The sequence below is a fragment of the Achromobacter sp. JD417 genome (genome assembly GCF_041879325.1).
In the GTDB taxonomy this organism is placed as follows: Bacteria; Pseudomonadota; Gammaproteobacteria; order Burkholderiales; family Burkholderiaceae_B; genus Achromobacter; species Achromobacter mucicolens.
In genome coordinates, this window is the sequence record NZ_CP087159.1 from 1,363,086 (window position 1) to 1,475,968 (window position 112,883).

Sequence of the window (112,883 nt, forward strand, 5' to 3'; positions counted from 1 at the left end):
TGCTTGCTGGGGGGGGGGCGGTGTCAGACACCCCGCACAGATGGTCTTCAGCTGGGGGCAGCGCCTCAAGGGGTGTCTGACACCTGAGCCGAGCGCAAAAAAAACTGCCCGCGATCGGCGGGCAGTTATTTGAGCAGCGCAGACCTTACTGGATCTTGGCCTTTTCGCGCAGTTGCTTCTGGTAGTCGGCCAGGGTTTGCTGGCGCAGCATTTCTTCCAGCTGCGGGCGGACCTGATCCATCGGCGGGAATTCGACCGGACGGGTGTCGTCAACCATGATGATGTGCCAGCCGAACTGGGTCTGGACCGGCTTGTCGACCAGTTGGCCCTTCTTGAGCTGCGTCACGGCTTGCGCGAACGGCTGCACGTAGTTGGTCGGGGGCGCCCAACCCAGATCGCCACCCTTTTCGGCGCTGCCCGGGTCCTTCGAGTTCTTCTTGGCCAGGTCGTCGAACTTGCCCTTGTTTTTCTGCAACTGGGCCAGCAGGTCGTTCGCCTTCTTCTCGTCTTCGACGAGGATGTGGCGGACCTTGTATTCCATCTTGCCGGCCTGTTCCTTCTTGATCTTCTCGTATTCGGCGGTGACCTGGGCGTCGGTGACGGGGTGCTTGGCCAGGTAGTCGGCCATCAGCGCGCGGACCAGGATGCCTTGGCGAGCCAGTTCGATTTCGGTCTGGACGTCGGCCTGCTTGGCGATGCCGCTGGATTCGGCGGCTTGCACGAAGATCTGGCGGTTGATCATTTCCTGCTTGACCTGTTCGCGCAGTTGGGGCGAATCGGTGGCGCCTTGGCCGACCAGGAGCTTGACGAATTGATCCAGGCTCTTTTGCGGGATGGCCTTGCCGTTGACGGTTGCCACGTTTTGCGCAAAAGCCGGCACGGCGATGACGCAGGCCGCAGCCAGCATGACGATGCGTTTCATGAATATCCTTTTACTTTCTATTTGGGAGCCTGGGCGTCAAGCGCAAGCGCATGAATCGGATAGGGGATCAAATCTTGCAAATGATGATACACCAGCCGGTGCCGCGCAACGGCGGAGAGCCCCGTAAAGCAAGGCGCTACGATGATGACGCGGTAATGGCCGGCGCCGTTTTTACTGCCTTCGTGGCCGGCATGCAAATGGGAGTCGTCCAGGATGTCCAGGCTGACGGGTTCCAGGACGGCGAGGCGCTCCCGGATCAGGGCGATACGGTCGGTAGTTTCTGGCATGGGAAGCTCAGGGCTTGCCGGGCGGCGTGGCGCCCGGGTTGGCCGGCGTGTTTTCCTCGGTCTGGATGTGCTTGCCCAGCCACAGGGACTGGCCAATCACGAAGACGATCATCAGTCCCATGAGGCCGAAGGCCTTGAAACTGACCCATTGGGATTCGGTGAAGTGACCCGAGAACGCGACATACAGATTGAGCGCGCCGGCAATCAGGAAGAAGGCGGCCCAGATCATGTTCAGCTTGTCCCACGCGGCGTCCGGCAGCTGGATCTGCTTTTCCATCAGGCGGCGGATCAGGTTGCGCTTGAACAACAGGCGGGCAAAGACCAGCGCGCCGCCGAACATCCAGTACAGCACCGTGGGCTTCCATTTGATGAAGACGTCGCTGTGCAGCCAGATGGTGGCGCCGCCGAACACCAGGATGACCGTCAGGTTGATCCAGTGCATGGCCTCGGTGGGACGCCCGGTGGCTTTGAGCCAGACGATCTGCGCCACCGCGGCCGCCATGGCGACGCCCGTGGCGGTGAAGATGTCCGTATACCTGTAGGCGATGAAGAACAGGAGCAGCGGAAAGAGGTCGAACAGGAACTTCTTCATCAGTCTTCTAGGGGCTCAAACGTCATCGACAGGGAATTGATGCAGTAGCGCAGGCCGGTGGGTTCGGGGCCGTCGGGAAAGACGTGGCCGAGGTGGGCGTCGCAGACGTTGCACAGCACTTCGGTGCGAACCATGCCGTGGCTGATGTCGCGCTCTTCGCGCACCAGTTCGGGGTCCAGCGCCTGAAAGTAGCTGGGCCAGCCGCAGCCGGCGTCGAATTTGGTGTCGGATGCGAACAGCGCGGTGCCACAGCCGACGCAGCGGTAGATGCCAGGGGTGAAAGTATCCCAGTAGCGCCCGGTGAATGCGCGTTCGGTACCCTTTTGGCGGGTGACCACGTATTCTTCGGGGGAAAGCTGGGCGCGCCATTCGGCGTCGGTTTTGCGTACTTTTTCCATATGAGCTCTTGGAGTCGCGATGCCCGAAATGGTTCGGGCATAATCCCGCCCCATGTTAATCGAGTTTGACCAGGCGGTAGTGTCGACGCCCCAGGCGGAAGTGTTGCGCGGGGTGAGTCTTACCCTGGCCGAACGCCGCGTCGGCATCGTCGGTCCCAACGGCGCCGGCAAGAGCACCCTGGCGCGGCTGATCAATGGCCTGGTGGCGCCCACGTCGGGCAGCGTGCGCGTGGACGGGCTGGATACGCGGCAAGAGCTGAAGGCCGTGCGCGCGCGCGTCGGCTTCGTCTTTCAGAACCCGGAAAACCAGATCGTCTTTCCCATCGTGCGCGAAGACCTGGCGTTCGGCCTGAAGCGCCTGGCGCCCGACCGCCACGAGCGCGAGGCCCGCATCGACAGCCAGTTGAACCGGCTGGGCGTGGGCCATCTGGCCGACCGCAGCAGCCACACGCTGTCCGGCGGCGAACGCCAACTGGTGGCGCTGGCCGCCGTATTGGTCATGGAGCCCGCGCTTATCGTCTTTGACGAACCCACCACGCAGCTCGACCTGCGCAACCGCAACCGGGTGCGCGCCGCCATCGACGGGCTGCCCCACGACGCCATCGTCGTGACCCATGACCTGGAACTGCTTGAGGATTTCGACCGCGTGCTGGTCGTGCGTGACGGCGTGATTGCGGCCGACGACACGCCAGCCGCCGCGCTGCGCTGGTACCGGGAGCACTGCGCATGATGGAACCGCTGTACGTCACCGGCGACACGCCGCTGCACCGGCTGCCGGCATGGGTGAAGCTGCTGGCGTTGATGGCGGCGGGCGCGGGCCTGTTCCTGCTGCGCGATCCGCTCTGGCTGGCGTTTGCCTTCGGCGTCTCGGTGGCGATGGTCTGGTCCACGGGCGTCGCGGCAGCAGCCGTGTGGCGCCAGGTGCGCGGGCTGCTCTGGGTACTGCTGGCCGTGGCGCTGTTCACCGGCTGGTTCCAGGGGCCGATCGAGGCCCTGGCCGTCGTGCTGCGTGTGGCGGCAATGGTCGGCCTGGCCCTTGCCGTGACCTTGTCCACCCGCACGTCCGACCTGATTGCCGTCTGCGAGCGGGCCTTGCGGCCGCTGGAACGCACGGGGCTGGTCGATGCCGAGAAGGTGGCGCTGGCCCTTGCGCTGGCGCTGCGCTTCGTGCCGGAGATCTGGCGCAATTTCCAGGAGATCCGCGAGGCGCAGGCCGCGCGCGGTCTGGGCGCAAACCCGATCGCGCTGATCGTGCCGCTGATCGTGTTGACCTTGAAGCGGGCCCAGGAAGTGTCCGAAGCGATCGACGCGCGCAGCTTCTGACCGCACGCGCCCAACATTCATACCCGAGGGGAACCCCATGAAATCGAACAATACGGTGCTGGTCGCGTTGTTTGCGGCGCTGATCGTCGTCCTGAGCCTGATGCCGCCCATTCCCATGCCCGGCATTCCCGTGCCCATCACCTTGCAGACGCTTGGCGCGATGCTGGCCGGCGCCATGCTCGGCCCCGTGCGTGGCGCGCTGGCGTGCCTGCTGTATCTGGCGCTGGCGGCGGTCGGCCTGCCCGTGCTGCCGGGCGGCCGCGGCGGGTTGGGCGCGTTCTTCGGACCGACGGGCGGGTTCCTGGTCGGCATGGTGGCCGGCGCATTCGTGACGGGCTGGCTGGCGCGCCGCCTGGCCGCGCGCGCATCGGGCACGTGGATGGGGCTGGCGGGCTACGTGGCCGCCTGCGTCGTCGGCGGCATTGCGGTGGTGTACGCGTTTGGGGTGCCATGGCTGGCGGCGGTGGCGAAGATGGACATGGCCAAGGCCGCCGGTGCGGTCGCGGTGTTCCTGCCCGGCGATCTGGTCAAGGCCGTGGTGGCTGCCTGGGTCGCGTCGCGCGTCGAGCGGGTGTGGCCGATGCTAGGCCGCTGAGCCCCCTTGAAAACCCCAGTCGCCCCAAGGGAATCCCCCAACATGACGCCTGCGACCCTTTCAAGTACAAGTTCGCCATTAACAAATGCGTTTGCCAAATCACGATTTCCGTAGCACATCAGGGAATTACCGTAGTTGCGCTACGTCATCTGATACTGTTTTAACCATATAATATTTTTTTCTGTATAACTTTAAACAGGCTCGCTTCGCCTCGTTCGAGGCACATAAGAGCCAACCACAGGAGACAAAAACATGCGCAAGCACTTCGGCTTGTCCGCGGCCGCCGCCGCTGTAGCCCTGACTCTGCCGCTTCTGGCGAGCGCACAGGTCAAGGTTGGCGTCACGGTTGCCAGCACCGGCCCCGCCGCCTCGCTGGGCATCCCCGAGCGCAACACCGTGGCCCTGCTGCCCAAGGAAGTCGCCGGCCAGAAGATCGAATGGATCGTGCTGGACGATGCCACCGACACCACGCAGGCCGTCAAGAACTCGCGCAAGCTGGCTTCCGACGACAAGGTCGACGTGCTGATCGGCACGTCCATCACCCCGGGCTCGCTCGCGATGGTCGATGTGGCCGCCGAAGCCAAGGTGCCGATGATCAGCGTGGCCGCCAGCGCCAAGATTGTCGAACCCGTGGACGACAAGCGCCGCTGGGTCTTCAAGACCCCGCAGAACGACGCGTTGATGGCCGGCGCCCTGGCTGACGCCATGGCCAAGTCCAAGGTCAAGACGCTGGGCTTCATCGGCTTTGCCGACGCCTACGGCGACGGCTGGCTGGACGTGATGCAGAAGGCCGCCAAGGCCAAGGGCATCGAGATCGTCGCCATCGAAAAATACGGCCGCACCGACACCAGCGTGACGGGCCAGGTGCTCAAGCTGGTCGGCGCCAAGCCCGACGCCATCCTGATCGCCGGCGCCGGCACCCCGTCGGCGCTGCCGCAAAAGGAATTGAAGGCCCGCAACTACGGCGGCACCATCTACCAGACCCACGGCGCCGCTAACAACGACGTGCTGCGCGTCTGCGGCAAGGACTGCGACGGCATGTACCTGCCGGCCGGCCCGCTGCTGGTCGCCGCGCAACTGCCTGACAGCAACCCGGTCAAGAAGTCGGCCCTGGCCTACGTGGAAACCTACGAAAAGGCCAACGGCGCCGGTTCGACCAACACGTTCGGCGGCCACATGTGGGATGCCGGCCAGCTGGTCGTCGCCGCGCTGCCCGTGGCGCTCAAGACGGGCGCCAAGCCCGGCACGCCCGAATTCCGTGCCGCGATGCGCGACGCGCTGGAAGGAGTGAAGGATCTTGCCGTGTCGCAAGGCGTGTTCAACATGTCGCCCACGGACCACGCCGGCTTTGACGAGCGCTCGCGCGTCATGGTCAAGGTGGAAAACGGCAAGTGGGTCTACCAGCCCGGCCTGTAATGCCCCAGGATCGCCCGAGCGCGGGCTGCCCATAGCGGGCGCCCGAGGCGCGGGGGCGGCACACCGCCCGCCGCGCCGCGCCCGGCAGGACTTCGCACCGGCCTTTCCGGCCGGTGTGTCGTATCAGTGTTCCGGGTGGGGCCGGAACACCAAGAAACCACAAGGTAGTTGTTAGATGGATTCATCAATTGCGCTGATCCTGCTGCAAGACGGTGTCGTCAACGGCGCCATCTATGCCCTCCTGGGCATGGCTCTGGTACTGGTTTTCGCCGTCACGCGCGTCATTTTCATTCCCCAGGGCGAGTTCGTGGCGTTTGGCGCCCTGACCCTGGCCATGCTGGTCGACGGCAAGGTGCCGGGCACTGCCTACCTGCTGCCGTTGCTGGGCCTGGTGTGCCTGGCGCTCGAGCTGATGCGCGCCGTGCGCACGCGTAGCGCCGCCGGCCTGCCCAAGACCATTGCGACCTGCGTCGTGCTGCCGCTGGCGCTGTTCTGGCTGACCCGTAGCTATACCGGTCCGGAGAACTCGCTGTGGCTGAACATGCTGCTGACGCTGTTGCTGGTGATTCCGATGGGCCCGATGGTCTACCGCATCGTCTACCAGCCGCTCGCCGAAGCCACCGTGCTGGTGCTGCTGATCGTTTCCGTCGCCGTGCACTTCGCGCTGATGGGCCTGGCGCTCGTGTTCTTTGGCGCCGAAGGCTGGCGCACGCCGGCATTCGTGAGCGGGCAGGTCGACCTGGGCTTCATGACGTGGTCCGCGCAGAGCCTGTTCGTGGTCGCCACGTGCGCGCTGCTCATCCTGGCCTTGTGGATCTTCTTCGGCAAGACGCTGTACGGCCGCGCGCTGCGCGCCACCGCCGTCAACCGCCGCGGCGCGCGCCTGGTCGGCATCAGCACCAACATGTCGGGTTCGCTGACGTTCACGCTGGCCGTGGGCATCGGCGCCATGTCCGGCATGCTGATCGCGCCCATCACCACGGTCTACTACGACACGGGCTTTTTGATCGGCCTGAAGGGCTTCGTCGGCGCCATCATTGGCGGTCTGGCCAGCTATCCCATCGCGGCGGCCGGCTCGCTGCTCGTCGGCGTGCTCGAGTCCTTCTCGTCGTTCTGGGCCAGCGCATACAAGGAAGTGATCGTCTTCACCCTGATCATCCCGGTTCTGGTCTGGCGTTCGTTCAGCACCCATCACGCGGACGAAGAGGAATAAGCCATGAACCGCATTCTGCTTGCCGTTTTTCTCGTCGTCCTGGCGGGCCTGCCGATGGTGTCGGCCACGCCCGAATTCTGGGTGACGCAACTGAACTATATCGGTCTGGCCAGCCTGGTCGTGCTGGGCCTGGTGCTGCTGACCGGCGTCGGCGGTCTGACGTCGTTCGGCCAGGCCGCGTTCGTGGGGCTGGGCGCCTACACGACCGCCTACCTGACGACGCAATACGACGTGTCGCCCTGGCTGGCGCTGCCCGCGGGCCTCATCCTGACCGCCGTCGTGGCCTACTTGCTGGGCGCGATCACGCTGCGCCTGTCGGGTCACTACCTGCCGCTGGGCACCATCGCCTGGGGCCTGTCGCTGTATTACCTGTTCGGCAACATCGACTGGCTGGGCAAGCATGACGGCATTGCCGGCATCGAGCCCATCAGCATCTTCGGCATGTCGCTGGCCAGCGGCCGCCACATCTACTACCTGATCTGGGTCTGCGTCCTCTTGGCGCTGTGGGCCACGCGCAACCTGCTCAACTCGCGTCCGGGCCGCGCCATCCGCGCGTTGAAGAGCGGGGCGGGCATGGCCGAGTCCATGGGCGTGAACACCGCCGCGTACAAGATCGTGATCTTCGTCTGGGCGGCGCTGCTGGCCTGCCTGTCGGGCTGGCTCTATGCGCACATGCAGCGCGCGGTCAGCCCCAGCCCCTTCGGCCTGAACTACGGCATCGAATACCTGTTCATGGCGGTGGTCGGCGGCGCGGGCTACGTCTGGGGCGCCCTCTTGGGTTCCAGCGTCATCCTGGTGCTGAAGGACCAGTTGCAGAACCTCCTGCCCAAGCTGCTGGACACCAACGCCAACTTCGAGATGATCGTCTTCGGCGTGCTGCTGATCCTGATGCTGCAGTACGCGCGCAACGGCCTGTGGCCGATCCTGTCGGGCTGGTGGGGCAGCATCACCGGCGCCGATGGCTCGCGCCGTAACCTGGCGCCGCCCGCGGCGGCCCCGGCCCTGCCGACGCGCGAGCGCCCGCAGCCCGGCCAGGTCGTGCTGGAAGTCGATGCCATCCGCAAGGAATTCGGCGGGCTGGTGGCCGTGAACGACATCACCTTCAAGGTGCGTTCGGGCGAGATCATGGGTCTCATCGGCCCGAACGGCGCCGGCAAGAGCACCACCTTCAACCTCATCAGCGGCGTGCTGCCGGTGACGCGTGGCCAGGTCACGTTCATGGACCAGCGCATCGACAGCCGTTCGGCGCGTGAAATCGCCAAGATGGGCGTGGGGCGCACGTTCCAGCATGTGCAGCTGCTGCCGGGCATGACCGTGCTGGAAAACGTGGCGCTGGGCGCGCACCTGCGTTCGGACGTGGGCGTGCTGTCGGGCGCGTTGCATTCGGACCGTGCACGCGAAGCGCAGCTGCTGCATGAGGCCGCCGAGCAGCTCAAGCGCGTGGGCCTGGGTGAATATCTGTACGAACAGGCCGGAAACCTGGCCCTGGGCCAGCAGCGCATCCTGGAAATCGCCCGAGCGCTGGCCTGCGATCCCTTGCTGCTGCTGCTCGATGAGCCTGCCGCCGGCCTGCGCTACAAGGAAAAGCAGGACTTGGCGCGCGTGCTGGAACAGCTGCGCGCGGAAGGTATGAGCATTCTGCTCGTCGAACATGACATGGATTTTGTGATGCGCCTGACCAACCACCTCGTGGTGATGGATTTCGGCACGAAGCTGGCCGAAGGCGTGCCGGCCGACGTGCAAAAGAACCCGGCGGTGCTGGAGGCTTACCTGGGCGGCATCGATGACGACCTGCCCGAGGCCGACCAGGCCAAGGCCGTGCCGGCGGGAGGTGTGTGATGAGCGCAACCAATTCCCCCGTCCTGGAAGTCAGCAACCTGTCGGCCCGCTACGGCAAGGTCGGCGCGCTGGCAGGCGCCTCGCTCAGCGTGCCGGCCGGCAGCATCGTCACGGTGATCGGCGCCAACGGCGCCGGCAAGTCCACGATGCTCAACGCCATCATGGGCTCGCTGCCGCAGACCGGCCACGCCGCCGGCGCCGTGCATTACGCCGGCGCTGACGTGTCGGGCTGGATGGTCGAGCGCCGCGTGGCGGCCGGCATGTCGCTGGTGCCCGAGCGCCGCGAACTCTTCGGCACCATGTCCGTGGAAGACAACCTGCTGCTCGGCGGCTTTCGCCGGTACCGCGCCCGTGAAAGCGGCTGGCGCGACACGCTGAACGAAGTCTTCGACCTGTTTCCGCGGTTGCGCGAGCGCCGCGCCCAGCAGGCCGGCACCTTGTCGGGCGGCGAACGCCAGATGCTGGCCGTGGGCCGCGCGCTCATGGCCAAGCCCACCCTCCTGATGCTGGACGAACCCAGCCTGGGCCTCGCGCCGCGCATCGTGCGCGAGATCTTCCACATCATTGCGCGCCTGCGCGAGACCGGCGTGGCGATCCTGCTGGTCGAGCAGAACGCCCGCGCGGCGCTGCAGGTCGCCGACTACGGCTACGTGCTGGAAACCGGCGAGGTCATCCTGCACGGCCCGGCGCGCGAGCTGGCTGGTGACCCCAAGGTCATCGAAAGCTACCTGGGGCTGGGCAAGGGCGCCGAAGCGGCCTGACGCCACGCGCCAGACCAGAACGCCGGCTGCCGCGAGGGGCCGGCGTTTTGCGTTGTGCCGCAGTGCGCCGACGCATAGCAGGGCCACGCCGTTCCTTCAGCGGGTGGCGTCAAGGCACGGGCGTCCATCGCACGATCAATTCCTCTCCCATCGCGGGATCCGATGTCGAGTCGGCGCCGGTTTCGATACGCCCCGCAAAGCGGCGCAGAAAGGACGGATCCTGCGTGTCGCGCACGCTGATGTCGTACCAGCCGCCGCTGCGTGACATTTCCCAGGCAAGCTCGCGGGATTCGCCGGCAGCCAGCTCGGCCTCGGTGCCGTCGGGGTATCCATAGGCATTGGCCTCGATGCGGCAGACGCGCGGCCTGGTGCCCGGATTATGCAATGACACGCGCAGCCGCGCGCCCGCGCCCTCGCAAGCCGCCACGACCGCCAGCGACGGCTGCCCGATACGCCCGGCGCAGTGCCGATGAAAGCCGTTGGGGCCCAGCACCCACAGGTCATAGCGCCCGTCTGGCGCGGCGGGCCACGTGCCGTCGAGCGTCTTGCCGGCCTCCACGGTGTACCGGCGCGGCCCGCGCTCCAGGTCCAGCCGGTCGTAGACGTGAAACACCGCGCCCGCCGTGCCCACGTTTTCGAACCGCAGGGTGACGCCATCGTCCTGGACGCGGGCGTGTGCCTGCAGCGCATAGGGAAGCGTGCGCGAAGGACGTGTGCCGGCGTGTTGGCGGGCGGGCGCGGGGTCGAGCGGGGCGGGCGGCTTGACCGTGCCGTCCAACGCGGCGGCGCGGGCCGCGCGTTCGGCCGTGGCGGGCAGGCCGCGCAACAGGTCGCCGTCGTCGGGCGCCGCGAAATCGAACACGCTGGTCAGATCGCCGCAGACCGCCAGCCGCCATGGCGAGATGTTCGGCTCGGCCACGCCGAAGCGCCGCTCGATGAAGCGCAACACCGACGTGTGATCGAACACCTGCGAATTGACCCAGCCGCCCTTGGTCCACGGCGACAACACATACATGGGCACGCGCGGCCCCAGCCCGTAGGCGCCATGCAGATGCGCCGGCGTGTCGTCTTTTTCAACGCCGGATAGATGTTCGTGATATTCGCCCGCGGTGTCGGCCGTGGAGGCGCCGGCCAGCTCGCCGGAGGGAAGACGCGATGGCGGCGCCGGGGGCGGCATGTGGTCGAAAAAGCCGTCGTTCTCGTCGAACATCAGCAGCAGCACCGTCTTGCTCCACACGGCCGGATTCGCGGTCAGTGCGTCGAGCACACGCGCCGTGTAGTCAGCGCCCTGCGCGGGGCTGGACGGGCTGGGATGTTCCGAGCCCGCCTTGGTGGCGCAAATCCAGGACACCTGGGGCAGCGTGCCGTCCAGCACATCCTGGCGCAGCAGGTCCAGGTCGCGCGTGGCCAGCGCCTTGTGCTTGAGCGCCGCCAGCGCACCCGGCAGTTCCTGGTACGCATCGCGATAGGCCTTGAAGCCCGCCGTGGGATTGAGGGAATAGTTGTCCGCCATGTTCTGGTAGATGCGCCAGCTCACGCCCGCCCGCTCCAGCCGTTCGGGATAGGTCGTCCAGGTGTAGGCCCCGGCCGGGTCGCCGCCGGTGAGCTTGTTGTAGACATTGCCCATCGCCGGGCCATTGCCGCGCGCCAGGCCGTCATTGGTGCCGGTCCACAGGAACAGGCGGTTGGTGTTGGTGCCGCCGGTGAACGAGCAATGGTAGGCGTCGCAGACGGTGAAGGCGCGGGCCATGGCGTACTGGAAGGGCAGGTCGCTTTCCGTGTAGTAGGCCATCGAATGATTCTTCTTGGCGGCGGGCCAGTTGCCCATGCGGCCGGCGTCCCAGGCGTCCTGCGCGTTGGACCAGGTGTGCGGCGTGCTCGCCACGCGCATGGCCTCGTAGGCTTCGCGCGTATCCAGCCGGTACGGCAGGACGGTGCGCGGCGCGCCTTCATCCGGCTTGTCGTTGTACTGGGCCCAGACGGTGCGATGCCGGGCATCGGGGCTGTCCGGCACCGGGATGGGAAAACGGTCGCCAAAGCCGCGCACGCCCGCCAGCCCGCCGAAATAGTGATCAAACGAACGGTTTTCCTGCATGAAGATCACGATGTGCTCGACATCGCGGATCGTGCCGGTGCGGCGGTTGGCCGGAATGGCCAGCGCGCGGCGGATCGCGGGGGGAAACAGCGACAGGGCGGCGGCGCCGGTCAGGGTGGCGCCGTGGCGCAGGAATGTGCGTCTGCTTTGCATGATCGGGCCTCACGGTCGGAAGCCCACAGCGTACGCCGCCTTGCTGTTATTTGCCTGACGGCCCGCGCGGGGCGCGCGCGGGCCGTCAGGCTGCGTTGTCAGCGGCGCGTGCTTTCCGCGTACTCCATGTACAGCTGATGCGCACGGCGCGCGATCGGGCCGTATTCCAGCGCACGGTCCTCGACGCGGTTTACGTGCACCACCTTGCCGTAGTTGCCCGACGAAAACACTTCGTCGGCGGCTTCGACGTCGGCGCGCGTCAGGCTGCGTTCCTGGACCTCGATGCCATCGGCCTTGAGCAGCGCCAGCACGCGGCGGCGCGTGATGCCGTTCAGGAACGTGCCGTTGTCCACCGGGGTGGATACGACGCCGTCCTTGGCCAGCCACAGGTTGCTGGTGGCGAACTCGGCCAGATTGCCCGCGCCGTCCAGCATGATGGCGTTGTCGAATCCCTTTTCGGCGGCTTCGCGGATGGCGCGCTGGCCGTTGGGGTACAGGCACGAGGCCTTGGCGTCGGTGGGCGCCATGTTGGGCCACGAGCGCGCGAAGCTGGAGAAGCAGGCGGAAAAGCCCTGGTCGCCCGGCATCGGCACCTTGAAGACATGCAGCACGAACTGGGTCTTGTCGGCGTCCGGCAGCAGGAAGCCGTCGGCGCAGAAGAACATGGGCTTGATATAGAGCTCCGAGCCCTCGGGGAAACGCGCCACGGCCTGCAGGCACAGGTCCTGGATTTCTTCCCATGCCATCTGCGGCTTCATCAGCATCTTTTCGGCCGAGCGCACGACGCGCTGGCAGTGCAGGTCCAGGTCGGGCGTCAGGCCGCGGAAGGCGCGCGCGCCGTCAAAGACCATGCTGGCCATCCAGAAGGCGTGGTCCGCCGGGCCGAGCAGTTTGGGGTTTTCAGTGGTCCAGTGACCGTTGTGCCAGAACAAGGCATCCATGATTGTCATCCTTTGCTTGAATCGGGTTGGCGATCGGGCGCGAAGCGGGTCCAGAACGCCGAATCGCCAGAATACATGAGCTAGGCAGCTATTCCTTGGCCAGCGCCGCCTGCACGCGATCGGCAACGTCCGCGGGCATCCATTGCCGCCAGACGGGCGCGTACTGCTTGAGGAAATAGCGCGCGGCGTCCTCCGGCTCCTTGCCCTCGTTTTCCAGCCATCCCAGCGTCGCGTCGATGGCTTCGTCGGGCACCGTCAGCTTGGACAGGAACTCGGTCACGCGCGGCGCCTGCTTGGCAAAATCGGCGTTCACGCCGGTGACGACCGGATTGGGCTTGAACTGCGTGGGCACGGGATCCGCGCACTTGGGATCGGTCATGCAGGTATAGGCCGCCTGGTCGAACGCGGGCAGTTCCAGCTTGACCAGGTCCAGCGCGCCAACCAGCGACGTGGGCGTCCAGTAGTAGAAGACGATGTCGCGTTTGCGCTTGTAGGCCGACACGATGGCGGCCTTCTGCGCGGCGCCGGAGCCGGGCGCGAACAGCGAATAGTCCTTGTCCAGTTTCAGCGCGCGCAGCAGGTTGTCGTTCAGCGTGCCGCAGGCCCAGCCGGCCGGGCATCCGTAGATGCGGCCGCGGCCCGGGTCTTCGGGGTCGGCGAACACCTCCTTGAAGCGCGCCAGGTCGGCGGCGGACTTGAGCTCCGGGTGCCGCTCGACGGTGTAGCGCGGCACGTACCAGCCTTCACCGGCGTCATAGACGTGGCCCACGCCCAGCACCTTGCCGCTGGCCAGCGCCTTCTTCCAGGCGCCTTCGATCTGGCCGGGCCAGACCTCGGGCGTGACATCGACGTCGCCGCGTTGCAGCGCGGCCAGCATGGGCAGGGTTTCGCCGATTTCAACAGACGTCTTGCAGCCGTAGCCGTGTTCCAGCACGAAGCGCTCGATGCCGGCCAGGACAAGATTGGATTCCCAGTTCAGTCCGCTGAAACGGACGGGCCGGTCGACTTCGCAAACGGGGGCGGCGGGCGCGGCCTGGGCCGCGGCGGGGGACAGCAGGGCGGCGGCCAGCGCGAGCGCGCCGAGGCCGGGAACGAGATGCGTGATGCGCATGGTCGGCACCTGTGTAGTAGGGTGCCTGCCATTGTACGGGGCGCTGCCGCGCGCCCCAATGCAACGGGGCCGCTTTGCGCGGCCCCGCGGTCAATCAACCGATAAATCGGATCACGCGCGGGCGGCTCGCCGGCGGTTGAAGAGCGCGCCCAGCTCGCCCACGATGCCGCGCCGGAACGCCAGCACGCAGATCACGAAGATCAGGCCGCTCACGATGGTGACGGACTCGCCCAGGCGCAGGAACCATTCGACGCCGGTCAGGTTGGCCATCATCTGGCCGAAGTCGCCCACCTTGTTCTCCAGCAGCACCACGATGAACGCGCCCAGCACCGGACCGGTCAATGTGCCCAGGCCGCCGATCAGCGTCATCAGGATCACCAGCCCGGACATCTGCCAGGTGGCGTCCGACAGCGTGGCCGACACGAACACCAGCGTCTTGGTGGCGCCTGCCAGGCCCGCCAGGGCGGCCGACAGCACGAAGGCCACCAGCTTGAAGCGGTCGACGTCGTAACCCAGCGAGATGGCGCGCGGTTCGTTTTCGCGCAGCGCCTGCAGCACCTGCCCGAAGGGCGAGTTCACCGTGCGCCAGATGATGAAGTAGCCGATGATGAAGATGGCCATCACCAGGTAGTACAGGTTGATGTCCTTGGACAGGTCGACCAGCCCGAACAGCGTGCCGCGCGGCACGCTTTGCAGGCCGTCCTCGCCACCCGTGAACTTGGCCTGCAGGAAGAAGAAGAACACCATCTGCGACAGCGCCAGCGTGATCATGGCGAAGTAGATGCCGCTGCGGCGAATGGCCAGCGCGCCCATGGCCAGGCCCAGCAGCGCCGCCACGCCCACGCCGAACAGCAGGCCCAGCTCGGTGGGCAGGCCCCAGACCTTCATGCTGTGCCCGGCCGCATAGGCCGCGCTGCCCAAAAAGGCGGCGTGGCCGAAGGACAAGAGCCCCGTGAAGCCCAGCAGCAGGTTGAAGGCGCACGCGAAGAGGGCGTAGCACATGACCTTCATGGCGAAGATCGGATACACGCCTGCGAAGGGAAGCAAGGCCACCACGATGGCCAAGACCGCATAGCCCAGGAATTGACGATTCATTTTTCTTTTCCGAACAGCCCGGCCGGGCGGATCAACAGAACAATGGCCATGATGATGAAGACGACCGTGCTGGACGCTTCGGGCCAGAACACCTTGGTCAGACCTTCGATCACGCCCAGGCCCAACCCGGTGACGATGGCGCCAAGAATGGAGCCCATGCCGCCGATCACGACCACCGCGAACACGACGATGATGAGGTTCGATCCCATCAGCGGCGAGATCTGCAGCACCGGCGCGGCCAGCACCCCGGCAAAGCCCGCCAGCGCCACGCCGAACCCATAGGTCAGCGTGATCATGCGGGGCACGTTCACGCCGAAGGATTCCACGAGGCGCGGATTTTCGGTGCCGGCGCGCAGCAGGGCGCCCAGGCGGGTGCGTTCAATGACGTACCACGTGGCAAAGCAGACGATGATCGATGCCGCCACGACCCAGCCACGGTAGTTCGGCAGGATCATGAAACCCAGGTTGGTCGCGCCGCGCAGGGCCTCGGGCGTGGGATAGGGCTGGCCCGACACGCCGTAGAAGCTGCGGAACAGCCCTTCGATCAGCAGCGTCAGCCCGAAGGTGAGCAGCAGCCCGTACAGGTGGTCGAGCTTGTAAAGGTGCTTGAGCAGCAGCTTTTCGATGATGATGCCGAACAGGCCCACGATCAGCGGCGCCAGGATCAGCATGATCCAGTAATTCAGGCCAAAGTACGACAGCCCCATCCATGCGACGAAGGCGCCCAGCATGTAGAGAGCGCCGTGGGCGAAGTTGATGACGTTGAGCAGCCCGAAGATGACGGCGAGTCCGAGCGACAGCATTGCATAGAAGGAACCGTTGACCAGGCCCAATAACAGCTGGCCGAACAAGGCCTGTATGGGGATGCCGAAAATGTCAGTCATCGTGTGAAAGTCCTGCGCGGTACGGAAGGAAGCGAGCTAGTCAGGAAGGATGCGGCCGGGCTGTCGGCCCGGACCGCATCCGGGATCACATGCGCCGGTTTATTTCTTGACCAGCTTGCAGGTGGACTCGGACAACTTGGTGTAGACCTCGTCGCCAGGCAGCGTCGCCACCACCTTGTAGTAGTCCCACGGGCCCTTGGATTCGGCCGGGGTCTTCACTTGCATCAGGTACATATCGTGGACCATGCGGCCGTCCTCGCGCACGACGCCGCCCTGGGCGAAGAAGTCGTTCACCTTGTTCGACTTCATCCACTTCATCACGTCGTCGCCGTTATCCGAGCCGGTGGCCTTGACAGCGTTCAGGTAGAACATCGCCGACGAGTAATCGCCCGCCTGCAGCATGGACGGCTTGCGGCCGACCTTGGACTCGAACTTCTTGGACCAGGCGCGCGAGGCGTCGGATTGGTCCCAGTACCAGCCGTCGGTCAGGTACATGCCCTTGGTGGCGTCCAGGCCGAGCGAGTGCACGTCGTTGATGAACACCAGCAGGCCGGCCAGCTTCATGCTCTTGGTGACGCCGAATTCGTTGGCGGCCTTGACCGTGTTGATGGTGTCGCCGCCGGCGTTGGCCATGCCCAGGATCTGCGCCTTGGAGGCTTGCGCCTGCAGCAGGAACGACGAGAAGTCCGAAGCGCCCAGCGGTGCGCGCACCTGGCCCTTCACTTCGCCGCCCGCGGCCTTGACGACCGCCATCGTGTCACGTTCCAGCGCGTGGCCGAACGCGTAGTCCGCGGTCAGGAAGAACCAGCTCTTGCCGCCGTCCTTCACCACTGCCGAGCCGGTGCCGCGCGCCAGCGCCACGGTGTCGTAGGCGTAGTGCACGGTGTACGGCGAACATTGGGCGTTGGTCAGGTCGGACGAACCGGCGCCCACTGCGATGAAGGGCTTCTTCTTTTCGGCGGCCACCGCCGCCATGGCCAGGCTGGTGGCCGAGTTGGTGCCGGCGATGATGACGTCGACCTTCTGCTGGTCGAACCATTCGCGGGCGCGGGCCGAAGCGACGTCGGCCTTGTTCTGGTGGTCGGCGGAGACGATTTCGATCTTCTTGCCGTTGACCGTGCCGCCGAAGTCCTCGACCGCCATGCGCACGGCTTCCAGGCCCGCCTTGCCGTCGATGTCGGAGTAAACGCCCGACATGTCGGTGATGAATCCGATGCGGATGACATCGTCGGAGATACCTTGAGCGTGGGCGGTTGCCCCCGCGAATCCCAGGCCCGCCATGGCCAGTGCAGCAGTGATGGTGTGCAGCTTCATGGGATGACTCCTCTTCCCTACGGTGTGGTGTTTGCCGGGGTTCCGGCGGATGACACAGGTTGCTTTAGACGCCCAACAGTTCGTTGAGCGTGTCCTGTTTTTCTGAAAGTTCGGCAGCTTCGAAGTGCTCGACGATCTGCCCGTGCTCCATGACGTAGAAGCGGTCGGCCAGCGGCGCGGCGAAGCGGAAATTCTGTTCCACCATGACGATGGTGTAGCCCCGCTGCTTGAGCGCCGTGATCATGCGGGCCAGCGCCTGCACGATGACGGGCGCGAGGCCTTCGGAGATCTCGTCGAGCAGCAGCAGGTTTGCGCCGGTGCGCAGGATGCGCGCCACGGCCAGCATCTGCTGTTCGCCGCCCGACAGGCGCGTGCCCGGCGAATTGCGGCGTTCCTGCAGATTGGGGAACATGTCGTAGATCTCGGCCAGCGACATGCCGCCGCCAAGCGAGCCCACGACCGGCGGAAGCAGCAGGTTCTCTTCGCAAGACAGGCTGGCGAAGATGCCGCGTTCCTCGGGGCAATAGCCCACGCCCAGGTGGGCAATCTTGTAAGTGGGCAGGTCGATGGCCTCGGTGCCATGGATGCGGACCGAGCCCTTGCGCGAACCGGTCAGGCCCAGGATGGCGCGCAGCGTCGTGGTGCGGCCGGCGCCATTGCGGCCCAGCAGCGTGACGACCTCGCCTTGTCCAACGCGCATGTCCACGCCGTGCAGGATATGCGATTCCCCGTACCAGGCATTCAAGCCCGAGATTTCGAGTGCGGGGGTGCTCATGCGTGCGCTCCTTGAAGTTCGCCGTCGGTCGTGCCCATGTAAGCCTGCATCACGGCCGGATGGCGGGAGACTTCGGCGTAGGAACCTTCGGCCAGCACCGATCCGCGCGCCAGCACGGTGATGGTGTTGGCGATGGAGGACACGACGTTCATGTTGTGTTCCACCATGAGGATGGTGCGCCCGGCGCTCACGCGCTTGATCAATTGCGTGACGCGGTCCACGTCTTCGTGGCCCATGCCCTGGGTGGGTTCGTCCAGCAGCATCAGCTCGGGCTCCATCGCCAGCGTGGTGGCGATCTCGAGCGCGCGCTTGCGGCCGTACGGCAGGTTGACTGTGGTCTCGTCGGCAAAGTCGCCCAAATCCACCTGTTCAAGCAGCGCGCGCGCCGGCTCGTTCAAGGAGGCGAGCCGCTTGTCGCTTTGCCAGAAGTGATAGGACAGGCCGGTCTTGCGCTGCAGGCCGATCCGCACGTTCTCGAGCACGGTCAGGTGCGGGAACACCGCCGAGATCTGGAACGACCGGATGATGCCGCGACGCGCGATCTGCGCGGGCCGCTCGCCGGTGATGTCGATGCCATTGAACCTGATGCTGCCCGACGTGGGAGCGAGGAATTTCGTAAGCAGGTTGAAGCATGTGGTCTTGCCCGCGCCGTTAGGCCCGATCAAGGCATGAATCTCGCCCCGCTTGATACGCAAATCGACCCCGTTGACCGCGACAAAGCCGCGGAACTCCTTGGTGAGGCCTTTTGTCTCCAGGATTGTGTCATCCATGTTCGCTGCACCAGCGTTGTATTTATATGGTCTCTGCCTGACGTTATTGCGTCGGGCCCCCGCAGGGTTGGAAAACTGTTTGCGTGCGCAGTTTTCTTATGAGTTGCCGGCGAGTATGCGGACGTCGCAATCAAAATTCCATGAGGGTTTGTCATAGGTTTTGCACTGCGGAAAGGCCAATTGTCGGCATGCCGACAATGCAGTGCGCATATGGGGAGAAAGGGCGCCCGATATGCAAATGCGTTGCAGCAATTACGCGTTGATCGTCATCAAGATGTCACGCGGCAATAGGCGAGGGAAAACCCGGTTTTCCGCTCGCATAATCGCAGGTGAATACCCGCGCGCCGGTTTCAGGCAGGCGTTTTCTGCTTGAATTCGCAGAGGTCGGAAATGCCACATTGCGGGCACTTCGGCTTGCGCGCCACGCAAACGTAGCGGCCGTGCAGGATAAGCCAGTGATGCGCATCCAGCAGATATTCGCTGGGCACGAACTTCATGAGCTTTTGCTCGACTTCCAGCACATTTTTTCCCGGCGCGATGCCGGTGCGATTCGAGACGCGGAATATATGCGTGTCCACCGCCATGGCCGCTTGTCCGAACGCGGTGTTGAGCACCACGTTGGCCGTCTTGCGGCCGACGCCGGGCAGGGCCTCCAGGGCCTCGCGCGTTTGCGGCACCTGGCCGCCGTGCTGCTCGATCAGGATCTTGCAGGTGGCGATTGCGTTCTTCGCCTTGGTGCGAAACAGGCCGATGGTCTTGATGTAGTCGGCAAGCCCTTCCTCGCCCAGCGCCAAGAGGGCCTCGGGCGTGCCGTATTGCGGGAAGAACTTGCGCGTGGCGATGTTGACCGACTTGTCGGTCGCCTGTGCCGACAGCAGCACGGCGATCAGCAACTGGAACGGCGTGGCGTATTCCAGTTCGGTGGTGGGAGTGGGGTTGGCCGCCTTCAGGCGGGCGAAGATCTCTCGACGTTTGGCGGCGTTCATGACTGCGTGGGATTGCGGCGGGCCCGGGCGCGGGCCAGCGCGGATTCGATGGCGGAGCGCTTGCGGTCTTCCTTTTGCGCATCCTCGGCGGCGGGCGCCACGGGCGCGGGCGCTTCGGGCATCTCCGGTGCCATCAGGCGCGCGTTGTCGGCAGCCAGGCGCTCGGCGCGCGCCTGATGACGGCGATGACGCTCGCGGCTGACGGCGGCGTCCTCGCTGGTCCATGCGCGCCCGGCCGGCACCATCTCGATGCAGTCGACGGGACAGGGCGCCACGCACAGGTCGCAGCCGGTGCACCAGTCGTCCAGCACGGTGTGCATGTGCTTGTTGGCCCCGACGATGGCGTCGACCGGACAGGCCTGGATGCACAGCGTACAGCCGATGCAATGCGATTCGTCGATGCGCGCGACGAGCAGCGGGCCGGGTTCCCCGCGTGACAGATCGAGCGGCAGCAGGGGCGTGCCGAGCAGCGCGGACAACGCGGCGACGCCGTCCTCGCCGCCGGGCGGACAGCGGTTGATCGGCGCGGCGCCCTCGGCGATGGCTTCGGCATAGGGCCGGCAGCCGTCGTAACCGCATTTGGTGCATTGCGTCTGAGGCAGCAAGGCATCAACGCGGTCGGCTAATGAGCGACAGGACATGTAAAGCCAGTAATGAAAAGGGGCCGCTTGGGCCCCGGGGATACGGATCAGGCTGCTGGCGGCGCCGGGCTTACGCCCGTGCCCCGCCGGATGGACGGCGCGGCGCCGTCCTTAGGCCGATTGCCGGATGAACTCGGCAATTTTAGGACAGATCATTTCGCGCCACCGGCGGCCCGAGAAAATGCCGTAGTGGCCGCAGTTCGGCGCGGTGTAGTGCGCCTTGCGGTCGGCGGGGATGTTCTTGCACAGCGTGATGGCTGCGCGCGTCTGGCCCTGGCCGGAAATGTCGTCCAGTTCGCCTTCGATGGTGAACAGGGCCACATCCTTGATGTCGGCCGGGCGCACCAGCTTGCCGTCCACTTCCCAGGTGCCGCCGGGCAGCGCGAACTCCTGGAACACCATGCGGATCGTGTCCAGGTAGAACTCGGCCGGCATGTCCAGCACGGCGTTGTATTCGTCGTAGAACCGGCGGTGCGCTTCGGCATCGCTGTCGTCGCCGCGCAGCAGGTCCAGGTAGAAGTCGTAATGCGACTTCATGTGGCGGTCCGGATTCATGGCCATGAATCCCGCATGTTGCAGGAAGCCCGGATAGACCCGGCGGCCGGCCCCCGGATAGCGGGGCGGAACGGGGTGAATCACCTGGTTTTCAAACCAGGTATAGGGCTTGGTCGTGGCCAGCCGGTTGACCTGCGTGGGCGACTGGCGCGGGTCGATGGGACCGCCCATCATCACCATGCTGCGCGGCTGGCAGGGATCGTTGGCAGAGGCCATCAGGGACACGGCGGCCAGCACCGGCACCGTGGGCTGGCACACGGAAATGACGTGCACGTCCGGGCCCAGGTGGCGGATGAAGTCCTGCACGTAGCGCACGTAGTCGTTCAGATGGAACGGCCCGGCCGACAGCGGCACCATGCGCGCGTCGACCCAGTCGGTCACATAGAGGTCATGGTTGGGCAGCAGGGCGCGCACGGTATCGCGCAGCAGGGTGGCGTGGTGCCCGGAAAGCGGGGCCACCAGCAGCACCTTGGGATCGTTCCTGCCGGCCAGGCGCACGTCGCGCTGGAAGTGCACCAGTCGGCAGAACGGCTTGTCCATGGCCACGGCTTCGATCACGCGCACGGACTTGCCGCCGATCTGAGTGGTGGGAAGATTCCAGGCGGGCTTCTGGTATTCCTTGCCGATACGGGTCATCAGCTCATACCCGGCGGCCATCTGGCGCGAGATCGGGGTATAGGCGAGCGGGCTGTAGGGGCTGGAGAACAGCTGAGAACCGGCGTCCGTGAATGCAGCGAACGGAGTCAGGAAGGCGCGCTGCATTTCGTGCAATTGGTACAGCATTTCGGGGAAGTCCTTCTGGGTCGAGCGTGTGCCCCGATTATTGCTCCGAGGCGTAACGATATTTCCAATCAGACTGAAGAATGTCAGGCAAAGTGCCTGATTTTGTTGCTAAAAAGCGACCCGTCATGTGTTTCGCACCAGTTTAGGGCCGCGTTCATGCCTTGCGGTGATGCCAAAAGGTGGATTTATGCACTACGCCATGCAGTGCGGAATCACCAGTAGTTTTCTACTGCCAGGTTGCCCGGAATGCCGCGGCGTCCCGGCTTGAATCCCCGATCACCCAGCAATTTTCGTGCCTCCGCCAGCATGGCGGGGTTGCCGCAGAGCATGACCTTGGCGGTCTCGGGATCCAGCGGCTGGCCGGCCAGCTGCTCCAGGCGGCCATCGGCGATCAGCGTGGTGATGCGCGCTTGCGGCATGCCGGGCACGGCTTCGCGCGTGGCGATGGGCAGGTAGACGAGCTTGCCGGGATCGGCGGCAAACATCTCGGCCAGGGCCGGATCGCGACGCCAGGACTCGATTTCGTCGCGATAGGCCAGTTCGGCTGCGGTGCGCACGCCGTGCACCAGGACGATGCGGCGGTAAGCGCGCCAGACGGCCGGGTCGCGCAGGATGGACAGGTAGGCCGACAGACCGGTGCCCGAGGCCAGCAGCCACAGGTCGCCGCCGGGCGCAAAGCGCTCCAGCGTGAGAAAGCCGTAGGGGGCCTTTTCGACGTAAAGCGCATCGCCAGGCTGCAGACGCGCCATGCGCGGACTGAACAGACCGTCCGGGACAACGATGGAATAGAACTCCAGCCAGGGCTCATGCGGGGCCGAGACCATGGAATAGGCGCGCCAGATCGTGGGCGCGCCGTCCGGGTCTTCAGCGCCGGGCAGACCCACCCGGGCGAACTGGCCGGGCACGAACGTGAAGGCCTCGTCCCGCGTCACGCGCACGGAGAACAGTTTGTCCGGCACCCAGGTGTGGACGCTGGTGATGGTCTGGCGCGTGTATTTGGAGTCGTCGGTCATCGGGACATCGCACGGAAAGCGCCGGTCCGGCGTGCGGCCGGCGCCCGTGGATTACTTTTCCAGGTATTGCAGCTTGTCCTGCTTGCCGTTCCATTCGTCGGCGTCGGGCAGGGGCTTCTTGGCGCGGCTGATGCTGGCGAATTCCGGGGAGAGTTCGGCGTTCAGCGCGATGAAATTGAGTTGGTCCTGCGGCACGTCTTCTTCGGCGTAGATCGCGTTGGCCGGGCATTCGGGGATGCAGACCGCGCAATCGATGCATTCGTCGGGGTCAATCACGAGGAAGTTCGGACCCTCACGAAAACAGTCCACCGGGCACACGTCGACGCAATCGGTGTACTTGCACTTGATACAGTTTTCGGTGACTACGTGGGTCATTCAGGAACTCCGGGGATCGGCGGCAGATGTGTCTTAATGGGCGGATTTTACCCAATGCCGCGCCGATGTGCCGGCAATACCCGTATTGACAGCGTGGCCCATCGTGTCGAAGGCCCGCTGCTTCATGCTATGGTGTCGCGAAACGAAACGCGCAATCATGATTATTACTTCGCTGCTCGACACCGACCTGTATAAATTCAGCATGATGCAAGTGGTGCTGCATCACTTCCCGGCTGCCCAGGTCGAGTACCGGTACAAATGCCGGACGCAAGGCGTGGATTTGCGCCCCTATCTGGACGAAATCCGCGACGAAGTGCATCAGCTATGTCAGTTGCGCTTCACGGAAGACGAGCTTAAATATCTCGGCAGCTTGCGTTTTATCAAAAGCGACTTCGTTGATTTCCTGGGTTTGTTCCACATGCCGGAGCGCTGCATTCACATCAGCGAAGGCGAAGGCCCCGGCGAAATCAGCATCGAGGTCAAGGGGCCGTGGCTGCACACGATCCTGTTCGAGATCCCCGTGCTGGCCATCGTCAACGAGGTCTATTTCCGAAACACCCGCAAGCATCCGGACTGGGAAGAGGGCCGCAAGCGCCTGCAGTCCAAGATGCATCTGGTGCTGGACGATCCCGCGCTGGCGGATTTCCGCGTGGCCGAATACGGCACGCGGCGCCGCTTCTCCAAGGCCTGGCACGAAGAAATCGTCTCCACCATGAAAGCCGAGATGGGCCCGCATTTCGCGGGCACCAGCAACGTGCTGCTGGCCAAGGAACACGACGTGCTGCCGCTGGGCACCATGGGCCACGAGTATCTGCAGGCCTGCCAGGCCCTCGGTCCGCGGCTGCGCGATTCGCAGGTGTTCGCGCTGGAAGTCTGGGCCAAGGAATACCGCGGCGACCTCGGCATCGCGCTGTCGGACGTCTACGGCATGGATGCGTTCCTGCGCGACTTCGACATGTATTTCTGCAAGCTTTTTGACGGCGCACGCCACGATTCCGGCGATCCCTTCGTCTGGGGCGAGCGTCTGCTCGAGCACTACCGCAAGAACCGCGTCGATCCGCGCGCCAAGACGCTGGTGTTCTCGGATGCGCTGACCTTCCCGCGCGCCATCGAGCTGGCGCGCCAGTTCTCGGGCCGCTGCAAGGTGTCGTTCGGCATCGGCACCAATCTCACCAACGACCTGGGCCACGAGCCGCTGCAGATCGTCATGAAGATGGTCCGCTGCAATGGCCAGCCGGTGGCCAAGGTGTCGGATGCGCCCGAAAAGACGATGTGCGACGATCCCGCCTACCTGGCCTATCTGCGCCAGGTTTTCCAGTTGCCGCCTGCCTGACGACGCCCGGGCGTCGCGCGCGGGCAGCGTTACCCAGTTCCAACCAAACCACTCGACTCTAGGGGAATTCTCATGAGCAGCATCAAGCGCTTTCACGTGACCAAGCGCCTGTCGGACATGGCCGTGTACAACGGCGTTGCCTACCTGGCGGGCCAGGTGCCGGACGATGCCACGCTGGACATCACGGGCCAGACCGAGCAAGTGCTCGCCACGATCGACCGTCTGCTGGCCGAAGCCGGCACCGACAAGACCAAGATCCTGATGGCCCAGATCTACGTGGCCAACATGAAGGAATTCGACGGCATGAACAAGGCCTGGGACGCATGGGTTGCCGACGGCAACTCGCCCCCCCGCGCCACCGTCGAGGCCCGCCTTGCCAACCCCGACTACAAAGTCGAGATCGTGGTGACGGCCGCCCTGTGATGCACGCAGGCTGAATGCCGGCCTCATCCGGCACATAGAAAAGCCCTCTGGCCAACGCCGAGGGCTTTTTCTTTGCGTGGATGTCAGACCAGGCGTCTGACTCCCCTTGCAACGCCGCTACACGGTGTCTGACACCCTCAGAGACGCCGCTACAAGCTGAAGTTCATCGCCCCAGGGTGTCAGACACCCCGCCCTGCCGCGTTAAGCGCCCATCAGCATGATGCCCGCCAGCAAACCGCCCAGTTCCTCGCAACGCGCCAGATCCGCCGGCGGCACGGTCTTGGGCGCCAGGATCTGCGCGGCGGTCTGGGCGCCCAGGTTCACGATGACGGCGGGCGCGACCGGGGTCAGCCGCCAGCCGGTGCAGATGCGTTCGACCTGCCGGGCGGCGCCCGCGCCGTCGCTGCCCGCGCTGATCATGGCCGCGTAGGGCAGTCCCTGCAGGCGGTCCAGCACCGCGTAATAGTTGCGGTCAAAGCACTCCTTCATCTCGCCGCTCAGGCTGGCGAAATTCTCGGGGGCGCAGAAGATGAACCCCTGGCTGGCCAGTATTGCGTCCGCGCCAACCTCCTGCGCGCGCAACAACGTAACGCGCAGGTCGTCCGGCTGCTCCAGTGCGGCCGCCGCTTCAGTGGCCCCGCGCGCGGCGGCGCGCGCCATCTGCTGTGCCGCGCCCGTGCGCGAATGCCAGACGATCAGCAATTCCTTCATGCGTACCGCTCCGCCGGGTCCTGCCGGTAATACGCCCGCAGCATCGCATACCACTCGGGCAGGGCCTGCTGCATGGGGTGGGGATCCACGAAGAAGTGCTCCGAACTGACCGCAAAGAACTCGCCTTCGTCCGTGGCCGCGTAGGGATCCATAGGCAGCTGCCCGTACCAGGCGTCCGCTTCCTCGCTTTCGGGATCCACGTCGCGCGGGATCGCCGCCTCCACGGCGTCGACCGCCGCAATGAAGCGGTCCAGGCTGTCGTCCAGCACCTGGCGCCACGCGCGCGGCTGGATCTCGGGATGCGCCGACAGCGACGGCATGCCGTCCGCAAAGCCCGAGCGCAGGTCCAGCTTGTGGGCAAATTCGTGGATGACCACGTTAAAGCCGCCTTCGGACAACTGCGTGTCCTCCCAGGACAGGACCAGCGGCCCGCCTTCCCAGGCTTCGCCCGCGGCGTCCTCGATGTACTCGTGGACCACGCCATCCTCGTCCTGACGCGAGCGCGGAATGCGGAAGCTGGCGGGATACACGATGATCTCGTCCCAGCCTTCGTACAGCTCGGGCGTGAGGTTCAGGATGGGCAGGCAGGCCTGCGCGGCGATGGATAGCCGCATGAAGTCCGAGACCTCCAGTCCCTGCGCGCCGTTGATGGTCTTGCTGGCGAGCAGCCACGCGGCGCGCGACTGCAGCTGGGCGGCTTCGTCCTGCGTCAGCACGGCCAGAAACGGATAGGTGTCCAGCACCTGCCGCCACAGTTCGGGCGGGATGCGGGCCTGCATTTCGGCGACCTCGGACGGGCGGGCGCCGCGCCCCTTCAGCCAGCGCAACATAAGCTTTGGTTCCTTCCATATGCCGGGATGCGGCAGGGTGTTCAGGGTGATTGAACCCTAGTGTAGAGTGTCGGGATATTCAACCAGATACCTGTGCAACGCCCGTCATGTCCGCCCCGCCTGTTCCCGATGCGCCTTCGCCATTCGACGCTTCCTGGCGGCAGGAAGCCGGGGCGGGCCTGGATGCCGATGGCCTGACGTTGCTGGACCGGGCCGTCGCCTGGGCCGAGCCGCGTTTCCACGGCCAGAACGCCCTCACGGGCGAACCGCTTGCCGGCCACGGCGCCGGCGTGGTCCGTATCCTGGCCGCCATGCACACCGACGCGGCCACGCGCACCGCCGCGCTCCTGGCCGCGCTGCCCACCGACCTGATGGCTCCCGCGCCGTCCCTGCGAAACGACCCCATCGCCGCTGCCTTTGGCACGGAGGTCGCGCGGCTGGTGCAGGGCGCCTACGCCCTGCTGCGCCTGGGCGTGGTCGCCCGCCAGGCCAGCGATGTCGCCGCGGTAAGCGGCTCGCAAAAGGAAATGCAGCGCAAGATGCTGCTGGCCATGGCCGCCGACCTGCGCATCGTGCTGATGCGGCTGGCATCGCGGCTGCGCACGCTGCGCTGGCACGCCGAAACCAAGGCCCCGTGCTCGCCCGACTTTGCCCGCGAGACCCTGGACCTGTACGCGCCGCTGGCCAACCGGCTGGGCATCTGGCAGATCAAATGGGAAATGGAAGACCTGTCCTTCCGCTTTCTTGAGCCCGAAAAGTACAAGCACATCGCCCGCCTGCTGGAAGAAAAGCGGGTCGAGCGCGAGGCCTTCATCGCCGGCGCCATCGCTCGCCTGCAACAAGCCCTGGCCAAAAGCGGCATCCAGGCCGAGGTCAGCGGCCGGCCCAAACACATCTACAGCATCTGGAACAAGATGCGCGTCAAGCGCCTGGACTTCTCGCAGATGTACGACCTGCGGGCGCTGCGCGTCATCGTCGACGACGTGCGCGCGTGCTACACGGCGCTGGGCATGGTGCACGAGATGTGGACGCCGCTGTCCGAGGAATTCGACGACTACATCTCGCGGCCCAAGCCCAACGGCTACCGGTCCCTGCACACGGTGGTCACCGATGACGATGGCCGCCCCTTCGAAGTGCAGATCCGCACGCGCGAGATGCATCAGTTCGCCGAATACGGGATGGCCGCGCACTGGCGCTACAAGGAAGCGGGCGCCAAGGGCGGCCAGGTGGCCGCCTCCAGCGAATACGACCGGCAGCTTGCCTGGATGCGCCAGTTGCTGGCCTGGAACAGCGAAGTCGAGGGCGGCGCGGACACGCCGCCCGAACCGGCCAAGCCCGCCTCGGGCAGGGCCGCCGCGGGCAAGAGCCGCGGCGCGGTGGCGGCGCCCGCGCACACCGACGAGCGCATCTATGTGCTGACGCCCCAGGCGCGCGTGATCGAGCTGCCCGCCGGCGCCACGCCGGTGGATTTTGCCTACCACCTGCATACCGACCTGGGTCACCGCTGCCGGGGCGCGCGCGTCGACGGGCAGATGGTGCCGCTGCAGACGCATCTGTCCACCGGACAGACCGTGGAGATCATCTCCGCCAAGTCCGGCGGCCCGTCGCGCGACTGGCTCAATCCGCAGTTGGGCTTTCTGGCCAGCCCCCGCGCACGCGCCAAGGTGCGCATGTGGTTCAACGCCATTGAACTGCAGCAACGCATCACGCAGGGCCAGGCGCTCGTCGAAAAGGAACTGCAGCGCCTGGGCAAGACGGCCATCAACCTGGAGCAGCTGGCCCAGAACCTGGGCTTTGCCCGCGCCGACGACCTGTACGTTGCCGCGGCCAAGGAAGAATTCAGCCTGCGCCAGATCGATGCGGTGTTCCAGCAGCCGGCGCCCGCGGCCGAGCCCACGCCGGCCGCGCTGCGGCACGCCAGCGCGGGCAGCGCCGAGAAAAGCGGCAAGAGCGGCGTGCTGGTGGTCGGGGTTGGGTCGCTGTTGACGCAGCTTGCCCGCTGCTGCCGCCCCGCGCCGCCGGACGCGATCTCCGGATTCGTGACGCGCGGTCGCGGCGTGTCTATTCACCGCCGCGACTGCCACAGCTACCTGGCGCTGGCCGCGCGCGAGCCCGAACGCGTCATCGAGGTGGCGTGGGGCGAAACCGCCGATACCTTCTATCCGGTCGACATCAGCGTGCGCGCGCACGACCGGTCGGGCCTGTTGCGCGACCTGTCCGAAGTGTTTGCACGCCTGCGCCTGAACGTGGTGGGCGTGAACACGCAGAGCAAGCAGTCGCTGGCTCACATGGTGTTCACGGTGGAAGTGCGCGGCGGCGAATCGCTGTCGCGCGCGCTCGATGCGCTGGCCGAAGTGCCAGGCGTGTCGTCGGCGACGCGCCGCTAGAAGGGTGTCCGGCAGCGGCGCCGCTGCCGGAGATTGCCCCGCGCGCCGAACAACGCGGGGCGGGGGCGGTTCAGGCCTCAGTGCTCCAGGTCTTCATGCGCGCGATCACGCATGTAGAACGCGGCAACCAGGCCCAGGGCCACGCCAAACATCACGTAGTAGGCGGGCGCCATGGGCGAGCCGGTGGTCTTGATAAGCCAGGTCACGATGAACTGCGCGAACCCGCCAAAGATCATCACGGCCACGTTATAGGCCAGCGACAGGCCCACCGAACGCACGCGCGCCGGGAACAGCTCGGCCATCACCGTGCTGAACACGCCAAAGAACGCCGACACGAAAATGCAGACCACGACCTGCACGGTCAGCAGGCGGCCGATCGACGGCGCATCCGACAGCCAGAAGTACAGCGGGTACAGCACGATCAGGTAGCCGATCAGCGAGCCGATCACGAGCGGACGGCGGCCGATGCGGTCGGACCAGGCGCCCATGAACGGGGTCAGCACCACCATCAGCGCCGCGCCCGCCATCTGCACCAGGAAAGTCTGGTTCAGCGGCAGCATCAGCACCTTGGTCGAATAGGTGACCAGATACGTGAAGGTGATGTAGATGGACACCGTGGCCGTCACCACCAGGCCCACGCCGATCAGCGTCTCGCGCGTGTGGGTGCGCAGCATCTGACCCAGCGACAGGCGCTTGACCTCGCCGCGCTCGGCGGCCTGACGGTCGGCTTCCTTCATTTGCTTGAAGGCGTCCGTTTCGTCGACGTTGCGGCGGATGTAGATCGCGATCGGCACGATCACCAAGCCGAAGGCGAACGGCAGGCGCCACGCCCAGTCGGCGATCTGCTGCTCGGTGAAGAACTCGGTGATCAGCGTGCCGCAGCCCGCGCCGATCAGCAGTGCCAGCATCTGGCCCGCCATCTGCCACGAGCCATAGAAGCCGCGCTTGCCGTTGGGCGCCATTTCGATCAGCAGCGCCGTCGACGTGCCGAACTCGCCGCCGGCCGAGAAGCCTTGCAGCAGGCGAGCGATGAGGATGAAGATCGGCGCCAGGATGCCGGCCGCGTGGTAGGTGGGCGCCACCGTGATCAGCGCGATGGACACGGCCATCAGCGAGGTCACCAGCACCATGGCGGCCTTGCGGCCCTTGCGGTCGCCATACAGGCCCAGGATGATGCCGCCCACCGGGCGCATGAAGAACCCGACGCCGAAGATGGCGGTGGTCATGAGGATGGCGTTCAGTTCGCTGCCGGGGACGCTGGGGTCCGTGGGAAAGAACAATTTGGCGATGATCGGCGTCATGAACGCGAACACCAGGAAGTCATACCATTCGAGGGCGTTGCCTATTACCGCTGCCACGATGTTGCGTGTGGGGACTGCTTTGTGCTGCACGGGATCTCCTTGGGGGCTTTGTAAAATCCGGCCGACATTCTAGGCGGTGCCGCCCCGGCCGTCCTGGCAATCGTCCGCAAGGGGCCCGAGACGCGGCCGCTGCCTGGCTTTACACTGCGTCTTTTCCCCACGAGAGTAGTGACATGAACGCGCGCACCTGGCTGGAAACGCTGGTTGGCTTTGACACCACCAGCCGCAATTCCAATCTTGCCCTGATCGAAACCGTCCGTGACTGGCTCAAGGGCCAGGGCGTCGAGGCATGGCTGGCGCACAACCCCGAGCGCACCAAGGCCAACCTCTTTGCCACGCTGCCGGCGCAAGACGGCAACCAGCAGGGCGGCATCGTCCTGTCGGGCCACACCGACGTGGTGCCCGTGGATGGCCAGGACTGGAGCACGGACCCGTTCAAACTCGTCGAAAAAGACGGTCTGCTCTATGGCCGCGGCAGCTGCGACATGAAGGGCTTCATTGCCGGATCCCTGGCCCTGGTGCCGGAATTCATGGCCATGCCGCGCAAGAAGCCCATCCACCTGGCGTTCTCCTATGACGAGGAAGTCGGCTGCGCGGGCGCGCCGTACATGCTGGCCGACCTGCACGAACGCGGCATCCGCCCCGAGGGCTGCGTCGTGGGCGAACCCACCGGCATGCAGGTCGTGGTGGCCCACAAGGGGATCAATCTCTTCCGTTGCAAGGTCCACGGCAAGGCGGCGCATTCCTCGCTCACGCCGCGCGGCTGCAACGCCATCGAATACGCCGCCCGCCTGATCTGCCGCATCCGCGACCTCGCGGACAGCTTCAAGGCCAACGGCCCCTACGATCAGTTCTACGACGTGCCGTTCTCCACGATGACCACCAACCAGATCCGGGGCGGCATCGCGGTCAACACGATTCCCGAACTGTGCGAATTCACCTACGAATTCCGCAATCTGCCGGGCATGCGCCCCGACGACATCCAGGCCGAAGTCGAAAAATACGTGCGCGAAGAGCTGCTGCCGAAGATGAAGGCCGAATTCGACGGCGCCAGCATCGAAATCGAGACCGGCGCCGCCGCGCCCGCCCTGGAAGCCTCGGAAGAAGCCGCCATCACCCAGCTCGTGCGCGCCCTGACCGAAGACCGCGCCACGCGCAAGGTGGCCTACGGCACCGAGGCGGGGCTTTTCCAGGGGATCGGCATTCCCACGGTGGTCTGCGGCCCCGGCCACATCGAACAGGCCCACAAGCCCAACGAATACGTGGCGCTGGACCAGCTTGCCGCCTGCGAAACCTTCCTGCGCCGCATGGGGCAGTCGCTCTGACGAGCGGACCTCCTGGGGGCGGGCGGCACGCCGGTGCCGTCCGCGTCAGGTAAAATGACGGGTTGCAAACCGGATTTGCGGCCGGCAGTGGCCTGCCGCGATGCCGGGGGAGATGCTTTGGTGAAACCTTACGACTTTCCGGATGCCAAGGGCCATTTCGGGCCTTATGGCGGTGTTTTCGTGGCGGAAACGCTGATGCACGCGCTCGATGAACTGCGCGCGTCCTATGACCGTTATCGGGTCGATCCCGCCTTCCTGGAAGAGTTCAACTACGAACTCAAGCATTTCGTGGGCCGGCCCAGCCCCGTCTACCACGCCCGGCGCTGGTCCGAGCTGGTCGGCGGCGCACAGATCTGGTTCAAGCGCGAAGACCTGAACCACACCGGCGCGCACAAGATCAACAACTGCATCGGCCAGGCCCTGCTGGCCAAGCGCATGGGCAAGCCGCGCGTCATCGCCGAAACCGGCGCGGGCCAGCACGGCGTGGCCACGGCCACCGTCGCCGCCCGCTACGGCATGGAATGCGTGGTGTACATGGGCAGCGAAGACGTGCGCCGCCAGGCCTCCAACGTCTACCGCATGAAGCTCTTGGGCGCGACCGTGGTGCCCGTGACTTCCGGTTCGCGCACCCTGAAGGACGCGCTGAACGAAGCCATGCGCGACTGGGTCACCAACATCGAAAACACGTTCTACATCATCGGCACGGTGGCGGGTCCCGACCCCTATCCCCGCATGGTGCGCGATTTCCAGACCGTCATCGGCAACGAATGCCTGACGCAGATGCCCGAGGCCATCGGCCGCCAGCCCGACTACGTCGTGGCGTCGGTGGGCGGCGGCTCCAACGCCATGGGCATCTTCCATCCCTACATCCCCCACGAAGAAGTGCGCCTGATCGGCGTCGAAGCGGCGGGCGAGGGCATGGACAGCGGCAAGCACGCCGCATCGCTGGCCGCGGGCCAGGTGGGCGTGCTGCACGGCAACCGCACCTACGTCATGCAGAACGCGGATGGCCAGGTCCAGGAAACGCATTCCGTTTCCGCCGGCCTGGACTATCCCGGCGTCGGCCCGGAACACGCGTGGCTCAAGGATTCCGGCCGCGCCGAATACGTCGGCATTACCGACGAGGAAGCCCTGAAGGCTTTTCACGACTGCTGCCGCATCGAAGGCATCATGCCCGCGCTCGAGTCCTCGCACGCCATCGCGCAAGCCGTCAAGATGGCCGCCACGCTGCCGCGCGACGCCGTGATCCTGGTCAATCTGTCGGGCCGCGGCGACAAGGACATGCACACCGTCGCCGAACGCGCCGGCATCGAGCTCTGAACATGACAACCCGCACTGATCGCATTGCCGCGGCTTTCGCGCGCACCGCAGAGTCCGGCCGCGCCGCGGCCCTGATTCCCTACATCGCCGCCGGCGATCCTTCCCCCGGCGCCACCGTGCCGCTGATGCACGCGCTGGTGGATGCCGGCGCCGACGTCATCGAACTGGGCGTGCCGTTCTCGGATCCCATGGCCGATGGCCCCGTCATCCAACGCGCCGCCGACCGCGCCATCGCGCAGGGCGTGGGCCTGGCCCGCGTGCTCGAACTGGTGGCAGATTTCCGCCAGCGCGACACCGCGACGCCGGTGGTGCTGATGGGCTACGCCAATCCCATCGAACGCATGGGGCAGGCGGAATTCGCCAGCCGCGCGGCGCAGGCCGGCGTGGACGGCGTGCTGGTCGTGGACTATCCGCCCGAGGAAGTCCTCGAGTTCGCCGCCACCCTGGGTGAGCACGGCATTGCGCCCATCTTCCTTTTGGCGCCCACGTCCACCGAAGAACGCATCAAGGCCGTCGCCACGGTGGCGCGCGGCTACGTGTATTACGTGTCGCTCAAGGGCGTGACGGGCGCGGGTTCGCTGAACACCGACGACGTCGCCGACCGCGTGGCCCTGATTCGCCGCCACGTGCGCGACATTCCGGTCGGCGTGGGATTCGGCATCCGCGATGCCGAAAGCGCCCAGCGCGTGGCCAGATCGGCCGACGCCGTGGTCATTGGCAGCAAACTGATTGAAACCATGGAGCAGGCGGTCGCCAACGCACCGGCTGCCCAGCAAACCGACGCCGCAGTCGCCGCCGCCAGCGGCTGGCTGCGCACCATCCGGCAGGCGCTGGATCAAGTAAAACGAGAGAACGCGTCGGCCTGAGCGGCCGGGTCGCGATCTCAAACGGGATGAATACTCAATGAGCTGGATCGATAAACTCCTGCCGCCTCGCATCAACAAAACCAGCGACAGCGGCGCCCGCCGCGTTCCCGAAGGCCTGTGGGTGAAATGCCCGTCGTGCGAATCGGTGCTGTATAGCGAAGACCTGGCAGCCAACCTTCACGTCTGCCCCAAGTGCGACCACCACATGCGGATCGGGGCTCGCGCCCGGATCGATTCGCTGCTCGACATGGAAGGCCGCGTTGAAATCGGCCAGACCACGCGTTCGGTCGACACCCTGAAGTTCAAGGACACGCGCAAGTATCCCGAGCGCCTGCAAGAGGCCGTCAAGGCCACAGGCGAATCCGACGCGCTGGTCGTCATGAGCGGCTCGATCCGCGGCGTGCCCGCCACGCTGGCCTGCTTTGAATTCGAATTCATGGGCGGCTCGATGGGCTCGGTGGTGGGCGAGCGCTTTGCGCGCGGCGCGCAGGCGGCCCTGGACAACAAGACGCCGTTCATCTGCGTGGCCGCTTCGGGCGGCGCGCGCATGCAGGAAAGCCTGCTGTCGCTCATGCAGATGGCCAAGACGAACGCCATGCTGACCCGCCTGTCGGCCGCGGGCCTGCCGTTCATCAGCGTCCTCACCGATCCCACGATGGGCGGTGTGTCGGCCAGTTTTGCGTTCATGGGTGACGTCGTCATTGCCGAACCCAAGGCGCTGATCGGCTTTGCCGGCCCGCGCGTGATCGAACAGACCGTGCGGGAAAAGCTGCCGGAAGGCTTCCAGCGCGCGGAATTCCTGCTGCAAAAGGGCGCCATCGACATGGTTGTGGATCGCCGCCAGCTCCGCGAAGAAATCGCCCGCCTGCTGGCGCTGCTGACCAATCAGCCGGCCGACGTGGTTACTGCCTGACAATGCTGCCGGCGCCGCGCTGCCGCATGACGGCCGCGCCGGCTTCGGAAATGCCGCCGGCAGCTTCGTGCTTCGGGCGGCATTTTTGTTTTTGTGCGCAGGTTTAAAGCTTGGGCACGCTACTTGCTAAGGCGGCCTAGCGCAAAATCGCAAGCTTGAATTACGCGTGGCCCGGAACAGTCTTTTTCATGTCGGTTTGTTGCCATATTGCGACAGGCGTAAGGCGGCTTGGTCCGGATTTTGCTAATGTTCCCCGTTAGTCCAGAAATAGATGGAGTTAATCCCATGCAGTCGACGAAGAAGAAAATGCTGACGCGCCTTGCCGGCCTGGCCCTGGCAGGCGTTGCCACCTTTGCCAGCGCCCAATCGTCCGAGGGCACGCAGGGCGGTGTCAGCCTGCACTACGGCATTGGCGATCACTACAAGCGCCTGACCCTGAACTACGAGACTGCCTCGCTCTGGACCTATCAATTCGGCGGCAACTGGGGCCGGCTGGACCTGACGCCGGAATTCGGCGCCTCGTACTGGCAGGCTGACGGTTCGCGTTCGCCCGGCCATGTGTGGCAGTTCAGCGCGATCCCGATGTTCCGCTGGTGGACCGGCGAACGCTTCTACATCGAAGCGGGTATCGGCGCCACGCTGTTCTCCAGCACGCGCTTCGCCGACGAAAACATCAGCACGGCCTTCCAGTTCGGCGACCACGTCGGCGTTGGCTTCCTTCTCACGCCGAACAACCGCATCGGCCTGCGCTATTCGCACTTCTCGAATGCCAGTATCAAGCGCCCGAACCCGGGCCTAGACGTGGTGCAACTCACCTACACGTACCAGTTCTGATCGCATCGTGACGTCCTGAGCGTTCCCGCCTGCCGGAACGTTCCGGGCGCAGATCTTGAAAACCACCCGTTCACGGGTGGTTTTTTTTGTGCCTCGCCTCTGACGCCGGTGCTCCCTCGGCTACCCCTGAAACCACAAAAAAAATTATCGTTTGACTGCGTGTTCACGTACTTGTTGGTGTTGAGTGCAATGGCCAGAATGCCCTGGCAGCACCCAAAACCACAACGAGCCGTCGTGGGAGGCTTCGATCCGCCGCTGTGTGCGTGATCGGGCAGGGCCCGGCAGGCGGCACACGGAGACGCAGATGAAATACCCCTGTATGAAGGCGCGCCGCTTGGCGCGCATTGCCGGCGCCGCCGGCCTTGCCCTGTCGCTGGTGGCCGCCCCGGTCACCGTGCTGGCCGACGAATTTCCCGCCAAGCCCCTGCGCATGGTCGTGGGCTTCGCGCCGGGCGGCGGCGCGGATATCGTGGCGCGGCTGGTGGGCGCCAAGATGGCCGACAGCCTGGGTCAGCAGGTGGTGGTGGAAAACCGCGCCGGCGCCACGGGCACGATCGCGGCCGACAACGTGGCCCGCTCGCCCGCCGATGGCTACTCGCTGTTCCTGGGATCGCAATCCACCATGGTCGTGGCGCCGTCCCTGTTCCCCACGCTGCCGTTCAAACCCGAGACCGACTTCGAACCGGTATCGCAGATCGTGACGATGCCCCTCATCCTCGTGGTCAACCCCGCGATGATCGATGTGAAGAGCGTCGGCGAGCTGACCGAGCACATCCGCAAGGCGGGCAACGGCGCGCTCAGTTATGCGTCCTCCGGCCAGGGCGGCCCGCAACACATCGCGGGTGAGTTGTACGCGCACCGGGTCGGCACCAAGGTCACGCACGTGCCCTACAAGGGCGAATCGGCGGCGATCGCCGACGTGCTGGGCGGCCACGTGCCCTACATGTTTGCGAACCTGCCGGTGGCGCTGCCGCACATCGCCTCGGGCAAGGTGCGCCCGCTGGCGATCACCAGCCTGAAGCGCGATCCCAAGGCGCCGCAGATTCCCACCCTGGCCGAATCGGGCTTCAAGGACTTCGAGGTGTCGACCTGGTATGGCGTGTTCGCGCCGGCCAAGACGCCCAAGCCGGTGATCGAGAAGCTGTCCAATTCCATCCGCACCGCGCTGGCGCAACAGGACATGCAGGCCAAACTGAGCGAGCAGGGGTTCACGGTGGTGGGCAGCGATTCGGCGGCCTTCAGCCAATTCGTGGGCGCCGAACTGCCGCGCTGGTCGGTGCTGATCCGCGACATCGGCATCAAGCCGGAATAACGCGGTCACCACGTGCTGGCGCCCCTGGGCGGGCGTCAGCGGGAGCCGTTCACCGGCGGCTCCCATTCATTCACCCGAGACAATGACATGATCGACTTCACCGAAAAACGCGCCGCCGGCCCCGTCATCCGGCTGCATTCCGCAGACAACGTCGTGGTGGCTCGCGTGCCCATCGGCATCGGCACTGCCGTGCCCTCCGAAAACCTTGTCAGCCGCAGCCAGGTGCCCGCCGGCCACAAGATCGCGGCGCGCGATCTGCGCGCCGGCGAACCCATCCTGAAATACAACGTCTGCATCGGCTTTGCCGCCACCGACATCCCGGCGGGCACGTACGTGCATTCGCACAACATGGATTTCCAGGAATTCGACCGCGACTATGCCCACGCGCGGGACTACGTCCCGACGCAAATCCTGCCCGAATCGGGGCAGGCGCAATTCCAGGGCATCGTGCGCGCCAACGGGCAGGTGGGCACGCGCAACTACATCGGGATTCTTGCCACGGTGAACTGTTCGGCCACGGTGGTGCATCGGATTGCGGCCGCGTTCACACAGGATGTCATGGACGCCTATCCCAACGTGGATGGCGTGGTGGCGTTGAGTCACGGCATGGGCTGTGGCATGGAGATGTCCGGCGAGCCGATGGACCTCTTGCGGCGCACGATGGGCGGATACGCCTGTCATGCAAATTTTGCGGGCGTGCTGATCGTGGGCCTGGGGTGCGAACGCAATCAGCTCGATGCGTTGCTCAAGGACCAGGGCCTGGAGGCGGGCGCGCGGCTGCAGACCTTCATCATGCAGGAGACGGGCGGCACCCGAAAAACGATCGAGGCCGGCGTCGCCGCGGTGAAGGCGATGCTACCGGCCGCGAACGACGTGCGGCGCGAGCCGGTGCCGGCGCGGCACCTGAAGATCGGCCTGCAATGCGGCGGATCGGATGGCTTTTCGTCGATCACCGCCAATCCGGCGCTGGGCGCGGCGATGGATATCCTGGTGCGGCATGGCGGCACCGCCATCCTGTCGGAGACGCCGGAAATCTATGGCGTCGAGCATACGCTGACGTCACGGGCACGCAACCGCGAAGTCGGCGAGAAGCTGGTCCAGCGCATCCGCTGGTGGAAGGAAGAGTACTCGCCGGGGCGCGACGTGCAGATCAACGGCAAGGTCAGTCCGGGCAACCAGATGGGCGGCCTGGCCAACATCTTTGAAAAATCGTTGGGCTCGTCGATGAAGGGCGGCACCACGGCGCTGATGGAGGTCTACCGCTACGCGGAACCTGTCCGGCAGCCGGGCATGGTGTTCATGGACACGCCGGGGTTCGATCCCGTGTCGGCAACGGGGCAGATCGCGGGCGGCGCCAACATCATCTGCTTTACGACCGGCCGCGGCTCGATGTTCGGCGCCAAGCCGGTGCCCTCGATCAAGCTGGCCACCAATACGCCGATGTTCGACCGTCTGACCGAAGACATGGACGTCAACTGCGGCGACATCCTGGACGGCACGGCAACGCTGCAAGAGGTGGCGCAGCGGATCTTCGAGGAAATCCTGCGGGTGGCCTCCGGCGACCGCAGCAAGAGCGAGTTGCTGGGACTGGGGGACCACGAATTCGTGCCCTGGAATATCGGCGTGGTGAGCTGACCGCCTTGCAAGCCGGCGGTGCCGCGGACGGTCAGCGTGTGGACCGTCCGCGTTTGGAAGCGGCCGCGTGAGGACCGTCCACGTGGTGCAAAAACGCTCAGGCGTCGGACAGCGCGGCGGCGCCCGGCATCTCAAACCCGTTTGCCTGCAACGCGGCCTTCAGCCCCTCTGTCTGCGAGGCATTCAGTTCCACCAGCGGCGGCCTTACCGTGGCCCAAGCCGCATCGCCGGACTTCCAGGCGATGGCCGCCTTCATGGCGGGAATCATCGGAAATTGCTGGAACACGTTGCGCGTGGCGTTCAGGCCCGCCTGACGCTCGTCGGCATCCGCCTCTTGCCAGCGCTGCTGGAGCGCCACGATCGGACCAGGATTGACGTTGCCCGTGGCCGTGATGCAGCCCACGCCGCCCGCGCGCAGGGTCTGCAGCAGGAATGCCTCGCTGCCCGCATAGACCTGGAATCCGCGGGGCGAAAATCGCTCGATCATCGCGGCAGTGTTGGCCCAATCGCCGCCGCTGTCCTTCACGCCGGCGACGATGCCGGGATAGCGATCGAGCAGACGCTCGATGAGGGCCAGGCTCAGCGGCACCTGGCTCACGGGCGGGATGTGATAGAGATACATGCGCAGCTTGTCGTCGCCCACGCCCTCGATCAGCTCGGCGTAGTAGCGGAAAAGGCCTTCGTCGCTGACCCCTTTGTAATAAAAGGGCGGCAGGACCAGCACACCCATGCTGCCGCTGCGCACGGCATGCTGCGTCAGCGAAATGGCATCGGGCAGCGCGCAGGCGCCCGTGCCCGGCATCAGCGCCGACGGTTCCACCCCCGCTTCGAGCAGCGCGTCCAGCAGCGTGTGCTTCTCTTCCAGCGACAGCGAGTTGGCCTCGGAGTTGGTGCCGAAGATGGCCAGTCCGACGGACTGTTCGCGCAGCCAGCGGCAGTGCTTCACGTAGCGCCCCAGTGCCGGGCGATAGCGCTCGTCGAACGGCGTCAGGACAGGAGAAAAAACGCCGGGAATGCGGGCAGGGGTCGTCATGTCTCTACTCGTTATTGGAAGGATGGAAAAAGCGCGCCGCGCACGCGCGGCTGCGATTTCCGATTCTGGCATTGATCTGTCCTGCGAACATCTGCTGTTTAATGGCTTCAATCCATAAAATTGTTGTGGTTTGCCACACGTCAAGAAAAGGGGGGGACCGTGGATACGCGCTATGTGCAGAGCTTTGTGTCGGTCATCGAGAGCGGCTCGCTCGCCGAGGCCGCGCGGCGGCTGGACCTGACCCCCGCCGCCATCGCGGCGCGCGTGCGCACGCTGGAAGAAGAGCTGGGCGCCACGCTGATCAAGCGTGTGGGCCGCAGCGTCAAGGCGACCGAAGCCGGCCTGAAGGTGCTCGAGCGCGCCCGCAGCGTGCTGCGCGAGGTGCGCGACCTGCGGGCCAGCGCCGCGGACGACGCGCCGCTCGGCGAGCTGCGCCTGGGCGTCTCGGCGTCGGCCTTGACCGGCATCATGCCCATCGTGCTGGCCCGGCTGTACCGGCGTATGCCCAAGCTGGCGGTCTTCATGGAACCCGGCACTTCCAACCATCTGTACCACCGCGTCATCAACGCTGACTTGGATGCGGCGTTCATCGTCAAGCCGCAATTCAATCTGTCCAAGGGCTACGCCTGGAAGCAGGTCACCGAGGAGCCGCTGGTCGTGCTTGCCCCGCCCGACACGCCGGGCAACGACGCGCACGAGCTGATGCGCACGCAACCCTTCATCCGCTACGACCGCAATGTCTGGGGCGGGCGGCTGGCCGACCAGTACCTGCGCCAGCATGGCATTGCGCCCCGCGAGCGGCTGGAGGTCGACGGCCTGATGGGCATTGCCTGCATGGTCTCGGAGGGGCTGGGCGTGTCGCTGGTGCCGGATTGGGCGCCGGATTGGCTCGACAGCCGCCGCGTCAAGCGTGTGCTGCTGCCCGGCCGAGCGCCGCTGCGCCGGATGGGCATTCTGTGGGCGCGTCACATGCCGCATTCGGCCCTGGCGGAAGCCTTTGTGGAGGAAGCGGGCCGCGCTCTGGATCCGCAGGCGCGCCATTCGGCAAGCGACTGACGCCGCTCGAGGCAAAAAAACACCCCGCAGACCGTTTCCGGTGTGCGGGGTGTTGTGCTTCTCAGGGCCAGGCCCTGGGGGCCTGGCGGTCTAGCGGCTTAGTGGCGCGTTTCGACCTGAACCAGCGGCTCGTTCGAGACGGGCGTCACGGGCTTGCGCTCGCGGCCCAGGCGAGCCGGCGCATACGAGGCGGCAATGCGTTGCTGCGTCTGTGCGTGGCGTTCCGGATCGGTTTCCACCCACTTCAGGCCAGCGGCGTTGACCACGTCGTGCAAGGCCTGCGCCTTGGCGGCGGGGGCGGCGGCGGGCACCACGATGGGCTGCTGCGCGCTGGCCGGAGCCACGGGCGAGGGGGCCGGCGCGACGGGCGCAGGGGCGGGCGCAGCTGCCGGAGCCGGGACGACCGGTTCGACGGCGGGCGCTTCCACCGGCGCCTGCACCGGCGCGGCGGGGACCGAAGCCTCGCTTGCGGGTTGCACGGTGACGGGCGGGGTCGCTTCGGGCGCGGTCTGGACTGGTTGGGCGACAGGTTCAGCCGCGGCTTGGGTCAGGGGCTCGATCGCGGGCTCAGCCGCGCGCTCAACGGCGGGCTCTGCTGCGGCCTGGACGGGCTCAGCCTTGGGCGCTTGAACCGGTTCGGCCGGGGCTTGCTCGGGCTGCGCGGCGGTCTGCACGGGCTGGGCCGGCGCTTGAACCTGCTGGGCTGCGGCGGGCGCTGCCTCGGCGGCTGCGGTTTGAACCGGCTCGGCGGCTTGGGCGTCGACGCCTTCGGCCTGCTGCTCGCCAGCGTCTTCGGCGCCGTCTTCCTGCTGCTCGTCGCTGCCGGCCAAGCCAGCTTCGTCCTGGCTGCGGCGGCCACGGCGGCTGCGGCGGCGGCGGCGCTTGCGCTCCGGATCGGCCGCGCCTTCGGCGCCTTCAACGCCCGGGATAGCTTCGGCGGACAGATCGTCGGCGTCAGCGGTGTCCATGGCAGCTTCGGCGGCAGGCTTGGCATCCGACTTGGCGTCGGGCAGCGCGGTGGCGACCGTCTGGGCCAGCGCGGCGACCATGCTTTCCTGTTCGCTCATTGGCGCGTCGGCCTGGCCTTCCTCGCGGCGGTTGCGGCCACGGCCACGACGGCGGTTGCGGCCTGCGCCGGTGTCCTCGCCGTTGAGCTCAGGGGTTTGTTCAGGACGGGCGGACGCCAGGGCTGCCTGGGTGGCGGCCGGCGTGTCGCGCTCGCCGCGGCCTTCGCCACGGTTGTTGCGTTCGCCGCGCTCGGCGTCCGAGCGGCGATTGCCACGCACGTGGTGACGGCCGCCTTCGGTGGCCTCGGCGCCTTCGCCACGGCCTTCGCCGCGGCGATTGCGGTTGCGGTCGGAGCTGTGGCGTTCACCGCGGCGGTCCTGGCCGTCATGGCCGTTACGGCCCTTGCCACGGGCCGGGGCGGCGCGCTTGGCGGTTTCCTCGGCAGCGGCGGGCGCGGGCTTGGCGGGCTCGGAGCCGCCGGTCAGCCAGCCGACCAGCCGCTTGAACAGACCGCCCAGACCGGCGCCTGCTGCGGGCGCGGCAGGTGCCGCGGCCGGCGCTGCGGGCGTGGAGACGGGAGCGGGCTGCGAGGGCGTGATGCCCTTGACCAGGGCTTCCGGGCGCGACTTGATTTCGCTTTCGCGGGGCTGCCAGGGCGCATCCGTGGCCGGCGCTTCCACCAGTTCGAAGCTGGTCTTCACTTCTTCCAGGCGGGGGTCGTCGTGGCGCAGGCGCTCGATGTGGTGGTGCGGCGTTTCCAGATGCTTGTTGGGGATCAGCATCAGGTTGACCTTCAGGCGGGCTTCCATCTTGGTGATGTCGGCGCGCTTTTCGTTCAGCAGGTAGGTGGCCACGTCGACGGGCACCTGGGCGTGGACCGCCGCGGTGTTCTCCTTCATGGCTTCTTCCTGCAGCAGGCGCAGCACGTGCAGGGCGCTGGACTCGGCGTCGCGGATCACGCCGGTGCCGTTGCAGCGCGGGCAGGTGATGTGCGAGCCTTCGTTCAGGGCGGGGCGCAGGCGCTGACGCGACAGTTCCATCAGGCCAAAGCGCGAGATCTTGCCCATCTGGACGCGGGCACGGTCGAAATGGAGGGCATCACGCAGGCGCTGTTCGACGGCGCGCTGGTTCTTGCTGTCTTCCATGTCGATGAAGTCGATGACGATCAGGCCGCCCAGGTCGCGCAGGCGCAACTGGCGGGCCACTTCGTCTGCCGCTTCCGAGTTGGTGCGCAGCGCGGTTTCCTCGATGTCGGCGCCGCGGGTCGAGCGGGCCGAGTTCACGTCGACGGACACCAGCGCTTCGGTGTGGTCAATGACGATGGCGCCGCCCGAGGGCAGTTGCACGGTGCGCGAGTAGGCCGTCTCGATCTGGTGTTCGATCTGGAAGCGCGAGAAGAGGGGGATGTCGTCACGGTAGCGTTTGACGCGCTGGACGTTGTCCGGCATCACCACGCTCATGAAGGCGGTGGCCTGGTCGGCGATCTCGTCGGTATCGATCAGGATCTCGCCGATTTCCGGCGAGAAGTAATCGCGGATCGCGCGGATGACCAGGCTGGATTCGAGATAGATCAGGATGGGCGCGGAGTTGTCGCGCGCGGCGCCGTCGATGGCGGTCCAGAGCTGCAGCAGATAGGACAGGTCCCATTGCAGTTCCTCGACGTTGCGGCCGATGCCTGCGGTGCGGGCGATGATGCTCATGCCCTGGGGCAGGTCAAGCTGCTCCATCGTGTCGCGCAGTTCCTGGCGGTCCTCGCCCTCGACGCGGCGCGAAACACCACCGCCGCGGGGGTTGTTGGGCATCAGGACCAGGTAGCGGCCGGCCAGCGAGATGAACGTGGTCAGGGCAGCGCCCTTGTTGCCGCGTTCTTCCTTTTCGACCTGGACGATCAGTTCCTGGCCTTCGCGCAGGGCGTCCTGGATACGGGCGGTGCGGACATCGATGCCTTCCTTGAAGAAGCTGCGGGCAACTTCCTTGAAGGGCAGAAAGCCGTGGCGGTCCTCGCCGTAGTTGACGAAGCAAGCTTCGAGGCCGGGTTCGATCCGGGTGATGACACCTTTGTAGATGTTGCCTTTGCGCTGTTCGCGGCCGGCAGTCTCGATGTCAAGGTCGATGAGTTTTTGCCCATCGACGATAGCGACGCGTAATTCTTCCTGATGCGTCGCATTAAACAGCATGCGCTTCATGAGAGGGTTTCTCCGTTGTCATGACGCGCCGATATCGGCGCGTGACCTCGGGCCACTCGGGCTGCGGCTGAAGCGGGCAAGAAGATGCGGACCGTACCTGGGCGGCGCCCAGGCGTATCCGCCGCGGGTCAGGCGGGCACGTCGTGCCGTGGGGCACGGGGTTCTTTCAGCAGGAGGGTCAGCTTCACTGAATGTGGTTTGACGGAGTTGTGCTGGGGAACGGCAGCTGCGGTCGGATTGGTTGCCTACACGCAGCTGGTGCTTTAAATATGCGACGATTCTTGCAGTGCTTCAGAGCCGCTTGCGGCATGCAACGGACCTGCCGGAAAAGCGGGCAAGATGAATGCCACACCACTATTCCACAGGGCTCGGTTGCGCCGGCGACCAAGAGACCCAGGGGTTGAATGAGCAGGCAGTACAATGGCGGCCCGCGCGCTCGACGGAGTTGCGTGTTGGTTGCATCTCTACGCCAGGCGGCTTGTTCAGCCCCTTTAGGCTGTCCCGATTATATGTCGCTTTCCGCAATGCGCAAAGAAACTTCCTCCCCTGTATCCGCCTCTAAAGCAGCCCCCGTCGTCCGCATGGTCGAAGTGGGCGCCGAGCACGCCGGCCAGCGCCTGGACAACTTCCTCATGCGGCTGTGCAAGGGGGTGCCCAAGACGCATATCTACAAGGCCATCCGGGGCGGCGAAGTGCGCGTCAACAAGGGACGCATCCAGGTCGATTACCGGGTGCAAGAGGGCGATGTGGTCCGCATTCCGCCCTTGCGCCTGCCCGACCCCGGCAAGCCCCGGCCCGTGCCCGCGGCCGAATTCCCCATCGTGTTTGAAGACGATGCGATGCTGGTGGTGGACAAGCCCGCCGGCGTGGCGGTCCACGGGGGCAGCGGCGTGTCGTTCGGCGTGATCGAGCAATTGCGCGCGGCCCGTCCCCAGGCAAAGTTCCTGGAATTGGTGCACCGGCTGGATCGTGAGACCTCCGGGCTGCTGATGGTCGCCAAGAAGCGCAGCGCGCTGTTGGCCCTGCACGCCATGCTGCGCGAGGGCCGGAGCGACAAGCACTACTTCGCGCTGGTCGAGGGCGACTGGGTGAATGATCGCCAGCACATCAAGCTGTCCTTGTCCAAATGGACCACGCAGTCCGGCGAGCGCCGCGTCAAGGTGGACCCGGACGGGCAGACGGCGCACACCATCGTCACGCTCAAGCAACGTTTTGGCGGTTACAGTCTGGTCGACGCCGAGCTGCGCACCGGGCGCACGCACCAGATCCGCGTGCATCTGGCCGCGAGCGGCTTTCCCATCGTCGGCGACGACAAATACGGCAGTGACGACGTGCGGGCGCAATTTGCGCGCCAAGGCTTCAACCGCATGTTCCTGCATGCCCACAGCCTCACCCTTCCTCACCCCCTGACGGGCGAGGTCATGACACTGACCGCCGAGCTGCCGCCTGCTTGCCGGAACATACTGAAATCACTGGAGTCTGCCTGATATGTCGTATTCGCTGGTCGTCTTTGACTGGGATGGCACCCTGATGGATTCCACGCACAGCATCGTGGCCGCCATCCAGGGCGCGTGCCGCGACCTTGAGCTGGCGGTGCCGTCCGCCTCCGAGGCCAGCTGGGTCATCGGCCTCTCCCTCGAAAGCGCATTGCGACGTGCCGTCCCCGAATTGACGCAGGCCATGTTGCCGCGCTTCCTTGAACGCTATCGCACGCACTACCTGCTGCGCGATCCCGAATTGCGCCTGTTCGAGGGCATCAACGAGTTGCTGACCGACCTGGCCAACCAGAACGTGCGGCTGGCGGTCGCGACGGGCAAAAGCCGCGTCGGTCTCACGCGCGCGCTGGCCGCCACCGGCCTGGGCCCCCTTTTTGACGCCACCCGCACCGCCGACGAGACCTTCAGCAAGCCGCATCCGGCCATGTTGCACGAATTGATGCAGGAGCTGGACGTGGATCCGTCGGGGGTCATCATGGTGGGCGATACCTCGCACGATCTGCAGATGGCCTGCAACGCTGGCGTGCACGGTCTGGGCGTTACCTATGGCGCGCATACCTTGAAAGAGCTTCAGGGGTGTGCCCCCCAAGCCGTGCTCGACTCGGTGCCGCTGATGCGTGAATGGCTGATGCCGCGCGTTGTCGCACGCGGCTAGCCGGTTGCAAGCAAGGGGCGGCAGGAACGTCCGCCCGGCAGGCAGGTCTATCCGGAAGGTGCGCCGCCTGTATTGCGTGGGTGTTTCATGTTGCAGGCCGGCGCCGTGGAATAACTTGGTCCCGTCCTTCGTCCATGATTGATGCGGGGCGCGCGCAAGGCGCGCTGCCATACCGGAGATTACGATGCTGATACGCAAACCCGACGACGTTCTCCCTTCCGAGATCACCTCCGAGGCGGTGTGGCGATCCCGCCGCGACCTGATGCTGCGGGCCGGCGCCGCGGCGGCGGCTGTCGGGTTATCCGGCTGGGCGACGCGCGCCGCGCATGCCCAGGAGGCCGGTGCGCTGCCCGGCAAGCCCAGCCCCGCGTTCAGCGTCATGGACAAGCAGACGTCGCTGTCGGATGTCACGTCCTACAACAATTACTACGAGTTCGGCGTAGATAAGGGTGATCCGGCAAAAAATGCCGGCAAGTTGCAGACACAGCCGTGGACCGTCAGCGTCGAGGGCGAGGTCGGCAAGCCCCGCACCTTCACCATCGAAGATCTGCTCAAGCTCGCGCCAATGGAAGACCGTGTCTATCGCCTGCGCTGCGTCGAAGGCTGGTCGATGGTCATTCCGTGGGTGGGTTATTCCCTGTCCGAAGTGCTCAAGCAGGTGGAGCCGACCGGCAACGCCAAGTATGTCGAGTTCGTCACTGCCGTGCAGCGGGAAAACATGCCCGGCGTGCGTACGGCCATCCTGGACTGGCCCTACGTGGAGGGGCTGCGTCTGGACGAGGCCATGCACCCGCTGGCGATGCTGGTCTTCGGGGTCTACGGGCGCGTGCTGCCCAACCAGAATGGTGCGCCGCTGCGGTTGGCCGTGCCCTGGAAATACGGTTTCAAGTCCGGCAAGTCGCTCGTGAAGATCCGGCTGGTGGAAAAGCCGCCGGTGACCTCGTGGGTGAAGTCCGCGCCCCAGGAATACGGCTTCTACGCCAATGTGAACCCCAACGTCGCGCATCCTCGCTGGAGCCAGGCCACCGAGCGGCGCATCGGCGAGGACGGCCTGTTCAGTCCCAAGCGCAAGACCTTGATGTTCAACGGCTATGGCGACCAGGTGGCATCGCTCTATCAGGGCATGGACCTGAAGGCCAATTACTGAGGGCGCCTCCATGTCTGTGACGCCCCGCGCGGCCTCGGCTGCGGCTTACCCGAAGGCGCAGCTTTCGGCCCGCACCGTCGGGCGCTTCAAGCCGCTGCTGTTTCTGCTGGGCATCGCGCCCTTCGCGCGCTGGATATGGCTGGGCGTGAACAATGGGCTCACTGCCAATCCCGTGGAATTTCTGACCCGATCCTCGGGGACCTGGGCGCTGGTCTGCCTGCTGGTCACGCTGGCGATCACGCCGCTGCGGCGATTGACGGGCCAGCCCGCGCTGGTGCGCGTGCGGCGCATGTGCGGGCTGTTTGCATTCTTCTACGCCGCGCTCCATTTCATGGCCTGGGTGTGGTGGGATCGTGGCTTCGATCCGGCCGCAATGGTGCGTGACATCGCCGAACGTCCCTTCATCATGGTGGGATTTTCGGCCTTCGTGTTGATGGCGGCTCTGGCTGCAACGTCGACGCAGTGGGCGATGCGCCGGCTGGGAAAACGCTGGCAGACGCTGCATCGGGCTATCTACGCGATTGGCCTGCTAGCCATCTTGCACTACTGGTGGCATAAGGCCGGCAAGAATGATCTGACAGAGCCGGCAATCTACGCCGCCGTGTTGGCGGTGCTGCTGGGGTGGCGCCTCGCCACCTGGTGGCGGCGGCGGGCGTAGGGCGGCAGCGAGGCTACAGGATGGCCAACATGATGGCCGCGGTTTCCGCGTCGGGCTGGCCGTCGTGCAGGGCAGGGCGGTAGTGCATCTGGAAGGCGGCCAACGTGTTGATCGTTGCGCGGTCCAGTACGCCGTCCTGGGGGCAGGCGTAACCCAGTCGCTGAAGCTGCTTCTGAAACCACCCGATGTCCGGAACGCCCTGAGTCTGCAGGCGCGCCAGGTGCTCGGCCGCGCCAGCCTCGTTGTACCAGCGTCCTATCCCGGCATCGGCCAGCGACTTCCAGGGAAAGAGGGGGCCGGGGTCCACCTTGCGTTGCGGCGCGATGTCGCTGTGGCCCACCACGTTTTCCGGGGCGATGTTGTGCCGTTGGACGATGTCGCGCAACAGGATGGTCAGCGCCCGGACCTGGCGGCTGTCATAGGGATGCCAGACGCGCTCGCCGTTGCTGCCCTCGGTCCAGCCGGGATTGACGATCTCGATGCCAATGGACGTGCTGTTCATCGCGATGTTGCCGTACCAGGAGCTGGCCCCGGCGTGCCACGCGGCGCGGTTTTCGTCGACCAGCCGGTACGCGCGACCATCCAGGTCGATCAGGTAGTGGGCGCTGACTTTGCCTTTGGACAGCAGGCGCAGCGACTCGGCGTCGTCGACCGTGGTGTAGTGCACGACCACGGACCGCACCCGGCTGCTCTGGCTGGCGGCGGTGATGGAAGTATCCAGATCGAGGCCGGCGGGGCCGCGCGCGGCGCAGCCCGCCAGGAGCGCCGCGGCAAGCAGCGTGCAGGAAAGGCGGATCATGGTCAGCGGGCCAGGTACAGGAACAGCGTGGGCAGCTTGTCCAGCTGGGGCGCGGGCAGCTTTTTCCAGTCGGCCACCGTGTGCGTGACCACCCATTCGTCCGCCGTCGTCATCGAGCGTGCCACGCAGAGCTTGGTATCGCCCTTCAGGGTGGCGATCAGCGTGGCGAACATCGCGGCGTTGCGGTAGGGCGTCTCGATCAGGAGCTGCGTCTGGTTGTGGCGGGCAGAGTGCTGCTCCCAGGCGCGCAATTGCTTGGCGCGTTCGCCGGGGTCCACGGGCGCGTAGCCATGAAAGGCGAAGCGCTGCCCGTCCAGGCCGCTTGCCATGAGGCCCAGCAGGATGGAAGAGGGTCCCACCCAAGGCTTGACGGGGATCCCCAGGCGATGGGCCGCGTCCACGACCTTGGCGCCGGGGTCGGCGACGGCCGGGCAGCCCGCCTCGGAAACCAGCCCGATTTCCGCCCCGCGCCTGGCCGGCTCGAGCCATGCCTTGATCTGCGCGGCATCAGCCTTGTCGGTCAGGGTGTGGATGGTGATTTCCTGCAGCGGCCGGGTGGTTCCGACAAGCTTCAGAAAGGCGCGCGCCGTCTTGGCGTTCTCGGCGATATACGTGTCCAGCCGGCCGGCCAGCGCGCGCACATCGGCGGGCAGCCAGCGCTCGGGCGGGGCTTCGCCCAGGTTGACGGGAATCAGGTGCAGGGCGCCGGTCATGCGGGCGCTCCCGGGGCGTCGAGCGGATCCAGTCCGAAAGTGGCCAGCATGCGCGTCAGTTCGATCAGCGGCAGGCCTATGATGGCGGTGGGATCGTCGCTCTGGATGCTTTCCATCAGGGCAATGCCCAGGTTTTCCGCCTTGGCGCTGCCTGCGGTATCGTAAGGTTCCTCGGCCCGCAGATAGGCGTCGATGGCATGGTCAGGCAGCTGGCGGAACCGGCAGCGGGTAATGATGTCGGCCTTTTCCACCCGGTGGCCATCGGTCACGGCAAGCGCACTGTGAAATTCCACCATCCGGCCCGATAGGGCGCGCAACTGCGCCTGTGCCCGCGTGAAGTCGCCCGGTTTGCCGATCGGGGTGCCATCCACGGTCGCCACCTGATCAGAGCCGATCACGATGCTGCCCGGGTTCCTGGCGGCCACCGCCATCGCCTTGGCAACGGACAGTCGCAGCGCCAGCGCCTCGGGGGTTTCGCCGGATTGTGGCGTTTCGTCTACATCGGGGGAAATCGCGGTGAAGGGCAGGCGCAGGCGCGACAACAGTTCTTTGCGGTATCGCGAGCTGGACGCGAGGATCAGGCTAGGCTTTGAGGGCATGCGGCATTTGACGGTAATACGTAAGTCACAGTATTATCTAACGTTTTGCGGCATTTTTGCAGGAACATCAACATGACACCGAAGGGAAAGCCTGGCGACTTGAGTCGCCGCGCGGACGGATCGGCCGGTGCTGGTGTGAATGCAGCACCGGCGGACAAAGCTCTGGCCGACAAAGCCTTAGCCGGCAAAGCACTGGAAGCCGCGCCCGTGGATACCGGTGTAAAGCGCATCGACGCCTTTGCCTTTGCTCGACTGGGCAAGAGCGCGCAGGGCGCCATCGCCTTGGTGCGGCTTGGCCGCGTGGTTGACGGCTTGCCCGAGCAACCGCTGGGCGAAGCCGGGCTTGTGACCTGGTCCGTGCAAGGCGAAGAAGGCAAGACCGGCTTGCTGTTGGGCCAGCCGCTTTTGCGCCTGCATGTGCGGGCCAATCCGGTGGTGATTTGCCAGCGGTGCAATGTGCCGTTTGCCTATCCGGTGGACAGCGAAGTCGTGCTGCAACTGGTCAAATCCGAAGACGACCTCGACGACGATCATTCCTTTGCCGATCACGGCGACGATGACGACGACGAGGGCGACGAAGGCGTAGGAAGGGATTCTGTGGCCCACCTGCCTGAAAAGGTGGTGGGTTCGCATCATTTTGATCTGTTGGCCCAGATCGAAGATGAGCTCATTCTGAGCATTCCGTATGTGCCCAAGCATGATGTATGCCCGGGCGCGCAGGCCAAGGCCAGCGAAGCTCCTGAAGAGGAGCCCGCTGTCAAGCGTCCGTCGCCGTTTGCGGTGCTGGAACAACTGAAGCACAAAGATTGAGATCAACATCGGGCCGCATCGCGTACAATGCGCCCCGTTTCTAGGAGTCATCATGGCCGTTCAACAAAACAAGAAGTCCCCCTCCAAGCGCGGTATGCACCGTTCGCACGATTTTCTGGTGGCCCCGTCGACCGCCATCGAACCCAACACCGGTGAAACGCACCTGCGTCACCACATCAGCCCCAACGGCTTCTATCGTGGCCGCAAGGTCCTGAAGACCAAGGCCGACGAATAAGGCCCCCGGGCCGAACTCGTACTCGGACCATTTCGGCTGAGCGCTGATACCTGGCACCCGTGATACGCATCGCCATAGACTGTATGGGCGGAGACTTCGGTCTGCCCGTCACGATTCCGGCTGCGATCGAGTTCGCCCGGCAATTTCCGGACACCCGGCTATTGTTGGTCGGGCTTCCCGACGCCATCGAGGCGGCGCTCGCCGAGCACCGCAACGTGGCGCGCGATCGCATTGAGATCGTGGCGGCTTCCGAAGTCGTCACCATGGACGACCCGGTCGAGGTCGCCCTGCGCCGCAAAAAAGACTCCTCCATGCGCCTCGCTGCCCAATCCGTCAAGGATGGGCGGGCGGACGCCTGCGTTTCCGCGGGCAACACCGGCGCCTGGATGGCCATTTCCCGTTATGTGCTCAAGACGCTGGACGGCATCGACCGCCCGGCGATCGCCACGTCCATTCCGAACCAGACGGGCCGCGCCACCACGGTGCTGGACCTTGGCGCGAACGTGGACTGCACGGCCGAGCACCTGCTGCAATTCGCCATCATGGGCGCCGCGCTGTCGCAGGCGGTGGACCATCGCGACAACCCCACCGTGGGTTTGCTGAACATTGGCGAAGAAGTCATCAAGGGCAACGAAGTCGTCAAGGAAGCCGCCGAGCTTCTGCGCGGCAGCCCGCTGAACTTCTACGGCAACGTCGAAGGCAATGACATCTTCAAGGGCACGGTCGACGTCGTCGTCTGCGACGGCTTTGTCGGCAACGTCGTGCTCAAGTCCGTCGAAGGACTGGCGAAGATGCTGTCCAGCATCATTCGCGAAGAGTTCAAGCGCAATCTGATCACGCTGATCGCCGGCGCGGTGGCCAAGCCTGTGCTGAACCGCCTGCGCAACCGCGTGGACAACCGCCGCTACAACGGCGCAGCCTTGCTGGGCTTGCGCGGCGTGGTCATCAAGAGCCACGGTTCCGCGGACGTTTACGCCTTCGGTTTTGCCTTGCAACGCGCCCGCGAAGCCGTAGTGAGTAAACTGCTGGAGCGCACCGCGCAGACGGTCGCTCAAATTACCAAGCGCGTTCAATCCGGCGATCGCCCCTCGGCGGCGTCGCCCAACGTGGCTGGGGATACCGCTTGATGGATACCGCAATGAAATACTCCGTGATCGCGGGCACCGGCAGCTTCCTGCCGGAACGCGTGGTTTCGAATGACGAACTGGCTGCGGAACTCGCGACGCGCGACATCGCCACTTCGGACGAATGGATTGTCGAGCGCACGGGCATCCGTCAGCGCCATCTGGCCGAGCGTGGGGTGACCACCAGCCAGCTGGCCACCGAGGCCTCGCGCCGCGCGCTGGCCGATGCGGGCGTCGACGCTTCCGAAATCGACCTCGTCATCGTGGCTACGTCCACCCCCGATTTCGTGTTCCCCAGCACGGCTTGCCTGGTGCAGGCCAACCTCGGCGCCAAGGGCTCGGCCGCGTTCGACGTGCAGGCCGTGTGCAGCGGCTTCGTCTACGCGCTCACCACCGCCGACAGCTTCATCCGCGCGGGCCGCGCGCGCTGCGCGCTGGTGATCGGCGCCGAAGTGTTCTCGCGCATCCTCGACTGGAACGATCGCAGCACCTGCGTGCTGTTTGGCGACGGCGCTGGCGCCGTGGTGCTCAAGGCGTCCGACAAGCCCGGCATCATGGCCGCGCAACTGCACGCCGACGGCAGCCAGATGAAGATCCTGAGCGCGGCCGGCAACGTGGCCTATGGCGACGTCACGGGCGATCCCTTCCTGCGCATGGACGGTCAGGCCGTCTTCAAGCAGGCCGTCACCGTGTTGGATCGCTCCGCGCGCGACACCTGCGCCGAAGCCGGCGTCACCGTTGCCGACGTCGATTGGCTGATCCCGCATCAGGCCAACGTGCGCATCCTGAATTTCCTTGCCCGCAAGCTGGACGTGCCGGTCGAGAAGGTCGTCATCACCGTCGACAGTCATGCCAACACGTCCGCGGCCAGCGTGCCGCTCGCGCTCGATGCCGCGCGCCGCGACGGCCGCGTCAAGCCGGGCCAGCTCATCCTGATGCAAGGCGTCGGCGGCGGATTCACCTGGGGCTCGGTACTGGCCCGCATGTAAGGGCGTGCCCGGGCTGCGGCGGCACATGTGCCGCCGGCGGCCTGAGAGCGCGCCTGGCATCCCACACAGACACTGAATCAATCCACACGCTCAATCATGAAAATCGCTTTTGTCTTTCCTGGCCAGGGTTCGCAAGCTGTCGGCATGCTGGACGCCTGGTCCGGCGTGGCGGCGGTCACCGACACCGTGGCGCGTGCCTCCGAGGCCCTGGGGCAGGACCTGGGCGCGCTGATCGCGCAGGGGCCCGCGGAACAACTGAACCTGACCACCAACACCCAGCCGGCCATGCTGACCGCTGGCGTGGCGTTCTACAACGCATGGGTGGCCGCGGGCGGTCGCAAGCCTGATGTCGTGGCCGGCCATAGCCTGGGCGAATACGCCGCGCTGACTGCCGCGGGCTCGCTGACGCTGGAAGACGCCGTGCGTCTGGTGCGCGTGCGCGCCGATGCCATGCAGGCCGCCGTGCCGGTCGGCACCGGCGCCATGGCCGCCATCCTCGGCCTGGACGACGATGCCGTGCGCGCAGCGTGTGCGCAAGCCGCGCAAGGCGAAGTCGTCGAAGCCGTCAACTTCAATGCGCCGGCGCAAGTCGTGATCGCCGGCCACAAGGCCGCCGTCGAACGCGCCTGCGAACTGGCCAAGGCGGCCGGCGCCAAGCGCGCCTTGCTGCTGCCCGTTTCCGCGCCGTTCCATTCCAGCCTGCTCAAGCCGGCCGCCGACGTGCTGGCTGGCGCGCTTGCCAGCGCCGCCGTGTCCGCGCCGCAGGTGCAGGTCATCAACAACGTCGATGTGGCCTCGCCCACGGAACCCGGGGCAATCCGCGATGCGCTGGTGCGCCAGGCGTGGCATCCTGTGCGCTGGGTCGAAACCCTGCGCGCCATGAAGGCGCAAGGCGTCACGCACGTCATCGAGTGCGGTCCCGGCAAGGTGCTCGCCGGCCTGACCAAACGCATCGACCCCGAACTCACCGGCCTGGCCATCACCGATCCCGCTTCGCTGGAAGCGGCTTTGGCTGCCGTCAACGGAAACTGATCAATGGACAATACCTCGACCGAACTGCAGGGCAAGATCGCGCTCGTCACGGGCGCCACGCGCGGCATTGGCCGGGCGATCGCCCTGGAACTGGCCGCACGCGGCGCAACCGTCGTCGGCACTGCCACGTCCGAATCGGGCGCGGCCGGCATCACCGAAGCGCTGGCGCCGTTTGGCGGCCGCGGCGTGGTGCTCGACGTGACCGACGCTGCCGCTTGCGACGCGTTGATCGACGCGCTGGGTAAGGAAGGCGGCGGTCCGCACATCCTCGTCAATAACGCCGGCATCACCCGTGATACGCTGGCGATGCGCATGAAGGACGACGACTGGTCGGCGGTCATCGACACCAACCTCGCGTCGGTCTTCCGCCTGTCGCGCGCCGTGCTGCGCAGCATGATGAAGGCTCGTTGGGGACGCATCATCAACGTGACTTCCGTGGTGGGTTCCAGCGGTAACGCGGGCCAGGCCAACTACGCCGCCGCGAAGGCCGGCGTGGCGGGCATGTCGCGTGCGCTGGCGCGTGAACTGGGCAGCCGCAACATCACCGTGAACTGCGTGGCCCCTGGCTTCATCGATACCGACATGACGCGTGCGCTGGGCGAAAACCAGACCGCGGCGCTGCTGCAGCAGATTCCGCTGGGCCGTCTGGGCTCTCCGACTGACATTGCGCATGCCGTGGCCTTTTTGTCCGGGCCTCAGGCGGGTTACATTACCGGCACCACCCTGCACGTCAACGGCGGGATGTACATGCAATAAATCACGAATCGCGCGTCGCCGCCGGGCAACCGGCAAGGCGGGGCGCGATTCTCCGGAAACGCCGCACATGGTCTTCCTGCGCCGCTCTCGGCGACAGAACAAATGCGCGGTGTTATTTTTGTCACGGTCAGGCGTTGCATCACTCCGCGCTTGGCTATAATTCGCGGGATTTTTCCCAATTGGAGATCTGCATGGAAAGCATCGAACAGCGCGTCAAGAAGATCGTCGCTGAACAACTTGGCGTCAACGAAGCCGAGATCAAGAACGAGTCCTCCTTCCTTGACGACCTCGGTGCCGATTCGCTCGACATGGTCGAACTGGTCATGGCCCTCGAAGACGAATTCGAGACCGAGATCCCCGACGAAGAGGCCGAAAAGATCACGACCGTGCAACAAGCGATTGACTACATCAATTCGCACGGTAAGCAGTAAGCTCAGCCTATATCGTCCTGGTTGCCCGATATCGTCGGCCAACCTGGAATCAGGGCGGTTTCAGGAGTGCCGTGTGGTCCACCGGCAGGCAAGGCGTTATAACGCCTCGCCTGCCTTCATGTGGTCCACACGCGCAGCGCATCCCGAAAACCGCCTTTCTTTTGTCTGTTTGAGGAGTCATCCGTGAAGCGACGTGTCGTCATCACCGGCCTGGGTATCGTTTCCCCCGTAGGAAATGATCTGACCACCGCTTGGGACAATATCGTCAACGGACGTTCTGGCATCAGCCGCATCACCCGTTTCGATCCCTCGGCCATCACCACCCACATTGCTGGCGAAGTCAAAGACTTCGACATCAGTACCTATATTTCGGCCAAGGAAGCCCGCCAGATGGATACGTTCATCCATTACGGCCTGGCTGCCGGAATGCAGGCCTGGCGCGATTGCGGCCTGGAAGTCACCGAAGAAAACGCCGAGCGTATCGGCGTGATCGTGGGGTCCGGCATCGGCGGTCTGCCGCGCATCGAAGAAACCCAGGTCGAGTACCTTGCCAAGGGCCCGCGGCGCATTTCGCCGTTCTTCGTGCCGGGTTCGCTGATCAACCTGATTTCCGGGCATCTGTCGATCGCCTATGGCATGAAGGGCCCCAGCTACGCCGTGGTGTCGGCCTGCACGACCGGCCTGCACTGCATCGGCGATGCTGCCCGCCTGATCGAATACGGCGATGCCGACGTCATGGTGGCCGGCGGCGCCGAGTCGACCGTGTCGCCGCTGGGCATCGGCGGCTTTGCCGCCATGCGCGCGCTGTCGACCCGCAACGATGACCCTCAGACCGCTTCGCGTCCCTGGGACCGCGACCGCGACGGCTTTGTGCTGGGCGAGGGCGCAGGCGTCCTGGTTCTGGAAGAGTACGAGCACGCCAAGAAGCGCGGCGCGCGCATCTACGGTGAACTGGCTGGCTACGGCATGAGCTCCGACGCTCACCACATCACCGCGCCGGACAAGGACGGCCCGCGCCGCGGCGTGATCAACGCGCTGCGCAACGGTGGCCTGAATCCCGAAGACGTCCAGTACGTCAACGCGCACGGCACGTCCACGCCGCTGGGCGACAAGAACGAAACCGATGCGCTGAAGCTGGCGTTCGGCGACCACGCCAAGAAGCTGGTGGTCAACTCGACCAAGTCCATGACGGGCCACCTGCTGGGCGCGGCCGGCGGCATCGAAGCCGTGTTCACGACCTTGGCCGTCTACAACCAGGTCTCGCCTCCGACGATCAACATCTTCAATCAGGATCCGGAATGCGATCTGGATTACTGCGCCAACGAGGCGCGGCCGATGAAGATCGACGTGGGCCTGTCCAATTCGTTCGGTTTTGGCGGCACCAACGGCTCGATGGCCGTTCGCCGGGTCTGATTTGGAAGGCTCGGTCGGGGCGCGCTGGTCATTCCGCGTGCCAGTCTCGCCGCCCAGGAGCGCCGTCGCGCTCTTCGGGCTGGCCCTGGCCGCGGCCGTGGCCTGCGTGCTGACGGCGGCATCCTGGCACGGTCATGCCTGGATGGCCGCCGCGTTGCTCGCGCTTCTGTTTCTGTTGGCCGGGCTGTTACACTCGGCACGGAGCACCCCGTCCCCGGTAACGGCGCTACGCACCGCGACCGGGGCTGACCATTGGCAGCTTCGCTGGCCGCAAGGCTGGCAGGATGCGCTGCTGCTGGATCAGCAACGGGGGCCAGCGTGGCTGACGCTTGTCTTGCAGCCCTTGCCCACCGGGAGTACGGCCTTTACCACCAGCAAAATCACCCTCACCGTCTGGAAGCACACGTTGCGACCCGAATCCTGGCGCCGTCTGCGCCTCGTCGCGGGCACGGCGCGGCAGGCACAACCTGCGCGTCGTTTGCGGGAGGCCTCATGAGCGAACGCGAAGTCGACGCAGAGCTCGTAGCGCGCGTGCAGCGGGGCGACAAGAAGGCCTTCGATCTCCTGGTGCTGAAATACCAGCGCAAGATCCTCCGCCTGCTCGCCCGCATGATCCGCGATCCGGCCGAAATCGAGGATGTGGCGCAGGAAGCCTTCATCAAGGCCTACCGCGCCTTGCCCCAATTCCGTGGCGAAAGCGCCTTCTACACCTGGCTTTACCGCATCGCCATCAACACCGCGCGCAACTGGCTTGCCTCGCAGGGGCGCCGCCCCAGCGCGCCCAATGCGATTGAAACGGAAGACGGTGAAACTTTTAACGAAACCGACAACCTAACGGATATAAGCACGCCGGAATCCATGGTTGCCAGCCGCGAAATCGCCGAGACGGTGAACGCGGCCATTGAGGAATTGCCTGAAGAATTGCGCACCGCAATTGTCCTGCGTGAAATCGAAGGTATGAGTTACGAAGACATCGCCCAGAGCATGGACTGCCCGATCGGTACGGTGCGCTCCCGCATTTTTCGTGCGCGTGAAGCCATTGCCACCAAGTTGCGTCCACTGCTCGACACCGATGTCGAGCGTCGCTGGTAAGGAGTGGCAGTCATGCAAATAGCAGCCAAATCCGTTGAAATCACCGAGTCTTCCTGGGAAGAATCGGTTTCCGCCTGGATGGACGGAGAGGATTCCGACGATATTCTTCCCAGTCTGTTGTCCAAAGAGGGACGTCAGACTTGGGACACCTATCATCTGATTGGTGATTCCCTGCGCAACGCCGATCTGGCGCTGACGCCCAGCGCGGCCTTTTCGGCCCGGCTGGCGCGCGCGCTGGACGCGGAATTGCCCATCGTAGCGGCGCCTCGGCGCCGCTCTCCTTTGCGCATGGGCCTGTCGGGCCTGGCCGTCGCCGCCGCTGTGGCCACGGTCGCATGGGTGGCGCAGCCGTACGTCACCGGCTCGCCTTCGACGGACGTCCGCGTGCTGGCCGACGCCAGTTCGTCGGGCTCGGCCTCGGCGTCCGACGACTCGGGCCTGCGTGATTACCTGGAGGCCCATCGCCAGATGGCCGGCCCCAGCGCGGTCCGCCAGGTGTCGTTCGATGGCGGAGCGGGACGCTGATGGCGCTTGTGCTTGCATCACGCTGGCCGGTATTGGGACGCGCTGCCTCGTGGCACGCTCACCGCGCCGGCTGGTTCGCCGCCACGCTCCTGACTGCTTTCCTTGCCGCGCACGGTCCCGCGGCCGCCGCCGGCGCCACGCCAGCCGGCCAGACCGAAGACGTGGTGCAACTGCTTACGCGCATCCAGCAGGCCGCCCGCAAGCAGGATTACGCCGGCGTCTTTATGTATCAGCAGGGCGATGTGATCCAGTCCTCGCGCCTGGTGCATGTCCTTGACGGCACCGGTGAGCGCGAACGCCTCGAGATTCTTGACGGCCAGCCGCGCGAATACCTACGTCACAACGACGATGTGCAGTGCCTGATCCCCGAGCGCAAGACGGTGCTGATCGAGCGCCGCCGCGGCGATCGCTTTCCCGGCCTGCTGCTGGGCGACGCCGCCAATCTGTCCGAACACTACAAGATCCGCACCGAGCCCACTCCGCATCGCGTCGCGGGCCGAGAATGCCGGCTAATCACGATCGAACCCTTGGACAAGCTGCGCTATGGCTATCGCTTGTGCGCGGACGTCGAAACCAATCTGCTGCTGAAGGCCCAGACGCTGAATGCCGCGCGCGGCGTGGTCGAGCAGGTGTCGTTCACTTCGCTGCGATTGGGTTCCGAAGTGGATCCGCAGTCGCTGTCCTCGCGCTGGAACACGCGTGACTGGAAGGTGCTCGAGGCCAACATGAAGCCCGTGGACCTTGCGGCCCAGGGGTGGCGCATTCCGGCGCCCGATGGCTTCAAGACGATCATGCAGGTGTCGCGCGCCATGAAGCGCGGATCGCCCGTCAGCCAGATGGTGCTGTCCGACGGCCTGGCGGCGATTTCGGTCTTCATCGAGCCCTACGACAGCCAGCGCAATCACCAGCCGTTGCATGGCGCGTCGCAGCGCGGCGCGATCAACGTCTATGGCGCGCGCATCGCGGACTTCTGGTTGACGGCGGTTGGCGAAGTGCCCGCCGCCACGCTGGAACAACTTGCGCAAGCCACTGAGTACGTGCCGCCCGCACCCGCGGCAGCCGCACCCGCGGAGGGCGGGGCCAAATGATTCCCGCCGTTCCGCAAGCAGCAATTTCGGAGTGACATATGAAAGCAATGACGGTCTCGAACGCTTTTTTCCGGCGCTTTCTGGCGGCTGTCGCGGCGGGGACGATGCTGTCCACCGCCTATGTGCCCGTGACGGTGGCGCAGACGACGGCGCCGGCCGCGGTCGGTTTGCCCGATTTCACGGCCATCGTTGAAAAGGCCGATCCGGCCGTCGTCAACATCCGCACCACGGCCACCGTGCCCGTGCGCGGGGGCAATGGCCCCGGCGGCAGCGATCCCTACGAACTGTTCCGCTGGTTCTTCGGCCCCGAATTCCAGCCTCCCGGCCAATCGCCCAATCCGCGCCAGCGTCCGCAGCCGACGCCGCCTGAAGAGCGCACCGTGCCGCGCGGCGTGGGGTCGGGCTTCTTCATCTCAGCCGACGGCTACATCCTGACCAACAACCACGTCGTGGTCGACGCGACGGACATCTATGTCACGCTGACCGACGGACGCGAGTTCAAGGCCAAGGTCATCGGTACGGACGAGCGCACGGACGTGGCGCTCATCAAGATCGAAGCCAAGGACATGACGCCGCTGGTCATCGGCAACCCGAAGACGCTGAAGAAGGGGCAGTGGGTGCTGGCCATCGGCTCGCCGTTCGGCCTGGACTCCACCGTGACCTCCGGCATCGTCAGCGCCATCGGCCGCGATACCGGCGAATACCTGCCGTTCATCCAGACCGACGTTGCGGTCAATCCCGGCAATTCGGGCGGTCCGCTCATCAACCTGGACGGCGAGGTCGTGGGCATCAACTCCCAGATCATCTCGCGTAGCGGCGGCTTCATGGGCATTTCGCTGGCCATTCCGATCGACGAAGCCATGCGCGTCGTCGAGCAACTTCGCACGACGGGCAAGGTCACGCGCGGCCGCGTTGGCGTGCAGATCGGCGAAGTCGGCAAGGATGTGGCCGAGGCCATCGGCCTGCCCAAGGCGGAAGGCGCACTGGTCAGCAGCGTCGAAGCCGAGGGTCCTGCCGAGCAGGCGGGCGTGCAGCCAGGCGACGTGATCCTGAAGTTCAACAAGGAACCCATCAAGCGCTGGTCCGATCTGCCGCGCATCGTCGGCGAGACCAAGCCGGGCACGCGCGCCGACATGGAAATCTGGCGCAAGGGCAAGAGCATGACGCTGTCGGTCAAGGTCGGTGAGATCCCGGCCGAGAAGGCGGCAGGCGCCGGCAAGAAGCCCGCGCCCGAGCCCGAAGTGACGAACGCGCTGGGCCTGAGCGTCATCGACGTGCCGGCCGATGTCCAGAAGAAGCTGCGCATCAAGGGCGGCGTCCAGGTGAAGGTTGCCGATGGCGCGGCCGGGAAGGCGGGCCTGCAGGAAGGCGACATCGTGTTGGCCCTGAACGACACCGACGTGACCGGCGCCAAGCAGTTCGGCGAACTGGTCGCCAAGCTGGACAAGAGCCGCGCGACGGGTCTGCTGGTGCGCCGCGGCGACCAGACGCAGTGGGTGGCGGTACCTGCCGGCAAGTGATATGACGGCCCTGCCGGCCGGTGCCCTCGGGCGCCAGGTCCGGCCGGCGGCTCGGCCGGAAACCGGCGGGCGCTGGCATCTCAGGGCGCTTTTTGTCCCGGGGCGCAGCCGTGACAAATAAAATGGCTCAAGACCGGCTAAAATGGCTGGTTGCCGCAAGAGGGGGCGCCAGGCGCCCCCTCAGTTTTGTCCGGGCCCAGCCCGTCAGCGCCTCACACCTCGGCCGTGCACACTCCGGCGGCGGTGTCTCCCGGCAATATGCCGTCTGTTCCGTCCCTTATAAATTCAAGCATGCAGCATATCCGCAACTTTTCCATCATTGCCCACATCGATCATGGCAAGTCGACCCTGGCCGATCGCCTGATCCAGCGCTGCGGCGGACTGGCGGATCGCGAGATGTCGGCGCAGGTTCTCGATTCCATGGAAATCGAGCGAGAGCGCGGCATCACCATCAAGGCCCAGACGGCTGCCCTGCATTACAAGGCGCAGGACGGCAAGATCTACAACCTGAACCTGATCGACACCCCGGGGCACGTGGACTTCTCGTACGAAGTCAGCCGTTCCCTGTCCGCCTGCGAAGGCGCGCTGCTGGTGGTGGACGCGTCGCAGGGCGTGGAAGCGCAGACCGTGGCCAACTGCTACACCGCGATCGAGCTGGGCGTGGAAGTCGTGCCAGTTCTGAACAAGATGGACCTGCCGCAGGCCGATCCCGAAGGCGCGCGCCAGGAAGTCGAGGACGTGATCGGCATTGATGCTTCGGACGCGGTGCTGGCCAGCGCCAAGACCGGCATGGGCATCGACGAGATCCTGGAAACCATCGTTGCCCGCGTTCCCGCGCCCAAAGGCGATCCCGACGCGCCGCTGCAGGCGCTGATCATCGATTCGTGGTTCGACAACTATGTCGGCGTGGTCATGCTGGTGCGCATCATCAACGGCGTGCTCAAGCCCAAGGACAAGATCCTGCTGATGGCGTCCGGCGCCACCCACCTGTGCGAGCAGACGGGCGTGTTCACGCCCAAGTCGCAGCAGCGTCCGCATCTGTCGGCGGGCGAGGTGGGCTTCATCATTGCCGGCATCAAGCAACTGGAAGACGCCAAGGTCGGCGATACGGTGACGCTGGCCAACAAGCCGGCCGCCAACCCGCTGCCGGGCTTCAAGGAAGTCAAGCCGCAGGTGTTCGCCGGTCTGTATCCGGTGGAAAGCTCCGAATACGACCAGCTGCGCGATTCGCTCGAAAAGCTCAAGCTTAATGACGCCGCGCTGATGTTCGAGCCTGAGGTGTCGCAAGCGCTGGGCTTCGGGTTCCGCTGCGGCTTCCTGGGCCTCTTGCACATGGAAATCGTGCAGGAGCGCCTGGAGCGCGAATTCGACATGGACATCATCACCACCGCGCCGTCGGTGGTGTACGAGGTCGAGCAGCGCGACGGGTCCGTGATCACCGTGGAAAGCCCCTCGCGCATGCCCGAGATCGGCAAGATCCAGGACATTCGCGAACCCATCGTGAAGGTCACGCTGTTCATGCCGCAGGACTATGTGGGCCCCGTCATGACGCTGTGCAACAACAAGCGCGGCGTGCAGGTCAACATGAGCTACCACGGCCGCCAGGTCCATCTGGTCTATGAGATCCCGCTGGCCGAAATCGTGCTCGATTTCTTCGACAAGCTGAAGTCGGTGTCGCGCGGCTATGCGTCGATGGACTACGAATTCCTGGAGTATCGCTCCGCGGACGTGGTGCGCGTCGACCTGCTGATCAACAACGACCGCGTCGATGCGCTGGCCGTCATCGTCCACCGCAGCAATGCGCGCCACCGCGCGCGCGATGTGGTGACGCGCATGCGCGGCCTGATCCCGCGCCAGATGTTCGACGTGGTCATCCAGGCCGCCATCGGCGCAGAAATCATTGCGCGCGAGAACGTGAAGGCGCTGCGCAAGAACGTGCTGGCCAAGTGCTACGGCGGCGATATCTCGCGCAAGAAGAAGCTGCTTGAAAAGCAGAAGGCGGGCAAGAAGCGCATGAAGCAGGTGGGCAGCGTGGAAATTCCGCAGGAGGCGTTCCTTGCCATCCTGCAAGTGGAAGACAAATAGAACCCCAGAAGGCGATTAGCTGATGAGTTGGAACTTTGCCCTGATCCTTTTTATTCTGCTGGTGGTTACCGGCGTCATCTGGGCGCTCGATCTGGCCGTGCTGCGCAAGGGGCGAGAGCGCCGGGCGCAGGCCGCGATGGCGCAGTACGACACGGCGTTGGTGGGCGATGCGCAAGAGGCCGAGCGCCTTCGGCGCGAAGCTGGCGACGCTGCCCGGCGCGTGCCCTGGTGGGTCGAGTACGCGGTCAGCTTTTTCCCCGTCATTCTGTTCGTGTTCATGCTGCGCTCGTTTGTCGTCGAGCCGTTTCGCATTCCGTCGGGATCGATGCTGCCCACGCTGCAATCGGGCGATCTGATTCTGGTGAACAAATTCAGCTATGGCCTTCGCCTGCCGGTGATCGACAAGAAGGTCATCCCCATCGGCTCGCCCCAGCGCGGCGACGTGTTCGTGTTCCGGTATCCGGTGGATCCGGACGTCGATTACATCAAGCGCGTGGTGGGCTTGCCCGGCGACGAGGTCGCATACATCGACAAGAAGCTGTATGTCAATGGCGAACTGGTGCCGCATGTGCGCGATGGCGACTATTTCGAGCCGGATCGTGTGTCTTATATCGCGCAATATAAAGAGAAGTTGGGCGACGTTGAGCACAAGATTCTGCTAGATGAGAACGTTCCGCAGCGCTATACCCCGCAGGAGTGGCGTTTTCCCTACCGCGAAAACTGCCAATACAGCCACAATGGGGTACGCTGCAAAGTACCCGAAGGGAATTATTTCGCCATGGGCGATAATCGGGACAACAGCGCGGACAGCCGGTATTGGGGGTTTGTCCCGGAAGCCAACATCGTCGGCCGCGCCTTCTTCATCTGGATGAACTTCAGCGATCTGAGCCGCATCGGCCGATTCAACTGATTATGTCGCTAGCCACGCTAGAAAACCGCCTGGATCACCACTTCGGTGATCCAGCCTTGCTTGAACAGGCGCTGACGCACCGCAGCCACGGGGCGCGCCATAACGAGCGATTGGAATTCCTTGGGGATTCCGTGCTGAACTTCGTCGTGGCGGCGATGCTGTTCGAACGCTACTCGAAGATCGACGAGGGCGATCTGTCGCGCCTGCGCGCCAACCTGGTCAAACAGGCATCGCTGGCCGACATCGCCCAGCGGCTGGAGCTGTCCCAGTACCTGCGCCTGGGCGAGGGCGAGCTCAAGAGCGGCGGATTCCGCCGGCCTTCCATCCTGGCCGACACGGTCGAGGCCATCTTCGGCGCCGTCTTCCTGGACGCGGGCTTTGACGCGGCGCGACGCGTGATCGTGCGCCAGTATCAGCCGGTGCTGGCTTCGGTGGACCCCAAGACGCTTGGCAAGGATGCCAAGACCTTGCTCCAGGAATTTCTGCAGGGCCGCAAGATGGCCCTGCCGCAGTATACGGTGGTGGCCACGCACGGCGCGGCCCACAGCCAGCAGTTCGAAGTCGAATGCGCCATTCCGGCGCTCGATATCAAGGTGATGGCGCCTGGCGCCAGCCGTCGCGCCGCCGAGCAATCTGCGGCCAAGCTGGCGCTCGAGGCCGCGCTGGCCGTCAGCCCGGCCGCCAAGGCTGCCCGCAAATCGGGCAAGGCGCGCAAAACCGCGCAATTGTCGCTGCCCGTGGCAGTGGCTCAAGAGACTAAATGAGCGATACCCCTTTTCGTACCGGCTTCGTTGCCATCGTTGGCCGCCCCAATGTGGGCAAATCCACGCTGACGAACGCCCTGATCGGTTCCAAGATCTCCATCGTGTCGCGCAAGGCGCAGACCACCCGCCACCGCATCCACGGTGTGCTCACGCGCGAGCACGAACAGTTCGTGTTCGTCGATACCCCGGGTTTCCAGACCCGCCACGGGGGGGCGATGAACCGCATGATGAACCGCGTCGTGACGCAGGCGCTGGCCGACGTCGACGTGGTGGTGCATGTGGTGGAAGCCGGCAAGTGGTCTGAGGGCGACGCCAAGCTGCTGCCGCTGCTGCCCAATCCCGAGCGCACGATTCTGGTGGTGTCCAAGATCGACGCCCTGAAGAACCGCGACGACCTGTTCGCGTTCGTCTCCAAGATCATGGCGCAGCATCCGTTCGGCGCGGTGGTGCCTGTCAGCGCCACCAAGAACCAGCAACTGGATCAACTGCTCGACGAAATCGCATCGCGCCTGCCGGAAGGCGAGCCGATGTTCGAGGAAGATACGCTCACCGATCGTCCCATGCGCTTCATCGCGGCCGAACTCGTGCGCGAGAAGATCTTCCGCCTGGTGGGCGATGAACTGCCATATGGCTGCACGGTCGTCATCGAGCAATGGGAAGAGACCGCCAAGGGCGCCACCATCAATGCCTGTGTCGTCGTTGAACGCGACAGCCACAAGCCGATCCTGCTGGGCACCGGCGGCATGCACATGAAGCGGATCGCCACGGAGGCGCGGCAGGACATCGCCAAGCTGCTGGACAAGCCCGTGCATCTGGAGGTCTACATCAAGGTGCGCAAGGGCTGGTCCGACCGCGAGGGTGCGCTGCGCGATCTGGGTTATGAGTAGACGGGCGCCACGCGTCCAGGATCGCCCGGGGTTCATGCTCCACGCCACGGCGTGGCGTGAAACCTCTCTGATTGTTCAGACCTTCTCTCGCGATCACGGCTGCGTGGCCATGGTCGCAAAGGGCGCCAAGCGCCCTTATTCCGTTTTGCGCCCCGTCCTGTCAGCCTTTCAGCCGCTGCTGCTGTCATGGACCGGCAACGGCGAGGTCAAGACGCTGACCCGCGCCGAGATCGCCGGGATCCGGCCGCTGGCTGGCGCCGCGCTGATGTCGGCGTGGTACATGAACGAACTGCTGCTGCGCCTTCTGCCCCGCGAGGACGCCCACCCGCTGCTGTTCGATGCGTATGACATGGCGCTGCAGCAATTGTCCGCCGGCACCCGCGCGGCCGGTGCGCTGCGCCGATTTGAGTGGACTCTGCTGCGCGAGACGGGCTACGGCGTGGACGAAGCGCCGCCCGATTTCGACGATCCTGTGATCGAGCCCGCGCTGCGCACCGATCTGCGCGCGCGCCTGGCCGAAATTCTGGCGGGCCGTCCGCTTTCCACGCGGCGCGTGCTGCTGGACCTGCAGCGCATCTGATTGCGGCCCGGCCTCATGACGTTCACGCTCAAGCAGGTCGAAACCTTCCGCACGGTCTACGAAACCGAAAGCGTGACCGCTGCCGCGCGGCGTCTGGACGTGTCGCCCGCAACCGTCAGCGCGACGCTGGCCGCGCTGGAAGCCAGCATCGAGCTGCGCCTTTTCGAGCGCGTGCGCCAGCGGATGCAACGCACGCCCGAGGCTACGCTCCTGTACGAAGAGATCCGCCGCCTGAATGTCGGACTGGAAAGCCTGGGACGCAAGATCCGGGCGATCCGCGGCGCCGCGCAGCCGCGGCTGCGGATCGGCTGCATCCACGCCTACAGCGGCGCCATCGTCACCGATGCCATCTCGCGCTTTCGCGTGCGCTACCCCGATACGCCGCTTTACTTGCAGATACGCGATTCCAATACCTTGCGCGACATGGTGGTGTCCGGTGAGCTGGATCTGGCGGCAGTGGCCGACGAGTCCGAACTGGAAGGGCTGCGCGGGCATCGTCTGGCAAGCTTGCGGGCGGTGGCGGTGTTTCCGGCCGGACACGCGCTGGCGCGTCTGGAATCGGTGAATTTCTCGCAGTTGGCCGAAGTCGATGTGATTGCGCTGAACGCCGAGGACGGGTCGCGCAAGCGGCTGGATGCGCTGTTGCGCCAGGCGGGCCAAAGCTTGCGCGTCGCGATCGAGACGCCGTATTCCAGCACGGTCTGTCAGCTTGCGCTGGCGGGGCATGGCGTGGGCATCGCCAATCCGGCAACGGCGCTAGGCATGGAGGCAGCGGGACTCAGCTTCCGGCCGCTTCAAGCCTCCGTGCATTTCGAATGCCACATGATCGTGCATGGCAGCCGCCCCTTGTCCGAAGCCGGCAAGTTCTGGGCGACGTGCCTGCGCGCCGCCCTGGCCCCGCTGATCGATCGGTTCGGCGTGTAGCGGTGGCGGTCAGCCCCGGCGTCCGTCCGAGGTCAGCATCAACACCACCGTCGATTCCGCATCGAGCTTGCCGGCGCGCCTGAGCCGCGCCACCGCCGCCAATGCGGCGGCTGACGATAATTCCGCACCCAGGCCCATGCGTTCAAGGCGCAGCCGCGCGTCGCCGGCTTGCGCATCGGACGTCTCCACCGGCATGCCGCCCGAGCGCGACAGCGCCTCCAGGGCCTGCAGCGTGCACGTGCCGCCCGCAATGGAGTATTGCTGTGTCGTGCTTTCCCACTGGCCTCGGGCATCGCCGGTCGTGAGTGCGCGCGACAGACGGGCGTAGGGTTCCACGGCGTGCAGCCGGGGCAGGCACGTAATGCGGCCGGCCGCCAAGAGGTGCTGCCAGCCCAGGTAGATGCCCCACAGCAGGTCGCCGCGCGCCGTCGGCACGATGATGTCCGTGGGCACGCCGCAGTCGTCCAGGATCTCCTGGGCGATGGGCTTGTAGCCTTCCACGCCGTAGGGATGCGTGCCCACCGGCGGATTCAGGTAGTTCGTGCCCGCGAACGCGCCGTGGTTGCGGCACAGGTCGGCCACGTAGGGCCAGCGGCCCAGGCTGTCTTCGAACGCCCGCAGCCGCGCGCCGAAGCGCTCCATGGCTTCGCGCTGCAGTGGCGGGCAGTTGCGGGTGATGGCGATGTCGGCCTCCAGGCCCGCCGCGGCGCAGTAGGCGGCCAGCGACACGCCCGCGTTGCCGCTGGAAGCCGCCGCCACGCGGGTGGCGCCAGCCAGCCGCGCGCGCGAGACCAGCTGCGCAGACATGCGGTCCTTGTGGCTGCCTGTGGGATTGGCGCTTTCGCACTTGAGCCACAACGCGCCCACGCCTTCTTCACGCGCCAGGGCGGGCGCGGCAAGGCAAGGCGTGCCGCCTTCGCCCAACGTCACGGGCGACAGCACGGGCAGCGGCATGAGCTCGTCCACCGCGTGCGCGTCATACTGGCACTCCAGCGTGGCGGGGTGGCCGGCCGCCAGGCAAGCGGGACAGCCTTCGGGGTAGTCGCCTGCGGGCCAAAGGGTTGCGCAGCGGATGCAGCGCAGGCCGGTCAATCTGGGGTTCATCTGCATGAGTCAGTATCTTGTTGCAAGAGCGTCCAAGGGGAGGGCGGGGGCGACCTGCAGCAGGCAATCGCCGTCGTCGCTGCGCGCGATGGGTCGAAGGCACACCACCGTGCCGGCCTGCGGGCTGAGCAGGGCGCGCGGCGGGGCGTCGGGCCGTGCCGGTTCGATCAGGCGGCCGATGCGCTGGAGCGCGTCCACGGATTGTCCCAGTTCCACGGCGGGGACGAAGACGCCGGATTCACGTGACCGCAGCGTCGCGGCGGGCGTGTCAAGGTCGTAGAGGCGGACTTGCGCGGCGGAGGCGGGCGCCCGGCCATGCAGCAGCCCCAGTTCGGCCAGGCAGCCCAGCAATCCTTCCCGGCAACGGTCCGCCAGCAACTGGCTGGTCTCTCGGCCGCCGCCGATCTCGGCAGACAGGCGCAGCACGCCGTGCCGGCTGGCTGCGGCGGGCATGGAACCGGCTTCGCCGCCACGAAAGAACACGCAGTCGGGCAGCCCGAACGCGCGCGCGAGCGCGGGCAGGCGTTCGTCGTAGGGATCGTTGCCGTAGCGGGTGATGACCGACGACGGCAGGTAGCGCAGCGACGCGCCGCCGCTGTGCACGTCCACCAGGGCCTGCACGCGAGGCAACAGCCGCGCTTCCAGGGCGGCTGCCACGCTTTCGGTGTAGCCGCGCGCCGGCTCGCCGAGGAAGGCGCGGTTCAGGTTGCCGCCGTCGGACGGAGACAGCCGCGTGCCGGCAAGCGATGCTTCCGCGTTGACCGCGGGCAGCAGATAGACGGTGCCGCGCTGCAGGATGCCGGGTAACTGGTGCCACAAATCCAGGATCGCGGCCTGGCCTTCCCATTCGTCGCCGTGCACGCCGGCGATCAGCGCGACGGCGGGTCCCGGGCCTGCCTCGATCCGCAGGATGGGAATCGTGATGCGCCGGTAAGCCGACGCGTTGGTGGCGGCGGCCACGGAAAAATCCTCGCGGGTTACGCTGGCCATGCGGAGGCTCCGGGGAAAGGCATCGGACGCGCGGGGGCGCGGGTCAATCCAGCGTGGCGGCCTTGATGATGCTTTCCCACTTGGGCAGCTCCTTTTTGATCTGGGCCTGAACATCCTGCGGCGTGCCGCCCAGGGGCTCCTGAGAGCGGCTGCGCAACTCCCGGCTCACGGCGTCGGAGCGCAGCGCCTGATTCAGCGCGGCGTTCAGCCGCGAGATCGCGGCGGCCGGGGTGCCTGCCGGCGCCACCAGCGCGCTCCACGCCGACTGCTCGTAATCCGGATAGCCTTGTTCGGCCACCGTTGGCACGTCAGGGTTGGAGGCGGCGCGCTTGCGGGTTGTGACGGCCAGCGCGCGCAGGCGCCCGTCCTTCAGATTGCCGATCAACGGCGGCAGGTTTTCCATCATGGAATCCACATGGCCGCCAAGCAGGTCCGAGAGCTGCGCGGCGGTGGCCTTGTACGGAATCTGGCGCACGGCGGCGCCGGTCTGGGCAATGAACAGCTTGACGCCCACTTCGCTGGTCGTGCCCGGGTCCGCCGAGGTCATGGTCAGGCGGTCCGGCTGGGCGCGGCTGGCCTCGATGAAGCCTTTCAGGTCCCGGTATGGCGAGGCGGCGTTCACGACGATCACGTTGGGCGTCTCGGCGACCAGGCCAATCGGCTTGAGGTCACGGTCCAGGTCGTACATCTGCTGCTTGAAGAGATAACGGTGCAGCACCAGCGTGCCCACGTGGGCATAGCCGATGGTGTAACCGTCCGCGGGGGCCCGGACCACGGCTTGCGTGCCGATGCGGCCGCCGGCGCCCACGCGGTTTTCAACGACGACCGGCTGGCCAAGCAGGCGGCTCATTTCCTGGCCGATGAGGCGGGCCGTGATGTCGGCATTGCCGCCCGCGGCGGCCGGCACGATCAGCGTGATGGCGCGTTCGGGATAAACGGCGTGCGCGAGAGGGGCGGCGAGGCAAAGCAACAGGGCGGCAAGGCAGGCAGAGCGTTTCATGACGATTCCCGAGGCGTTGAGGGCTGCGCCATTGTGCGACCGCACGACGCAGCTGCCGTTTGGTTGAATCACATGGTTATTTAATTAAATCTAATCAAGATCGCCGTTTCGCCGGTCGGCCTGCTTGCCCAACCCATGGCCCACCGCAGCCGCGCACAGCGCCACCACCGCGCCCAACAGGGCGATCAGTGCCGCGCCGTAACCCAGCGTGTCGATGCCGGCCTTCACCCAGCCGCTGGCGGCGTCACCGCCGCGATAGACCACGGTGTCGATGACGTTCTTCGTCTTGTACTTGTCCTCGGGCGTGACCGCCGTGAACAGCATCTCGCGCCCTGGCCGGATCAGCGCATACTCGCCGGCGCGGCGCAGGATCATGGCGGCTGCCAGCACGGCGAACACGGGGAAGGCCGCCAGCGCCAGAAAGGCGACCGCCACCGCCAGCGGGACGGCAGTCAGCAGGAACCGCAATCCCAGGCGGGCGGCCACGCGCCCGGTGATGAAGATCTGCGACAGCAGTGCGAGCGTCTGCACGGTGAAATCCAGCGCGCTGAAGACACGGATGCGCTGGGCGGTGTCTGGGAACGCGTCGGCGACCAGCCGCGCCTGTTCCATGTAGAGAAAGGTGTTCAAGGTGGCCAGCAGCACGACGAGCAGGGAAATGCCCAGCAGGTAACGGGACTGGAAGATGCGCGACAGTCCGGCCAGGATGCCGCCTTCGATGGGACGCTGCATGTCTGCAAGGCCGACGTCGGGCCGGGATGCGGCGCGCCACGCCAGCAGCCATTGCTTGAGCGGCAGCGTGGCGGTCAGCAGCAGGGCCGACAGCACCAGCAAGCCCGCCGGGCCCAGCACGCCCGCCAGCAGGGCGCCAAGCAGCGGGCCGCAAAGGCCGCCCGCGCTGGCGCCCGCGGCAATCAGCGCGAACAGCCGCTTGGCCGATTCCATGCGGAACACGTCGGCCATGAGGCTCCAGGCGATGGAGACGACGAACAGGTTGAACACCGACAGCCAGACGTAGAACGCGCGCGCGGCCCAGACGCTGCCGGGTTGCAGGTAGAGCAGGGCGGCAAAGCCCACCATCGTCAGCGCGAAGATGGCGTAGACCCAGGTCACCAGCGTGGCACGCGGCACGCGGTTGGATATCCAGCCAAACAGCGGCACGACGGCAAGCGTGGCAAGGAAGGTGGCGGTGAACAGCCATTGCAGCTGGTTCACGCCCGCCTGGATCCCCATCGTTTCCCGGATGGGGCGCAGCATGAAATAACCGCAGAAAAGGAAAAAGAAGAACGCGAAGCCGCACGCGGCAGGCGCGAGCTCGGTTTCCTGGATGCCCAGCGCCCGTGCGGCACGGGCACGCCAGGACAGAGGGGCGGCCGTCATCGCGTCAGGCGAGCAGTGCGGCGATGCGGTCGCGCAGGGCAGCGTCGGGCTGGCGGCCAAAGCCGGCGCGCGCATTGTCCGCCATGTTGGCGGGCTTGGACGTGGCGGGGATGACGGCCGTGACGGCGGGATGGCCAATGATGAACTTCAGGAAGATCTGCGCCCAGGAGGTGCAATCGATTTCGGCGGCCAGCTTGGGCAGCGCCACGCCCTTGACCTGGCGGAACAGCGCGCCGTCTTCAAACGGCCGGTTGATCAACACCGCGACGCCGTTGGCCTGGCACGCGGGCAGCAGGCGTTTTTCGGCGCTGCGCGAGGCGATCGACAGGTTCACCTGCAGGAAATCGGGCTTTTCCTTTTCGACCAGCTCGGTCAGGTCGTCGTGCGCATGGTCCGTGTAATGCGTGATGCCGATATAGCGCGTCACGCCCTGCTGTTTCAGATCGCGCAGCAAGGCGAGCTGGTTGCGGGTGTCGATCAGGTTATGGACCTGGATCAGGTCCAGCTTGTCGCTGCGCAGCGCCTCTTGCGACTCCCGCACCTGGCGCATCGCGGATTCGTGGCCGCGCGTGCTGATCTTGGTCGCTAGAAACGCGCGCTTGCGCAGGCCGCCTTCGCGGGCCAGGAGGGCGCCGGTGACGGCTTCGGCCTGGCCATAGCTGGGCGCTGTGTCGATCAGGCTGCCGCCCGCCTTCATGAGCGTTTCAAGCACCTGGGCCAGCGGCGCCATGGCCGCGGCGTCGCCGGGCGACACGTTGAACGTGTCCGCGGTGCCCAGTCCCACCACGGGCAGGGTCTCGCCCGACGACGGAATCGGGCGCTTGAGCATGGCCTGCCCCGGCGTGGCTGCCCATGCCGGCCACGCGGCCCCCATTAGGGCTGCGCTGGCGGTGGTCTGCAGGAAGCGGCGGCGGTCAGGCATGGCAAGGCTCCGGCTATTCAAGAGGAAAGGGGGGCGGCCCAATGAAAAAGGGCCTACATGTGCATGCAGGCCCTTTCGGTGCTGGTCTGACGACGGCGCGTTACTCGCGGTTGCCGCCGAAGATGCCCAGCAGCATCAGCAGGTTCGAGAAGACGTTGTAGACGTCCAGGTAGATGGCCAGGGTTGCCGAGACGTAGTTGGTCTCACCGCCGTTGACCACGCGCTGCAGGTCCACCAGCATGAATGCCGAGAAGATCACGATGGCGAGCACCGAGATGGTCAGCATCAGGGCCGGCAATTGCAGGAAGATGTTGGCCAGTGCCGCAACCAGGATCACGACCGCGCCGATGAACAGGAATTTCTGCAGTCCCGACAGATCGCGCTTGATGGTCGTGGCCAGGGTGGCCATGGTGCCGAACACGATCGCGGTGCCGCCGAACGCCGTCATGACGAGCTGCGAACCGTTGCTCATGCCCATCACGAAGCCAAGCAGGCGCGAAAGCATGACGCCCATGAAGAACGTGAACGCCAGAAGCAGGACCACGCCCAGCGAGCTGTTCTTGTTCTTCTCGATGGCGAACATCAGGCCGAAGGCGCCGACCAGGAAGACGATGGCCGACAGGCCGGGGCTGGCGCCCATGACGCGGTTGATGCCGGTGTAGAGGCCGACGGCCGCGCCCAGGACTGTCGGGATCAGCGACAGGGCAAGGAGCCAGTACGTATTGCGCAGGACCTGGTTGCGAGCGACCTCGCCCGGCGCGCCGGCGACCGCGCCGGAACGGTTAAAAGGGGACGGACGATATTCGTTCATGGAGAACTCCTGTATACGGCAAGTATGGTGATTGCCTAGAAGGCTTAGATGCGAAGGATACCTTACAGTTCCCTGAAGAATCCAGTCAGCCTTGCCTGACCTCATTGAGCACACGGGAAACGATAGCAGGCAATTCCGCATCCATGCGTGCCTGTAATTGCGCCACGGCGTCGGCAAGCGCCTGTCGCATGACCTGTTCCACCTCGGCCTGCAAGCGGGCGGCGAGCACGGTGGCGTCCGGCAGGGCGCGTAGTGCGGGGGCGGCGGGCGGCGGCTGGCACGCGGTCGGCGCCGGGCTGGCGGCTGGCGCAGCAGGCCCGTCGTCGTCGGCCACATCCGTCAGCACGGGAAACGGGTCGTGCTCGTAAACCGGGCCGGCCTCGTCGGCCAGTTCGGTCAAGAGCGGCGCATCAGCGTCGTCGTCCGCCGGGTCGTGGAACGAGGGCTCGGCGCGGTGAGTCAGGGTGGGGATGCCGGGGTCGGGTGTGCGAGCGGGCATGGAAACTCCCGAGATTCTGGTGGACGCGGCGCGCGGGCGCGCGTGGGGGGACGGTTCAGCCGCCTTGGGCCTTGCGGCTCAGGTCGTGGCTTTGCGGTACATGACCGGCCGTCTGGTAGGTGCGCCAGCGCTGCCTGGCCGCCTGCTTGTCGTCCGGATCGTCCGAGACGATTTCAAGGAGGCGTTCGAAAGCGTCGAAGCCGGGCGGGCAATCGTCGTCCAGATTCAGCAGCCAGGGCTGCGGCTGATCGGGCTGCCCTGCCGCCTGCAAGGCCTGCAGCGGCTCTCCTGCGGTAAGCACCACCGGCGTTTCAGGGGCCAGGGGATCGTTTGCCAACACGTGCGGCACGAACGCCGTGTCGTCGAACGCCCACAGCATCCGGTCGAACGCCGCCAGGCGCGAACCGTCTTTACAGTACACCACCAGCCGCTGGCCTGCCAGGACGCGCTTGCGCACGACCTGGCAGGCCATGCGCAGGCGGTCGGGCGCGCCGAATGCGAAATCGATGCGCGTCATGGGGCTTTTGGCGTCAGTCGCTTCAAACCTGGTCCAGCAGGTATTGCATCAGGAGCGGCACCGGACGGCCGGTCGCGCCCTTGTCCTTGCCGCCGCGCCAGGCCGTGCCGGCGATGTCCAGGTGCGCCCAGGGGTAAGCCTTGGCAAAGCGGGACAGGAAGCAGGCCGCGGTGACGGCGCCGGCCGGAGGACCGCCGATGTTGGCGAGGTCGGCGAAATTGGACTTGAGCTGTTCCTGGTAGGCGTCGTCCATGGGCATGCGCCAGGCGGTGTCCAGCGCACGGCGGCCCGCCGACGCCAGGGCGTCAGCCAGCGCGTCGTCCTTGGAGAACAGGCCGGTGTTGACGTTGCCCAGCGCGACGACGCAGGCGCCGGTCAGCGTGGCGATGTCGATCACGGCAGACGGCTTGAAGCGTTCGGCGTAGGTGAGCGCGTCGCACAGGACCAGGCGGCCCTCGGCGTCGGTGTTCAGGATCTCGATGGTGAGGCCGGCCATGCTGGTGACGACGTCGCCCGGCTTGTTGGCCTTGCCGCTGGGCAGGTTCTCGCAAGCGGGAATCAGGCCGACGACGTCCAGTGGCAGTTCCAGTTCGGCCAGGGCGCGGAACGAGCCCAGCACGCTGGCGGCGCCGCACATGTCGTACTTCATTTCGTCCATGGTGGCCGCGGGCTTGAGCGAGATGCCGCCGGCGTCGAACGTGATGCCCTTGCCGACCAGCACGATCGGGCCTTGCGCGGACTTGGCGCCCTTCTTGGCGGTCTTGGCGCCGGCGTGGCGCAGGACGATGAAGCGCAGCGCTTCCTCGGAGCCGCGGGCGACGGACAGGAACGAGCCCATGCCCAGCGCTTCGACCTGCTTGCGGTCCATGACCTCGACCTTCAGCGACTTGAATTCGCGCGCCAGGCGTTTGGCGGTGTCGCCGAGGTAAGTGGGGGTGCAGATGTTGCCCGGCAGGTTGCCCAGCGTACGGGTCAGTTCCATGCCGTTGGCGATGGCGCTGCCTTCGCGCAGGCCTTTCTGGGCTTGCGTGGCATCGGCGCGCTCGACGACCTGCACGATCTTCTTGAGCTTGGGGCGCGCGTCGCGGTCGGGCTTGCCGAAGCTTGCGTCGTAGTAGTAGGCCGCACCGCCGGCCGCGATCGCGGCGCTGCGGGCGCGCGTAATGACGTCGATGCCGGCGATGGGATTGGCGACCAGCGTGGACACGCCTTCGGTGAGTTGGGCCGAGACGCAGGCCGAGGCAAATGCCTGTTCGGCCGACGCGTGAGTGCTGGCCGAATATTCATCCTGCTTGCCCAGGCCAACCAGGACGACGCGCTGCGCGGAGACGCCCGGCAGCGTGCGCAGCGTCAGGGTCGAGCCGGCGCGGCCGCGGAATTCACTTTTGACCACCGCACGGACGGCGCCATTGGAAGCGCGGTCGATGATGTCGGCGGCCGGGCTCAACACGCCGTCCGCGTACACGCCGACGGCGAGGGCGGCGGTTTTGACCTGGTGCAGGGAAGCAGTGGTCTGTGTGCTAAATTCCATGAGGGTTTCCCGTGTGCGTCTGTGTATGATGCGGTCGATTATCCCGCATATTCTCCCATGTCTCTATTCAAACGCTCTGTCGTCAGCGAGATCACCAGTCACGCTGGCGTTGTCTTTTCCACGTTGCTCGTCGTGTGGCTCAGCGTGCTTCTCGTGCGCCTGCTCGGCGAGGCCGCGGGAGGCAACATCGGAGCGGACGTGGTGGTGGTGCTTGCCGCGCTCTCTACCATCACTGCGCTGCCGACCATTCTGGCGGTCTCGATCTTCATTGCCGTGCTGACCACGGTCACGCGCAACTACCGCGAATCCGAAATGGTGGTGTGGTTTGCCAGCGGCCTGTCGCTGGCCGACTGGCTCAAGCCCGTGCTGCGCGTGGCGGTGCCCGTCGCGATCGCCGTGGCGGGGCTGACGCTGGTGGCCTCGCCCTGGGCGTATCGCCAGATCGGCGAATACCACGAACGCTTCGAGCAGCGCTCGGACCTGTCCAAGGTAACGGCTGGCCAATTCGCCGAGTCCTCGGGCGGCAACCGCGTGTTCTTTGCCGAAGACCCGGTCAATCCCACCGACGAACTTGGCAATGTGTTCGCCCGCGAGATCGGTCCCGAATGGCTGAGCGTGCTGACCGCGAGCAGCGCGCATATCGAAACCCTGCCCAACGGCGACCGTTTCCTGGTGCTGGGCGAAGGGCATCGCTACGACCTGAAGCCTGGCACGCCGGAGCTGCGCCTCGTGCACTTCGAAAAATACGGTCTGCGTCTCGAAAGCAAGGGCGGCGGCGATCCGGTGGCCGAGGCCCGCGCGGCGGCAGAGCGTTCCTCGAAGGCGCGCAGCACGCCGCAACTGATCGAGGACAACACCAACAGCAGCTGGTCGCAGGTGATGTGGCGGATTTCGCTGCCGCTTGCGGCGCTGAATCTTGCGCTGCTGGCCATTCCGCTTGGCGCGGTGAATCCGCGGCTGGGGCGTTCGGGCGACCTGCTCATCGCCGGTCTGGTCGGTCTGCTCTATATGAACCTGATCAACCTGTCGCGCGCCTGGATCTCCAACGGCAAGCTCAGTTTTGGTCTGGGGGTCTGGGCCATCCACGGCGCCGTCGCGCTGTTGACCGTCTTCCTGCTGATGCGCCGCCTGCGCGTCAAGGCGCCCAAGAACAACACCTAGCAAGACAGGCGCCGTCAGGCGCGCCTGTCAGGGCAGATACTTCATCGTCCCGCGCCGGCCTGCCAGCAGGTCGGCGTTTCTCAAGACCGATTTGCGGATGAACTCCCACAGCGCGGTCACGCGCTTGAGCTTGCGCAGGTCTTCATGGCAATACATCCAGAACGAGCGCGTGATGGCGATCTCGTCTTCCAGCACCGGCTTTAGCCGCGGATCCTGAGCCGCGATGAAGCACGGCAGGATGGCAAGCGACTGGCCTTGCAGCGCCGCGTGGTATTGGGCCACGACGCTCGTGCTGCGCAACACCACCTTGCTTGCCGGGAGCAGGTCTTCCAGATAGCGCAGGCGCTCGCTGAACAACAGCTCGTCCACATAGCCAATGAACGTGTGATCCGCCAGGTCTTCGCGGCGAGTGATGGGCGCATGGTTGGCCAGATAACCCGGCGTGCCGTACAGCCGCAACGTGTAGTCGCACAGCTTGCTGCACACGTACGGGCCGCGCTGCGGCCGTTCGATGGTGATGGCCAGGTCGGCTTCGCGCTTGGACAGGCTGACAAAGCGCGGCACGGGCAGGATGTCCAGCGTGATGTGCGGATAGCGCCGCTGGAAGTCGGCCGCGAGCGGGGTCAACACGTAGCTGCCGAAGCCTTCGGTGGCGCCGATGCGCAGGTGACCCGACAACGCCTGTCCGATGCCGGACAGGTTTTCGTGCGCCGTGTGCACCACGCTTTCCATTAGCTCGGCGTGGACGAAGAGGCGCTGGCCGTCGTCCGTCAGCACGAACCCCGCGCTGCGCGACTTCTCGAACAGCAGCGTGTCCAGCTCGGTTTCCAGCGCCCGGATCCGGCGCGACACGGTGGTGTGCTCCACGCCCAGCTTGCGCGCCGCGGCGCTGACGCGCTGGGTGCGGGCCACTTCCAGGAAATACCGCAGGCTGTCCCAATCAAGCAAGATCCGTCGCTCCAGGCCCCCGGCAGCACGTTGCGCCGGCGACATTTTTGTATGTGCATGAATGCACAAGGAATGTGCATTTCTGGTGTTGCTTGTTGATTTTCACACATCTACACTGGTTCGGCTGGCCTTGGGCTATGCCCTGGGACCGCAAGCCGCGAAGACGGCGCCACAACGCTACTACTCAGCGCATAAAAACTCAGGAGACAAATCCATGAAATTGCACGCACGCGGGCTCGCCGCAGGCTTGTGTCTGGGCGCCGGTTTGATTGGGCAGGCCCATGCGGCGGACAAGCCGCCAGTGAAGATCGGCATTCTGACGGATATGTCCGGCACCTACGCCGGCATGGGGGGCGCAGGCTCGGTCGCGGCGGCGCAATTGGCCATCGACGACTGCCTTGCCGCGGAGTGCAAGGGCATGAAGATCGATCTGGTGTCCGCGGACAACCAGAACAAGGCCGACGTGGGCGCCGCCCGGGCGCGCGAATGGTTCGACCGCGACGGCGTCACCGCCATTGCCGACCTCACCAATTCCGCAGTCGCGCTCGCCGTGCAGGGCATTGCCCGCGAAAAGAACAAGGTCGTGATGTTCTCCGGCCCGGCCACCACGGCGTTGACCAACAAGGACTGCTCGCCGGTCGGCTTTCACTGGATGTTCGACACCTACTCGCAGTCCGCGGGCGGCGCCAAGGCCACCGTGCGCGAGGGCGGCAAATCCTGGTTCTTCATCACCGTCGACTACGCGTTCGGCCACTCGCTGGAAGCCGACACGGCCAAGGCGGTGAAGGCGCTGGGCGGCACGGTGGCCGGCAATGTGCGCCACCCGCTGAACGCGCCCGACTTCGCGTCCTATCTGCTGCAGGCGCAGAGCTCCAAGGCGCAGGTGGTGGCGCTGGCCAATGGCGGCCAGGACACCGTCAATGCGGTCAAGCAGGCGCGCGAGTTCGGTATCGTGGCAGGCGGGCAGCGGCTGGTTTCCCTGCTGATCTTCCTGTCGGACCTGCGTGCGCTCGGCCTGGAGAACGCGCAGGGGCTGTCCTACGTGGATGGTTTTTACTGGGATTACGACGACGCCACGCGTGAGTGGTCGGGGCGCTTCGAGAAGGCGTTCCGCGGCCTGAAGCCCACGATGACGCAGGCGGGCGTGTATTCCAGCGTGCTGCATTACCTGCGCGCGGTGGCCGCCGCCAACAGCACCGACGGCAAGGTCGTCGCCGACAAGATGCGCGAGATTCCAATCAAGGATCCCATCATGCGCAACGCGTCGATCCGTCCGGACGGCCGCGTGATCCACGATATGTACCTGTACGAAGTCAAGAAGCCCGCGGACTCCAAGGGTGGCTGGGACTATTCCAAGCTGGTGGCCACCATTCCGGCGGCCGAAGCCTTCCAGCCCCTGGCCGATTCGACCTGCCCGCTGGTGAAGAAATAGCGCCAAGCCCGCGGGCGCTGTCCCGCGGGCGCGGCTCGATCCAAGAACGCGGATTTTCATCCGCATCGACTACGCAGTGTGAGGAGCAACAAAATGAGTGAAGTCCCGCGCGTTCCGCTACTGATCGGCGGCAAGCTTGTGCAGTCCAAAACCACCGAATGGCGAGACGTGATCAACCCCGCCACCCAGGAGGTCGTTGCCAAGGTTCCCTTCGCCACGCGCGAAGAACTGGACCTGGCCGTCTCCAACGCCAAGGAGGCCTTCAAGACCTGGCGCAACGCTGGGCAGGGCACGCGCATGCGCGTCATGCTCAAGTTCCAGGAACTGCTGCGCGCCAATACCGGCAAGCTGGCCGAGATGATCACCCGCGAACACGGCAAGACGCTGCCGGACGCAGAGGGTGAAGTCGGCCGCGGCCTGGAAGTGGTCGAGCACGCCTGCTCGATCGCCAACCTGCAACTGGGCGAGTACGCGGAGAACGCGGCGTCCGGCATCGATGTCTACACCCTGATCCAGCCGCTGGGCGTGTGCGCGGGCATCACCGCGTTCAACTTCCCGGTCATGCTGCCGTGCTTCATGTTTCCCATCGCCGTGGCGTGCGGCAACACGTTCGTGTTGAAGCCCTCGGAGCAGGATCCGACGTCGTCGCTGTTCCTGGCGGAATTGGCGCTGGAAGCCGGCCTGCCGCCGGGCGTGCTGAACGTGGTGCACGGCGGTCCTGAAACGGCCAACGGCCTGTGCGAGCACCCCGACATCAAGGCGGTGTCGTTCATCGGCTCGACCCGCGTGGGCACCGAGATCTACAACCGCGCGTCGGCCGCCGGCAAGCGCTGCCAGTCCATGATGGGCGCGAAGAACCACTGCGTGGTCCTGCCGGATGCCGATCCCGAAGTGGCGCTGAACCAGCTGCTGGGCGCCGCCTTTGGCGCGGCCGGCCAGCGCTGCATGGCCTCGTCCGTGGCGGTGCTGGTGGGCGAAGCCCGCAACTGGCTGCCCGACTTCGTCGAGCGCGCCAAGAAGCTCAAGGTCAACGCGGGCACGGATCGCGAAGCCGACCTGGGTCCGCTGGTGTCGCCCAACGCCAAGAAGCGCGTCGAAAGCCTGATCCAGAAGGGCGTGGACGAAGGCGCCAAGCTGCTGCTGGACGGCCGCAACCTGAAGGTGGCCGGCTTCGAGGAAGGCAACTTCGTCGGCCCGACCGTGTTCGACGGCGTCGCCGAGAACATGACCATCTACACGGAAGAGATCTTCGGGCCGGTCCTGTGCTGCGTCGGTGTCGAGACCCTGGAAGACGCGGTGGCGTTCATCAACCGCAACCCCAACGGCAACGGCGTCGCGCTGTTCACGCAGGACGGGGGCGCGGCGCGCTACTTCCAGAACAACATCGACGTGGGGCAGGTGGGCATCAACGTGCCGATCCCCGTGCCGGTGGCGTGGTTCAGCTTCACGGGTTCGCGCGGCTCCAAGCTGGGCGATCTGGGTCCCAACGGCAAGCAGGCGGTGCAGTTCTGGACTCAGACCAAGACGGTGACCGCGCGCTGGTCGGCACACGCCAAGACCGTGAACACCACGATCTCGATGCGCTGAAAGAGGGACGCCTTGCTCCTAAGCTTATATCGATAATTCATATAGCAAGGCGTTCTTATTACTTATAATTGGCCGGTCTATCAGGGGCCAATTAATGAACCTCCAGCAATTTCGTTTCGTGCGTGAAACCATCCGGCGCGACTTCAACCTGACTGAAGCCGCCCGGATGCTCTACACGTCGCAGCCCGGCGTTTCGAAGGCCATCATCGAGTTCGAGGACGAGCTGGGCATCAAGATCTTCGAACGTCATGGCAAGCGCATCAAGGGGCTGACCAAGCCCGGCCTGGCCGTGTCGCAGGTGATCGACCGCATCATGCGCGAGGTCGACAACCTGAAAAAAGTCAGCGACGAATTCGCACGCCGCGACGAGGGCGGCCTGGTCATTGCCTGCACCCACACGCAGGCGCGCTATCTGCTGCCCCGCGTGATCCCCGCGTTCCGCAAGCAGTTCCCCAAGGTTCACCTGTCGCTGGCCGAGGGCAGCCCCGCCCAGCTGGCCGAGATGGTGCTGCATGAACAGGCGGATCTGGCGCTGGCGACCGAGTCGCTGGCGCTGACGCCGGGCCTGGCCACGCTGCCGGTCTACGCGTGGGAGCACACGGTGGTGGTACGGCCCGATCATCCGCTGGCCGAGCTGACCTCCAGCGCCGCCAAGCGCCTGTCGCTGGCGCAACTGGCCGAATACCCCATCGTGACCTACGACCGGGCCTTTACCGGCCGCAGCACGATCGACGAGATCTTCGCCAACCAGGGCATCCATCCGGACATCGTGCTCGAAGCGATCGACGCCGATGTGATCAAGACCTACGTGGACGTGGGCCTGGGCATCGGCATCATCGCGGGCGTTGCCTATGATCCGCGCCGCGACTCGAATCTGGTCGGCCTGCCCGTGGGACACCTGTTCGGCACGCATACCACGCGTGTGGGCGTGAAGGCGGGCGTATTCCTGCGCGACTACGTCTACACCTTCCTGGAGATGCTGGCGCCGTCGCTGACGCGGGCCGTCGTCACCGACGCGGTGCAGGGCACGCCGAAGTAGCCCGCATCCCCGCAGCATGCGTGAAAATGCGCGACGTCCTTACGACGTCGCGTTTTTTTTGCCTGCGATTCAGGCGGGAAGGGGTGAGACGGCTATCCCTTTCGACAAGCTCATAAAAATAATTAAATAAGAACTGATCTCATTTAAGTTGACGAAAAAATAGGAATCATTATCATTACATCCAGGCTCAACGACCCAGTGAGGTAAATCATGACGGCAGGACTTAGTGCAGTGGTAGTGGGCGCCGACCGCCTCGGCAATATTCCCGATCTGCTAAAAGGTCACAACATCTCGATCACGCACCACATCAGCGGGCGCGATCCCTCGCATCAAAAGAAGACGTTGCAACTACCTTCCGGCACGCAACTGGTCATTCTGCTGACCGATTTTCTTGGCCACAACGTCATGAAGACCTTCCGCAACGCGGCGCAGCGCGGCGGCATCCGGGTCGTGGCTTGTCGCCGTTCCGTGTGCAGCATGCAGCAAGCCCTGCAGCAATGCGGCCTGTGCCCGCGCGCCGGCACCGTTCATTGACGGGACGCGTCTTGCCGCGCATCCAAGACAAACTGGGGAGGCCGATACGGCCTGCGGCCTGATCGCCGCGAAGAGAAAAAACAAAAACGCCGCCGGACGGAAAGTCGGGCGGCGTTTTGCATTTGGACGATGGCGGCGGGTTGGCCTGCGTGCGAAGATGTTGCCCAGAAGACGGGCGGAGGCTGGCAGGGCGGTCAGTTGGACGCGCGGGCCGACGCCATCAGGGTGTTGTCCAGGCGGCGGGCGCCGTTGTAGCGCTTGGACCAGTAGGCCATGGTCATGCTTTCGACGCGCACCACGCCACCGGCGCTGGGCGAATGCACGAAGCGGTCGTCGCCCAGGTAGATGCCGACGTGGGAATAGCGGCGGCCCATGGTGTTGAAGAAGACGAGGTCGCCGACCTGAAGTTCGTTCTTGGCGACGGCCACGCCTTGCTGGGCGATTTCGGCAGCGTTGCGGGGCAGCTTCAGGCCCAGGCCGCGTTCGGCCGAGTAAGCGACCAGGCCGCTGCAGTCAAAGCCGGTTTCGGGGGTACTGCCGCCGAAGCGGTAGCGGATGCCCAGGTGATTCAGGGCTTCGCTGACCATGGCGTTGTCGCTGCCGACACCCGAATGGGTGCGCTGGCGTTCACGCTTGAATTTCTGGACCACCAGCATGCCGATCGGGTCATCGGCGGTGGCAACCCATTCCATCTCGTAGGGATCGATCTCGGACGTATGGGCGGTTGACTTTTGACTAGTGCTTGCACAACCGGCCAGACCCGCAAAGCAAGCAACCAACGCGAGCATGCGCAGACCGCGCTTTGCATGGCCAGTGGTTGAATTGAATCGCGCGGGGTTGGAGTGTCGATGCATTCGCCTGGGGATGAATCACTGAATGACAGCAAAAACCCGCGCTTTAGCCGCGGATGGGGCCGAAATGTCAGCAAATTCAACAATTATGTGCAACTTCGCGGGGATTCTACCAAACTTTTAAGGCCGATTCGTGACGTAACGGCCCTAAACATCCATGCAGCGTGGACATCTGGAAGAATTTTTTGACTTGCGGCAAGCCTCGTGCAAGGTTTGCCTACCAGAATGGCTGAAAAGATTAGACAAAAAATCAATCAGCCTTAAGGCCTATGAACAATACCAGGAGACAACCATGCAAAGAACCCGGGATTTCCACTATCGCTCGGTTCATGACCGCGACGCGTTCTGGCGCGAAGAGGCCACGCGCATTCACTGGGAAACGCCATTTGACAGTGTGCTGGACTTCTCGCGTCCGCCCTTCGCCAAGTGGTTCGTTGGCGGGCGCACCAACCTGTGCCACAACGCGGTAGACCGCTGGCTGCCCACGCAGGCGGACAAGCGGGCCCTCATCTGGGTGTCCACGGAAGTGGACCGCGAACAGGTCTACACGCGGCAGGACGTCTTTGAAGAAGTGAACGCCGCCGCCGCCATGCTGCGCGAACTGGGGGTGGGGCGCGGCGACCGGGTCCTGCTTTACATGCCCATGGTGCCCGAAGCGGTGTTCACGATGCTGGCGTGCGCCCGGATCGGCGCGGTCCACTCGGTGGTGTTCGGCGGGTTTGCATCCGTGAACCTCGCGCAGCGCATCGACGACGCCGCGCCCAAGGTGGTGGTGTGCACCGACGGCGGCTCGCGCGCCGGCAAGGTCGTGCCGTACAAGCCGCTGCTGGACCGTGCGTTGGGCCTGGCCAAGTCGCCGCCCGCGTCAGTGGTGGTGTTCGATCGCGGCCTGGCGCCGTTCGAGCCGGTGGCCGGGCGCGACCTGGACTACGCGACGCTGCGCGAACGCCACCGCGGCGCCCGGGTGCCCGTCGAATGGCTGGAATCGTCCGAGCCCAGCTACATCCTTTACACCTCCGGGACCACCGGCCGTCCCAAGGGCGTGCAGCGCGACACCGGCGGCTACGCCGTGGCGCTGGCCTCGTCCATGGAATACCTGTTCGACGGCCGACCTGGCGACACCTATTTCTGCACCAGCGACATCGGCTGGGTGGTGGGGCATTCCTATATTGTCTACGGACCGCTCATTGGCGGGCAATCGACCATCCTGTACGAAGGGACGCCCGTGCGCCCGGATGGCGCGATCCTCTGGAAGCTGGTCGAGCAGTACGGCGTGAATACGCTCTTCTCGGCACCCACGGCCGTGCGCGTGCTCAAGCGGCAGGATCCCGCGCTGCTCAAGCGGCATGACCTGTCCACCCTGCGCGCGGTCTACCTGGCCGGGGAGCCGCTTGACGAGCCGACCGCGCAATGGATCTCCGAAGGGCTGGGCAAGCCCATCATCGACAACTACTGGCAGACGGAATCGGGCTGGCCCATCCTGTCGGCGCAGCCCGGCATCGAAAAAGTCCCCACCCGGTTCGGCAGCCCCTCGTTCCCGGTCTACGGCTTTGACGCGCGCATCGTCAGCGAGTCCACCGGCGAAGACCTGGGCCCCGAGCAGAAGGGCGTGGTGGCCATCGTGCCGCCGCTGCCGCCCGGCGCCATGTCCACGATCTGGGGTGACGACGCGCGCTTCGTCGAGACCTATTTCACGTCGATTCCGGGCCGGCAGGTGTATTCGACCTTCGACTGGGGGCGGGTGGACGCCGACGGCTACTGGTTCATCCTGGGCCGCACGGACGACGTGATCAACGTGGCGGGACACCGGTTGGGCACGCGCGAAATCGAGGAATCCGTCAACAGCCACAGCGGCATTGCCGAGTGCGCGGTGGTGGGTGTGTCCGACCCGCTGAAGGGGCAGGTCGCCATGGCGTTTGCCGTGCTGAAGAACCCCGCCGGCGCCGACACGCCGGAAGCGGCAAAGCAGCTGGAAGGCGATATCATGCGCCTGGTGGAAGAACAGCTTGGGGCGGTGGCAAGGCCGGCCAGGATCCGGTTCGTGGGCGCGCTGCCCAAGACCCGTTCCGGCAAGGTGCTGCGCCGCGCGATCGTCGCGGTATGCGAGTCGCGCGATCCCGGCGACCTGACCACCATGGAAGACCCTAACGCCCTCGAACAGATCAAGGAGTCACTGCAATGAAAACCAAACCCGTGCTGAGCGCCGACGACGTCAAAAAGATCCTGGCCGCGGCCGAAGCACACGCCTTGCAGAACAAGTGGGCCGTCACCATCGCCGTGACCGACGATGGCGGCCATCTGCTGGGCATGCTGCGACTGGACGATGCGGCTCCCATCTCGTCGCACATCGCGCCGGCCAAGGCCAAGACGGCCGCGCTGGGCCGTCGCGAATCGCGCATCTACGAAGAACTCATCAACAACGGCCGCTACTCGTTCCTGTCGGCGCCCCTGATCGAAGGCATGCTCGAGGGCGGCGTTCCGGTCATTGCCGACGGCCAGGTCATCGGCGCGGTGGGCGTCTCGGGCGTGAAGTCGACCGAAGACGTGCAGATTGCACAAGCAGGCATCGCCGCGCTGGGCCTATGAGCCAGGCGCAGCCGCCGGAAACGCCGGCCGGCGTTTCCGCGCAGGAACCCCGGGGGGCGGGCGACGGTCCGCTGAACCCGGGCGTCACCCGGCGCGAAGTCCTGGCCTGGGCCATGTACGACTTCGCGAACTCCGGCTACACCACCGTGATCCTCACGGCGGTCTTCAGCACCTATTTCGTCGGCGTGGTGGGCGGCCGCGCCTCGTGGGCCACGCTGGCCTGGACGGCGGCGCTGTCGCTGTCGTACCTGCTCATCATGCTGACCATGCCCACGCTGGGCGCGCGCGCCGATGCGCGGGCCAGCAAGCGGCGGCTGCTCTACACCAGCACGATCGGCTGCGTGGCCGCGACGCTGGTGCTCACGCAGGCTGGGCCTGGAGACGTGTGGCTCGCGCTGGCCGCCATCGTCGTCTCCAACTACTGCTATTGCGTCGGCGAGTCCGTGGTCGCCGCCTTTTTGCCCGAACTCGCCCGGCCGCAGGCGCTGGGCCGCGTGTCGGGCTGGGGCTGGAGCTTCGGCTACTGCGGCGGCATGCTGACGCTGGGCCTGTCGCTGGTCGTGGTGACGCTGGCCGAGGCCCGCGGCGCCACCGCCGAAGAATTCGTGCCGTGGGTCATCGTGGTCACTGCGTCTGTCTTTGCGCTGGCTGCACTGCCGTCGTTCTTCCTGCTGCGCGAGCGCGCGCGGCCGCAGCCGGGCAATCCGGCCGCGCTGCACATGCTCAAGCGGCTGGCGTACGCCTGGCGTGAAACGGGCCTGCACTTTCCGGAATTCCGCCGCCTCTTGATGTGCATTGCCTGCTACCAGGCCGGGATCTCCGTCGTGATCACGCTGGCGGCCGTGTATGCGTCTGAAGTCATGGGCTTCACCACGCCGCAGATCATGCTGCTGGTGTTCACGGTGAACATCGGCGCGGCGGCGGGGGCGTTTTCGTTCGGCTACGTGCAGGACCGCATCGGCCACAAACCGGCGCTGGCCATCACGCTGGCCGGGTGGATCGTGATGGTGCTGGTGGCCTACTCGGCCGTGACCGCGCCCGTGTTCTGGGTGGCGGCCGCGCTGGCCGGGCTGTGCATGGGCACCACGCAAAGCGCGGGCCGCGCCATGACCGGCGCCTTGGCGCCCGCGGGACGGCTGGCCGAGTTCTATTCGCTCTGGACCTTTGCAGTGCAGCTTGCCGCCGTGATCGGTCCGTTGACGTACGGGCTGGTGACGTGGGGCACGGACGGCAATCACCGCCTGGCCATCCTCGTCACAGGGTTGTTCTTCGTCGGAGGACTGGCCCTGTTGTCGCGGGTGGACATGCAACGCGGCCTCGCCCGGCAGACCGGCTGAACGCCGTATTCGTCAAGCCTGGTGCGGCTGCTATCCTTATGGACTGCCTTGCGCCGGCGCGTTTCGATGCGGCGGCGCATGCTGATTGCTTGGCATTGTTGGCGCGCCGCGTGACGGCGCGCCGTTGGCTTGTGCATGCTGCCCGGTTGGCGCCTTGGGGCGTCTTCCTGCCCGGATCCGGCGCAGACGCATCGCCTTGGGCCTCGTCAATCTGCGGGCTCCGGCCCGCATTTTGCGTAAGGTGCCCGTAAGAGCGCGGCGATACGGTTGCAGGTGGGTAATAAAAAAGCAGCATAAACAACAGAATCACCGTTTGGAGACAAGATCATGTCGAACGCTATTCAGTCCGTCCTGGTGGAAAACCGCGTGTTTCCGCCGCCCGAGCGCGCCGCGCAGGGCGCCGCGATTCCCAGCATGGACGCCTATAACGCGCTGTGCGCGCAGGTCGAGAACGACTTCGACGGATTCTGGGCCGGCCAGGCCCGCGACAATCTGCAATGGACCAAGCCGTTCACGCAGGTCCTGGACGAATCCGACGCGCCGTTCTACCGCTGGTTCGGCGACGGCGAACTGAACGTCTCGGCCAATTGCCTGGACGTCCACCTGACCAACGGCAACGCCGACAAGACCGCCATCATCTTCGAATCCGATGACGGCAAGGTCAACAAGGTGACCTACCGCGAACTGCTGGCGCGCGTGTGCCGCTTCGCCAACGGGCTGGCGGCGCTGGGCTACAAGAAGGGCGACCGCGCCATCATCTACATGCCCATGTCCATCGAAGCCGTGGTGGCCATGCAGGCCTGCGCGCGCCTGGGCGTGACGCACTCGGTGGTGTTCGGCGGCTTCTCGGCCAAGAGTCTGCAGGAGCGCATCGTCGACGTGGGCGCCTCGCTCATCATCACCGCCGACGAGCAGGTGCGCGGCGGCAAGACCATCCCGCTCAAGCCCGCCGTCGAAGAGGCCATCGCCATGGGCGGCTGCGAGGCCGTCAAGAAGGTCGTCGTGTACCGCCGCACGGGCGGCAAGGTGCAATGGAACGACAGCCGCGACCTCTGGATGCACGAGGTCGAGGACGGCCAGCCCGACACCTGCGAGCCGGTTCCGGTCAATGCCGAGCACCCGCTCTTCATCCTGTATACCTCCGGTTCGACCGGCAAGCCCAAGGGCGTGCAGCATTCGTCCGCCGGCTACCTGCTGTGGGCGCTGCTGACCGTCAAATGGACCTTCGACGCGCGCAAGGACGACGTCTACTGGTGCACCGCGGACGTGGGTTGGGTCACCGGCCACACGTACATCACGTACGGTCCGCTGGCCGCCGGCCTGACGCAGATCGTCTTCGAAGGCGTGCCCACCTATCCGAACGCCGGCCGCTTCTGGGACATGATCGCGCGCCACAAGGTCACCACGTTCTACACCGCGCCCACCGCGATCCGTTCGCTGATCAAGGCTGCCGAGGCCACGCCGGAAGCGCATCCCAAGAATTTCGACCTGGACTCGTTGCGCATCATCGGCACGGTGGGCGAGCCCATCAATCCCGAAGCCTGGATCTGGTATCACAAGAACGTGGGCCGCGAACGCTGCCCCATCGTGGACACCTGGTGGCAGACCGAGACCGGCGGCCACATGATCACGCCGCTGCCGGGCGCCACGCCCACCAAGCCGGGCTCGTGCACGCTGCCCCTGCCGGGCATCGCCGCGGCCATCGTCGATGAAACCGGCGGCGACGTCGAAAAGGGCAATGGCGGCTTCCTGGTCATCAAGCGTCCGTGGCCGGCCATGATCCGCAACATCTGGGGCGACCCGGAGCGCTTCAAGAAAAGCTACTTCCCGGCCGAACTGCGCGGCTATTACCTGGCGGGCGATGGCGCGCAGCGCGATGCGGACGGCTACTTCTGGATCATGGGCCGCATCGACGACGTCCTGAACGTGTCGGGCCACCGCCTGGGCACGATGGAAGTCGAATCGGCGCTGGTGGCGCACGAAATGGTGGCCGAGGCCGCCGTCGTGGGCCGTCCCGACGACACGACCGGCGAGGCCGTGGTGGCCTTCGTGGTGCTCAAGCGTTCGCGTCCGGAGGGCGAGGAGGCCCAGGCCATCGCCAAGCAATTGCGCGACTGGGTGGCCCGCGAGATCGGCCCCATCGCCAAGCCCAAGGACATCCGCTTTGGCGACAACCTGCCCAAGACGCGTTCGGGCAAGATCATGCGCCGCCTCTTGCGCGTGGTCGCCAAGGGCGAGGAAGTGACGCAGGACGTCTCGACGCTGGAAAATCCCGCCATCCTGGAGCAGCTCTCCAAGCCGCTCTAAACGCATCGGGCCGGATCCCACCGGCCATTTGCATCGCGACAGGCGCATAATGAAGACGCCCGTGCCGGCATGTTGCGGCACGGGCGTCTTCATTCCTGATCGCCAGATCCCCTTGCATGGAGCCACACCCGTGAGCAGCAGTTTCGATCGCGCAGGGCTTGCCCTGATGTTCAGCACCATCCTGGTCTGGGCCGGTAGCTGGATCGCGATGAAACTGATCGTCCCCTACATCGGCCCCTTCGACTTCGTGGCGCTGCGCTACGTGGTGGGCAGCCTGGTGCTCTTCGCGCTGGCGATCGCAACGCGCCGGCCGCTGTCGATGCCGCCCTGGAAACTGACGCTCTTGATCGGCCTGACGCAGACCGCGGGATTCCAGGGCTTCGTGCAGACCGCGCTGGTGGACGGCGGGGTGGGCAAGGTGTCGCTCATGGCGTACACCATGCCGTTCTGGGTCGTGCTGTTTGCCTGGTGGCTGCTGGGCGAGCGGCCCACCGCCCGCCACGCGGCCGGCATCGCGCTGGCTGCTGTCGGGCTGGTCTGTTTCGTCGAGCCCTGGAACGGCCTGGGCGACATCCGCCCCGTGCTGCTGGGCCTGGGCAGCGGCCTGTGCTGGGGCGTGGGCACGGTGTTGTCCAAGCGCATGTTCGATCGCCACGCGCCGGATGTGATGACGTTCACCGCCTGGCAGATGCTGTTCGGCGGCCTGGTCATGACGCCCGTGGCCTGGCTGGTGCCGCAGATGCCCGCCCAATGGGGTTGGCAGCTCTGGGCCGGCATGACATACATTGTGCTGATCGCCACCGCGGCAGGCTGGCTGCTGTGGCTGCAGGTCGTGCGCCGCGTGCCCGCGTCGATCGCCGGCCTGTCCAGCCTCGGTGTGCCCGTCGTGGCCATGCTGCTGGCCTGGGCGTTCCTGTCCGAGCGGCCCACGCCGGTCGAGCTGGGCGGCATGGTGCTGATTCTGGCGGGCATTTTTGTCGTCAGCCGCGCGGCGCCGGCAGCGAAAGCCGATTGACCCTTCCGACTTCCCGTTTCCCCGTTTTCCTGGAACCTTCATGATTGATCTGCGTAGCGATACCGTCACCCGGCCCGGCGCCGCCATGTTGCAGGCGATGGCCACTGCCCCCGTGGGCGACGACGTGATGGGCGACGATCCCACCGTGATCCGCCTGCAAAAAACCCTGGCCGAACGCACCGGCAAGGCCGCGGGCCTGTTCTTTCCGTCGGGCACGCAAAGCAACCTGGCCGCGCTGATGGCGCATTGCGACCGCGGCGACGAATACCTGGTCGGCCAGCTTGCCCATACCTACAAGTACGAAGGCGGCGGCGCGGCGGTGCTGGGCAGCATCCAGCCGCAACCCATCGAGCATGCGCCCGACGGATCCCTGCCGCTGGAAAAGCTGGCCGCGGCCGTCAAGCCCAAAGGCGATCCGCACTTTGCGCGCACGCGTCTGCTGGCGCTGGAGAACACCTTTCACGGCAAGCTGATCCCGGCCGCCTACATCCAGGCCGCCACGTCGTGGGCGCGCGAGCAGGGGCTTTCCACGCACCTGGACGGCGCGCGTGTGTTCAATGCGGCGGTCGCAAGCGGCAAGCCCGTGGCCGAGCTGTGCGCGCCCTTCGATACGGTGTCCATCTGTTTTTCCAAGGGGTTGGGCGCGCCGATCGGATCGGTGCTGGTCGGCAGCAAGGAACTGATCGAACGCGCGCATCGCTGGCGCAAGATGCTGGGCGGCGGGCTGCGCCAGGCGGGCGTGCTGGCGGCCGCGTGTCTGTACGCGCTGGAGCACAACGTCGAACGGCTGGCCCAGGATCACGACAATGCGCGCCTGCTGGCCGAAGGCCTGCGCGCCATCCCGGGCGTGGACGTGCTGAGCCAGGACACCAACATGGTGTTCGCGCGGTTCGAGCCGTCGCGCTGCGACGCGCTGACCGAAGCGCTGGGCAAGGAAGGCATCCTGATGCGCGCCGTCTACGGCGGTCCGACCCGCCTGGTGACGCACCTGGATGTGTCGGCCGAGGACGTGCGGCGCGTGGTCGAGACGGTGGGCCGTCTGCTGCGGTAGGCGGTCCGGGGGCAAAGGGATGGCGTCCCGGACGAGCGCGTCCCGGACGATCGCATCCCTGCAGTTTCACCCGTGCCGCTGGCGGCTGTCGGCGGGCGCCTCGTCCCGCTCCTGCATGCCGTAGTCGCGCAGCACCTGCGCAACGCGCAGGCGGTAGTTCTGAAACACCCCGCCGCGCCCGGCCTGCTGAGCGCGGCGGTGCGATTCCAGCGAACGCCAGCGCTTGACTGCCGCTTCGTCGCGCCAGAATGACAGCGACAGCAGCTTGCCTGGCGTGGACAGGCTTTGAAAGCGTTCGACGGAAATGAAACCGTCCACGGTGCGCAGTTCATCGATCAGGCCGGCGGCGATGTCCAGATATGGGGCTGGGTCGCCATGGGCGGGCTCGACTTCGAATATCACGGCAATCATCGGTTGTGATCCTCGGGAAAATCAAATTGGGGCACGCGGGCGTTGGGCAGCGGACGATAGCGAAAGCGCGCCGCCAGCGGGGCAGGGTCCATGCCCTTCCGCAACACGTGCAGCAGCGCATCGGCTGCATGGCTTCGCGCCAGCGACGCGCCGGGGCAGGCATGGCGGTGCGCGCCAAAGATCCATCCCGCCTCGGGTTCGATCATGGCGGCGGCGGCGAGCACCAGCAGGACGGTCTGGCCGGCTTCGATGCGCTGTCCGCCAACATCAAGCGGCGCGGCCATGAACCGCCGCGTGTTGTGCAAGGGCGGATCGCGGCGCACGGTGTCGTCGATCATGCGCAGGGCGTCCTCGCGTGTCTGCACGCACGCCGCGCCGCGCCGGCCGGCCATGATGAGCGCATTGCCCAGCAGTCCCGCGCCCGCTTCGCAAGATTGGAACAGCAGGCCCGCCAGGTTGGCGGCCAGCTGTTCGGGCGTAATGCCTGCTTGCAGTGCGTCTGCATGCAATGCGCGCAGTGCCGGGGTGGCCTCGGGGCCCGCCAGATGCGTCTGCATGCGGGCTTGCAGGCGCGCGGCGGCGGCGTGGCCCGCCGAGGTCCGGTCTGCGCCCGCATCGGCGGGCAGGGCGGAAATGAAAGCGGCGATATCGGCCGCGCAATCCGCATGAACGGCTTTGGATAGTCCCAGGAACGCCGCCTGCGCATGCACGGGCGCCGTGTACAGATAGCGGTCGACGGCGGCGGGGTCGTGCGGCGCCGCGCCAAGCCAATCCTGCAATGCCGGGATGGCTGGTTGCTGCGGCAGCGGCGGCAATGGTCCTTCATGATGCGCTTGCAACGGTTCCGACGCCTGGTGCGCGATGAACGCCGTCAGCAACGGCTTCAAGCGCGCATGCGCCGCGCCGTCGTTCATGCGCACGAACCGGCCGAACAGGTCTCCCGCAGGGCCGGGGCACAAGCCGCGCGGCACGGGCTCATCCGCGGGACGCACCTGTGCGCCGGGATGCCGCAGGATGGTCGCGATGGTGTCGGGATGCGAGGCGATCCACATGCCCAGCGCCGTATCCCGGTACAGCGGACGCTCGCGCGCCAGCTCGGCATAGTAGGGATACGGATCGGGGTGTGTGACGGCGGCCAGGGGATGGGCGGGCGGCATGGTGACGGCGGGCAATGGAGACGGCCAACAGTATCCGCCCGCGCCCGCGGCAACGATTCGGCGAAGACCGAACTATGCCTGCGACGCGTTGTCCTTAGCCAGCAGGGCGGCGTAGCCTTGGCGCGAGTCCGGCCATTGCAGCGACAGGCCGCTGGCGCGCAACCGGGCATTGCTGAGTTTCTTGCTGCCCACATTGGCCGGCGCGGGCGCCTCGCGCGGCGCGGGGGCGCCGATCAGCGCGGCCAGTTCGGCATACAGCGTGTGCAGCGGCAGGGGCGTGTCGTCGCAGCCCACATACACCGGCGCGACCTGCGGCAGCAGCGCCAGATGCGCCACCGCGGCAGCCGCGTCGTCGATGTGGATGCGGTTGGCCCAGTGTTCGGGCTGTACCGGCGCGCCGGCCGCGCCGCTGCGCAGCCGCTCGATGAGCTGCATGCGGCCGGGCCCATACAGGCCCGCCAGCCGCAATGCCGTCGACGAAACCGGCTGCGCCGCCAGCGCAGCTTCGGCTTCGAGCAGCACGCGGCCGTTGAAGCCTTGCGGAGCAGGCGGAGTGTCCTCGTCCACCCAGGCGCCATGATGCTCGCCATACACCGCGCTGGACGAGACGAACACGATGCGCTTGAGCTGCGATCGATCCAGCGCGTGCAGCACGTTTGCCAGCCCGTCCACGAACACGCCGCGGTAGGCCTGCGGATCGCGCGCACCGGGCGTGGGCAGGTGGATGAGCCGCGTCACGCCTTGCGGCAGCGCGTTCAGCGTGTCGGGGCGGGTGATGTCGCCCTGCAGCCACTGGATGCCGCTCGTGTCGCCGGCGGGGGGATGGCGCCGCAGGGCATGGACCTCGTCGCCGCGCGCCAGAAAGCGTTGCGCCGCGCGCTGGCCCAGGTCGCCGCAGCCGATGAGAAGTACGCGTTCGCTCATGGTGTCGCTCCAGGCAGTCGGAAAAAAAGGCGCCCCGCGGGGCGCCTTTCGGGCGGGCGCAATGCGCCCGGGGTATCACATGCCGCTGTAGACCGGCCCTTCGCCGCCTTGCGGCGCCACCCAGACAATGTTCTGCGTGGGGTCCTTGATGTCGCAGGTCTTGCAATGCACACAGTTCTGCGCGTTGATCTGCAGACGGTCGTCGCCGTGGTCGTCCTTGACGAACTCGTACACGCCGGCCGGGCAATAGCGCGACTCGGGGCCGCCGTACTTGGCCAGGTTCACCTTGACCGGCACGGACGGATCCTTGAGGGTCAGGTGGACGGGTTCGTTCTCGTCGTGGTTGGTGTTGGAGATGAACACCGAACTCAGCTTGTCGAACGTGAGCTTGCCGTCGGGCTTGGGATAGTCGATGCGCGCGCATTGCGACGCGGGCTGCAGACAGGCGTGGTCGGGCTTGTTGTGGCGCAGCGTCCAGGGCATCTTGCCCTTGAGCAGCAGTTGCTCGATGCCGGTCATCAGCGTGGCGACCGTGCGGCCCTTCTTGAACCACTGCTTGAAATTGCGGGCCTTGTTCAATTCCGCGTGCAGCCACGAGGCCTCGAAGGCCTTGGGGTATGCAGTCAGTTCGTCCTGGCGGCGGTCCGCAACCAGGGCGTCGAACGCGGCTTCGGCGGCCAGCTTGCCCGACTTGATGGCGGCGTGGCTGCCCTTGATGCGCGAGGCGTTCAGGAAACCGGCTTCGCAGCCGACCAGCACGCCGCCCGGGAACGTGAGCTTGGGCAGCGCCAGCAGGCCGCCCGCCGTGATGGCGCGGGCGCCGTAAGCGATGCGCTTGCCGCCTTCGAACGTGCCGCGGATGGCGGGGTGCGTCTTGTAGCGCTGGAACTCATCGAAGGGCGACAGCCACGGATTGGCGTAATCCAGGCCGACGATCATGCCCACGGCGACGAGGTTGTTGTCCAGGTGATAGAGGAACGAGCCGCCGTACGTGTCCGAATCCAGCGGCCAGCCGGCGGTGTGGATCACCAGGCCGGGCTTGGACTGGGCCGGATCGACTTCCCACATTTCCTTGATGCCGATGCCGTACGACTGCGGATTGCGGCCGTCGTCCAGCTTGAAGCGCTCGATGAGCTGGCGGCCGAGCTGGCCGCGCGAGCCCTCGCTGAACACGGTGTAGCGGGCGTGCAATTCCATGCCCGGCTGATAGTGGTCGGTGTGGCTGCCATCGCGGGCCACGCCCATGTCGCCCGTGGCCACGCCGCGGACGGCGCCATTCTGGTCGTACAGCACTTCGACGGCCGCAAAGCCGGGGAAGATGTCAACGCCCAGCGCTTCGGCCTGTTCGCCCATCCACTTGACGACGTCGCCCAGACGGACGATGTAGTTGCCTTCGTTGTGAAAGCAGGGGGGCAGCAGCCAGTTGGGCGTGGCGCGCGCGCCGGTCTCGGACAGGAACAGGAACTTGTCCTGCGTGACGGCCACGTTCAGCGGCGCGCCCTTGTCCTTCCAGTCGGGGATGAGCTCGGTCAGCGCCAGCGGGTCCATCACGGCGCCGGACAGGATGTGCGCGCCCAGTTCCGCACCCTTCTCAAGTACGCAGACGCCAATCTCCTGATTCTTCTCAGCGGCCAGCTGCTTCAGACGGATTGCTGTGGCCAGGCCGGCGGGACCACCGCCAACCACGACCACGTCATATTCCATCGACTCGCGTTCAGACATTTGCAAAGCTCCCCGTATGTATTCCATATATGGCTGGAAGTATTATCGGCGATTGTATTGCAGGCGAGGGTCCTGTATGCCTTCGCATTTCTTTTAGCCTTCAGGAGTTATTGGTGAACCCGGACAATCTGTCTGCGCGGCTGCTATCGGTGGGCGACACCCATCAGCTCGAATTGCCTTTGCGCTGGGGCGATTCAGACGCCCTGAACCATCTGAACAACACGCTGTATTTCCGCCTCATGGAAGAGGCCCGCATGCAGATTCTGTATAACGCGGGCTTCAAGCTGCCGGCCGACGATGGCGCGATCCTGGCGCATGCGTCGTGCGATTTCCTGCGTCCGCTGACCTATCCGGCCACCGTGCGCGTGACGCACAAGGTTACGCGCATCGGCCGCTCCAGCGCCGAATTCGAGCTGCTGCTCGAGAAGGTCGGCGACGACGCAGGCCCCTATGCGCGCGGCCGCAATGTGCTGGTCTGGATGGATTACGTGGCCAATACGTCCGCACCGTGGCCGCCCGAAGTCCTGGCGCAGATGGCCACGCAGTTCACGCCGGCTGAGTAAGCGCGTGCGGCCGCGGGCCGCGCACCGGCCAAAATAGCGCGTGCTTTGGCCGGTCATGCCGGTAAAATCTAGCGCAAAATCAGAAAAGCAATGAGGGCGCGCCACCCTCGGCGCCGCCGCTTCACGGAAATCGGGCTTCGCCGCGATGCCCGGGTAGCGGGCGCCAACAGCCGCGCCCCAAGGAACGACTGGGCTTGTCCCGATTCCCCAATTTTTCCGGGACCCGTGCGCGGGTAGCGGCGGGGCGGGCTCACTTTGGTTAGACCTTAACTAGGAGTTGGAGCGATGGACAAGGTTTATGCAAGCGCCCAGGAGGCGCTGGCAGGCATCGTCAAGGACGGTCAGATGATCGCCGTGGGCGGTTTCGGCCTGTGCGGTATCCCCGAGGCGCTGATCGCCGCGCTGCGCGATTCGGGCGTCAAGGATCTCACCTGCATCAGCAACAACGCGGGCGTCGATGGGTTTGGCCTGGGCCAGCTGCTCAACACGCGCCAGGTGCGCAAGATGATCGCGTCCTACGTGGGCGAGAACAAGGAATTCGAACGCCAATACCTGTCGGGCGAACTCGAGCTTGAGTTCACGCCGCAGGGCACGCTGGCTGAAAAGCTGCGTGCCGGCGGCGCCGGCATTCCGGCGTTCTTCACCCGCACCGGCGTGGGCACCATCGTGGCCGACGGCAAGGAAATCCGTGAGTTCGACGGCCAGCAGTACGTGATGGAACGCTCGCTGGTGCCGGACGTGTCGCTGGTCAAGGCGCACATCGCCGACCGCAGCGGCAATCTGGTGTTTCGCAAGACGGCCCGCAACTTCAATCCGAACGTCGCAATGGCCGGCAAGTTCACGGTGGTCGAAGTCGAGGAAATCGTCGACACCGGCAGCCTGGACCCGGATCAGATCCACCTGCCCGGCATCTATGTGCAACGGATCGTGCTGAACGCGACGCCCGAAAAGCGCATCGAACAACGCACCACTCGCCCGGCCTAAGGAGAAGACGACATGGCATGGTCCCGCGATGAAATGGCGGCGCGCGCCGCGCGCGAGCTGCAAGACGGCTTTTATGTGAACCTGGGCATCGGCCTGCCCACGCTGGTTGCCAACCACGTCCCCGCGGGCGTGGAAGTGTGGCTCCAATCCGAAAACGGCCTGCTGGGCATCGGCCCGTTCCCCACCGACGATCAGGTCGACGCCGACCTCATCAACGCCGGCAAGCAGACCGTCACGACGCTGCCCGGCTCCTCGATCTTCTCGTCGGCCGACTCGTTCGCGATGATCCGCGGCGGCAAGATCAACCTGGCGATCCTGGGCGCGATGCAGGTCTCCGAAAAGGGCGATCTGGCCAACTGGATGATCCCGGGCAAGATGGTCAAGGGCATGGGCGGCGCGATGGACCTGGTGGCCGGCGTCGGCCGCGTGGTCGTGCTGATGGAACACGTGGCCAAGAAAAAGGACGGCACCGAGGACATCAAGCTGCTGCCCGAGTGCAACCTGCCGCTGACCGGCGTGGGTGTGGTCGATCTCATCATCACCGACCTGGGCGTGATGGAAGTCACCGAAAACGGCCTGAAGCTGCTGGAAACGGCGCCCGGCGTGACGGTGGACGAGATCAAGTCCAAGACGGCGGCGAAGCTGGACGTGTCTGCGGTGCAGTAGGCCGCTACCGGCCTTACCCCGGCTGAACTGACCCCCGAAGGTTGGACGAGATCCACCCTTCGGGGGGTTTTACGTGTAGAAGCACCTTTCAGCCAACTTCCGTGCGCCGTCAAAGGCTGGCCGATTCCCGAATGCGGTTTCCGACTTTTCTTATTGAGTGGCGGTCTGCGATACGTAGACTCAAGCCCAACGGTAATTGTCAGGAGCCGCTACATGGCAGGTCGCCCCGTTGTTCGAATCGGTGACAAGACTTCACATGGGGGGAAGGTGACGCAGGGCTTCCTCGAGTACCTGATCGAGGGCAGGGCGGCTGCGGGCATGGGCCACTTGGTCGCTTGTCCGCAGTGCAAAGGCACTTTCCCCATCGTCGAAGGTGTTTCCAGCTTTGCTATCGGTGGTGGCCTGATAGCGATCGAAGGCATGAAGACTGCCTGCGGCGCAAAGCTATTCGCCAGCCAGCAGATTGCGGTGCTGGATCCCGGCCCGGGAGACATCGTGCGAACATCGTCCGATGCCAGTCTGTTGGACAATAGCCTGCGCCAGGCCGATTGCACTCACACCGACACGGCTGTGCCGCTGGCGAAATTCATCGTACGGGAGATGAAGACCAATCCCTTCTCCCGGCAGGGACGCGAGATTCACGACGCCAATCATTACGACTTCAGGGCGTACAACGAGGATTCGGAGCGTGCTTCGTGGTACACGAAGCTTTCAGGCCGGAAGACCTACCTGGAAATGTTGGCCGAGAAAAAGTTGCATGCCTACGCGCTTTTCGCGGATATCATCGGGCCGAACCGCCCTTGGGACCACAAGCCAGCGTTACGGCAGATGCTTGGCCAAGATTTCAATATCGGCTGGCAGAAGTATGGTGACTTCGACTACTACTTTGACATCTGGTCCAACATCCATTTCGGATACGTCGGTATTGCACTTGGGTTCACTGCTGCCGAGCTGATCAATGGGGCAGGTTTGGCACAGGCGGCGCTTGACCTCTGGAAGCGGAAACCGCAACAGAATCACCCGCGGAACGGCCCATGGCCGGCGAGCGCGGACGACGTGACTGATCACATTTCCATCAAGCTGGGAATCGATCTATATGCGGCAATCAAGCCTCATGAACTGACTGCCGAGATCCTTCTCCAACATGTCAGCGCCGTGCCAATTCCATGGGGCCACGGAAAGGACGTCGCGAAAGAACCGCACACATGCCGACGAGAACCACGAAAGTGACAATGCGCCGTGCCCTCCGATGTGCGGGAGTCGTTCTGTGCGCTGCGCCGTTGCTCTGGATGCTGTTCATGTACTTCTGCAGGCCAGTTGTCGCGTTGCACTACTCGCAAGATGCAAGCGCCGAACTCCTTGTTTTCTTCAATGACAATCACGATACGACCCGGTTTCTTTTGACTCCTGGGCAGTCCGTCTCGTCACCTACTGCGATGTTCCCGGCGTCGGATATGTGGTTGCTGATCTCATTCCCGCGCGAAGAAGGCGACCGCATGGAGATCACTCAGCCGTTTAGCCGTATCGACGTGTACATCGCGGAGGGCGGAAAAATTGAGCGTGCAGAGATTAGCCAGGGCTTCTTCGCACGCTTTTCCCCCGCCGGCCGCTAGGGCGGCGCCCGCTGAACGTTTCAGGGGCTCAGGCCGATTCACTCAACAGCATCCCCACATGAGGGATGCCGTCTTCCATGTATTCCTCGGTGACCGGCACGAAGCCGTGGCCGCCGTAATAACCCTTCAATCGGGCCTGCGCGCCCAGGTATACGGGCTGATCCGGCCACAGACGGTGCACTTCTTCCTTGGCGCGGCGCATGAGTTCGTGGCCCAGGCCCGTGCCGCGGGCGGCGGGGGCGGTGATCACGCGGCCGATGACGGCGCGGCCGTCGTTCAGGGCCGGCTCCAGCAGGCGGCAATAGGCCACCAGTTCGCCGTCGTGCCAGGCCATCAGGTGCTCGGTCTGCCCTTGCAGGTCCTTGCCGTCCATGTCGAGAAACACGCAGTTCTGTTCCACCACGAACACTTCCGAGCGCAGCCGCAGGATGGCGTAGAGCTCGGCGGGCGTCAGGTCGGCGTGGGGCTTGCAGATCCAGGCGGGTGTCATGCGGGTCATTCCAGATAGCGGGACAAAAAACAGGGCAACTAGCGTAACGCAAACCGGCCCCGATTTTTCAGGCCTGATTGTTACATCTATTCACGGGTATACCCTTAGTATGAAAATCTATTTTCTTAACTAAAATTTGTGTGTAAACAGATTTACATAAACCCGCCGCCTGATTTCCACCACGCTGTTCGATGACCAAGTCCGCCATTACGATCGCTGATCGGATCGCCCGGGCCCAGCCCGCGCTGAGCCGGACCCAGCACAAGATGGCCGAGTACGTGCTGGCGCACCAGTTCCGCGTCGCCACCATGACCATCGATGAGTTCGCGGCGGCAGTGGGCGTGTCGGTCGCCACGGCCAACCGGTTTGCGCGCGCCCTGGACCTGCCGGGCTATCCGCAGTTCCGCGCCGAACTGGCCCGCGGCTTCGAAGCCGCGCTGGAACCGGTCGAGAAGCTGCGCACCGAGCTGGCCCACTCGGCCAGCGCCGTCCAGATCTTTGCCGCGACCCTCGAAGAAGACATCCGCAACGCGCAGCGCAACCTGCAGGCGCTGGATTCCGCTGCCTGTGAACAGGCGGTCGACGCCATTCTGGCCGCCGATCGCGTCTTCATCATCGGTTTCGGCGCCAGCGGGTTTCTCGCAGGCCTCTTGCAGCGCGGCCTGTGCATGCACCTGCATTCGGTGGAATCGCTGGCTGGTCCCGGCGGCGTGTCGCACGCGGCGCGTCAGATGTCGCGCATGACCAGTAACGACCTGGTGATCGCCATCGGTTTTCCGCGTTACCTGGCCGACACCGTGACGCTGGCCGGCGCGGCCAAACAGGCCGGGGTGCCGGTGCTGGTGCTGACGGACAAGCCCACCTCGCCGCTGGCGCCCACAGCGTCCGTCGTGCTGTACGCCTTCTCGGCGCGCCAGCTCATTCCCAATTCCGAAACCGCCGCGTTGGGGCTCATCGAAGCCCTGTCCGCGGCGGTGGCCTATCGGGCCAAGAATTCCGTTGCGGCCGCTGCTGGGGTGACCCAGTCCGTGATGCCGTGGCTCATCCATGGAGTAGGTAAACGATGATTCAACCCGTGATTGCCATTCACGGTGGCGCCGGCGCGATGTCCCGCGCGGCCATGTCTGCCGAGAAAGAACAGGAATACCTCGCGGCGCTGGAGTCGATCCTGACCGCCGGCCAGGCCGTGCTGGCCAAGGGCGGCAGCGCCCTGGACGCCGTCACCGAAGCCGTGCGCCTGCTCGAAGACTGCCCCCTGTTCAACGCCGGTCACGGCGCTGTGTTCACCAGTGCCGGCACCCATGAACTGGACGCCGCCATCATGGACGGCGCCACGCTGCGTTCCGGCGCCATCGCCAACGTGAACCGCGTGCGCAATCCCATCTTTGCCGCGCGCAAGGTCATGGAAAACAGCAAGCACGTGTTCTTCGTGGGCGAGGGCGCTGAAGCGTTCGCCGCTCAGGAAGGCGTGGAACTCGTCGATCCCTCGTATTTTTCGACCGACGCCCGCCGCGAGCAGCTGCTGCGCGTGCAGCGCGAAACGCCGGACGCCGCCGTGCTGGACCACGACGGCCAGGCCATGGTCGCGCGCGGCCAGCCCGCGCCCGCCGATCCGCTGGACGCCGACAAGAAGTTCGGCACCGTGGGTGCCGTGGCCGTCGATGCCCAGGGCAACCTGGCCGCCGCCACCTCCACCGGCGGCATCACCAACAAGCAGGTCGGCCGCGTGGGCGATGCGCCCCTGATCGGCGCCGGCACCTATGCCAGCAACAAGACCTGCGCCGTGTCCACCACGGGCACGGGCGAAATGTTCATCCGCATGGTTGCCGCGTACGACGTGGCTGCCCAGATGGAATACTGCGGCGCCTCGCTGGAAGCGGCGGCGGACCGCGTCGTAATGGAAAAACTGCCCACCATCGGCGGCAAGGGCGGCCTGGTGGCCGTCGACGCCCAGGGCAATATGGCCTTGCCGTTCAACACGGAAGGCATGTACCGGGGTTACGCCCGCGTTGGCGAGAAGCCGGTAACCGCCATCTACCGATGAGCGGCGGCGGTTTGGATCAGTAGGTTTATTTTGGGAATGAGAAGAGATGGTTGATCGCGCAAACAGCCTGGCGCTGCCGGATAACCGCGTGGTCCAGGTCGACGACCTGACGGTGCGCTTCGTGGGTTCCGAGCGCACGGTCGAAGCCGTGCGCAATCTGTCGTTTCATGTGGACCGGGGCGAGACCTTGGCCATCGTGGGCGAATCGGGTTCGGGCAAGTCGGTGACGTCGCTGGCGCTGATGCGTCTGGTGGAACATGGCGGTGGCCGCATCGCCCAGGGCAGCATGGCCTTGCGCCGGCGCAACGGCTCCGTGATCGACCTGGCCAATGCCAGCCAGCGCGTGATGCGCGATGTGCGCGGCGCCGACATGGCCATGATTTTCCAGGAGCCGATGACCTCCTTGAATCCGGTGTTCACGGCCGGCGACCAGATCGCCGAATCGATCCGCGAGCACCAGGGCATGGATGGCGCCTCGGCACGCGCCGAAGCGCTGCGCATGCTGGAACAGGTCCGCATTCCCGAAGCCAAGTCGGTGCTGGACCGCTATCCCCATCAACTGTCGGGCGGCATGCGCCAGCGCGTCATGATCGCCATGGCGCTGGCCTGCAAGCCGGCGCTGCTGATCGCCGACGAACCGACCACCGCGCTGGACGTGACGATCCAGGCCCAGATCCTGCAGCTCATCCGCCAGCTTCAAGATGAAATGCACATGGGCGTGGTGTTCATCACCCACGACATGGGCGTGGTGGCCGAAGTGGCCGACCGCGTGCTGGTCATGTTCCGCGGCGACAAGGTCGAGGAAGGCCCGTCGGACCGCGTGTTTGCCGCGCCTCAGCATAGCTATACCAAGGCGCTGCTGTCGGCGGTGCCCAAGCTGGGCGCCATGCAGGGCACGGACCTGCCCGCGCGCTTCCCGCTGCTGCAGGTCGATGGCAAGGCCCAGCCCGTGGCCGAGGCCGGCGCCGTCAGCACGCAGGAAGTGCCCGCCGGCAAGCGCGAGCCCATCCTGAGCGTGCGCAACCTGGTGACGCGCTTTGACCTGCGCGGCGGCATCATGAGCCGCGTCCAGCGCCGCGTGCACGCCGTGGAAAAGGTCAGCTTCGATCTGTACCCGGGCGAGACCCTGTCGCTGGTCGGCGAGTCCGGCTGCGGCAAGTCCACGACCGGCCGCTCGCTGCTGCGCCTGGTGGAAAGCCAGGGCGGCGAAATCCGCTTCGGCGGCCGCGACATCGTGCGCCTGAAGAACAGCGAACTGCAGTCCCTGCGCCGCGACATCCAGTTCGTGTTCCAGGACCCGTTCGCGTCGCTGGATCCGCGCGTGACCGTGGGCTTCTCGATCATGGAGCCGCTGCTGGTGCACGGCGTGGCCAAGGGCAAGGATGCCGAGCGCCGCGTCGCCGAACTGCTCGAGCGCGTGGGCATGCCGCCGGAAATGGCGCAGCGCTATCCGCACGAGTTCTCGGGCGGCCAGCGCCAGCGCATCTGCATTGCGCGCGCCCTGGCCCTGAATCCGAAGGTCGTGATCGCGGACGAATCCGTGTCGGCGCTGGACGTGTCGATCCAGGCGCAGATCGTGAACCTGCTGATCGACCTGCAGCGCGACATGGGCATCTCGTTCCTGTTCATCTCGCACGACATGGCCGTGGTCGAACGCGTGAGCCACCGCGTGGCGGTGATGTACCTGGGCCAGATCGTCGAGATCGGTCCGCGCCGCGCGATCTTCGAGAATCCCCAGCATCCCTACACCAAGAAGCTGATGTCGGCCGTGCCGATCGCCGATCCGGCGCGCCGTCACATGAAGCGCACCTTGCTGTCCGATGAAATCCCCAGCCCGATCCGCAAACTGAACGACGAACCGGTGGTGCAGCCGCTGGTGCAGGTCGGTCCGGATCATTTTGTAGCCCGCCATCCCGTCGGCGGCGCGTATTGACTCAGTAGTTGACCTTTTTTTGGAACCAGGAGTTGCAATGATGAAAGTTCTGCGCCCCACCAAGCTGATGGCCGCTGCCGCGCTGGCCTTCGGCGTGCTCGCCGCGCCGATGGCCCATGCCGCCAAGGACGTGACGTTCGCCGTTTCCATCGCGCTGGAAACGCTTGATCCCTACAACACCAACAGCACGCTGAACCAGGCGGCTGGCAAGGCCTACTATGAAGGCCTGTTCGAGTTCGACAAGGACCTGAAGGTGCAGAAGGTCCTGGCGACCGACTACACGGTCAGCGAAGACGGCCTGGTCTACACGTTCAAGCTGCGTCCCGGCGTGAAGTTCCACGACGGCACCGACTTCAACGCCGAAGCGGTCAAGATCAACTTCGATCGTCCGGCCAACCCGGACAACCGCCTGTCGCGCTACATCCAGTTCAGCGTCATCGAGAAGACCGAAGTGGTCGATCCGATGACCGTCAAGATCACGCTGAAGAAGCCGTTCTCGGCCTTCATCAACGCGCTGGCCCACCCGGCCGCCATGATGATCTCGCCCGCTGCCCTGGCCAAGTACGGCAAGGAAATCGGCTTTCACCCGGTCGGCACGGGCCCGTTCGAATTCGTCGAATGGAAGCCGGCTGAATACCTGAAGGTCAAGAAGTTCGACGGTTACTGGAAGAAGGGCTACCCGAAGGTCGACACGCTGACCTTCCGCACCGTGACCGACAACAACACCCGCGCCGCCGTGGTGCAGACGGGTGAAGCGCACTTCGCCTTCCCGGTGCCGTTCGAGCAGGCCGCCGTGCTGAAGAAGAACGAAAAGCTGGACGTGGTCGATCACAAGAACTCGATCATGGCCCGCTACCTGTCGATGAACACGCAGCAAAAGCCGTTCGACAACGTCAAGGTGCGTGAAGCCATCAACTACGCCATCAACAAGGACGCCCTGGCCAAGGTCGCGTTCTCGGGCTACGCCACCGTCATCGACGGCGTCGTGCCGCAAGGCGTGGACTACGCGCACAAGATCGGCGCATGGCCCTACGACATCAAGAAGGCCAAGGCCCTGCTGGCCGAAGCCGGCTACCCCAACGGCTTCGAAAGCACGCTGTGGTCCGCCTATAACGACGGCACCTCGGTGAAGGTCGTTCAGTTCCTGCAGCAGCAGCTCGCCCAGGTCGGCATCAAGGTTTCCGTGGAAGTCCTGGAATCCGGCCAGCGCGTGCAGCGCGTTCAACAGGTGCAAAAGCCTGAAGACGCCAAGGTCCGCATGTACTACGCCGGCTGGTCGTCCTCGACCGGTGAAGCCGACTGGGGCCTGCGTCCGCTCCTGACCACCGCCGCGTTCCCGCCGGTGCTGAACAACGTGTCGTACTACTCGAACAAGTCGGTTGACGACGGCGTCCAGCAAGCGCTGGCCACGACCGATCGCGCCAAGAAGACCGAGATCTACAAGAACGTTCAGGAAACCATCTGGAAGGACGCCCCGTGGGCCTTCCTGGTGACCCAGAACAACCTGTACGTCAAGTCGAAGAACCTGTCGGGCGTGTACGTGGAACCGGACACCTCGTTCTGGTTCGGCGACATCGACCTGAAGCAGTAAACCAAGCAGTAACTCTCGGGGCCTTCGGGCCCTTGTAAGGCCACATACGGCGGGGACGCGGTGTCCCCGCCGATGTTGCAGGAATTTCAATGCTGACCTACATCGTCAAACGTCTTTTGGGCATGATCCCCACGCTGCTGCTGGTAGCGGTGGTCGTGTTCCTGTTTGTGCACATGCTTCCGGGCGACCCGGCGCGACTGGCCGCCGGGCCCGAAGCCGACCAGCAGACCGTCGAGCTCGTGCGCAAGGAACTTGGGCTGGATCTGCCCCTGCCGCAGCAGTTCGTGCGCTACTTCAGCCACATGCTGCAGGGCGACCTCGGGACCTCGCTGCGCACCAAGCGCCCCGTCTCGACCGAAATCGCCGACCGTTTCATGCCCACCTTGTGGCTCACCCTTGCGAGCATGGTGTGGTCCGTTGGCTTTGGCATGATCATCGGCATCGTGTCGGCGGTATGGCGCAATCGCTGGCCCGACCGTCTTGGCATGACGCTGGCGGTGTCCGGCATCTCGTTCCCCGCGTTCGCGCTGGGCATGATGCTGATGCAGATCTTCTCGGTGAACCTTGGCTGGCTCCCCACGGTGGGCGCCTCGACCTGGCAACACTACATTCTTCCTTCCATCACGCTGGGCGCCGCCGTGGCCGCCGTGATGGCGCGCTTCACGCGGGCGTCGTTCGTGGAAGTCGTGCAGGAAGACTTCGTGCGCACGGCCCGCGCCAAGGGCCTGTCCGAGCGCCGCGTCATCATCAAGCACGCGCTGCGCAACGCGCTGATTCCCGTCGTGACCATGATGGGCCTGCAGTTCGGCTTCCTCCTGGGCGGCTCGATCGTGGTCGAGACCGTGTTCAACTGGCCCGGCCTTGGCCGCCTGCTGGTGGACGCCGTGACCCAGCGCGACTATCCGGTGATCCAGGGCCTCGTGCTGCTGTTCTCGCTGGAATTCATCCTGATCAACCTGATTGTCGACGTGCTGTATGGCGTCATCAATCCCAGCATCCGTTACAAGTGAGGCGGCCATGAGCAATACGACACCCGCCGCAACCATCGCCGCCGTTCCCAAGAACGACGTGCGCACGCCCGCCACCGAGTTCTGGCGCAAATTCAAGAAGCAGAAGCTTGCCGTCGGCGCGGGCCTCTTCGTCCTGCTGCTGGTCATCGTCGCGGTCTTCGCGCCGTGGATCGTGCCGTACGACCCTGAGAACTTCTTCGACTACGACGCGCTGAACGCCGGTCCGTCCCTCGCTCACTGGCTGGGCGTGGATTCGCTGGGCCGCGACATCTTCAGCCGCATCATCATGGGTGCGCGCATCTCGCTGGCCGCCGGCTTCCTGTCGGTCGCCATGGGCGCCATCGTCGGCACGTTCATGGGCCTGATGGCCGGCTACTACGAAGGCTGGTGGGAACGCATCACGATGCGTATCTCCGACGTGCTGCTGGCATTTCCCGGCATGTTGCTGGCCATCGGCGTGGTCGCCATCCTGGGTTCCAGCATGGTCAACGTGATCGTGGCCGTGGCCGTGTTCAGCGTGCCCGCGTTTGCCCGCCTGGTGCGCGGCAACACGCTGTCGATCAAGCAGATGACGTACGTCGAAGCCGTCAAGAGCGTGGGCGCGTCCGACTGGACGATCATCATGCGCCACATCCTGCCCGGCACGATCTCGCCGATCGTGGTGTACGGCACGATGCGGATCGGCACCTCGATCATCACCGCGGCCAGCCTGTCGTTCCTGGGCATGGGCGCTTCGCCTCCCACGCCGGAGTGGGGCGCGATGCTGAACGAAGCGCGCGCCGACATGGTCATCGCACCGCACGTCGCCATCTTCCCGGCGCTTGCCATCTTCCTGACGGTGCTGGCGTTCAACCTGCTGGGCGACGGCCTGCGCGACGCGCTCGATCCCAAGATCGACCGCAAGTAAACCTGCCGCCGGCCTGATTGCCCAGGCCGGCGTGGAGGGCGATTCTTCCGCCGCCGCCTCCGTCCGCCACGCGCTGCCCCGCGCGTGTCCCGGACCCAGGGTGGCGGCGTTTTGCATTCTGGAGCGTGGCGACACGTAGACGAACATGGACAAACAAGCGCTGGACATCCCGCGGATCGGCGTACTGCCCTCGGGTCCGCTGGACTCGATCTGCGACGTGGGCGAGATCACCGTCGGCCATTGCACGCTGGCCGATGGCCCGCTGCAGACGGGCGTGACCGTCGTGCGCCCGCATGGCGGCGATCCCTTCCTGGACAAGACGCCGGCCGCGGCCACCGTGCTGAACGGCTTTGGCAAGAGCACGGGTCTGGTTCAGGTGCAGGAATTGGGCGTGCTGGAAACGCCGATCGCGCTGACCAATACGTTCGGCGTGGGCACGGTGGCCAATGCGCAGATCCGCGCCGCGGTCGCGGCCAACCCCGGCATCGGCCGCGGCATGGCGACCGTGAACCCGCTGGTCTTCGAGTGCAACGACGGGTTCCTGAACGACATCCAGGCGATGGCGGTTCAGGAATCGCATTACGCCGACGCGCTGACCGCCGCCGGCAAGCGTTTCGCGCAGGGCGCCGTTGGCGCCGGCCGGGGCATGTCCAGCTTTTCGTTCAAGGGCGGCATCGGCTCGGCTTCGCGCGTGGCGCGGATCAAGGACGGACCGCAGTACACCCTGGGCGCGCTGGTGCTTTCCAACTTCGGCCGTTTGCCCAACCTGACGGTGGCGGGCAGGCCGTTTGGCCGCCGGCTGGCGGACCAGCTTGACGGCAAGCTGGCGCAGCAAGGCGAAAACGCGGTGATCGCCCCTGAGAAGGGATCGATCATCCTGCTGGTGGCCACCGACGCGCCGCTCGATGCTCGGCAGTTGCGCCGGCTGTCGCTGCGCGCGGGCGCGGGGCTGGCGCGCACCGGCTCGGTGTTCGGCCACGGCAGCGGCGACATTGCGCTGGCGTTTTCGACGGCATACACGATTCCGCAGCTGGCCGAGTCGCCCATGCCCGCGATCGCCATGTTGCACGAGGCCCGCATCGATCCGCTCTTCGAGGCCGCCGCCGAAGCCTGCGAACAGGCCATCATTGCCGCGCTGTGGCACGCCGAAAGCGTGACCGGGCGCGACGGGAACCACCGCGATTGCATCCGCCACGCCGCGCCCGATTGGCGCCAGTGGCTGTCCGACACCGAACTCTGAACATTTTCAAGGCCCCTTTCATGAAGATCCTTATTTCCACCGATATCGAAGGCGTCGCCGGCGTCTTCCATGCCGAGCAGGTCCGTGCCGGCAACGGCGAGTACGAGCGTGCTCGCGCCTGGATGACCGCCGAGGCCAACGCGGCCGTGCAAGGCGCCATCGCGGGCGGCGCCGAAGAGATCCTGGTCAACGACTCGCACGGCGGCTTTCGCAACCTGCTGCCCGATGGCCTGGACGAGCGCGCCCGCCTGGTGCTGGGCAAGCCGCGTTACCTGGGCATGATGGGCGGGCTGGAAGAGGCGTGCGACGCCGTCTTCATGATCGGCTACCACTCGCGCTCGCAAGGCCGCGGCATCCTGGCCCACACCATCAACAGCTTTGCGTTCGCGCGCGTCGTCATCAACGGCATGGAGCTGGGCGAAGCGGGCCTGTACGGGGCGCTGGCCGGCGAGTTGGGCGTGCCCGTCATCCTGGGCACGGGCGACGACGTGTTCATCGAGGAGACCCGCGACACCTTTCCCGGCGCCGAATGGGTGCAGACCAAGGTTGCGCACGGGCAGGGCAGCGGCATCACGTTGTCGCCCGCCGCCTCGCGCCGCGCGATTGCTGCGGCCGCCGAAACAGCGGTGCGTAATTTCATGCGCGGCGGCGACAAGAAAGCCGTTCCTTTCCGCATTCCCGCGCCTATAGAATGCCGGTTGCAGACGCAGAGCTCGGCGCTCGCCGATCTGTTCTGCATGTGGCCCACGCTCGAACGCGTGGACGGCGTCACCTTGCGATTCACCACGGATAGCATGCAGTCCGCCATCCGCACGCTGAACAGCCTGGCCGCCATGTCTTTCATGTTGCGCTAAGGATCCCATCTTCCATGTCTAGCACCGACGCCCGTATTGCCCAATTGCGGCAGGCCATGACCCGCCGCGGTCTGACTGCCTACGTCGTTCCTTCCTCGGACCCGCACCTGTCCGAATACCTGCCGGCCCGCTGGCAGGGGCGGCGCTGGCTGTCGGGCTTCACGGGGTCGGTGGGCACGCTGGTGGTCACGCCAAGCTTTGCCGGCCTGTGGGTGGACAGCCGCTACTGGGTCCAGGCCGAAGCCCAGCTTGCGGGCACGGGCGTGCAACTGATGAAGATTGCGCTGGCCACGACGCCGGGCCATGTCGATTGGCTGGCCGCCAACACCGGCGCGGGCGACGTCATCGGGGTGGACGGCCAGGTGCTGGGCCTGGGCGCTTTCCGCGCCTTGTCCGCTGCCGCAGCCGCCTCTGGCGCCGTGCTGGAGATCCGCGAAGACCTGCTGGACGAGGTCTGGGCTAATCGCGCCGGGCTGCCGGACGCCAAGATCTACGAACACGTCGCGCCCGACGCCTGCGTGACCCGCGCCGACAAGCTGGCTCAGGTTCGCGACGCCATGCGCAAGCATGGCGCCGACGTGCATTTCATTTCCACGCTTGACGATATCGCCTGGCTGTTCAACCTGCGCGGCGCGGACGTGGACTACAACCCGGTCTTTGTCGGCCACGCGCTGGTCGGCCTGGACCACGCCACGCTCTTCGTGGCCGACGGCAAGATCGATGACAGCCTGCGCGCCATCCTGGCCGCCGACGGCGTCGAAGTTGCGGACTACGCCCACGCCGCGGATGCGCTGGCCTCCTTGGAAGTGGATCAGAAGCTGCTGATCGATCCGGCCCGCGTCACCTGCGGGGTGTTCCATGCCATGGATCCGGCCGTGCCGCGCGTGGAAGCGATCAATCCGTCCACGCTGCTCAAGTCGCGCAAGACCGACGCCGAACTGGCGAACGTGCGTCAGGCGATGGCGCAGGACGGCGCCGCGCTCTGCGAATTCTTCGCCTGGTTCGAAGGCGCGCTGGGCAAGGAAACCATCACCGAACTGACTATCGACGAGCAGATCACGGCCGCCCGCGCGCGCCGTCCGGCGTACGTCTGCCCCAGCTTTGCCACCATCGCGGGCTTCAACGCCAACGGCGCCATGCCGCATTACCGCGCCACCCCGGAATCGCACGCCACGATCGAAGGCGACGGCCTGCTGCTGATCGACTCGGGCGGCCAGTACCTGGGCGGCACGACGGACATCACGCGCGTGGTGGCGGTGGGCACGCCCAGCGCGGACCAGAGGGTCGATTTCACGCTGGTCCTCAAGGGCATGATCGCGCTGTCGCGCGCATCGTTCCCGCGCGGCACGCCGTCGCCCATGCTCGATGCCATCGCGCGCGCGCCCATCTGGGAAGGCGGCGCGGAATACGGCCATGGCACGGGCCACGGCGTGGGCTATTTCCTGAACGTGCACGAAGGCCCGCAGGTCATTTCCTACCGCGCGATGCCGGGTCCGCACACGGCCATGGAGCCGGGCATGATCACCTCGAACGAACCGGGCATCTACCGCCCGGGACGCTGGGGCGTGCGCATCGAGAACCTGGTCGCTAACCGCAGCTGGCTGACCTCGGAGCTGGGTGAATTCCTGTGCTTCGAGACGCTGACGATGTGCCCCATCGACACCCGCTGCATCGAGCCCTCGCTGATGCGCGAAGATGAGATCGACTGGCTGAACGACTATCACAAGACGGTGTTCGAGCGCCTGTCGCCGCTGGTCGAGGGCGAGGCGCTGGCGTGGCTGACGCTGCGCTGCGCGGCGATCTGACCTGACAGTATTGCCGGCAGGGCCGGCGCAAAAAAAGGCCGCGGCGCGCCGCCGGTTACCGCGCCGGCGCGTCTTGCTTGCGGTGAAGCAGGCGCGTGGCCGCCAGGCAACCCAGCGTCAGCAGCGCGCCGTAAGCCAGCAGCGCCAGCACGGCGGCCACGTTCGATTGGGCCGCCCATGCAATCTGGTTCCAGCTCATGGAATTGAGCATTGCGACGGCCAGGCCGATGCCCAACACCTGCGCGATCCAGAACGCCAGGCTGCCGAGCGCCACGGCGCGGCCGATGCCGGGCCGCGCCAGCGGGCGGGGCAGTGCCTTCAGGCAGACGAACGTAGCCAGCGCCAGCAGGAGGGCGGGCAGCAGCCAATAGCCCAGTGCATATTGGGTCCACCCCGCTTCCAGCGTCTGCATCTGCAGATAGCCGCCCAGCATGATCGAGACGCTGGACTGCCAGATCAGCATGGTCAGACCGCTGATCCATGCCGCATGCCGGCGGGTCAGCGCTGAGCCGGCGCCGGGGACGGCCGGGGTGGTGGTCCAGGCGGCGATGCGCAGCGCCAGGCAGATACCGGCGATCTCCAGCGCCACCGTGACGACGCGGATACCCAGGTTCATGACGATGAAACGTCCGGCCACATCCAGGCCGAGGGCCGTCTGGAGCCAGGAACCTTCCTTGATCAGGCCGCTCATCAACAGGTGCTGCGCGTAGGCCATGCCGCTGGACAGGCACAGCGTGTAGAGCGCCTGCAAAGCCAGGAACGTGCCCAGCAGCCTGCCCGGCTGGTCCACGGTTGCCGCATCGCGGCGCGCAAGCCACTGGCGCGTTGCGCCCCAGGCCGCGAGCCCGACGATGAGCAGGGTCGAGACGATGTTGGCCAGCAGCGGGGCCAGCACCGGCGGCTGCGTGTAGCTTTCACGCAGTTGCTCCACATAGGGCGTCGGGCTCAACAAGGTGTAGGCCTGCACCAGCGCGATATACGTCAGCCGCAGCAGGACGGCGGCGACGGCGATGCGCCAGGCAAGGGAAGGAACGGGGCGGGAAAGGGCGGTCATCGGCGCGGGGGCGGGGATGGGAGGGCGCCGCCCGCACGGGCAGCGGTTCAAAATTAGGGAGCGACCATACCATGCGGGCGCCGTGGGGCTTGTGGCAATGGGCTTGCCGAGTGCAGCCAATTGTTACCCGCACAGAGCTAGGGGAAAACCCAAACAAGTCGCGTCGCCCGGCTATAATCCAAATTTCCCGCACGCGCCCGCTCGTCCCGGGTGCTCATTACGATGACCAAATACGTATTTGTCACCGGCGGTGTGGTGTCTTCCCTGGGCAAGGGCATCGCCGCCGCGTCGCTTGCCGCCATCCTTGAGTCGCGTGGTTTGCAAGTAACCATGCTGAAGCTCGACCCCTACATCAACGTCGATCCGGGCACGATGAGCCCCTTCCAGCATGGTGAGGTGTTCGTCACGGAAGACGGCGCCGAGACCGACCTGGACCTGGGCCACTACGAGCGTTTCATTTCCGCTCGCATGCACAAGGTGAACAACTTCACCACCGGCCAGATCTACGAATCCGTGCTGCGCAAGGAACGCCGTGGCGACTACCTGGGCAAGACCGTCCAGGTGATTCCGCACATCACGAACGAAATCCAGGACTTCATCGCCCGCGGCGCCGAAGCCGGCTGGAATGGCAACACCGACGTCGCCATCGTGGAAATCGGCGGCACGGTGGGCGACATCGAATCGCTGCCGTTCCTCGAAGCCGCCCGCCAG

General features: G+C 65.7%; 109 protein-coding genes (1 of these 109 only partly in view). 67 read left to right on the forward strand and 42 right to left on the reverse strand.

The features are described from left to right. Positions 1-145: 145 nt before the first annotated feature. From LN047_RS06245 to msrB, 4 genes are read right to left on the reverse strand one after another with little or no spacing between them, the layout of a single operon-like run. On the reverse strand, positions 146-922 hold the full coding sequence (locus LN047_RS06245) for a peptidylprolyl isomerase (protein WP_056321777.1): 777 nt from the start codon (positions 920-922) through the stop codon (positions 146-148). Positions 923-939: 17 nt separating this feature from the next. Next, positions 940-1,209 carry a BolA family transcriptional regulator gene (locus tag LN047_RS06250; protein WP_056321779.1) on the reverse strand — a complete coding sequence of 90 codons (270 nt, stop codon included), beginning with the start codon at positions 1,207-1,209 and terminating at the stop codon, positions 940-942. Positions 1,210-1,216: 7 nt separating this feature from the next. Further along, complete coding sequence (locus LN047_RS06255) at positions 1,217-1,801, reverse strand: septation protein A (protein WP_056321782.1); 585 nt, start codon at positions 1,799-1,801, stop codon at positions 1,217-1,219. Then, on the reverse strand, positions 1,801-2,199 hold the full coding sequence (msrB, locus tag LN047_RS06260) for a peptide-methionine (R)-S-oxide reductase MsrB (protein WP_056321785.1): 399 nt from the start codon (positions 2,197-2,199) through the stop codon (positions 1,801-1,803). The genes LN047_RS06255 and msrB overlap by 1 nt, the downstream gene beginning before the upstream one ends. 52 nt (positions 2,200-2,251) lie before the next feature. Between msrB and LN047_RS06265 the strand changes: the two genes are divergently transcribed. The 7 genes from LN047_RS06265 to LN047_RS06295 all read left to right on the forward strand — a co-directional run bounded on the left by LN047_RS06265 (position 2,252) and on the right by LN047_RS06295 (position 9,346). Then, entirely contained in the window at positions 2,252-2,929 is a 678-nt protein-coding gene (locus LN047_RS06265; RefSeq protein ID WP_373981345.1) for an energy-coupling factor ABC transporter ATP-binding protein, read from the forward strand. Continuing rightward, entirely contained in the window at positions 2,926-3,522 is a 597-nt protein-coding gene (locus LN047_RS06270; protein WP_373981346.1) for an energy-coupling factor transporter transmembrane protein EcfT, read from the forward strand. Before LN047_RS06265 ends, LN047_RS06270 begins: the two co-directional genes overlap by 4 nt. A gap of 37 nt (positions 3,523-3,559) precedes the next feature. After that, positions 3,560-4,117 (forward strand): biotin transporter BioY, encoded by a 558-nt coding sequence (locus tag LN047_RS06275; protein WP_062840531.1) that lies wholly within the window; start codon positions 3,560-3,562, stop codon positions 4,115-4,117. A gap of 252 nt (positions 4,118-4,369) precedes the next feature. Then, a complete protein-coding gene (locus LN047_RS06280; protein ID WP_056321798.1) occupies positions 4,370-5,533 on the forward strand; it encodes an ABC transporter substrate-binding protein in 1,164 nt (387 codons plus the stop codon). Between the two features lie 175 nt (positions 5,534-5,708). After that, positions 5,709-6,746: a branched-chain amino acid ABC transporter permease gene (locus tag LN047_RS06285; protein ID WP_056321800.1), complete on the forward strand. Its 1,038-nt coding sequence runs from the start codon at positions 5,709-5,711 to the stop codon at positions 6,744-6,746. A 3-nt stretch (positions 6,747-6,749) separates the two neighbouring features. Further along, positions 6,750-8,585, forward strand: a complete 1,836-nt coding sequence (locus tag LN047_RS06290; RefSeq protein ID WP_056321803.1) for an ATP-binding cassette domain-containing protein — start codon at positions 6,750-6,752, stop codon at positions 8,583-8,585. After that, on the forward strand, positions 8,585-9,346 hold the full coding sequence (locus LN047_RS06295) for an ABC transporter ATP-binding protein (protein ID WP_056321805.1): 762 nt from the start codon (positions 8,585-8,587) through the stop codon (positions 9,344-9,346). The genes LN047_RS06290 and LN047_RS06295 overlap by 1 nt, the downstream gene beginning before the upstream one ends. Before the next feature lie 109 nt (positions 9,347-9,455). Here the strand turns inward: LN047_RS06295 and LN047_RS06300 are convergent, their stop codons facing one another. The 13 genes from LN047_RS06300 to fdxA form a co-directional block, all read right to left on the reverse strand. After that, complete coding sequence (locus tag LN047_RS06300; RefSeq protein WP_373981347.1) at positions 9,456-11,594, reverse strand: phosphocholine-specific phospholipase C; 2,139 nt, start codon at positions 11,592-11,594, stop codon at positions 9,456-9,458. A gap of 98 nt (positions 11,595-11,692) precedes the next feature. After that, positions 11,693-12,535, reverse strand: a complete 843-nt coding sequence (locus LN047_RS06305) for a branched-chain amino acid aminotransferase (RefSeq protein ID WP_175235156.1) — start codon at positions 12,533-12,535, stop codon at positions 11,693-11,695. 88 nt (positions 12,536-12,623) lie between these two features. Then, positions 12,624-13,646 carry an ABC transporter substrate-binding protein gene (locus LN047_RS06310; protein WP_175156296.1) on the reverse strand — a complete coding sequence of 341 codons (1,023 nt, stop codon included), beginning with the start codon at positions 13,644-13,646 and terminating at the stop codon, positions 12,624-12,626. A 111-nt stretch (positions 13,647-13,757) separates the two neighbouring features. Continuing rightward, positions 13,758-14,741 carry a branched-chain amino acid ABC transporter permease gene (locus LN047_RS06315; protein WP_062840536.1) on the reverse strand — a complete coding sequence of 328 codons (984 nt, stop codon included), beginning with the start codon at positions 14,739-14,741 and terminating at the stop codon, positions 13,758-13,760. Continuing rightward, a complete protein-coding gene (locus tag LN047_RS06320; protein ID WP_056321820.1) occupies positions 14,738-15,625 on the reverse strand; it encodes a branched-chain amino acid ABC transporter permease in 888 nt (295 codons plus the stop codon). The genes LN047_RS06315 and LN047_RS06320 overlap by 4 nt, the downstream gene beginning before the upstream one ends. A gap of 99 nt (positions 15,626-15,724) precedes the next feature. Further along, positions 15,725-16,939, reverse strand: a complete 1,215-nt coding sequence (locus LN047_RS06325) for an ABC transporter substrate-binding protein (protein ID WP_062840537.1) — start codon at positions 16,937-16,939, stop codon at positions 15,725-15,727. 64 nt (positions 16,940-17,003) lie between these two features. Beyond that, positions 17,004-17,714 (reverse strand): ABC transporter ATP-binding protein, encoded by a 711-nt coding sequence (locus tag LN047_RS06330; RefSeq protein WP_062840538.1) that lies wholly within the window; start codon positions 17,712-17,714, stop codon positions 17,004-17,006. Beyond that, the gene (locus LN047_RS06335; RefSeq protein WP_062840539.1) at positions 17,711-18,484 is read right to left on the reverse strand and encodes an ABC transporter ATP-binding protein; all 774 of its coding nucleotides are present in this window, start codon (positions 18,482-18,484) and stop codon (positions 17,711-17,713) included. The genes LN047_RS06330 and LN047_RS06335 overlap by 4 nt, the downstream gene beginning before the upstream one ends. A 350-nt stretch (positions 18,485-18,834) precedes the next feature. Further along, positions 18,835-19,470, reverse strand: coding sequence for an endonuclease III (gene nth, locus LN047_RS06340; RefSeq protein WP_062840540.1), 636 nt, complete (start codon positions 19,468-19,470; stop codon positions 18,835-18,837). Beyond that, positions 19,467-20,111 (reverse strand): electron transport complex subunit RsxB, encoded by a 645-nt coding sequence (rsxB, locus tag LN047_RS06345; RefSeq protein WP_226848401.1) that lies wholly within the window; start codon positions 20,109-20,111, stop codon positions 19,467-19,469. The genes nth and rsxB overlap by 4 nt, the downstream gene beginning before the upstream one ends. A gap of 111 nt (positions 20,112-20,222) precedes the next feature. Next, entirely contained in the window at positions 20,223-21,449 is a 1,227-nt protein-coding gene (locus LN047_RS06350; RefSeq protein WP_373981348.1) for a polyhydroxyalkanoate depolymerase, read from the reverse strand. A gap of 212 nt (positions 21,450-21,661) precedes the next feature. Beyond that, entirely contained in the window at positions 21,662-22,462 is an 801-nt protein-coding gene (locus LN047_RS06355; RefSeq protein WP_373981349.1) for a ferredoxin--NADP reductase, read from the reverse strand. Between the two features lie 51 nt (positions 22,463-22,513). Then, entirely contained in the window at positions 22,514-22,837 is a 324-nt protein-coding gene (gene fdxA, locus LN047_RS06360) for a ferredoxin FdxA (protein WP_006389264.1), read from the reverse strand. A gap of 157 nt (positions 22,838-22,994) precedes the next feature. Between fdxA and pncB the strand changes: the two genes are divergently transcribed. Together pncB and LN047_RS06370 are read left to right on the forward strand one after the other, a co-directional pair. After that, positions 22,995-24,170 (forward strand): nicotinate phosphoribosyltransferase, encoded by a 1,176-nt coding sequence (gene pncB / locus LN047_RS06365; protein WP_223574573.1) that lies wholly within the window; start codon positions 22,995-22,997, stop codon positions 24,168-24,170. Between the two features lie 72 nt (positions 24,171-24,242). After that, a complete protein-coding gene (locus LN047_RS06370) occupies positions 24,243-24,593 on the forward strand; it encodes a RidA family protein (protein WP_056321843.1) in 351 nt (116 codons plus the stop codon). Between the two features lie 201 nt (positions 24,594-24,794). Here LN047_RS06370 and LN047_RS06375 read toward each other — a convergent pair whose 3' ends face one another. After that, positions 24,795-25,304, reverse strand: a complete 510-nt coding sequence (locus LN047_RS06375) for a flavodoxin family protein (RefSeq protein ID WP_373981350.1) — start codon at positions 25,302-25,304, stop codon at positions 24,795-24,797. Beyond that, positions 25,301-26,134 (reverse strand): zinc-dependent peptidase, encoded by an 834-nt coding sequence (locus LN047_RS06380; RefSeq protein ID WP_175235152.1) that lies wholly within the window; start codon positions 26,132-26,134, stop codon positions 25,301-25,303. The genes LN047_RS06375 and LN047_RS06380 overlap by 4 nt, the downstream gene beginning before the upstream one ends. A 107-nt stretch (positions 26,135-26,241) precedes the next feature. On the opposite strand from LN047_RS06380, the gene LN047_RS06385 reads away from it, so the two are divergent. Further along, entirely contained in the window at positions 26,242-28,521 is a 2,280-nt protein-coding gene (locus tag LN047_RS06385) for a bifunctional (p)ppGpp synthetase/guanosine-3',5'-bis(diphosphate) 3'-pyrophosphohydrolase (RefSeq protein ID WP_142050322.1), read from the forward strand. A gap of 77 nt (positions 28,522-28,598) precedes the next feature. Here LN047_RS06385 and LN047_RS06390 read toward each other — a convergent pair whose 3' ends face one another. Next, positions 28,599-29,912 (reverse strand): MFS transporter, encoded by a 1,314-nt coding sequence (locus LN047_RS06390; RefSeq protein WP_108005061.1) that lies wholly within the window; start codon positions 29,910-29,912, stop codon positions 28,599-28,601. Positions 29,913-30,055: 143 nt separating this feature from the next. Between LN047_RS06390 and argE the strand changes: the two genes are divergently transcribed. The 7 genes from argE (at position 30,056) to LN047_RS06425 (ending at position 38,087) form a co-directional block, all read left to right on the forward strand. Beyond that, entirely contained in the window at positions 30,056-31,207 is a 1,152-nt protein-coding gene (gene argE, locus LN047_RS06395; RefSeq protein WP_062840548.1) for an acetylornithine deacetylase, read from the forward strand. 120 nt (positions 31,208-31,327) lie between these two features. Next, a complete protein-coding gene (gene trpB, locus LN047_RS06400) occupies positions 31,328-32,527 on the forward strand; it encodes a tryptophan synthase subunit beta (RefSeq protein ID WP_056322725.1) in 1,200 nt (399 codons plus the stop codon). 2 nt (positions 32,528-32,529) lie between these two features. After that, positions 32,530-33,393 carry a tryptophan synthase subunit alpha gene (trpA, locus tag LN047_RS06405; protein WP_373981351.1) on the forward strand — a complete coding sequence of 288 codons (864 nt, stop codon included), beginning with the start codon at positions 32,530-32,532 and terminating at the stop codon, positions 33,391-33,393. 37 nt (positions 33,394-33,430) lie between these two features. Continuing rightward, the gene (accD, locus tag LN047_RS06410; protein ID WP_056321862.1) at positions 33,431-34,306 is read left to right on the forward strand and encodes an acetyl-CoA carboxylase, carboxyltransferase subunit beta; all 876 of its coding nucleotides are present in this window, start codon (positions 33,431-33,433) and stop codon (positions 34,304-34,306) included. 285 nt (positions 34,307-34,591) lie between these two features. Continuing rightward, positions 34,592-35,140 carry an acyloxyacyl hydrolase gene (locus LN047_RS06415; protein WP_373981352.1) on the forward strand — a complete coding sequence of 183 codons (549 nt, stop codon included), beginning with the start codon at positions 34,592-34,594 and terminating at the stop codon, positions 35,138-35,140. Between the two features lie 304 nt (positions 35,141-35,444). Continuing rightward, complete coding sequence (locus LN047_RS06420; protein WP_313690188.1) at positions 35,445-36,452, forward strand: tripartite tricarboxylate transporter substrate binding protein; 1,008 nt, start codon at positions 35,445-35,447, stop codon at positions 36,450-36,452. Between the two features lie 87 nt (positions 36,453-36,539). Continuing rightward, the gene (locus LN047_RS06425; RefSeq protein ID WP_373981353.1) at positions 36,540-38,087 is read left to right on the forward strand and encodes a UxaA family hydrolase; all 1,548 of its coding nucleotides are present in this window, start codon (positions 36,540-36,542) and stop codon (positions 38,085-38,087) included. A gap of 97 nt (positions 38,088-38,184) precedes the next feature. On the opposite strand, the gene LN047_RS06430 is transcribed toward LN047_RS06425, so the two are convergent. Continuing rightward, entirely contained in the window at positions 38,185-39,120 is a 936-nt protein-coding gene (locus LN047_RS06430) for a dihydrodipicolinate synthase family protein (RefSeq protein WP_056321873.1), read from the reverse strand. Positions 39,121-39,279: 159 nt separating this feature from the next. Between LN047_RS06430 and LN047_RS06435 the strand changes: the two genes are divergently transcribed. Beyond that, a complete protein-coding gene (locus tag LN047_RS06435) occupies positions 39,280-40,176 on the forward strand; it encodes a LysR family transcriptional regulator (protein ID WP_056322728.1) in 897 nt (298 codons plus the stop codon). Between the two features lie 98 nt (positions 40,177-40,274). Here the strand turns inward: LN047_RS06435 and LN047_RS06440 are convergent, their stop codons facing one another. Further along, positions 40,275-43,370, reverse strand: coding sequence for an Rne/Rng family ribonuclease (locus tag LN047_RS06440; RefSeq protein WP_373981354.1), 3,096 nt, complete (start codon positions 43,368-43,370; stop codon positions 40,275-40,277). Positions 43,371-43,894: 524 nt separating this feature from the next. Between LN047_RS06440 and LN047_RS06445 the strand changes: the two genes are divergently transcribed. The 4 genes from LN047_RS06445 to msrQ all read left to right on the forward strand — a co-directional run bounded on the left by LN047_RS06445 (position 43,895) and on the right by msrQ (position 47,326). Further along, positions 43,895-44,857 carry an RluA family pseudouridine synthase gene (locus LN047_RS06445; RefSeq protein WP_369818527.1) on the forward strand — a complete coding sequence of 321 codons (963 nt, stop codon included), beginning with the start codon at positions 43,895-43,897 and terminating at the stop codon, positions 44,855-44,857. 1 nt (position 44,858) lies between these two features. After that, complete coding sequence (locus LN047_RS06450) at positions 44,859-45,521, forward strand: HAD family hydrolase (protein WP_142050309.1); 663 nt, start codon at positions 44,859-44,861, stop codon at positions 45,519-45,521. Positions 45,522-45,705: 184 nt separating this feature from the next. Beyond that, positions 45,706-46,668, forward strand: a complete 963-nt coding sequence (gene msrP / locus LN047_RS06455; protein ID WP_226848409.1) for a protein-methionine-sulfoxide reductase catalytic subunit MsrP — start codon at positions 45,706-45,708, stop codon at positions 46,666-46,668. A gap of 10 nt (positions 46,669-46,678) precedes the next feature. Then, complete coding sequence (gene msrQ, locus LN047_RS06460; RefSeq protein WP_373981355.1) at positions 46,679-47,326, forward strand: protein-methionine-sulfoxide reductase heme-binding subunit MsrQ; 648 nt, start codon at positions 46,679-46,681, stop codon at positions 47,324-47,326. A gap of 13 nt (positions 47,327-47,339) precedes the next feature. On the opposite strand, the gene LN047_RS06465 is transcribed toward msrQ, so the two are convergent. The 3 genes from LN047_RS06465 to LN047_RS06475 are packed head-to-tail and all read right to left on the reverse strand — an operon-like array spanning position 47,340 to position 49,437. Further along, positions 47,340-48,125 carry an N-acetylmuramoyl-L-alanine amidase gene (locus tag LN047_RS06465; protein WP_373981356.1) on the reverse strand — a complete coding sequence of 262 codons (786 nt, stop codon included), beginning with the start codon at positions 48,123-48,125 and terminating at the stop codon, positions 47,340-47,342. A 2-nt stretch (positions 48,126-48,127) separates the two neighbouring features. Beyond that, positions 48,128-48,838, reverse strand: a complete 711-nt coding sequence (locus LN047_RS06470) for an SAM-dependent methyltransferase (protein ID WP_373981357.1) — start codon at positions 48,836-48,838, stop codon at positions 48,128-48,130. Further along, positions 48,835-49,437: a Maf-like protein gene (locus tag LN047_RS06475; RefSeq protein ID WP_373981358.1), complete on the reverse strand. Its 603-nt coding sequence runs from the start codon at positions 49,435-49,437 to the stop codon at positions 48,835-48,837. Before LN047_RS06475 ends, LN047_RS06470 begins: the two co-directional genes overlap by 4 nt. A 72-nt stretch (positions 49,438-49,509) precedes the next feature. On the opposite strand from LN047_RS06475, the gene LN047_RS06480 reads away from it, so the two are divergent. The 19 genes from LN047_RS06480 to LN047_RS06570 all read left to right on the forward strand — a co-directional run bounded on the left by LN047_RS06480 (position 49,510) and on the right by LN047_RS06570 (position 66,602). Continuing rightward, complete coding sequence (locus tag LN047_RS06480) at positions 49,510-50,247, forward strand: DUF177 domain-containing protein (RefSeq protein WP_373981359.1); 738 nt, start codon at positions 49,510-49,512, stop codon at positions 50,245-50,247. Between the two features lie 52 nt (positions 50,248-50,299). Then, the gene (gene rpmF, locus LN047_RS06485; RefSeq protein ID WP_006218037.1) at positions 50,300-50,482 is read left to right on the forward strand and encodes a 50S ribosomal protein L32; all 183 of its coding nucleotides are present in this window, start codon (positions 50,300-50,302) and stop codon (positions 50,480-50,482) included. Between the two features lie 59 nt (positions 50,483-50,541). Then, on the forward strand, positions 50,542-51,609 hold the full coding sequence (plsX, locus tag LN047_RS06490) for a phosphate acyltransferase PlsX (protein WP_056321895.1): 1,068 nt from the start codon (positions 50,542-50,544) through the stop codon (positions 51,607-51,609). Next, entirely contained in the window at positions 51,609-52,595 is a 987-nt protein-coding gene (locus LN047_RS06495; RefSeq protein WP_056321898.1) for a beta-ketoacyl-ACP synthase III, read from the forward strand. Before plsX ends, LN047_RS06495 begins: the two co-directional genes overlap by 1 nt. 96 nt (positions 52,596-52,691) lie before the next feature. Then, entirely contained in the window at positions 52,692-53,627 is a 936-nt protein-coding gene (fabD, locus tag LN047_RS06500; protein WP_056321901.1) for an ACP S-malonyltransferase, read from the forward strand. Positions 53,628-53,630: 3 nt separating this feature from the next. Next, the gene (fabG, locus tag LN047_RS06505; protein ID WP_056321905.1) at positions 53,631-54,383 is read left to right on the forward strand and encodes a 3-oxoacyl-ACP reductase FabG; all 753 of its coding nucleotides are present in this window, start codon (positions 53,631-53,633) and stop codon (positions 54,381-54,383) included. A 191-nt stretch (positions 54,384-54,574) separates the two neighbouring features. After that, entirely contained in the window at positions 54,575-54,814 is a 240-nt protein-coding gene (gene acpP / locus LN047_RS06510) for an acyl carrier protein (protein ID WP_003813816.1), read from the forward strand. A 183-nt stretch (positions 54,815-54,997) separates the two neighbouring features. Beyond that, on the forward strand, positions 54,998-56,227 hold the full coding sequence (gene fabF / locus LN047_RS06515) for a beta-ketoacyl-ACP synthase II (protein ID WP_056321908.1): 1,230 nt from the start codon (positions 54,998-55,000) through the stop codon (positions 56,225-56,227). Between the two features lies 1 nt (position 56,228). Next, on the forward strand, positions 56,229-56,723 hold the full coding sequence (locus tag LN047_RS06520; protein ID WP_373981360.1) for a protein YgfX: 495 nt from the start codon (positions 56,229-56,231) through the stop codon (positions 56,721-56,723). Then, positions 56,720-57,319, forward strand: coding sequence for an RNA polymerase sigma factor RpoE (gene rpoE, locus LN047_RS06525; RefSeq protein ID WP_008161984.1), 600 nt, complete (start codon positions 56,720-56,722; stop codon positions 57,317-57,319). Before LN047_RS06520 ends, rpoE begins: the two co-directional genes overlap by 4 nt. A gap of 12 nt (positions 57,320-57,331) precedes the next feature. Then, positions 57,332-57,844, forward strand: a complete 513-nt coding sequence (locus LN047_RS06530; RefSeq protein ID WP_056321916.1) for a sigma-E factor negative regulatory protein — start codon at positions 57,332-57,334, stop codon at positions 57,842-57,844. Continuing rightward, entirely contained in the window at positions 57,844-58,932 is a 1,089-nt protein-coding gene (locus LN047_RS06535) for a MucB/RseB C-terminal domain-containing protein (protein WP_056321918.1), read from the forward strand. The genes LN047_RS06530 and LN047_RS06535 overlap by 1 nt, the downstream gene beginning before the upstream one ends. A 38-nt stretch (positions 58,933-58,970) precedes the next feature. After that, positions 58,971-60,452, forward strand: coding sequence for a DegQ family serine endoprotease (locus LN047_RS06540; RefSeq protein ID WP_056321921.1), 1,482 nt, complete (start codon positions 58,971-58,973; stop codon positions 60,450-60,452). 291 nt (positions 60,453-60,743) lie between these two features. Then, a complete protein-coding gene (lepA, locus tag LN047_RS06545) occupies positions 60,744-62,537 on the forward strand; it encodes a translation elongation factor 4 (protein WP_062840561.1) in 1,794 nt (597 codons plus the stop codon). Positions 62,538-62,559: 22 nt separating this feature from the next. Further along, positions 62,560-63,447 carry a signal peptidase I gene (lepB, locus tag LN047_RS06550; RefSeq protein WP_056321926.1) on the forward strand — a complete coding sequence of 296 codons (888 nt, stop codon included), beginning with the start codon at positions 62,560-62,562 and terminating at the stop codon, positions 63,445-63,447. A 2-nt stretch (positions 63,448-63,449) separates the two neighbouring features. Next, positions 63,450-64,211 (forward strand): ribonuclease III, encoded by a 762-nt coding sequence (rnc, locus tag LN047_RS06555; protein ID WP_373981361.1) that lies wholly within the window; start codon positions 63,450-63,452, stop codon positions 64,209-64,211. After that, positions 64,208-65,098 (forward strand): GTPase Era, encoded by an 891-nt coding sequence (gene era / locus LN047_RS06560; protein ID WP_056321933.1) that lies wholly within the window; start codon positions 64,208-64,210, stop codon positions 65,096-65,098. The genes rnc and era overlap by 4 nt, the downstream gene beginning before the upstream one ends. Beyond that, on the forward strand, positions 65,091-65,678 hold the full coding sequence (recO, locus tag LN047_RS06565) for a DNA repair protein RecO (protein ID WP_373981362.1): 588 nt from the start codon (positions 65,091-65,093) through the stop codon (positions 65,676-65,678). The genes era and recO overlap by 8 nt, the downstream gene beginning before the upstream one ends. A 15-nt stretch (positions 65,679-65,693) precedes the next feature. Then, positions 65,694-66,602 carry a LysR family transcriptional regulator gene (locus LN047_RS06570; RefSeq protein WP_128827673.1) on the forward strand — a complete coding sequence of 303 codons (909 nt, stop codon included), beginning with the start codon at positions 65,694-65,696 and terminating at the stop codon, positions 66,600-66,602. Positions 66,603-66,611: 9 nt separating this feature from the next. Here LN047_RS06570 and LN047_RS06575 read toward each other — a convergent pair whose 3' ends face one another. From LN047_RS06575 to LN047_RS06615, 9 genes are all read right to left on the reverse strand, one after another. Continuing rightward, positions 66,612-67,712 (reverse strand): pyridoxal-phosphate dependent enzyme, encoded by a 1,101-nt coding sequence (locus LN047_RS06575; protein WP_373981363.1) that lies wholly within the window; start codon positions 67,710-67,712, stop codon positions 66,612-66,614. Positions 67,713-67,715: 3 nt separating this feature from the next. Continuing rightward, positions 67,716-68,696 carry a succinylglutamate desuccinylase/aspartoacylase family protein gene (locus LN047_RS06580; protein ID WP_373981364.1) on the reverse strand — a complete coding sequence of 327 codons (981 nt, stop codon included), beginning with the start codon at positions 68,694-68,696 and terminating at the stop codon, positions 67,716-67,718. A 43-nt stretch (positions 68,697-68,739) separates the two neighbouring features. Further along, entirely contained in the window at positions 68,740-69,696 is a 957-nt protein-coding gene (locus tag LN047_RS06585; RefSeq protein ID WP_373981365.1) for a Bug family tripartite tricarboxylate transporter substrate binding protein, read from the reverse strand. Positions 69,697-69,786: 90 nt separating this feature from the next. Beyond that, positions 69,787-71,076: an NTP/NDP exchange transporter gene (locus LN047_RS06590; RefSeq protein WP_373981366.1), complete on the reverse strand. Its 1,290-nt coding sequence runs from the start codon at positions 71,074-71,076 to the stop codon at positions 69,787-69,789. Between the two features lie 4 nt (positions 71,077-71,080). Further along, positions 71,081-71,998, reverse strand: a complete 918-nt coding sequence (locus LN047_RS06595) for an aldo/keto reductase (protein WP_373981367.1) — start codon at positions 71,996-71,998, stop codon at positions 71,081-71,083. A gap of 100 nt (positions 71,999-72,098) precedes the next feature. Beyond that, a complete protein-coding gene (locus tag LN047_RS06600) occupies positions 72,099-72,809 on the reverse strand; it encodes a Bax inhibitor-1/YccA family protein (protein WP_056321955.1) in 711 nt (236 codons plus the stop codon). Positions 72,810-72,894: 85 nt separating this feature from the next. Continuing rightward, on the reverse strand, positions 72,895-73,308 hold the full coding sequence (locus LN047_RS06605) for a hypothetical protein (RefSeq protein WP_152383707.1): 414 nt from the start codon (positions 73,306-73,308) through the stop codon (positions 72,895-72,897). Positions 73,309-73,363: 55 nt separating this feature from the next. After that, positions 73,364-73,825, reverse strand: coding sequence for a DNA polymerase III subunit chi (locus LN047_RS06610; protein WP_056321960.1), 462 nt, complete (start codon positions 73,823-73,825; stop codon positions 73,364-73,366). A gap of 22 nt (positions 73,826-73,847) precedes the next feature. Then, on the reverse strand, positions 73,848-75,356 hold the full coding sequence (locus LN047_RS06615; protein ID WP_373981368.1) for a leucyl aminopeptidase: 1,509 nt from the start codon (positions 75,354-75,356) through the stop codon (positions 73,848-73,850). Between the two features lie 57 nt (positions 75,357-75,413). Between LN047_RS06615 and lptF the strand changes: the two genes are divergently transcribed. Continuing rightward, the gene (gene lptF / locus LN047_RS06620) at positions 75,414-76,517 is read left to right on the forward strand and encodes an LPS export ABC transporter permease LptF (protein ID WP_056321967.1); all 1,104 of its coding nucleotides are present in this window, start codon (positions 75,414-75,416) and stop codon (positions 76,515-76,517) included. A gap of 27 nt (positions 76,518-76,544) precedes the next feature. Here the strand turns inward: lptF and LN047_RS06625 are convergent, their stop codons facing one another. Further along, positions 76,545-77,465: a LysR family transcriptional regulator gene (locus tag LN047_RS06625; RefSeq protein ID WP_373981369.1), complete on the reverse strand. Its 921-nt coding sequence runs from the start codon at positions 77,463-77,465 to the stop codon at positions 76,545-76,547. 214 nt (positions 77,466-77,679) lie between these two features. On the opposite strand from LN047_RS06625, the gene LN047_RS06630 reads away from it, so the two are divergent. The 4 genes from LN047_RS06630 to LN047_RS06645 all read left to right on the forward strand — a co-directional run bounded on the left by LN047_RS06630 (position 77,680) and on the right by LN047_RS06645 (position 82,057). Beyond that, on the forward strand, positions 77,680-78,897 hold the full coding sequence (locus tag LN047_RS06630) for an ABC transporter substrate-binding protein (RefSeq protein ID WP_056321973.1): 1,218 nt from the start codon (positions 77,680-77,682) through the stop codon (positions 78,895-78,897). A 93-nt stretch (positions 78,898-78,990) separates the two neighbouring features. Beyond that, positions 78,991-80,484 carry a CoA-acylating methylmalonate-semialdehyde dehydrogenase gene (locus LN047_RS06635; RefSeq protein ID WP_056321975.1) on the forward strand — a complete coding sequence of 498 codons (1,494 nt, stop codon included), beginning with the start codon at positions 78,991-78,993 and terminating at the stop codon, positions 80,482-80,484. Between the two features lie 94 nt (positions 80,485-80,578). Continuing rightward, a complete protein-coding gene (locus LN047_RS06640) occupies positions 80,579-81,523 on the forward strand; it encodes a CysB family HTH-type transcriptional regulator (protein WP_056321979.1) in 945 nt (314 codons plus the stop codon). Positions 81,524-81,733: 210 nt separating this feature from the next. After that, positions 81,734-82,057, forward strand: a complete 324-nt coding sequence (locus LN047_RS06645) for a DUF2325 domain-containing protein (protein ID WP_035212827.1) — start codon at positions 81,734-81,736, stop codon at positions 82,055-82,057. A 194-nt stretch (positions 82,058-82,251) separates the two neighbouring features. Here LN047_RS06645 and LN047_RS06650 read toward each other — a convergent pair whose 3' ends face one another. Next, complete coding sequence (locus tag LN047_RS06650) at positions 82,252-82,911, reverse strand: C40 family peptidase (protein WP_056321982.1); 660 nt, start codon at positions 82,909-82,911, stop codon at positions 82,252-82,254. Positions 82,912-83,065: 154 nt separating this feature from the next. Here LN047_RS06650 and LN047_RS06655 point away from each other — a divergent pair, with 154 nt between their 5' ends. From LN047_RS06655 to ltaE, 6 genes are all read left to right on the forward strand, one after another. After that, entirely contained in the window at positions 83,066-85,090 is a 2,025-nt protein-coding gene (locus LN047_RS06655) for a propionate--CoA ligase (protein ID WP_373981370.1), read from the forward strand. After that, positions 85,087-85,494: a heme-binding protein gene (locus tag LN047_RS06660; RefSeq protein WP_056321988.1), complete on the forward strand. Its 408-nt coding sequence runs from the start codon at positions 85,087-85,089 to the stop codon at positions 85,492-85,494. The genes LN047_RS06655 and LN047_RS06660 overlap by 4 nt, the downstream gene beginning before the upstream one ends. Continuing rightward, the gene (locus LN047_RS06665) at positions 85,491-86,831 is read left to right on the forward strand and encodes an MFS transporter (RefSeq protein ID WP_373981371.1); all 1,341 of its coding nucleotides are present in this window, start codon (positions 85,491-85,493) and stop codon (positions 86,829-86,831) included. Before LN047_RS06660 ends, LN047_RS06665 begins: the two co-directional genes overlap by 4 nt. A 327-nt stretch (positions 86,832-87,158) precedes the next feature. Then, on the forward strand, positions 87,159-89,138 hold the full coding sequence (gene acs, locus LN047_RS06670) for an acetate--CoA ligase (protein WP_056321994.1): 1,980 nt from the start codon (positions 87,159-87,161) through the stop codon (positions 89,136-89,138). A gap of 166 nt (positions 89,139-89,304) precedes the next feature. Beyond that, positions 89,305-90,153 carry a DMT family transporter gene (locus tag LN047_RS06675; protein ID WP_346539345.1) on the forward strand — a complete coding sequence of 283 codons (849 nt, stop codon included), beginning with the start codon at positions 89,305-89,307 and terminating at the stop codon, positions 90,151-90,153. Between the two features lie 40 nt (positions 90,154-90,193). Next, positions 90,194-91,204 (forward strand): low-specificity L-threonine aldolase, encoded by a 1,011-nt coding sequence (gene ltaE, locus LN047_RS06680; RefSeq protein ID WP_142050257.1) that lies wholly within the window; start codon positions 90,194-90,196, stop codon positions 91,202-91,204. 66 nt (positions 91,205-91,270) lie between these two features. Here the strand turns inward: ltaE and LN047_RS06685 are convergent, their stop codons facing one another. The 4 genes from LN047_RS06685 to LN047_RS06700 form a co-directional block, all read right to left on the reverse strand. Beyond that, on the reverse strand, positions 91,271-91,615 hold the full coding sequence (locus LN047_RS06685; RefSeq protein ID WP_056322000.1) for an antibiotic biosynthesis monooxygenase: 345 nt from the start codon (positions 91,613-91,615) through the stop codon (positions 91,271-91,273). After that, positions 91,612-92,772, reverse strand: coding sequence for a cytochrome (locus tag LN047_RS06690; protein ID WP_373981372.1), 1,161 nt, complete (start codon positions 92,770-92,772; stop codon positions 91,612-91,614). The genes LN047_RS06685 and LN047_RS06690 overlap by 4 nt, the downstream gene beginning before the upstream one ends. A gap of 72 nt (positions 92,773-92,844) precedes the next feature. Further along, on the reverse strand, positions 92,845-93,696 hold the full coding sequence (locus LN047_RS06695) for an NAD-dependent epimerase/dehydratase family protein (RefSeq protein WP_373981373.1): 852 nt from the start codon (positions 93,694-93,696) through the stop codon (positions 92,845-92,847). Between the two features lie 75 nt (positions 93,697-93,771). Beyond that, positions 93,772-95,418, reverse strand: a complete 1,647-nt coding sequence (locus LN047_RS06700; RefSeq protein ID WP_373981374.1) for an electron transfer flavoprotein-ubiquinone oxidoreductase — start codon at positions 95,416-95,418, stop codon at positions 93,772-93,774. 110 nt (positions 95,419-95,528) lie between these two features. Between LN047_RS06700 and LN047_RS06705 the strand changes: the two genes are divergently transcribed. From LN047_RS06705 to LN047_RS06725, 5 genes are all read left to right on the forward strand, one after another. Then, the gene (locus tag LN047_RS06705) at positions 95,529-95,981 is read left to right on the forward strand and encodes a thioesterase family protein (RefSeq protein WP_108005086.1); all 453 of its coding nucleotides are present in this window, start codon (positions 95,529-95,531) and stop codon (positions 95,979-95,981) included. A gap of 285 nt (positions 95,982-96,266) precedes the next feature. Then, positions 96,267-96,965 carry a CoA transferase subunit A gene (locus tag LN047_RS06710; protein ID WP_332011532.1) on the forward strand — a complete coding sequence of 233 codons (699 nt, stop codon included), beginning with the start codon at positions 96,267-96,269 and terminating at the stop codon, positions 96,963-96,965. Between the two features lie 12 nt (positions 96,966-96,977). Further along, entirely contained in the window at positions 96,978-97,631 is a 654-nt protein-coding gene (locus tag LN047_RS06715) for a CoA transferase subunit B (protein WP_056322014.1), read from the forward strand. Positions 97,632-97,844: 213 nt separating this feature from the next. Beyond that, a complete protein-coding gene (locus LN047_RS06720) occupies positions 97,845-98,861 on the forward strand; it encodes a PAAR domain-containing protein (RefSeq protein WP_373981375.1) in 1,017 nt (338 codons plus the stop codon). A 2-nt stretch (positions 98,862-98,863) separates the two neighbouring features. Further along, positions 98,864-99,244 (forward strand): hypothetical protein, encoded by a 381-nt coding sequence (locus tag LN047_RS06725; RefSeq protein ID WP_373981376.1) that lies wholly within the window; start codon positions 98,864-98,866, stop codon positions 99,242-99,244. A gap of 28 nt (positions 99,245-99,272) precedes the next feature. On the opposite strand, the gene LN047_RS06730 is transcribed toward LN047_RS06725, so the two are convergent. Beyond that, positions 99,273-99,734 carry a GNAT family N-acetyltransferase gene (locus LN047_RS06730; protein WP_280004103.1) on the reverse strand — a complete coding sequence of 154 codons (462 nt, stop codon included), beginning with the start codon at positions 99,732-99,734 and terminating at the stop codon, positions 99,273-99,275. A gap of 191 nt (positions 99,735-99,925) precedes the next feature. Here LN047_RS06730 and LN047_RS06735 point away from each other — a divergent pair, with 191 nt between their 5' ends. The 9 genes from LN047_RS06735 (at position 99,926) to LN047_RS06775 (ending at position 111,118) form a co-directional block, all read left to right on the forward strand. Continuing rightward, positions 99,926-100,801, forward strand: a complete 876-nt coding sequence (locus tag LN047_RS06735; RefSeq protein ID WP_056322019.1) for a MurR/RpiR family transcriptional regulator — start codon at positions 99,926-99,928, stop codon at positions 100,799-100,801. Continuing rightward, on the forward strand, positions 100,798-101,778 hold the full coding sequence (locus LN047_RS06740; protein WP_373981377.1) for an isoaspartyl peptidase/L-asparaginase family protein: 981 nt from the start codon (positions 100,798-100,800) through the stop codon (positions 101,776-101,778). Before LN047_RS06735 ends, LN047_RS06740 begins: the two co-directional genes overlap by 4 nt. A gap of 46 nt (positions 101,779-101,824) precedes the next feature. Next, on the forward strand, positions 101,825-103,711 hold the full coding sequence (locus LN047_RS06745) for a dipeptide ABC transporter ATP-binding protein (protein ID WP_373981378.1): 1,887 nt from the start codon (positions 101,825-101,827) through the stop codon (positions 103,709-103,711). Positions 103,712-103,748: 37 nt separating this feature from the next. Beyond that, on the forward strand, positions 103,749-105,302 hold the full coding sequence (gene gsiB, locus LN047_RS06750; RefSeq protein WP_062840581.1) for a glutathione ABC transporter substrate-binding protein GsiB: 1,554 nt from the start codon (positions 103,749-103,751) through the stop codon (positions 105,300-105,302). An 89-nt stretch (positions 105,303-105,391) separates the two neighbouring features. After that, positions 105,392-106,312, forward strand: coding sequence for a glutathione ABC transporter permease GsiC (gsiC, locus tag LN047_RS06755; protein WP_056322028.1), 921 nt, complete (start codon positions 105,392-105,394; stop codon positions 106,310-106,312). A gap of 7 nt (positions 106,313-106,319) precedes the next feature. Then, the gene (gene gsiD, locus LN047_RS06760) at positions 106,320-107,219 is read left to right on the forward strand and encodes a glutathione ABC transporter permease GsiD (RefSeq protein WP_056322031.1); all 900 of its coding nucleotides are present in this window, start codon (positions 106,320-106,322) and stop codon (positions 107,217-107,219) included. Positions 107,220-107,364: 145 nt separating this feature from the next. Next, positions 107,365-108,459 (forward strand): P1 family peptidase, encoded by a 1,095-nt coding sequence (locus LN047_RS06765; protein ID WP_373981379.1) that lies wholly within the window; start codon positions 107,365-107,367, stop codon positions 108,457-108,459. 20 nt (positions 108,460-108,479) lie between these two features. After that, positions 108,480-109,313: a M55 family metallopeptidase gene (locus tag LN047_RS06770; protein WP_179691170.1), complete on the forward strand. Its 834-nt coding sequence runs from the start codon at positions 108,480-108,482 to the stop codon at positions 109,311-109,313. Positions 109,314-109,327: 14 nt separating this feature from the next. Continuing rightward, positions 109,328-111,118, forward strand: coding sequence for an aminopeptidase P family protein (locus tag LN047_RS06775; protein ID WP_373981380.1), 1,791 nt, complete (start codon positions 109,328-109,330; stop codon positions 111,116-111,118). A 55-nt stretch (positions 111,119-111,173) separates the two neighbouring features. Here LN047_RS06775 and LN047_RS06780 read toward each other — a convergent pair whose 3' ends face one another. Beyond that, positions 111,174-112,172 carry a hypothetical protein gene (locus LN047_RS06780; protein WP_373981381.1) on the reverse strand — a complete coding sequence of 333 codons (999 nt, stop codon included), beginning with the start codon at positions 112,170-112,172 and terminating at the stop codon, positions 111,174-111,176. Between the two features lie 222 nt (positions 112,173-112,394). On the opposite strand from LN047_RS06780, the gene LN047_RS06785 reads away from it, so the two are divergent. Continuing rightward, positions 112,395-112,883: the 5' end (the start) of a CTP synthase gene (locus LN047_RS06785; protein WP_056322044.1), read on the forward strand. It continues 1,164 nt past the right edge of the window; only the first 489 of its 1,653 coding nucleotides appear in the window; its start codon is at positions 112,395-112,397; its stop codon lies beyond the right edge, outside the window.

Excerpts from the sequence above, each read along its gene's own strand:
- LN047_RS06245 (WP_056321777.1), bottom strand. The coding sequence starts at position 922 with ATGAAACGCATCGTCATGCTGGCTGCGGCCTGCGTCATCGCCGTGCCG.
- LN047_RS06250 (WP_056321779.1), bottom strand. The coding sequence starts at position 1,209 with ATGCCAGAAACTACCGACCGTATCGCCCTGATCCGGGAGCGCCTCGCC.
- LN047_RS06255 (WP_056321782.1), bottom strand. The coding sequence starts at position 1,801 with ATGAAGAAGTTCCTGTTCGACCTCTTTCCGCTGCTCCTGTTCTTCATC.
- msrB (WP_056321785.1), bottom strand. The coding sequence starts at position 2,199 with ATGGAAAAAGTACGCAAAACCGACGCCGAATGGCGCGCCCAGCTTTCC.
- LN047_RS06265 (WP_373981345.1), top strand. The coding sequence starts at position 2,252 with ATGTTAATCGAGTTTGACCAGGCGGTAGTGTCGACGCCCCAGGCGGAA.
- LN047_RS06270 (WP_373981346.1), top strand. The coding sequence starts at position 2,926 with ATGATGGAACCGCTGTACGTCACCGGCGACACGCCGCTGCACCGGCTG.
- LN047_RS06275 (WP_062840531.1), top strand. The coding sequence starts at position 3,560 with ATGAAATCGAACAATACGGTGCTGGTCGCGTTGTTTGCGGCGCTGATC.
- LN047_RS06280 (WP_056321798.1), top strand. The coding sequence starts at position 4,370 with ATGCGCAAGCACTTCGGCTTGTCCGCGGCCGCCGCCGCTGTAGCCCTG.
- LN047_RS06285 (WP_056321800.1), top strand. The coding sequence starts at position 5,709 with ATGGATTCATCAATTGCGCTGATCCTGCTGCAAGACGGTGTCGTCAAC.
- LN047_RS06290 (WP_056321803.1), top strand. The coding sequence starts at position 6,750 with ATGAACCGCATTCTGCTTGCCGTTTTTCTCGTCGTCCTGGCGGGCCTG.
- LN047_RS06295 (WP_056321805.1), top strand. The coding sequence starts at position 8,585 with ATGAGCGCAACCAATTCCCCCGTCCTGGAAGTCAGCAACCTGTCGGCC.
- LN047_RS06300 (WP_373981347.1), bottom strand. The coding sequence starts at position 11,594 with ATGCAAAGCAGACGCACATTCCTGCGCCACGGCGCCACCCTGACCGGC.
- LN047_RS06305 (WP_175235156.1), bottom strand. The coding sequence starts at position 12,535 with ATGGATGCCTTGTTCTGGCACAACGGTCACTGGACCACTGAAAACCCC.
- LN047_RS06310 (WP_175156296.1), bottom strand. The coding sequence starts at position 13,646 with ATGCGCATCACGCATCTCGTTCCCGGCCTCGGCGCGCTCGCGCTGGCC.
- LN047_RS06315 (WP_062840536.1), bottom strand. The coding sequence starts at position 14,741 with ATGAATCGTCAATTCCTGGGCTATGCGGTCTTGGCCATCGTGGTGGCC.
- LN047_RS06320 (WP_056321820.1), bottom strand. The coding sequence starts at position 15,625 with ATGACTGACATTTTCGGCATCCCCATACAGGCCTTGTTCGGCCAGCTG.
- LN047_RS06325 (WP_062840537.1), bottom strand. The coding sequence starts at position 16,939 with ATGAAGCTGCACACCATCACTGCTGCACTGGCCATGGCGGGCCTGGGA.
- LN047_RS06330 (WP_062840538.1), bottom strand. The coding sequence starts at position 17,714 with ATGAGCACCCCCGCACTCGAAATCTCGGGCTTGAATGCCTGGTACGGG.
- LN047_RS06335 (WP_062840539.1), bottom strand. The coding sequence starts at position 18,484 with ATGGATGACACAATCCTGGAGACAAAAGGCCTCACCAAGGAGTTCCGC.
- nth (WP_062840540.1), bottom strand. The coding sequence starts at position 19,470 with ATGAACGCCGCCAAACGTCGAGAGATCTTCGCCCGCCTGAAGGCGGCC.
- rsxB (WP_226848401.1), bottom strand. The coding sequence starts at position 20,111 with ATGTCCTGTCGCTCATTAGCCGACCGCGTTGATGCCTTGCTGCCTCAG.
- LN047_RS06350 (WP_373981348.1), bottom strand. The coding sequence starts at position 21,449 with ATGCTGTACCAATTGCACGAAATGCAGCGCGCCTTCCTGACTCCGTTC.
- LN047_RS06355 (WP_373981349.1), bottom strand. The coding sequence starts at position 22,462 with ATGACCGACGACTCCAAATACACGCGCCAGACCATCACCAGCGTCCAC.
- fdxA (WP_006389264.1), bottom strand. The coding sequence starts at position 22,837 with ATGACCCACGTAGTCACCGAAAACTGTATCAAGTGCAAGTACACCGAT.
- pncB (WP_223574573.1), top strand. The coding sequence starts at position 22,995 with ATGATTATTACTTCGCTGCTCGACACCGACCTGTATAAATTCAGCATG.
- LN047_RS06370 (WP_056321843.1), top strand. The coding sequence starts at position 24,243 with ATGAGCAGCATCAAGCGCTTTCACGTGACCAAGCGCCTGTCGGACATG.
- LN047_RS06375 (WP_373981350.1), bottom strand. The coding sequence starts at position 25,304 with ATGAAGGAATTGCTGATCGTCTGGCATTCGCGCACGGGCGCGGCACAG.
- LN047_RS06380 (WP_175235152.1), bottom strand. The coding sequence starts at position 26,134 with ATGTTGCGCTGGCTGAAGGGGCGCGGCGCCCGCCCGTCCGAGGTCGCC.
- LN047_RS06385 (WP_142050322.1), top strand. The coding sequence starts at position 26,242 with ATGTCCGCCCCGCCTGTTCCCGATGCGCCTTCGCCATTCGACGCTTCC.
- argE (WP_062840548.1), top strand. The coding sequence starts at position 30,056 with ATGAACGCGCGCACCTGGCTGGAAACGCTGGTTGGCTTTGACACCACC.
- trpA (WP_373981351.1), top strand. The coding sequence starts at position 32,530 with ATGACAACCCGCACTGATCGCATTGCCGCGGCTTTCGCGCGCACCGCA.
- accD (WP_056321862.1), top strand. The coding sequence starts at position 33,431 with ATGAGCTGGATCGATAAACTCCTGCCGCCTCGCATCAACAAAACCAGC.
- LN047_RS06415 (WP_373981352.1), top strand. The coding sequence starts at position 34,592 with ATGCAGTCGACGAAGAAGAAAATGCTGACGCGCCTTGCCGGCCTGGCC.
- LN047_RS06420 (WP_313690188.1), top strand. The coding sequence starts at position 35,445 with ATGAAATACCCCTGTATGAAGGCGCGCCGCTTGGCGCGCATTGCCGGC.
- LN047_RS06425 (WP_373981353.1), top strand. The coding sequence starts at position 36,540 with ATGATCGACTTCACCGAAAAACGCGCCGCCGGCCCCGTCATCCGGCTG.
- LN047_RS06430 (WP_056321873.1), bottom strand. The coding sequence starts at position 39,120 with ATGACGACCCCTGCCCGCATTCCCGGCGTTTTTTCTCCTGTCCTGACG.
- LN047_RS06440 (WP_373981354.1), bottom strand. The coding sequence starts at position 43,370 with ATGAAGCGCATGCTGTTTAATGCGACGCATCAGGAAGAATTACGCGTC.
- LN047_RS06445 (WP_369818527.1), top strand. The coding sequence starts at position 43,895 with ATGCGCAAAGAAACTTCCTCCCCTGTATCCGCCTCTAAAGCAGCCCCC.
- LN047_RS06450 (WP_142050309.1), top strand. The coding sequence starts at position 44,859 with ATGTCGTATTCGCTGGTCGTCTTTGACTGGGATGGCACCCTGATGGAT.
- msrP (WP_226848409.1), top strand. The coding sequence starts at position 45,706 with ATGCTGATACGCAAACCCGACGACGTTCTCCCTTCCGAGATCACCTCC.
- msrQ (WP_373981355.1), top strand. The coding sequence starts at position 46,679 with ATGTCTGTGACGCCCCGCGCGGCCTCGGCTGCGGCTTACCCGAAGGCG.
- LN047_RS06465 (WP_373981356.1), bottom strand. The coding sequence starts at position 48,125 with ATGATCCGCCTTTCCTGCACGCTGCTTGCCGCGGCGCTCCTGGCGGGC.
- LN047_RS06470 (WP_373981357.1), bottom strand. The coding sequence starts at position 48,838 with ATGACCGGCGCCCTGCACCTGATTCCCGTCAACCTGGGCGAAGCCCCG.
- LN047_RS06475 (WP_373981358.1), bottom strand. The coding sequence starts at position 49,437 with ATGCCCTCAAAGCCTAGCCTGATCCTCGCGTCCAGCTCGCGATACCGC.
- LN047_RS06480 (WP_373981359.1), top strand. The coding sequence starts at position 49,510 with ATGACACCGAAGGGAAAGCCTGGCGACTTGAGTCGCCGCGCGGACGGA.
- rpmF (WP_006218037.1), top strand. The coding sequence starts at position 50,300 with ATGGCCGTTCAACAAAACAAGAAGTCCCCCTCCAAGCGCGGTATGCAC.
- LN047_RS06495 (WP_056321898.1), top strand. The coding sequence starts at position 51,609 with ATGGATACCGCAATGAAATACTCCGTGATCGCGGGCACCGGCAGCTTC.
- fabD (WP_056321901.1), top strand. The coding sequence starts at position 52,692 with ATGAAAATCGCTTTTGTCTTTCCTGGCCAGGGTTCGCAAGCTGTCGGC.
- fabG (WP_056321905.1), top strand. The coding sequence starts at position 53,631 with ATGGACAATACCTCGACCGAACTGCAGGGCAAGATCGCGCTCGTCACG.
- acpP (WP_003813816.1), top strand. The coding sequence starts at position 54,575 with ATGGAAAGCATCGAACAGCGCGTCAAGAAGATCGTCGCTGAACAACTT.
- rpoE (WP_008161984.1), top strand. The coding sequence starts at position 56,720 with ATGAGCGAACGCGAAGTCGACGCAGAGCTCGTAGCGCGCGTGCAGCGG.
- LN047_RS06530 (WP_056321916.1), top strand. The coding sequence starts at position 57,332 with ATGCAAATAGCAGCCAAATCCGTTGAAATCACCGAGTCTTCCTGGGAA.
- LN047_RS06535 (WP_056321918.1), top strand. The coding sequence starts at position 57,844 with ATGGCGCTTGTGCTTGCATCACGCTGGCCGGTATTGGGACGCGCTGCC.
- LN047_RS06540 (WP_056321921.1), top strand. The coding sequence starts at position 58,971 with ATGAAAGCAATGACGGTCTCGAACGCTTTTTTCCGGCGCTTTCTGGCG.
- lepA (WP_062840561.1), top strand. The coding sequence starts at position 60,744 with ATGCAGCATATCCGCAACTTTTCCATCATTGCCCACATCGATCATGGC.
- lepB (WP_056321926.1), top strand. The coding sequence starts at position 62,560 with ATGAGTTGGAACTTTGCCCTGATCCTTTTTATTCTGCTGGTGGTTACC.
- rnc (WP_373981361.1), top strand. The coding sequence starts at position 63,450 with ATGTCGCTAGCCACGCTAGAAAACCGCCTGGATCACCACTTCGGTGAT.
- era (WP_056321933.1), top strand. The coding sequence starts at position 64,208 with ATGAGCGATACCCCTTTTCGTACCGGCTTCGTTGCCATCGTTGGCCGC.
- recO (WP_373981362.1), top strand. The coding sequence starts at position 65,091 with ATGAGTAGACGGGCGCCACGCGTCCAGGATCGCCCGGGGTTCATGCTC.
- LN047_RS06570 (WP_128827673.1), top strand. The coding sequence starts at position 65,694 with ATGACGTTCACGCTCAAGCAGGTCGAAACCTTCCGCACGGTCTACGAA.
- LN047_RS06575 (WP_373981363.1), bottom strand. The coding sequence starts at position 67,712 with ATGCAGATGAACCCCAGATTGACCGGCCTGCGCTGCATCCGCTGCGCA.
- LN047_RS06580 (WP_373981364.1), bottom strand. The coding sequence starts at position 68,696 with ATGGCCAGCGTAACCCGCGAGGATTTTTCCGTGGCCGCCGCCACCAAC.
- LN047_RS06585 (WP_373981365.1), bottom strand. The coding sequence starts at position 69,696 with ATGAAACGCTCTGCCTGCCTTGCCGCCCTGTTGCTTTGCCTCGCCGCC.
- LN047_RS06590 (WP_373981366.1), bottom strand. The coding sequence starts at position 71,076 with ATGACGGCCGCCCCTCTGTCCTGGCGTGCCCGTGCCGCACGGGCGCTG.
- LN047_RS06595 (WP_373981367.1), bottom strand. The coding sequence starts at position 71,998 with ATGCCTGACCGCCGCCGCTTCCTGCAGACCACCGCCAGCGCAGCCCTA.
- LN047_RS06600 (WP_056321955.1), bottom strand. The coding sequence starts at position 72,809 with ATGAACGAATATCGTCCGTCCCCTTTTAACCGTTCCGGCGCGGTCGCC.
- LN047_RS06605 (WP_152383707.1), bottom strand. The coding sequence starts at position 73,308 with ATGCCCGCTCGCACACCCGACCCCGGCATCCCCACCCTGACTCACCGC.
- LN047_RS06610 (WP_056321960.1), bottom strand. The coding sequence starts at position 73,825 with ATGACGCGCATCGATTTCGCATTCGGCGCGCCCGACCGCCTGCGCATG.
- LN047_RS06615 (WP_373981368.1), bottom strand. The coding sequence starts at position 75,356 with ATGGAATTTAGCACACAGACCACTGCTTCCCTGCACCAGGTCAAAACC.
- lptF (WP_056321967.1), top strand. The coding sequence starts at position 75,414 with ATGTCTCTATTCAAACGCTCTGTCGTCAGCGAGATCACCAGTCACGCT.
- LN047_RS06630 (WP_056321973.1), top strand. The coding sequence starts at position 77,680 with ATGAAATTGCACGCACGCGGGCTCGCCGCAGGCTTGTGTCTGGGCGCC.
- LN047_RS06635 (WP_056321975.1), top strand. The coding sequence starts at position 78,991 with ATGAGTGAAGTCCCGCGCGTTCCGCTACTGATCGGCGGCAAGCTTGTG.
- LN047_RS06640 (WP_056321979.1), top strand. The coding sequence starts at position 80,579 with ATGAACCTCCAGCAATTTCGTTTCGTGCGTGAAACCATCCGGCGCGAC.
- LN047_RS06645 (WP_035212827.1), top strand. The coding sequence starts at position 81,734 with ATGACGGCAGGACTTAGTGCAGTGGTAGTGGGCGCCGACCGCCTCGGC.
- LN047_RS06650 (WP_056321982.1), bottom strand. The coding sequence starts at position 82,911 with ATGCATCGACACTCCAACCCCGCGCGATTCAATTCAACCACTGGCCAT.
- LN047_RS06655 (WP_373981370.1), top strand. The coding sequence starts at position 83,066 with ATGCAGCGTGGACATCTGGAAGAATTTTTTGACTTGCGGCAAGCCTCG.
- LN047_RS06660 (WP_056321988.1), top strand. The coding sequence starts at position 85,087 with ATGAAAACCAAACCCGTGCTGAGCGCCGACGACGTCAAAAAGATCCTG.
- LN047_RS06665 (WP_373981371.1), top strand. The coding sequence starts at position 85,491 with ATGAGCCAGGCGCAGCCGCCGGAAACGCCGGCCGGCGTTTCCGCGCAG.
- acs (WP_056321994.1), top strand. The coding sequence starts at position 87,159 with ATGTCGAACGCTATTCAGTCCGTCCTGGTGGAAAACCGCGTGTTTCCG.
- LN047_RS06675 (WP_346539345.1), top strand. The coding sequence starts at position 89,305 with ATGTTCAGCACCATCCTGGTCTGGGCCGGTAGCTGGATCGCGATGAAA.
- ltaE (WP_142050257.1), top strand. The coding sequence starts at position 90,194 with ATGATTGATCTGCGTAGCGATACCGTCACCCGGCCCGGCGCCGCCATG.
- LN047_RS06685 (WP_056322000.1), bottom strand. The coding sequence starts at position 91,615 with ATGATTGCCGTGATATTCGAAGTCGAGCCCGCCCATGGCGACCCAGCC.
- LN047_RS06690 (WP_373981372.1), bottom strand. The coding sequence starts at position 92,772 with ATGCCGCCCGCCCATCCCCTGGCCGCCGTCACACACCCCGATCCGTAT.
- LN047_RS06695 (WP_373981373.1), bottom strand. The coding sequence starts at position 93,696 with ATGAGCGAACGCGTACTTCTCATCGGCTGCGGCGACCTGGGCCAGCGC.
- LN047_RS06700 (WP_373981374.1), bottom strand. The coding sequence starts at position 95,418 with ATGTCTGAACGCGAGTCGATGGAATATGACGTGGTCGTGGTTGGCGGT.
- LN047_RS06710 (WP_332011532.1), top strand. The coding sequence starts at position 96,267 with ATGGACAAGGTTTATGCAAGCGCCCAGGAGGCGCTGGCAGGCATCGTC.
- LN047_RS06715 (WP_056322014.1), top strand. The coding sequence starts at position 96,978 with ATGGCATGGTCCCGCGATGAAATGGCGGCGCGCGCCGCGCGCGAGCTG.
- LN047_RS06720 (WP_373981375.1), top strand. The coding sequence starts at position 97,845 with ATGGCAGGTCGCCCCGTTGTTCGAATCGGTGACAAGACTTCACATGGG.
- LN047_RS06725 (WP_373981376.1), top strand. The coding sequence starts at position 98,864 with ATGCGCCGTGCCCTCCGATGTGCGGGAGTCGTTCTGTGCGCTGCGCCG.
- LN047_RS06730 (WP_280004103.1), bottom strand. The coding sequence starts at position 99,734 with ATGACACCCGCCTGGATCTGCAAGCCCCACGCCGACCTGACGCCCGCC.
- LN047_RS06735 (WP_056322019.1), top strand. The coding sequence starts at position 99,926 with ATGACCAAGTCCGCCATTACGATCGCTGATCGGATCGCCCGGGCCCAG.
- LN047_RS06740 (WP_373981377.1), top strand. The coding sequence starts at position 100,798 with ATGATTCAACCCGTGATTGCCATTCACGGTGGCGCCGGCGCGATGTCC.
- LN047_RS06745 (WP_373981378.1), top strand. The coding sequence starts at position 101,825 with ATGGTTGATCGCGCAAACAGCCTGGCGCTGCCGGATAACCGCGTGGTC.
- gsiB (WP_062840581.1), top strand. The coding sequence starts at position 103,749 with ATGATGAAAGTTCTGCGCCCCACCAAGCTGATGGCCGCTGCCGCGCTG.
- gsiC (WP_056322028.1), top strand. The coding sequence starts at position 105,392 with ATGCTGACCTACATCGTCAAACGTCTTTTGGGCATGATCCCCACGCTG.
- gsiD (WP_056322031.1), top strand. The coding sequence starts at position 106,320 with ATGAGCAATACGACACCCGCCGCAACCATCGCCGCCGTTCCCAAGAAC.
- LN047_RS06765 (WP_373981379.1), top strand. The coding sequence starts at position 107,365 with ATGGACAAACAAGCGCTGGACATCCCGCGGATCGGCGTACTGCCCTCG.
- LN047_RS06770 (WP_179691170.1), top strand. The coding sequence starts at position 108,480 with ATGAAGATCCTTATTTCCACCGATATCGAAGGCGTCGCCGGCGTCTTC.
- LN047_RS06775 (WP_373981380.1), top strand. The coding sequence starts at position 109,328 with ATGTCTAGCACCGACGCCCGTATTGCCCAATTGCGGCAGGCCATGACC.
- LN047_RS06780 (WP_373981381.1), bottom strand. The coding sequence starts at position 112,172 with ATGACCGCCCTTTCCCGCCCCGTTCCTTCCCTTGCCTGGCGCATCGCC.